Source organism: Anaerobacillus sp. QJM3NY_17 (genome assembly GCF_056173665.1).
The window spans coordinates 3565660-3681002 of record NZ_CM149685.1; the positions used below are offsets into that span (position 1 = coordinate 3565660).

A 115343-nucleotide genomic window follows, 5' to 3' on the forward strand; every position below is an offset into this window, starting at 1 on the left:
TTACCGCTCATGGTATGATATTAGAAACTAAGAAGATCGAGGTCAAAATGATGTGGCAGAACAAAAATGTCTGGATTTTATTAACCGGTGAATTTGTAGCTGGACTCGGCTTATGGCTCGGTATTATTGGTAACTTAGAATTTATGCAAGAGAAAGTGCCTTCTGATTTTATGAAAGCTGTCATACTTGCGATCGGACTTCTTGCTGGTGTAGCGATTGGCCCCTATGCAGGACGAGTGACCGATCAAGTGAAAAAGAAGACGGTGATGATCGTAGCTGGACTTGCACGAGCCATTAGCGTGATCTTTATGTTAGTGGCTCTTCAAACGGGGTCCGTTCTCTGGATGGTTGTTTTTCTCATTCTTATTCAGACCGCTGCGGCTTTTTACTTTCCTGCTCTCCAAGCCGCCATTCCACTTGTCGTGAAAGAAAAAGAGCTCCTGCAAATGAACGGGATTCATATGAATGTCGCTACACTTTCAAGAGTACTGGGTACAGCTATTGCCGGAATCTTTCTTGTGATCATGTCTTTATCGACTATGTATATTCTTTCTTTAGGAGCCTACCTTATACTTGTAATCTTTACGCTTTTTCTTGCGATCGATGAACCGACCGTCTCTGTTTCGCATCGTTCAAAAGCAGAAAGTGGCTTTAAGCATTTGTTCCCTATTATCAAACAGCTGCCCATTGTGACAATGACACTAATTATGACGATGGTTCCTCTTTTGTTTATTGGTGGTTTTAATTTGCTTGTTATTAGTATTAGTGAGCTTCAAGATAATCCTCTCATCAAAAGTTGGATTTACACCGCTGAAGGTCTTTCCTTCATGATCGGTGCTTTCGCAGTCAAAAGGCTTTCTAGGAAACAATCACCATACACAATTTTATTTCTTTTTTCATTTATTATTGGCCTCTCTCAACTGCTGCTCTTTTTCGCAAACAGCCCGATTCTTTCCGTTGTAGCATTTGCGGTATTCGGTTTCTCAGTCGGCTGCTTCTTTCCAACAGCTGCTACCATTTTCCAAACGAGGGTACCTAAAGAATATCACGGTCGTTTCTTCTCATTCCGCAACATGCTTGATCGCATTATTTTTCAAGTTGTGCTCTTATTAACGGGATTGATGCTTGATTTGATCGGACTTCAAATGATGTCTGTCATCTTTGGAATAATGTCGATGGCAATCACAGCTATTTTCTTCTTTAAATATCGCCAGAACGTCTATATTAAGCCTTTGAATGTTGATGTGAGTTAGTTTCCAATCAAATCCCCCCGTTTGATTAACCAATTTTCCTATTTTGTATAGAATACAATAGGGCGACTTTTGAAGAAGGCGATCACATCATGAACAATGAAATAAAAGGTGTATTTGGATCATGGGTACAGGCAATTGGAACGATCTTAGCCGCTATTGGAAGTACACCTATAAAAGAAATCCCCTCCTCAATACTTGATAGTTTAAATCTTATTGGAAATGTGATGCAGGGAACAGGAAACGCTCTAATCGCTGATACGATTACTCCCCCTTCATTAGACAAGATTGGCAATCAGCTTCAGGCAATTGGGAATTCGACGGTTGTGACAGGGATTCTGATTGATTTTGATGATCGAGTGAAGCAAATACTGAATATTGACGGAAACTGGCTTCAAGCTCTTGGTGGAGGGGTATCTCTTGCAGATGCATTAGACGGAGAAGTCTCTGCTTCAGCGTTGTATAGCATTTATGGAAACTTCCTTCAGGCGGTCGGTAATTCACTACAAGCAATTTCAGGAATTAAAGAACTCAATAATGAAGAAGCAACAAATATTAATGTCGTAGGAAGCTGGATTCAGGCGGTTGGCTCTGTCATTTCAGCTATTGGCCAAACGAAATATCCTTCCTCTTAAAGAACCCCCTGATCGATCAATCAGGGGGTTACGTGTATCATTATTTTAATAAACGGAGAAATTCTTTCATGAAGCCTGGTAAATCTGGCCATGCCTGCCCTGAGACGAGATTATCGCGCGTATGGACCTTTTCATCAATGTATGTAGCGCCACATGCGGTTACATCTGGTTTACAAGCTGGATACGCGGTATACTCGCGATCTTTCATAATATCAGGAACCACATTAAGAACCTGTGCCGCATGACAAATTGCACCTACTGGTTTATTTTCTTCAAAGAAATGTCTTACGATGCCAGGTACGCTCTCATCCATTCGAATGTATTCTGGTGCTCGTCCGCCTGGAATAATTAAACCATCGTACTCTGCCGGATTAATTTCTGCAAACGCTGCGTGTGATTCAATTCCATAGGCTTGCTTCTCAACAAACGTTTCCATTTCATCTGTAAAGTCGTGGCATACCGTTTGTAGTTTTTTAGCGGTAGGGGATGCAATCGTCACATCAAAACCTTCCTCTAGACAGCGATAGTAAGGGTAGAAAATCTCAAGTGCTTCAACAGCATCACCGGAAATGATTAATACTTTTTTACTCAAAACGAGCACCTCCATAAGATATTTGATTGCCTTCTTCATTACCCCTCTTTTTTACATATGTAACAGCTCTCGTATAAAATAGGTCTAGAATCCCCGTCTATGGTTGAATTCGCGTATGATTTGCTACTACAATAAACCATAATACATTTCTCATTCTGATGGGAATAGAGACAGGAGCTTTCATATGGACATTAAGCAGTTAGCCTATTTCGTTGAAGTTGCGAAGCAAAAAAGCTTTACGAAAGCCTCACACTCGCTCTACATCTCACAGCCAACTTTAAGTAAAATGGTGAAAAGTTTAGAAGCCGAGTTAGATGTTGAACTACTCGATCGCTCGGCACGATCGAGCGAACTAACCGATGCAGGAAAAATCGTGTATCTTCAAGGTGAAAAAATACTGAATTTGGTGGATGATCTTTCTTCTCACTTATATGACATGATGAATTTAAAGAAAGGGCACATTAAAGTTGGCCTCCCGCCACTCATCGGCGCCCTCTACTTCCCAGGTATTTTGAAAGGATTTCAAGAACTCTACCCCGACATTACGATTGAACTAATGGAGCACGGAGCTAACATTGCTCAACAAAAAATCCTTGATGGAGAACTAGATTTTGCAGTCGGCCTCTTACCTGTTAATGATACAAGATTTGAAACACTTCCGTTTACAAAGGAAGAATTAATGCTTTTTGTGCACAGTTCGCATCCAATCGCCGAAAAAAGTGAGGTCTCAATCAGTGATTTACGAAATGAGCAGATCATTCTATTTAGTGAAGACTTCATGCTCCATGATCAGATGATTGAACAGTGTCGCCAAGCAGGTTTTGAGCCTCAAATATCGTATGTTAGTTCTCAATGGGATTTCATAAGCGATATGGTTAGTCACAATTTAGGAATTACGTTCTTTCCTAAATCCATTCTCAGAAAAATCAATCAAGATAATGTGGTCTCTGTCCCGATTGTAAATCCTTCAATACCATGGGACCTCGGGATTATCCTCCGAAAAGAAAAATATATCTCTTACGCATCCCGTGCTTTTATAAACTACATTAAGCCTTCTATCTAGTTGTATATCTCATTCGAATAGACTCTAATCAAAAGAGGTATTTCACACAAAAGCTTCCGCGCGGTATAGTAGGACACCTGATCCTACTAAAGGATATATTATAGGATGCTTTTACAATGGAAAAAGATCTCCTGCAGCAAGTTCTAGATAAATTAATGGAATACACATTATCGTCAAATGACGACATATCAACTCATTTGAAAATCTCAGATGATCTGAAGGAAATTGCTCCTGATGTTGGTAAATATATTATCGAATTTGCTTACAGAGACATCTACTCTCGTGATGGGTTAACGAATCAGCAAAGAGCGCTCGTTACCCTTTCATCACTTGTGACTCAAGGAACAGAACCTCAGCTTGAACTTCACATCAATACCACACTCACCTCCGGGCTGATGGCATCAGAGGTTGTGGAAGCTATCATACAACTCATTCCCTATACAGGCTTTCCACGAGTTCTTAATGCGCTTACGCTTGTCAAAAAAGTGTTTACTCAACGCAACCTGGAAGTTTCAGTCCACGAAGAAACCAAAGTAGCATCTGAATAGAAAACCAAACTAGTCGTCCAAAAGGGCGGCTTGTTTTTTTAGATTGTATTTGAACAAGTTGATAAACATAATGCCAACTGTAAATAAAAGCCATTATTCAATTTCCATATTTTAAAAAAACGTGCTATTATATATCTAATTGATACATATCTTTTAGATATAGGGTGAGAAATATGGAAAAACAGTCAAATACGAAATTTGCTATTTTAGGCTTACTAACTACCGGTTGTCGCACTGGCTATTCAATGAAACAAATGATGGATGGTAGCTTGAATCATTTTTGGAAAATCAGCTACGGTCAAATTTATCCGACGCTGAAAAGTCTTTTGGATGAAGAACTTATTACGGTCCAAAAACAAAGCGAATCCGGTAATCCAGACAAAAAGGAATATGAATTAACACAACTGGGCTGGGATGCGCTCAAAAAGTGGATGGAAACGCCTGTTGAGGAAGTAGCTTTAGAGAAAAATGAGTTATTGCTTAAGCTATTTTTTAGTCAGCATCAAAGTGATGAAGCAGTTGAAAAGCAATTGGAAAGCTATCTCGCCAAACTAATCGATCGCTTCAAGACTTATGAAGCCATCGAGGAGATGATTGTACAAACGTATGGTGATCAAGGGGATGCAAAGTTCTGGCTTATGACTCTTGACTATGGGAAACGAACGACAAAAGCTGCTATTGAATGGGCAAAGGTTGCGAAAATAAAGCGCTAGAGGAGGAAATTCAGATGGCAAATCAAGTCTTTAGCGGGCGCTACACGGTGGATAAAGGACAGGACGTAGTAGTATTTCTCATTGGCATGCGAATCAATCAGTGGTGGGCTGTGCATAAATGGCTTCCAGTCTTTCTTGCGATGCCTGGCATGATTCGTGAGCTTAGCACCAATAAACAGTTAGGATGCCTTTCTATGGAAAACTTCTTTAGTTTCCGTACAACGCTACTTCTTCAATACTGGCGCTCATCTGATGACCTACGCCATTATGCGCATGGTCAAGCTCATTTAAAAGCATGGAAAAACTTCAATCAAAAGATCGGAAATAACCGTGCTGTCGGTATTTATCATGAAACATACGTCCTTCCGAGCTCTCACTATGAAACCCTTTATGGAAATATGCCTTCTTTTGGATTAGGAAAAGCACTCGGCCATGTTGCGGTCACCCATCAAGCTGATTCTTTTACTAAACGTCTCCAGGGGAAACAAATTAGTCACTAAAAAAAGCGGAGAACGTGAAAGTTCACATTCTCCGCTTTTTTAGTGAAGTGATTTTTTGCAAATAAAAAACCACCAAATATGTATTTGGTGGAGACGGTGGGAGTCGAACCCACGTCCAGAGATATCGGCACTTAAGCTTCTACGAGTGTAGTCGTTATATTAGTGTTTCACTACAATTCTGCCCAACGACAGGCGTCCTTGTAGCTAGTCTGGTTAATCTCTTCCAACTTTCCTCAGACGGTGGATTGTTGGCGTATCCCACTTAAGTTGAGTCCCTTACCCTACCACATGGGCGATGGAGGGAGGAACCGCAAAACAGCTTACGCTGCTAGTGCGAAGTTGTTGTTTTCTTTGCCAGTTATAGGCATGGCGTTTTTAACGTAGCTCGCCAACTCGACTCGCGACTTAAGCTCGACCTATCCCTGTCGAATCCGTAACGTCCCCATATAAGAAATGAGAACCGAAAACGGGAAAGCACTTAAGCTTCATATGTTGTTTCGGTAATAGTTAGTATAACACAGATCAGCTTCCAATCAAATGGAAACTATATCCGCTGACGCTCTTTCAACGCTTTATCCACTTCACGCTTCATCGTTTTATCTTTCAGATCTTGGCGCTTATCGTACTTTTTCTTACCTTTGGCAAGACCTAGAAGTACTTTCGCATAACCATTCTTAATATATACCTTAAGCGGAATAATTGTATAGCCCTGTTCTTTCGTTAAGCCAAGGAGCTTATCAATCTCTTTCCTCTTCATCAATAGCTTACGAGTACGGGTGGGATCGTGATTAAAACGATTTCCCTGCTCATATTCATTGACGTGCATATTGATAAGAAAAATTTCGCCTTTACGAATAATGGCGTGAGAGTCTTTCAGGTTTACGCGTCTTGCCCTGATGGATTTAATTTCAGTTCCCTGTAGAACTAGACCTGCTTCATATGTTTCAATAACAGAATAATCGTGTCTTGCTTTCTTATTTTGTGCAATGAGTCCACCATCACCTTTTGGCATGACCGTCCCCCCTCTCAAACGTCGAACTCCATTATATCAATTTGGTCAGAATAAGTCAAGATGACTTACTCCGACCGACATGATCGAAATATCGCTAGTTAGGCATTATTATTTCGACGTTTTTTCTTTTTGTTTTTTGCTTTCTTTTTCGTTCCCTGACCATCTTTAGGTGGAGAGAACTTTCTTTTTTTCTGTCCTGCATCAGTTGTTTTATTCGATGACTTCCCACGTTTTTTACGCTTTCCGCCTTCAATAACTTTAGGACTTTCTCTACGACGACGTTCTTTCGGTGGCTTCATGCCAACAATTTCGAAGTCGATCGCTCGTTCGTCAATGTTAACATTTAAGACGCGAATGGCGATTTCGTCACCGATGCGGTATACGTTACCGGTACGTTCGCCGATCATCGCATAAGCACCTTCGTCATAATGGTAATAGTCATCGGTTAAATAGCTAACGTGGACAAGCCCTTCGATCGTATTTGGCAATTCAACAAATAAGCCAAAGTTTGTTACGCCGCTAATCACGCCTTCGAACTCTTCCCCAATTTTATCTTTCATAAACTCAGCTTTTTTCAGATCATCGGTTTCACGTTCAGCGTCAACTGCACGTCGTTCCATCGCTGAAGCGTGCTGAGCGATTTCACCAAGCGCTTCGCCCCACTTAGAAGTTGTCTGATTGTCGACTTTTTTCTCAAACAGGTACGTACGAATTAAACGATGCACAATTAAGTCAGGATAACGACGAATTGGCGATGTGAAATGCGTATAGAAATCTGTCGATAAACCGAAGTGGCCGAGACTTTCAGGGAAGTATTTCGCCTGTTGCATAGAGCGAAGCATAACCTTACTGATGACCGCTTCTTCTGGCTCACCTTTCACTTCTTCTAAAAGCTTTTGAAGCGCACGCGGGTGCACCGTGTTAGCATTACCTCGTACGACATAACCGAAGTTTGTAATAAACTCAAAGAATGTATTGAGTTTGTCTGAATCCGGATCTTCGTGAATACGGTACATAAACGGAACTTCCATGAAGTGGAAATGTTGTGCAACTGTTTCGTTCGCTACAAGCATAAATTCTTCAATTAAGCGTTCAGCTACCGAGCGTTCTCGTTGAACAATCTCCTGTGGTGCCCCTTCTTCATCTACAAGAACTTTCGCTTCCGCAAAATCAAAATCAATAGCCCCTCGTTCAAAGCGACCTTTTCTTAAGATTTCAGCTAGTTCTCCCATGCCATCGAAGAATGGAACTAGAGATTTATAGCGCTCAAGTACTTCATCGTCTTCACGTTTAAGAATTTTACGTACATCCGTATATGTCATTCGCTCATTTGTACGAATAACGCTTGGGAAAATTTCATGATTCACAACTTCACCCTGCGTTGTAATTTCCATTTCACACGAAATCGTTAAACGATCCACTTGAGGATTTAAACTACAAATACCGTTTGATAATCGGTGGGGAATCATCGGGATTACACGATCGACAAGATAGACACTTGTACCACGATCAAGCGCTTCTTGATCGATTGGAGAGTTCTCAGTGACATAATACGTGACGTCTGCAATATGAACACCTAATTTATAGTTCCCGTTTGGAAGTTTAACAACGTTAACCGCATCATCAAGGTCTTTTGCATCAGCACCATCAATCGTGACAATCGTTTCTTCACGCAAATCACGTCTACCTTCAATTTCCTTCTCATCAATTTGATCAGGCGTGTCATTGGCCTGTTTCATCGTTGCATCCGGAAATTCACCTGGTAATTCATGTTTATAAATAATGGAAAGAATATCTACTCCAGGATCATTCTTGTGTCCTAGTATTTCTGTAATTCGTCCTTCAGCACTCATACGTCCTTCAGGATACTTCGTAATTTCAACAACGACTTTGTGGCCGTCAACCGCACCACCAGTAGACCCTTTTGGAATAAAAATGTCATGTGGGATTCGTTTATCATCCGCAATCACAAAACCAAAATGCTTGCTGTCAGAGTATGTACCAACTGTGCGCTTAACACCACGCTCAATGATACGAATAACGGTCCCCTCTGGACGTGTCCCTGATGATTTTTGATGTAGTCGTGCGATGACACGGTCTCCATTCATCGCTCCCTCAAGGTCACTCTGGTTAATATAAACATCCTTCTCGCCAGTGTCGCTATCTGAAATCAGGAATGCAAAGCCTTTTGCATGAACCTGTAGCTTTCCTCTTACAAGATTCATTTTCTCAGGAATGCCATAGCGGTTACTTCTTGTTCTTACAATTAAACCTTCTTCTTCCATCCCGTTTAGGGTTTTCACAAACTCCTTAAACTCACTGGAATCTTTCACTCCAAAAACTTCTTCAAGTTCTTGTACAGTTAGTGGTTTGTATGCTTCCTCTTTCATGAAGCTCAATATTCTCTGTTCATGTTCTTCTGCCATTGTCTTCCACCTTCTTTCTAGTAAAATATATCCGTAGATTATTTAGACCAATCAAGTCCATCAAGAAATGCGTGCACGTCCTTATGAAGTTCCTCTTTCTCTTTTCCAAGCGTAATAGCGTGTGTTGAATTCTCATACCATATCATGCTCTTCTCATCTGATTCTACATGATCATGAATTACATTCGCACTCTCCGTATTAATCATCTCATCGTGTCTTGCCTGAGCGACAAATGTCGGAGCATAAATCATATCAATGTTATCACGCACATCATAGATCAGGTCTCGAAGTTCTCCGAGCGTGTTCATTGGGGTTTCTTTGAACGCTTCCATTTCTTCTTCAATTTGTTCAGGAGACTTCCGTTCAAATTTCTTATATTCTCTTGCGTAAGAAAGAACACCCTGATACATCGTTTCTTCATCCTTCATATCCATTGGGGCGCACATGGGTACGATTCCCTTTACAGGAACAGTATAACCGAGCTTTAAAGAAAATACGCCTCCAAGCGATAATCCCACAACAGCTTTTTCCTCATGCCCCATGCTTTCAAGCAATTCATACCCCTCTTTGACGTTTTTCCACCAGTCTTGAGGACCTGTATGTACTAACTCTTCTGGGGGAACGCCATGTCCTTCATATTGTGGGGCATGACACGTATACCCCTGTTCCTGCAAATAACGTCCCATCATTCGGACATCTGCTGTATTACCAGTAAAGCCATGCAACATTAGTACCGCGCGATTACCTCCTTCAAATGTAAATGGCTTGGGTGCTACTACTTTCATGATGTGATCCTCCTCTAAATAATCCAGTCCTACTCATTAGTTTGACCTTCAAACAACGATTTATCCTGTCTATTGAAGTCCTTATATGCATTTTAACGGTTTCCGTCCTCAGTAAAAAGGAATGTGTTCTTCTAGCTTATTTCCCTGTTTCATTCGACAAAAAACTTGCTTTTCTTTCTTCTTTAAAAAAGCACAAGCGCCTATTTCACACGCGACATGCTTAATACGAGCCTCAATGTAGCGCTTTTTGCCACAATGGAGCTTGGCGGCGCCAGATTTCGACTTCACTGAATTTGATACTTTCATTTCCTCCAATGAAAAAAGCAGCAAGTGGTTCAACACCTGCTGCTTCCTTTATCACATTACACGAGATACGCAACGAGAATTGAAAGAACAAAGAACAATACGGCAAGTACTACCGTTACTTTATTTAAAACCGCTTCAAAGCCGCGGGCCTTTTGCTTTCCGAATAATTGCTCAGCTCCACCTGTAATGGCTCCTGATAACCCGGCGCTTTTACCAGACTGAAGCAATACGACAGTAATAAGTAAGATTGAAACGATAACTAATGCAATTGTAGCTGCAAGATGCATGATTCCACCTCCCGGACTATAGCCTTTCCAATACTATCAATTTACCATAAATTTTTCAGTAAAAGCAATCTATTTCGGTAATACAGGACATTCTCATACCTTCTTAACATTGTGTTAACACTTCTTGAACGGTAACGACTGTTTTTGTAGACGTTGTTCCGATAAGAGTGGTGGCTGATTTGCGTGAAATCTCAACTTCACGCAAATCAGCCAGAAACCGACACTGTTCATTAACATAGGTTAAAAAAGAAAAGAACCCATCAAAAACCCCCGCGTTTTCACGCGGGGGTTTGTTCAACTTACTTCTTATCTAAGTTGTAGAAGCTTTTACGGCCACCGTAGATTGCAAGGTGTTCAAGCTCATCTTCGATACGAAGAAGCTGGTTGTATTTAGCTACGCGGTCCGTACGAGACGGTGCGCCTGTCTTAATTTGTCCAGCGTTAGTCGCAACAGCGATGTCAGCGATTGTTGTATCTTCTGTTTCACCAGAACGGTGAGAAATAACAGCTGTGTATCCAGCGCGCTTCGCCATTTCAACAGCATCAAACGTTTCAGTTAGTGTACCAATTTGGTTCACTTTGATTAGGATAGAGTTACCTACACTGCGCTCGATTCCTTCAGAAAGTTTGTTTGTGTTTGTAACGAAAAGATCGTCACCAACAAGTTGAACTTTCTCACCAAGAGCTTGAGTAAGTTTCTCCCAGCCTTCCCAGTCGTTTTCGTCAAGACCATCTTCAATTGAGATGATTGGGTATTTTTCACATAGCTGGCTGTAGAATTCGATCATTTCTTCAGATGTCTTCACTACGCCTTCACCAGCAAGGTTGTATTTACCGTCGCTATAGATTTCAGAAGATGCTACGTCTAGAGCGAGCATTACTTCTTCACCAGGCTTGTAGCCCGCTTTTTCGATTGCTTCGATAATTGTTTGGATCGCTTCTTCGTTTGAACCAAGGTTAGGAGCGAATCCACCTTCGTCACCTACAGAAGTGTTAAGACCTTTTTCTTTCAAAACACCTTTAAGGCTGTGGAAAATTTCAGCGCCAGTGCGAAGTGCTTCTTTGAAAGAAGGTGCTCCAACAGGCATAACCATAAATTCTTGAATGTCTACGTTGTTATCAGCGTGCTCTCCACCATTAAGAATGTTCATCATTGGTGTTGGAAGAGTTTTGGCATTGAAACCACCAAGGTAAACGTAAAGTGGAAGTTCAAGCTCTTCAGCAGCTGCACGTGCAACAGCCATAGATACGCCAAGAATAGCGTTAGCACCTAGATTGCCTTTGTTATCAGTACCATCAAGGTCGATCATCATGTGGTCGATTCCAAGTTGGTCATAAACGCTCATTCCTACTAGCTCTGGAGCGATTGTTTCGTTAATGTTAGCTACTGCTTTTTCTACGCCTTTACCAAGGTAGCGATCTTTGTCACCGTCACGAAGTTCAACTGCTTCGTATTCACCAGTGGATGCGCCAGATGGTACCATTGCGCGTGCTTTAACGCCTGCGTCTGTAAATACTTCTACTTCAACTGTTGGATTGCCGCGGGAGTCAAGGACCTCGCGTGCATAAACGTCAGTAATGATTGGCATAACGTGTCATCTCCTTTAAATGTAAGTTATTTAATTAATGATTTCCCTGTCATTTCCTTCGGTTGCTTGCCGCCAAGCAAATCAAGAAGGGTTGGTGAAAGGTCCGCAAGAATTCCGTCTGTACGAAGCTCAGCACCGTCTTTAGTAACAATAACAGGTACAGGATTCGTTGTATGAGCAGTCATCGCATCGCCATCAAGCGTCGTGACTTCATCAGAGTTCCCGTGGTCAGCGGTAATAATCGCATTTCCGCCTTTTTCTAAAATTTTATCAACGATCTTACCAAGACATTCGTCAACAGCTTCAATCGCTTTGACTGTCGGTTCAAGCATTCCGGAATGCCCTACCATGTCAGGGTTAGCAAAGTTCAAGATAATCGCATCGTGCTTATCGGCATCGAGCTCTTTCAGTAACGCGTCCGTTACTTCGTAGGCACTCATCTCCGGCTTCAAGTCATAGGTTGCAACCTTCGGAGAGTCGATAAGAATGCGCTCTTCCCCAGGAAACTCTTCTTCGCGTCCACCGCTAAAGAAGAAAGTAACGTGTGGGTATTTCTCTGTCTCAGCAATACGCAGCTGCTTGTAGTCCTGCTGAGCTAGTACTTCACCAAGCGTGTTATCAAGGTTTGTTGGTTTGAAAGCAACGTCGCCTCCAACTGTTTCACTAAAACGAGTGAGTGAGACAAAGTGAAGATCTTTCGGACGTTCTTCCCCACGATCGAAACCGCGGAAATCATCATTCGTAAAGACTTGTGAAATCTGGATTGCTCGGTCAGGACGGAAGTTAAAGAAGATTACTGCATCCTCATCATCTACCGTCGCAATCGGTGAACCGTCTTCTTCTGTCATAACGGAAGGAAGAACGAATTCATCATAGATTTCATTCTTGTAATTATCATCAATTAACTCATTTGGATCTTTGTAAGAAGGGCCTTCACCGTATGCCAGGGCACGGTAAGACTTCTCTACGCGATCCCAACGCTTGTCGCGGTCCATGGAATAATAACGTCCTGAGAGAGTCGCAAGACGACCTACTCCGACTTCTTCCATTTTTTCCTCTAACTGCTGAATGTAGGTTTTCGCAGATTGTTGGCCAACATCACGACCATCAAGGAAACCGTGAACATAGACATCTTTTAAACCTTGCTTAGCAGCAAGTTCAAGAAGAGCGAAAAGATGTTTAATGTGACTATGAATACCACCGTCAGAAAGAAGTCCGAACAAGTGTAGGCTTGTCCCTTTTTTCTTTGCATGGTCAATAGCCTCTAGAAATGTTTCATTCTCGAAGAAGTCACCTTCTTCAATTGCAAGATTTACTCTAGTTAAGCTTTGATAAACAATGCGTCCTGCACCGATATTCAAGTGGCCAACTTCTGAGTTACCCATTTGTCCGTCTGGAAGACCAACTGCTTTACCACTCGCTTGTAGGGTAGCGTGTGGGTATTGGTTCCAGTAACGGTCAAAATTCGGTTTTTTCGCATGAGCTACGGCATTTCCTTTTTCTTCATCTCTAAGGCCGAAACCATCTAAGATGATTAAAGCTTCTGGCTTTTTAGGCATTCTGACCAGCCTCCAAAAGCTGAAGGAAAGATTTCGCATCAAGACTCGCGCCGCCGACTAAAGCTCCATCTATGTCGGATTTACCCATAAGCTCGTCAATGTTACCAGGTTTCACACTGCCGCCATATTGGATACGGACCGCATTAGCTGTTTCGTCAGACGTTTCGTCTTTAAGGACGCCGCGGATAAATGCACATACATCATTTGCTTGATCGCTTGTTGCTGTTTTGCCAGTTCCAATTGCCCAGATCGGCTCATATGCGATGACAGATTGAGCTACCTGTTCATTTGTAAGACCAGCGATTGCCTTTTGAACTTGTCCTTTAACGACATCTTCTGTTACGTTGCTTTCACGCTGTTCAAGCGTTTCACCAACACAGATGATCGGTGTTAGGTTATGTTTAAACGCTGAATGAGTTTTCTGGTTAACGATTTCGTCCGTTTCACCAAATAGCTCACGGCGTTCAGAGTGACCAAGAATCACATAGCCTACTCCAAGATCGTTAAGTGCGACAGGGCTGATTTCACCTGTAAACGCGCCATTTTCTTCAAAGTGCATGTTTTGAGCACCTACTTGAAGTGCTGTTCCTTCTAGCTCATCCGTTAAATAATCAAGGAAAAGAGCAGGAGCACAGACAACGGAATCTACGCGATCGCCATTAGGAATAAGTCCTTTCACTTCGTCAACAAAGCTTTTTGTTTCCGTAAGTGTTTTGTTCATCTTCCAGTTACCTGCGATGATTGGTTTGCGCATGTTCACTCACCATCCCTTTATAAATTTAAGTCATAAGTATTTTATTTGTCGTTAAGTGCGACAACGCCAGGAAGTTCTTTACCTTCCATAAACTCAAGTGAAGCACCGCCACCAGTAGAGATATGGCTCATTTGATCAGCATAGCCGAATTTCTCAACCGCTGCTGCAGAGTCACCGCCACCAATAACAGAATAGGTATCATTTGCATTAGCAAGTGCTTCTGCTACTGCTTTTGTTCCATTAGCGTAAACATCTAGTTCGAATACACCCATAGGGCCGTTCCAGATAACTAGCTTGGAATCAGCAACAACTTTGCTGTACGTTTCTCTTGTTTTTGGTCCAATATCAAGCGCTTCCCAGTCAGAAGGAATGTCTTCGATGCTTACAATTTTCGTGTTTGCATCATTTGAGAAATCGTCGCCAATAACAACGTCTTCTGGCATATAGAAATTAACGCCTTTTTCTTTCGCTTTATCCATGAATGTTTTCGCAAGCTCAATTTTGTCTTCTTCAAGAAGAGAAAGACCGATTTCATGGCCAAGCGCTTTTACGAATGTATAAGCAAGTCCACCACCGATGATCAAGTTGTCCACTTTATCTAGTAGATGATCAATCACACCGATTTTGTCTTTTACTTTCGCTCCACCGATAATTGCAGTAAATGGACGAGAAGGCTCAGTTAGCGCGCTTCCGAGAACTTCAAGTTCTTTTTCCATAAGAAAACCAGCTACAGCAGGAATATGATGAGCGATGCCTTCTGTTGAAGCGTGAGCACGGTGTGCAGCTCCAAAAGCATCATTTACGTAAAGATCTGCCATTGCAGCAAATTTCTTCGCAAGTTCTTCATCATTCTTCTCTTCTCCAGCTTCAAAACGAACATTCTCAATAAGAAGAAGGTCGCCATCTTCAAGACCTGCAATCGCACGGTCTACTTCTTCACCATAGACTGCATCAGTTTTTGTTACTGTTTTGCCAATGAGGTCGCTTAAACGGTCTGCAACCGGATCAAGACGTAACTCATCAACAGCTTCACCTTTAGGACGACCAAGATGGCTCGCAAGGATGACTTTTGCTCCTTGATCAGCCAAATGCTGAATCGTTGGAAGTGCTGCTTTAATGCGCGTTTCATCTGTTACCTTTCCATTATCCATAGGTACATTGAAATCAACGCGACAAAATACCTTTTTGCCTTTTAACTCGACATCACGAATTGACTTTTTGTTCATCACGCATGTCCTCCTCTGCATAAAGTTTTAAAAGGTCGTTTATACCACCTTTTAAATATAGCTATATCGTTAGTAATGACAATGGAAAAGGAGGAAGGCTCAAGACTTCCTCCTCCTCTATTAACAATTCTTATTATAGCCCTTTTGCAGCGATGTAGTCGACTAGATCTACTACACGGTTAGAATAGCCCCACTCGTTGTCGTACCAAGAGATAACTTTAACCATGTTTCCATCGATACCCATTGTAGAAAGACCATCTACGATTGAAGAGTTCGGGTTACCGTTGTAGTCTTTTGATACTAGTGGCTCGTCGCTATAACCAAGGTATCCTTTAAGGTCGCCTTCAGCAGCTTCTTTAAGAGCAGCGTTTACTTCGTCAACTGAAACGTCTTTATCAAGTTCAGCTACAAGGTCAACGATTGATACGTTAGGTGTAGGTACGCGCATAGCCATACCATTCAACTTACCATCAAGCTCTGGAAGTACAAGAGATACTGCTTTAGCAGCGCCTGTAGATGTTGGGATGATATTTTCAGCTGCCGCACGAGCACGACGGTAGTCTTTATGTGGAAGATCAAGAATTTGCTGATCGTTTGTATAAGAGTGAGTTGTAGTCATTAGACCACGCTTAATACCGAACTTGTCGTTCAATACTTTAGCAACTGGTGCAAGACAGTTTGTCGTACAAGATGCGTTTGAGATTACGTGGTGGCTAGCTGCATCGTACTTGTCTTCGTTAACACCTAGAACAACTGTAATATCTTCGTCTTTAGCTGGTGCGGAGATGACAACTTTCTTAGCTCCTGCTTCAAGGTGCTTCGCAGCATCGTCACGGTTTGTGAAACGTCCAGTGGATTCGATTACCACTTCAACACCAAGATCTCCCCATCCAAGTTGTGCTGGGTCGCGCTCAGAAAGAACAGTGATTTCAGTTCCGTTAACTACAAGGTTCTCGCCGTTAACTTCTACTTCAACATTAAGTTCTCCATGTACGGAATCGTATTTTAGAAGGTGTGCAAGCATGTTTGCATCTGTAAGATCGTTTACAGCTACAATATCAACACCAGGGTTGTTTAATGCTGCACGGAATACGTTACGTCCAATACGTCCAAAACCGTTAATACCTACTTTTGTTGCCATTGTGTAGTTCCTCCTTGAATTTCCTCGTTTCCCGAGGTGTGGTTTATTTAATAAAGGGAATCTCCCTCTAATAACGCTTTAGCGGCGCCTTCATCAGTCACAAGGATACTTTGAATCCCCGTCTTAAGATAGGCTTCGATGGCTTTTGCTTTCGAACGGCCGCCGGCTACCGCAATGACTAGTTCACTTCGCTCTAAATCTTCGAGCTGCAGTCCGATCGTTTTCACTTTATGAACGACTTCACCAGACTGATTGAAGTAATACCCGAACGCTTCAGCGACAGCATCCTCACGCTCAATCTTATTAATAACATCAAGCGTAGATTTACGCCTTTGCGCCATCGTTCTAGCTTCCCCAATCCCATGAACCACAATACCGGCAGACTTGATAATCTCAAGGATATCTTTCACGCCAGGCTCTTCAATAAGGGATTGGTATGCTTCTTCGCTCAATTGATCTGGAACATGAAGCAAACGGTAGTCAGTATGGGCTTTTCTTGCCATTTTCGCACAAATTGTGTTGGCCTGATTTTCAACCTGTTCTCCTAGGCCCCCTCGAGCCGGAACAAACAGCGTCCCTTCCATATCTGAGGAAGGAATCATCATATCAGCCACACCTGCGAGCGTGGTACCGCCTGTTACAGCAATCACTCTATCTTTTAGCTGAAACTTTTTCAAGCGTCCCACAGCGGCTCTGCCCATTTCTTTCTTTACCCAGGGGGTCACATCACTATCACCAGGGACAATAAATACTTCCGGAATGCCAAGTTTATCTTTCAAGCGTTTCTCGAGATTATCGAGCCCGGAAACTTCATCCATAACCGGTTCAAGCTCAAGAAGTAGCTGTTCGCCTTCCTCCGTCAGTTGCATACCTTGTACAGACATATGTAGGAGCCCCTGATCTTTAAAGAAAGTAACTTCGCTTCTGAGAACTCGTTCGGTTATACCCAGACTGTTCGCAAGACTTCTACGGCCAATTGGCTGCATTAGCCTCAACTGTCTTAATACCCGATAGCGCTTATTCATAACATCTAACATGTCCGGCAATAATTTTTGTTGAAGTGACAATAATGAGCGCATAATTCGTCTCCCCTGCTGTTCTTCTTTTCCTCGAGACGTATTATGTCCCGCTTAGACATTTTTAGTCCCACCTGGATCAAAAAGAACTTCTTACAATTTTCATTGTAGCAGTTGCCAAAAGTATGGGCAACTATGTTATACTGATATTTTTAAAGTAAGCGTTTTCTTATCGATTTTTTTGAAATTCGACCATAATCCACTACTTCCTCATCGATTTCAACGACGGGGATCATCAGCATAAACTTTTCTAACAGTGCCTCATCCTTATAAATATCAACTATCTGAAGAGAGAACATTTCCTCTTCCTGAAGCTCAAGAAGTAGTTCATATGCTTCATCACAAAGTGGGCATGTCTCTTTCGAATATAAAATAACCGATTTTTCCACACGTTAAACCTCCCTTCATTACTTTACTAGTTTACTCAGACAGCCTTTCGAACGCAAAAAAAAAGCGACTAGTGTAGCCGCTACGAAAATCGTTTTCGTTTCGATGAGCTTAAGATCTTTAACTCATCTCGATACTTTGCAATCGTACGCCTCGATACTTCAATCCCTTTCTGGATATGAAGAGCTTCTACAATCTTTTGATCTGATAATGGTTTCATCTTATTCTCATTCTCCACAAGTTCCTTAATGAATAGCTTTACACTAGAGGAAGAAGCAGCTTCTCCAGACTCACTAGACAGCTTGGAAGTAAATAAGTCCTTTAAGGCGAAAAGACCATGTGGCGTTTGAACGTATTTGCTTTTAATCGCTCGACTTACCGTGGACTCGTGGACATCTGCTTCCACCGCTACTTCCCTCAAGGTTATTGGAGAAAGCTCACTAATCCCATTTCTCAAAAAATTTTGTTGGTGAACAATAAAAACGCCCATTATTGCTCGAAGCGTTTGCTTTCTTTGCTCAATACTTTTTAATAACCAGCTGACTTGCTGATATTTATCCTTTAGATACTCTTCCGCTTCGTTATTTTTAAAAGAACGGTAGGCGTTGCTCACTTTCATTGCTGGTAAATCGTCATCAAGTAATGCAATAGAGAATCTACCATTTTTCTCTTCTATCATGACATCTGGAACAATGTAGGATGGTTTATCAATACCCCACTTTGATCCTGGACGAGGATCGAGATCAGCTACTATATCCGCAGCCCGCTGTATCTGCTCCACAGGAACATGAAATTCTCTCGAGAGTTCACGATATTTCTTTTCTGCTAGCGCTTTCAAATGATAGGAAACAAGATCTCGAGCAAGCTCGAAAATTTCTCCCGACTCATTTAACTGTAAAAAGAGACATTCGGAAAGAGAGCGCGCCCCTATACCTGGTGGGTCAAGTAATTGAATCTCTCTAATGGCTTCAGTGATCTCAAAGTGCTCGACATCAAAGTAATTCATTACCTCCGTCTCATTTATTCTTAAGTAACCACTTTCATCAATATTATCAATTAAATAATGCACAACGGCTTCCCTTTTACGTGGAAAGTGTAGACACCTCGCCTGATCGTGTAACTCATCATGCAAACTTTTTCTTGTTTCAGCGTATTCGAGTGGATCTTTTTTAAGCCCCGTATCATAAGAGCGTTTTGAAGAACGAACGCCACCATCCCATGAAGGGGAGTGTAATTCAATTAATGGATTTTCAAGAGCCTGTTCTTTCACGTACTCCAGTAATTCGACCGTAGAATATTGGAGTATAGAAATCGCTTGATGCAACTGGGTTGTCATGACTAATTTCGTTGTCTGCTTTTGTATCAATCCTAATTCCATCGCAATCCCTCCACCTTCATCATACTATATCGCTTCATTTTATGGTATGAAAAAAATGAAAATGACCAGAATTTTCTGTTTTTTAAAAGGGGATTTTGACACCATTTTTAAAGAAAATGATGAAATAGCCCGTCCCTTAGTCAAATTTCTACATAAACTGTCTTATAGAGAGAGAAAAAGGAGGCAAATGCCATGGATTTAGCTGTATATGGAATTGCTTTGCTTCCAGTCATCATTGGAGTTGTACACCTTTTTAAGGTGTTTGGTTTTCCGGTAAGGTTCTTACCGATTCTTTCCATTGGAATCGGAATTGTAATGAGCCACATTTATGTTGAACCGGAAGACTTCAAAAAAGCCTTCTTTATAGGATTATGGCTTGGACTATGCGCTACTGGAATGCACTCAGGCTTCAAACACACGATGAGTGGAGCAATCAGCAAAGGACATGACGATGACAAAGATAAGCCCTGTTAGAAGGTAAGACTGATCGCAAGAAGAGTGGACGAGTTCTACTCTTCTTTTTTTTCTGTTCAAAATGAAGGATACTATTCATTCCCTGGATCTAAGCGAACAAAGATGACATTTATCATAAAAAAATCCCCTTCACACTAGCGAAAGGGATTGGAATTATGTATTTGGTGCGCCCGGAGGGATTCGAACCCCCGACTGACGCGGTACCGGAAACCACCGCTCTATCCGACTGAGCTACGGGCGCGCTTCATTAGCGCAAGGATTATTATACGATATGCCCCCTTTTTTTGCAAGGTGAATTTCATAGCTTCCAAGTGACGATCAATGAGTAATCAATAGTGTATAAGAGCATTTTATCTATACCATGTTAATGAACGCTGTTGCTTTTTTGCTCTGGTGAACGGTGAGATATTAACAATATTGGCCAAAGCTATTATCCAAACATTTCATTCATATCATAGAAAAGGTATCGCTTCAGTTCTTGACGTCTCACCTGTCTCATAGTAAAGTTATACCAAACATATGTTCTGTTAGGTGGAGATGATCATGTTCCAATTAAGTAAAGAAGAAACGAAGGCATTAAGAAACTACCTCTTACTTCCTTACCTGAAAAGAGTGCTGGAAATTGACACGAAATGGGTGAACCATTCGAAAATGAAACTTCCGCGCCCTTATCTGGAACTAATTCATGCCGCTATAACGTTAGCCTCCTCTGACTTAAAATGGGCAAAAGCAATGCTTCATGATAGAGGAATCCGCGTCTATATAGAAGATACGAAAGAAGATGTTGTGATTTGCAAAGTATATTGTCGAGGTTACAATCAAACATACCGCTATTCTTCCATTCAAATACGTAATCAGGTAGAAAGACGAATTTTAGCCTACTTTTTAGCAGACGATCGATTAAAAAAAAGGAACATTCGCTCTGTTTAAAATAAAGGGATGCGGGGAAAATGGGTGTATGTGGTTAAAGAAAAATCAAACCCTTTTCATCGATTAAAAAATAGGACAGCACTTTATTTGACCTATACTGACCTTTTAGGTATGATGAACATACAGCAACTACATATTCCACAAATATAAGGGAGGAATTTAAAATGGTTTTAATTCCAACGGTAATTGAACAAACAAACCGCGGTGAGAGAGCGTACGACATTTATTCTCGTCTTCTTAAGGACCGTATTATTATGCTAGGAACAGCAATTGACGACAACGTATCAAACGCAGTCGTTGCACAACTTCTTTTCCTTGCTGCTGAAGACCCAGATAAAGACATCTCACTTTATATCAACAGCCCTGGTGGTTCAATCACTGCAGGTATGGCGATTTACGATACTATGCAATTCATTAAGCCAAAAGTATCAACAATCTGCATCGGTATGGCTGCTTCAATGGGTGCCTTCCTACTTGCTGCTGGTGAACCTGGTAAGCGCTATGCTCTACCAAACAGTGAAGTAATGATTCACCAACCGCTCGGTGGTACTCAAGGTCAGGCTTCTGACATTGAAATTCACGCAAAACGCATCATCCAAATGCGCGAGAAGCTAAACAAAATTCTTTCTGAGCGCACAGGTCAACCACTTGAAACAATCGATCGCGACACAGATCGTGACCGTTTCATGGAAGCGACTGAAGCGAAAGAATACGGCTTGATTGATGAAGTAATGGAAAAGAAAGCATAAGATAGACCCTAAAAAGCCTTTCCCAACAATGTAGGGAAAGGCTTTTTCTTTCTTAGAATAGGCGTTGTTTTTGAACCATCTGCTATTTGAGCAGCCAATGAACCACAATGGATGATCCCACTCTCTATAACTCTATTCTCTTAAGAATGTTTCGCAACGTTAACAATTTAATGCAAAACAAAAACCTGGCACACAGCCAGGTTTTGCTAATCTTTTTGAATAAAATCAATTAATGAAGACATCGCATCTTCTTCATCATTACCATCAACAGTTAAAATAACAGAAGAACCAGTACCAACAGCAAGGCTCATGATGCCCATGATGCTTTTGGCATTAACTTTTTTACCGTCCTTCTCAAGGAAGATATCCGAGTTAAATCGGTTTGCTTCCTGTACAAACAGAGCTGCTGGACGTGCCTGTAATCCTGTATCCAAAGTAACCACAACTTCTTTTTGAATCACTTGTTCATTCCTCCCCTTATTTAAAACAGTCGATCAGAACACCAGAAGCGCTATACCAGTTTCCCTTGCACTCGCCACTTTCAAACTAAAGCTATGATAGCTCGTTTTGTGGCCTCTCGATTTTAAATTTACTAAAGTGTTAAATTACCTAAAAAAGTAAGCGCTATCTCGAAAGGTGAAAAATTTAGAAAAACGCTATTTCCAATGCTTTCATTAAGAAAAATAGGGTTTTTCTTTGAAGATTCATGCTATCTATTGTACTGCTAGAAAACAACCTTCCACCATTATAGGTGGAAGCTTTTTTCTAACTTGTCCGAAAGGCTTAGGAGATCGGTTTACCATCACGAAGCTTATCAGCAATCTGGTCAATCTTTCGTAATCTATGATTGATTCCTGATTTACTAATAGCTCCTCCAGTAACCATCTCACCGAGTTCTTTCAGTGTAACATCTTGATGCTTCACGCGAAGTTCAGCGATCTCTCTTAACTTATCAGGAAGAATTTCTAAACCAACTTCCTTTTGGATGAAGCGAATATTCTCAACCTGTCGAAAAGCCGCGCCTACCGTTTTATTCAAATTAGCCGTTTCGCAATTCACGATTCGATTAACAGAATTCCGCATGTCTTTCATAATGCGTACATCCTCAAAATAGAGCAGCGCCTGATGGGCACCGACAACACTTAAGAACTCCGTAATCTTCTCGCCTTCTTTGATATAAACGATATACCCTTTCTTTCGCTCAAGCATTTTCGCATTTAATCCAAATTCATTCATTAAGTTACAAAGCGATTCCGTATGCTCTTCGTACATTGAGAAGATCTCAAGATGATAAGAGGTTTCAGGATGATTGATTGATCCCCCCGCAAGAAATGCTCCTCTTAGATAAGAACGTTTGCAACAAGACTTCTTGGTAAAATCCTTTGAGATTACTCTAGTGAACGTAAAGGCGTTATCCATTATACCGAGATCTTCAAGGAGATCTCTTGCTTTGGCTGAGACACGGACAATGTATACATTGTTTTTCTTCAGCCTCATTTTTTTACGGACAAGTAGTTCAACATCGAAGTTGTATATCCGCTTAATGAGCGTATAAATTCTTCTTGCAATGGCAGCATGTTCAGTCGGAATGTTTAGAATCAGCTGTCTGTTACCAAACGAGATCGATCCATTCATTCGAATAAGTGCTGCTAGTTCTGATCTTGCACAGCAAGGTTTACTTTCTAACTGCGTCAATTCTTTCTTTGTATCAGCAGCAAATGACATTGCCATCCCCCCTTTTTCATGCAGGGGCCCCACTGACCCATCATGATCTTTTATCGTCTAATAAGGATAAAAGAATCGATGATATTTCCTTCGCATCATGGCGTACATATTTCTCATCGTATTGAATAATTTTATCACTGATTACATGAAAACCAAAGCTCTTTAGACGATTTTCGTCATATTGCACAACCTCTGCTCGTTCTTGTGCATAACGTTTTGCATAGAAAGATGGAATCATTTCCTCATTTACAATAATCGTATCCATAAGTTTATAGCCGATGTGATCAATGAGTGCCTGCACGTGGTCACTCGCCGTATAGTTTTCCGTTTCACCTAGCTGAGTCATAACGTTACAAACATACACTTTCCTTGCCTTAGACTGCTGAATTTCCTCAGCAATGCCCGGAACAAGTAAATTCGGTAGAATACTTGTATATAGACTACCTGGCCCAAGAACAATCAAATCAGCTTCACGAATAGCTTGTAGAGATTCGGGGAGCGCTTTGATGCCTGGTGGTGAAAGAAATACCCTCTTAATTGCTTTATTTACCTTTGGAATTTGTGATTCACCTTGAACAAAAGTACCATCACGCATTTCAGCATGTAAAACAATACTTCGATTTGATGCAGGAAGAACTTCGCCACGTACGTTAAGAACGCGGCACATTTCTCTAACTCCTGTTACAAAATCACCAGTAATGTCCGTCATAGCAGCTAGCATTAGATTGCCAAGGGAATGACCTGATAGCCCATTCCCATTTTTAAACCGATGTTGCATAAGTCCTTCTAACAAAGGTTCAACCTCTGATAGCGCTGTAATAACATTTCGTACATCACCTGGAGGAGGTATATCAAACTCATCACGTAATCGACCTGAACTTCCTCCGTCGTCAGCTACAGTGACAATCGCAGTAATGTCGACAGGAAACTTTTTAAGTCCACGAAGAAGTACCGATAGGCCTGTTCCTCCACCAATGACGACAGCCTTTGGCAGATTAGTGTCATCCATATTATTTATGACCCTTCCCTTTTTCGATATCCCTGTGCGTAATATTCGTGCGATACTCTGTTTCGAAATGGTGACCAATGTGTTCTGCAAATGCAACAGATCGATGCTTTCCACCCGTACATCCAATCCCAATGACGAGCTGGCTCTTCCCTTCTCGTTTATATTGAGGAAGCATATACGCAAGCATATCAATTAATTTAGCTAGAAATGTTTGTGTTTCTTTCCACTTAAATACATAGTTCGCGACTTCTTCTTCCACACCTGTTTTTGGACGCAAATGCTCCACATAGTGTGGGTTTGGTAGAAAACGAATGTCAAAGACTAGATCAGCATCGATTGGAATACCGTATTTAAATCCAAATGACATCACATTGACACCAAAGTTCTCTTTCTCATTGTTCGAGAATCGGTCCATGATTTTTTCTCTTAGCTGAACTGGCTTAATGTCGCTCGTATCAATAATTTGCTGAGAGCGCCCTTTTAGCTCTTCAAGCATTTCTCTTTCTTTCCTAATGCCTTCAAGCGGCAAACCTTCTGGTGCAAGCGGATGAGAACGTCTTGTTTCTTTATAGCGTCTGACAAGTGTTGAGTCCTTTGAATCAAGGAAAAGAATCTCCGCATCAAGACGCTCATGTGAATCGAGGTGATCAACAGCTTCCACGAGATGGTCAAAGAAATCCCCACCACGCAAATCCATCACGAGTGCTACCTTATTTAATTTCCCTTCCGAACCGTCAACCATTTCAACGAACTTCGGTAAGAGCGCGGGTGGCAGATTATCAATACAGAAATAGCCGATATCTTCAAAGCACTGCATTGCCACTGTCTTACCAGCACCACTCATTCCTGTAATAATGACCATATGAATGCGTTTATCAAGCGAATCGGTCATTTTCCCCACTCCGTTTCTCAATTTCTCTTATTGTGACACTTCTATTTAAGACGGGTCTAATCGATATGAAAGAAGTTTAAAGTCAGGTGTATAAGTAAATGTACCGTAAATAATGCCGTGACCTTTCATCATATAATCAAGTATATGATAATCACCTGGAGCCATTGGAAGCTCACTAACATCATCTGTATTTACCCAGGAGACTTTTCCTTCATCTGATTTCTCAACTGGCTCGCCATCGTACTCCGTTGCAAGAAACGTAAACATCATCCATTCTGATTTTGTTACTTCATTTTCTTTAATAATGAATGTGAAAATGCCTTTTAGTTTTGGGTTCTTCAAATAGACACCAGTCTCTTCTCGAAACTCTCGGATCACTGAATCACGGATTGATTCTTCCGATTCCATTTTTCCACCTGGTGCAACCCACCATCCGCGTCTTGGCTTTTGTAGTAAAAGTACTCGATCATTTGCTTCGTCATTTAAAATACAGTTTGTTACACGTTGCACAATTGTCACCTCAATTCAATTATCCGATTTTTATATGAAAGCCTTATGTGCTCAGACTTCAAGATTTTCTATACATAGTATACTATGATTGCTTATCATGAACAATGAGATCGGTTTGGAGAAGCTGTTACGAACCGTCTCAACTCCACAAAAAAAGAGCACGGAGCATATGCCCGTGCCAATGAATGAATCTATTTAAAGGGGGGGTTAAATCTATTTATAGTATACCCCATTTGTATTTCACCGCTGTTACAGCAAAATTAAAAGCGAATGACGCGGTGACAGGCACCACCCGATGCCGCTCGAAAGCTGTCGAAATAAGGTTTATGGGGCAAACGTAAAGCCGGGAGTCATGAAATTCCCGGCTTCGTTTTTGTATTAGACTAACGCTTCTTTTCCTGCGTCTTCTAGTGATTCAATGTAGTGCTGAACAGATTGTGCCGCAATACTTCCATCACCAGTAGCAGTTACGATTTGACGAAGCATTTTGTCGCGAATGTCACCAGCTGCATAGATGCCAGGAACCTTCGTCGCCATGTTTTCATCTGTTACGATATAACCTTCTTCATTTGTAATCTCAAGTCCGCTAACGGCCTGATTTAATGGAAGCATACCGATGTAGATAAAGACGCCATCCGCACTGAATTCACGCTCTTCGCCCGTTACAGTGTTCACAAGAAGCGTTTTGCTCACTTTACCATTTTCACCTAGAATTTCTTTGATTGTATGATTCCAAATAAAGTCGATTTTTTCATTATCAAACGCACGTTGCTGAAGAATCTTCTGTGCTCTTAGCTGATCACGTCTGTGTACAATCGTTACTTTAGATGCAAATCGAGTAAGATACACACCTTCCTCAACAGCAGAGTCTCCTCCACCTACAACCACGAGTTCTTTGTTTTTAAAGAAAGCCCCGTCACAAACTGCGCAATAAGATACGCCACGGCCACTGTACTCAGCTTCACCAGGTACACCGATTTTCTTGTATTCAGCTCCGCTTGTTACAATAATAGCTTTCGCATGGAATTCTTGATTTCCGGAGACAACTGTTTTGTAATCACCGTTATCTCGTATTTCTTTTACATCACCATATTGATATTGAGCACCAAATTTCTTCGCGTGCTCAAACATTTTCGTAGATAGATCTGGACCAAGAATACTATCAAATCCTGGATAGTTTTCTACATCTTCTGTATTTGCCATTTGTCCGCCCGGAATCCCGCGTTCAATCATAAGAACATCGAGATTAGCACGAGAAGTGTATACAGCTGCAGTCATACCTGCAGGACCGGCACCGACAATAATGACATCATAAATTTTTTCACTCATCTGTTTCACTTCCTTCACGTTTCTATTAGTAATTTAATTATATTCATTATTAAAAAGTAATATTTCTTATTTAGAATCATATCCGATTAGTAGAAAAAAGTCTAATAGGATGCTCAACATACCCAGTTTTCTATAGTAATCGGGTTAACTTTTTACGATAGGCATACACCGTAGACCCAGATACACCGAACGCATTTGCTACGTCGATTTGAGTCACATCCGTTTGGTTAACTTTATGCCACATGTAGAGCATGGCTGCAGCAGTGGCTTTCTGATTCTGAAATGCTTTGCCACTTTCTGAAAGCTTAACATAACAAGGTAACCAGATCATCGCAATTAGCTCATGCAAATCAGAGTCACTGATGTCTGCCTGCTCGAGCTCAGCAATCACACGCATACCTGAAAGAACATGATCAGGGAAGTCTGTCTGTGTGTAAACCATATATTCATCTTTTTCATTTACAATTTGAACTGGTTCATCAGAAAGCGTAAGCGCAATATAAGCTGACAGTTCTTTTACAATAAGGGGCTCATCTTTACGTCTGCAATACGATTGCAGAATTGATGCGCCTTCAGGATCACGTCTTGTATAGAGCAACATAAGATGCGTCATTCTCGAATAATAATCGTGTTTCGCTTCATGCTCCTCTGCGACCGACATCTGGGATCGATAGCTTAGCCGATTTTTATCAAGCGTCTCTTGCTCTAGTTCAGCAAGATAGCGGCTCGCCATTTCATTAGATGATTCCACTTGCTGCATTTTTTTCCAATTACGTCTCGCAAGATCAGGACGATCGAGGTGAAAAGCAGAGACAGCCAGCCAATGATAGAATGGTGCATCCCATGTGTGTCGTGTTACTTCTGCTTTACGTAGCCAGTGATATGCTAGCTCATGTTGACCTAGGAATCCAAATGTACTCCCTAGCTTATATGAATGATCAGGATGAATCGGATAAACATTCTTCAACCGTTCAAGCATGACATCACGTTTGACATGTTGCCCAAGGAAATCATAGAAAAGCGTGAGATTACAAACCGCATTCAAGTTTCCTTCATTTTTCGTCAGAACATCATCTAGTACTTGAATAGCTTCCTCATATTGCTCGCTATAAAAATAAGCTAGCGCAAGATTGTTATAGGCAGGCCAGAATTCAGAGTAAACCTCCGTCATCCGCTCCAGTAAATCTATGGCATCAAGAAATTGGCCGGATTCAATGGCTTTACGTGCAGCTTCATGTTCTTGAATCAGCTGCTCTTCTTCACCAATCTCCTGAGGTAAATCTTCCGACTGCTCGAATAAAATAAGATCTACGAGCTCTTCTGCGTCTTCAATAAATTCTCCGTCAGGTTCGTGTTCAAGGTAAGTTCGCGCATTCTCTTCCGTTTGTTTAAACAGACCCATATGTGCGTAATTGTTCGCAAGAAAAAAGTAGCAATCATAGTATTCAGGATCAAGATCGTCAAGTACAAATTTGAGCCATTCATTTGATGCTTCATATTCGCCTAATTCCGACAGGACCGCTGCAAGTTGACATATATAATCGACTTCTTCGGGGACAAGTTTAACCGCACGTTCAAGATGCTGTTTTGCTTTATCCAAATTCCGTTGCTGATAGGCTCTCATAGCCTTTTTATAAAAATAATCTCCGTCCTGAACGAACGGAATCAGTCGGCCTTTCATTTCCGAAGAAGCATGAAGTTCTTTCCTCATGTTTCCCCCCAATAATTTCGCTTCGAATAATTCTATTACCAGTCATATCCGTTCAAAAGTATAACATACATCAGGGTGAAGTCATAAAAGAAAATAAGTAGTAAAACCTGGCTAGCGGCACACTCAAGCTAACTAAATTGTTTCTTTCTGTCCCAATTGCCCAAAATAAAAACGAGCTCCGCGGCTCGCTTTTATTTCCACATATCTTTTTTGCGCTTTGAAATTTCTTGCGCAATAAAACCAATTCCCATTCCAAGCAGTACACCAGGTCCTGGCTGTCCGAGAAAAAGCCCAATAGCAAGTCCCACAAACATAAACCCTACAAACATACGACCTCTCTCCATTTCTCGTAATTGAATTTACTCTTATTACGATCAAAAGAGAATAAAGTTTCATTACTTCGAAGCGTGTCGTTCCTCAAGTACTTGAAGGACGTCATCAAGCGAACATTCCTGCTCTCTTAACAGAACCATCCAGTGGAAAATGAGATCCGCTGATTCCCACGTAAGTTCTTCGTGGTCGCGGTTTTTCGCTGCAATAATAACTTCAGAAGCCTCTTCTCCTACCTTCTTCAGTATTTTATCGACACCTTCCTTAAAGAGATACGTAGTATACGCCCCTTCAGGACGCTCTGCTTCTCTTTTCGCAATCACTTCTTCAAGCGTATTGAGTATGGCGAAGCGATCAGCGTCCGGCTTTACTTCTTCTGAAAGTAAGGAATCATTGAAGCAAGAATAGGTTCCTTTATGACAGGCAGGTCCCGCAGGGTTCACAAGTACAAGGACGGCGTCTTGATCGCAGTCATAACGTAGATCCAATACCTGTTGCGTATTACCTGAAGTCTCTCCTTTATGCCAGAGTTCTTCACGAGAGCGACTGTAAAACCACGTTTCTTTTGTTTCAATCGTTTTCGTAAGGGACTCTTTGTTCATATAAGCAAGTGTGAGAACTTCTTTACTTGCTGCATCCTGTACAATCGCTGGCACTAGACCTTTTTCATCAAATTGGATCATTTCGGTATTCATCGAATCGCCACCCCGTTTTGTTTTAAGTAATCTTTCACATGTGATAGAGAGGTTTCTTTATAATGGAAGATGGACGCCGCAAGAGCAGCATCTGCTGAAGCATCATGGAAGACTTCAAGAAAATCTTCTGATGACCCTGCTCCTCCTGATGCAATCACTGGAATTGAGACGGCATCACCAACTGCTTTCGTTAAAGGAACATCAAAACCATCTTTACTGCCATCCGCATTCATACTAGTTAGTAATATTTCTCCTGCTCCCATTTCCTGTGCTTTGATTGCCCACTCAACTGCATCCCAATCCGTCGCAGTCCGACCACCGTGCGTATACACACGCCATGATTTCGTCTCATCTTCCCACTTCGCGTCAATCGCCACAACCATGCACTGCGTTCCAAAATAATCGGCGCCTTCACGGATCAATTCCGGACGAAGAACTGCTGCAGTATTCATGGATACTTTATCCGCTCCGGCACGAAGTACACGCTTCATATCCTCAAGCTTATTAATGCCTCCACCAACAGTGAAAGGAATGGCAAGCTCTGCTGCAACTTGTCTTACCACATCAACCATCGTTTCTCTTCCTTCATGAGAAGCTGATATATCTAGAAAAACGAGTTCATCAGCGCCTTCTTCATCATACACTCTTGCTAATTCAACTGGATCACCTGCGTCTCTCAGACCAACAAATTGGATACCTTTCACAACGCGGCCGTCTTTTACATCAAGACATGGAATAATGCGCTTTGTTAGCATGTCTAGACCTCCAACGCCTGTTTTAATGTAAATTGATTTGTATAAAGAGCTTTCCCGATGATCGCACCGCTAATCGAATCACTTCTTTGCTGAAGACTAATTACATCGTCAAGATTACTTATCCCACCTGAAGCGATCACTTCTTTCCCTGTAGCCTCACCAAGTTTAGCAATTGCCTCAACGTTTGGCCCAGACAGCGTGCCGTCCTTTGAAATATCAGTGAAAATGAAAACTTCCGCTCCGTGTTCAGCGAGTTCTTTGCCAAGATCCACCGCTTTGACTTCAGAGGTTTTCAACCATCCTTCGACAGCGACATACCCATCTCTTGCATCGATACCAATCGCGATTTTTTCTTTATAACGCTCAAGCATTCTTTTCACGAAGTCAGGATCTGAAATGGCGCTACTACCGAGAATAATACGATCAACACCGTTCTCAAGATAATAAGCGACATCTTCTTCAGTTCGAATCCCGCCGCCAACCTGGACTCGCGCCGATAACCCATTTGCGACTTCAAGAACGTGACGATCATTCACGCGCTTTCCTTCTCTCGCACCGTCAAGATCAACCATGTGAATCCACTCGGCCCCATCATCTGCAAATTGCTTTGCCATATCAAATGGTGAATCGCCGTAAACCGTTTCTTTGTTATAGTCACCTTGCAAAAGGCGTACACATTTGCCGCCTCTCATATCAATAGCAGGATAGATCGTAATTGGCATCTTATGCGTCATTCCCTTCTATGTATTGAGCATAATTCTTTAAGATCTCAAGGCCAGCATGGCTACTTTTCTCCGGGTGAAACTGGGTGCCAAACACCTTCCCCTTACCAACAACTGCTGGAACTTCCTCAGCGTAATCTGCCGTGGCAATAAGAACATCCCGATCGTTCGTATCAACATAATAGGAGTGAACAAAATACACGTGTTCCTCACCGACATCATTCATTAAAAACGATTCTGGCTGCTCGATCACTAGCTTGTTCCACCCCATATGTGGAACTTTATAAGCGTTACCTAAAGAATCTTGTCCGGGGAACTTCTTTACTTTTCCTGGCAAAAAAGAAAAGCCTTCCGCATACCCATTCTCATCGCTTTCTTCAAATAGAAGCTGCATGCCAAGACAAATCCCAAGAAGTGGCTTTCCTGCCTCCACTTCTTTTTCAATAAAAGCCTTTAATCCTGTTTCAGTCAAAATCGCCATTGCGTCTCGAAAGGAGCCGACTCCAGGAAGAAGGAGCCCCGTTGCTTTTGAAAGCTCCTGTTCATCTTCGGAAACGAAATAATCATAACCGAGACGTTCTAGTGCCTTACTAACGCTGTATAAATTCCCCATTCCATAATCAATAATTCCGATCATTTACAGCATTCCTTTCGTTGATGGCACGCCTTTTACACGAGGATCAATAAGTGTTGCTTCGTCTAACGCACGTCCTAGCGCTTTAAAAATGGCTTCAATGATGTGGTGCGTATTGTGGCCATAGTGAACAATTACGTGTAAGTTCATTCTTGCTTCAATAGCAAGCTTCCATAAAAACTCATGAACCAATTCGGTATCAAATGTCCCTACGCGATTCGATGGCAATTCAACACGGTATTCAAGATGAGGACGGTTGCTTAGATCAACTACTACCTGCGCAAGCGCGTCATCCATCGGCACAAACGCATTTCCATACCGCTTAATGCCTTCTTTCGTACCAAGTGCTTGTTTCAACGCTTCCCCTAGACAAATACCAATGTCTTCCGTTGTGTGGTGATCATCTACTTCGGTATCTCCGTTCGCAGCAATGGCTAAATCAAACTTTCCGTGCTTCGTGAACAGATCCAGCATATGAGTAAGAAAAGGAACGCCGGTTTGTAAATCTGTTTTCCCGCTTCCATCTACCCCAAACGAAAGGTTAATCGATGTTTCAGATGTTTCTCTTGAAATCGAACTTTTTCTCTCTTCACCCATTATAAATCCTCCAATCGAAGTTCAACGGCTCTTGCGTGTGCATCCAGACCTTCAAGCTTTGCGAGCGCTGCGATGCTGCTACCGTTTGTTCTCATTGCTTCTTTACTATAAGAAATAACGCTTGATTTTTTAATGAAATCGTCTACTGATAGCGGACTTGAAAAACGAGCTGTTCCGTTCGTAGGTAGTACGTGGTTCGGGCCGGCAAAATAATCACCAACAGGCTCTGAGCTATATGGACCAAGGAAAATAGCTCCTGCGTGACGAATTTTCCCAAGAAGCGTCATTGGTTCCTCTACCATAATTTCAAGGTGCTCAGGAGCGAGTTCATTGACGGCATCTACCGCTTCGGCAAGATGATTCACGACATAAATCATTCCGTAATCATCAATTGACTTAGATGCAATTTCAGCTCGTGGAAGCTCGACAAGCTGTTGCTTCACCTCTTCTTGAACACGTTCAGCTAGTGTCTCTGAAGTTGTCACTAGAACAGCGCTAGCTCGCTCATCGTGTTCGGCCTGCGATAATAAGTCTGCTGCCACATAAGCTGGATTAGCCTTTTCATCGGCTAGAACAACGATTTCACTTGGACCAGCGATCATATCAATATCAACAATCCCAAATACTTCTCGTTTCGCAAGGGCCACAAAAATATTTCCTGGACCGACGATTTTATCTACGGGTGCGATCGATTCCGTCCCGTAAGCAAGCGCGCCAACAGCCTGCGCTCCACCTACTTTAAAGATTTCCGATACACCCACTTCATTCGCTGCAACAAGTACACCTGAAGGAACATTTCCGTCTGAGTCAGGTGGCGTTACCATCGCAATTCGCTTCACACCTGCAGCGACAGCAGGAATAACATTCATTAATACGGAAGAAGGATATGCAGCTTTGCCACCCGGAACATAAACACCGACAGAATCAAGCGGTGTTACTTTTTGTCCAAGCATTGTACCGTCTTCAGAAGTTGTAAACCATGATTGACGACGCTGGCGTTCGTGAAATGATTGAATATTGCCAGCCGCCTTTCTAATCGTCGTAATGAGTTCATCAGATAAATCGAGATATGCCCGTTCGATTTCTTCATTTGACACGCGAAGTTCTTTCAAATCTGCTCCATCAAACTTCTTTGTATTTTCCTTAACGGCTTCATCGCCAGTTGCTTTAACTTGCGAAAGAATAGAAAGAACAGCCTGACGCTGCTCTTCTGTTCCCTGCTCAATCGATCGTTTGATAGATACCCCTTCGCTCCTATTAACGATTTTCATCTGCGCTCTCTCCTTCCACAACCGCTGAAAGACGCTCGACCATATCGTCAATGATTGCATCCTTCGTTCGATAGCTAACTGGATTCACAATAAAGCGAGATGTGATTGGCTCAATAAACGCCGTTTCCATTAAACCGTTTTCCGTTAACGTTCTTCCTGTTGAAACAATATCGACGATACGATCAGCAAGGCCGATTAGCGGAGCAAGCTCAATCGATCCGTTTAACTTAATAATCTCAACCTGTTCACCCTGCTGACGAAAATAGTTAGAAGCTACGTTCGGATACTTTGTAGCAATCTTTGGTGCAACGCCTTTAATTGGTCCATCCGAAAGACCTGCAACAGCTAAATAGCATCCACTAATTTTTAAATCTAGTACTTCGTATACATTGCGCTCTTCTTCTAGCATGACATCTTTCCCAGCAATTCCAACATCCGCTACACCGTGCTCCACGTATGTCGGAACATCCATTGGTTTTGCTAGAATGAAACGAAGATTTTCTTCTTCTATATCGAGAATTAATTTTCTTGAATCATCAAACTCAGGGGGAAGTTGATAACCCGCGTTTCGAAGCAATTCTACCGCCTCTTCAAAAATACGCCCTTTTGGCATTGCCATCGTCAGCATTACAACATCCCCTTTCCGTTCTTACCGATTAAATACGTGACGTCATCAAAACGTTCTGAGTAAGCATCAAGGTTTGTGACACCACTTAACTCCTGCACCACAACTTTTTCACCATTAGCCCTTCGTTCTGACGCCTGTTGAATCGCTTCTTCTCTTCGTTCAGGACTAAAGATAATCGCATATGGGAGCTTTTCCTCACTCGTTACACCAAGTGCTTCAGCAAGGTGATCCAAACGAATACCGAACCCTGTTGCCTGTGCCGGACGATCAAAACGCGACAGCAGTTCATCGTAGCGTCCGCCATTGCTTAACGGTACACCAAGGTTATTGGCATATCCCTCAAACACAACTCCCGTGTAATAACTCATGTGACTTACAAGAGTGAAATCAAATTTCACCTGGTTAGCTACCCCATATGCTTCAAGCGTATGTAGAAGTGTACGAAGCTCATCAAGAACTCTTTCACCAGCGTCAGTCGGCAGCAACTCAATGGCTTCTTCTAGTTTTGAACCATCACCTCTGAGCGTTAAGAGAGCCATAAGTCTTTTTTGATCAATTGTAGAGAGCGGCATTTCTCTTACATGCTGGCGATACCCTACATAGTTTTTTTCATATAAATAGCGGCGTAGAACGGCAGCTCTGTCTTCGTTACCAACGATCGAAAGAAACAGCTCCTGAATAAATCCAACATGGCCAATCGCGATTTGGAAATCTTCAAGACCGGCTTCTTTTAAAACGGCTGCCATTAATGCGATCACTTCTGCATCGGCGCTCGTCGTGCGATCACCGATTAACTCAACACCTATTTGTTCAAATTCTGCCGGTTTTCCACCTTCGTCTTCCTGCGCTCGAAACACATTAGAATCATAAGCAAGGCGCAGTGGAAAAGGCTCATTCTTTAGACTAGACGCAGCGACACGAGCAATTGGGGCGGTCATATCAGGTCTTAAGACAAGCGTATTGCCACGCTGGTCAAGTAGTTTGAAAAGCTGCTGATCAAGGATAGCAGAAGCTTCTCCGACCGTTTCATAGTACTCTAGCGTAGGGGTGTTCATAAAACGATAGCCCCATCCCTCTGTTACACGCTGAATTCTTTCACGAATACTTGTTTTCAAGTCATATAGTACCGGTAGCGTATCGCGCATACCGAGCGGCTTCTCAAATACGAATGGTCTTGTCATTTTGTGCACCTCACATTTCCTTTAGTTCGCTAACATACTAACAAGATGAAGTTATTTGTAGTTTACACGCCTTTATTTTTTTCGTCAACCGATAAGGGGCATTATTCCCTTTACTCCTTTTCTGTACTCCAATATGAATCCCCTTTATTTTTTAGGTAATCTTAAGGAATGATGTCGATTTATGACTCATCCCGTCTTCATCAGGATCACTTATTGATAAATTAGGGTAATAGCTTTGAAAGAAACTTTCTTTTCCAATTAAGGAAATCTATAATGAGGAAAAGAGTAGATGATGAAAAGAGAGGATGTGTCATGTGGTCAATAAAATCTTCTTCTTCCTAGTTATTATTGGAGTACCATTGTCCGTTGCCGGAAGTCTTCTTCACTGGTCGCAAACACTAATGTTTATTGTCTATTGCTTAACAATCATTTCTCTTGCTGCTTTTATGGGAAGAGCGACGGAAAGCCTTGCTGTTATCTCTGGCCCTAGAATTGGCGGATTGTTAAACGCCACATTTGGCAATGCTGTTGAACTGATCATTTCTATCTTTGCATTAAGAGAAGGTTTAATTGAAATTGTGCTCGCTTCGCTAACAGGATCAGTACTGGGGAATCTACTCCTTGTTGCTGGATTATCCTTTTTCGTTGGGGGCTTAAAATTCAAAAGGCAAAAATTCAATGTATATGATGCAAGGCACAACTCAGGATTACTTATGTTTGGTGTCATCGTAGCGTTTGTTATTCCTGAAGTTTTTTCAATGGGCATGAGTGACGCTGAAGCCATTTCATTGAGTACAGGCATTTCCATTATCCTCATCATTCTTTACCTTGCCGCTCTCTTCTTCAAGCTCGTCACTCACCGCGGCGTCTATCAGCACGTCTCAGACCAAGAAGGTGGTCATGCACATGAAGAGCCTGAATGGAGCAGAAAAAAAGCAATGCTCGTTCTAGCACTCTCCACAGCCGCCGTTGCTTACGTGTCAGAAAGCCTTGTTCATACGTTTGAAACAGTTGGAGAAACGTTTGGATGGAGCGAGTTATTCATCGGGGTGATTATTGTAGCGATTGTAGGAAATGCCGCTGAACATGCTTCAGCTATTATTATGGCCTACAAAAACAAAATGGATGTTGCTGTGGAAATTGCAGTAGGATCCACGCTTCAAGTTGCGATGTTTGTTGCACCGCTACTTGTCCTAATCTCTCTTTTCTTCCCAGTACAAATGCCACTCGTCTTTACATTACCAGAGCTTGTCACTATGGTAACAGCTGTCTTACTTATGATTGTGATTAGTAATGATGGAGAAACAAACTGGTTTGAAGGAGCAACATTACTTGCTGCTTACTTAATCATGGGGATAGGATTTTATTTACTTTAATCAATAGCTATGTTGGCTTATATTGTTGATATCTTTATTTTTGGTTCATTAATATAAGCTAAACAATAAACCTGCAATTTGCGGGTTTTTTTGTTACAGTAACTGAGGGAAGTTCTTCCGCATAACGTGTTAGAAAATAAACGATAATAGCCAATAGCAGGTGGAAGAAACACCTAATAGAACAAATGAATACGCAGAAAGTAGGCGAAAATATGATTCACCGTAAAACAAATCGAGAGATTCAATTAATGAAAGAAGCAGGCGAAGTACTTGCCGATTGTCACAAAGAATTACGAAGCATTATCAAGCCTGGTGTAACAACCAAACAAATCGATGACTTTGTTGAACTCTTTCTAGAAGAACGCGGCGCGACACCTGAGCAAAAGGGATACCAGGACTATCCTTACGCAACGTGTGCTTCAGTTAATGATGTCATTTGCCACGGATTCCCAGGTTCGAAAAAATTAAAAGAAGGCGACATCGTTACAATTGATATGGTTGTCAATTTGAATGGCGCACTCGCTGATTCTGCATGGACGTATGCAGTTGGAGAAATTTCAGAGGAAAAACAGCATTTGCTTGAAGCGACGAAAAAGTCCCTCTACCTTGGTATCGAGCAGGCAGTCATTGGCAATCGTATTGGCGATATTGGCCATGCGATTCAAAAATACGCTGAAGCAGAAGGCTTTGGCGTTGTCCGTGACTTCACAGGACACGGCATTGGACCTACCCTTCACGAAGAACCAATGATTCCACACTTTGGTCAACCTGGTACAGGAGCACGATTGAAAGAAGGTATGGTGATTACAATTGAACCGATGCTAAACATCGGTAAACCATATAGCACAATTGACGAAGACGGCTGGACAGCTCGCACAGTAGATGGTTCTACATCAGCTCAGTATGAGCATACGCTCGCAATTACAAAAGACGGCCCGGTAATTTTAACTGATCAAGGTGACGAATAACTAATAGAAATCCCGTAGCAATATGCTACGGGATTTCTATATATCATGCTTTGCTCGTTCTTCTTTCGTATAAATCACCTGCATCGGATTCCCACCAACAAAAGCCCCTGCTGGCACACTTTTATGAACAAGCGTTCCAGCTGAAACAATCGCTCCGTCACCAATCGTAATGCCAGGAAGCAAAGTACTATTTGCTCCGATCATTACGCGATCGCCAATCACAACATCTCCAAGTCGATACTCATCAATCAAATATTCATGAGCAAGAATGGTCGTATTGTAACCAACAATCGAATTCTTCCCGACTGAAATTTTCTCCGGAAACATAATGTCGAGCATCACCATTAGGGCAAATGCGGTTTGATCGCCGATTTTCACTCCAAGAAATGTCTTATATAACCAATTTTTCATCGGAATAAACGGGGTATACCGAGCAAGCTGAATAACAATAAAATTCTTAACTACCTTCCAAAAGGGGACTGTTTTATAAATTTGCCAGAGAGCGTTGCTACCAGTAACGGGGTACCGCTCCGTGTTTCTCACTTTTCGACTCCAGCAATCGCAAGAAGTTCTCCCATATGGTCAACAAGGTAATCTGGCTTAAACGACGCCAGGAAGTCGCTCCCTTTAATCGTCCACGAAACACCTACAGTCGTAACACCTGCGTTTTGTCCAGCAAGAATATCGTATTGGCTATCTCCAACCATAATCGTTTCTTCTCGAACTGAACGAAGCTCCTTCATTGCTGTTTCAAGCTGTTCTGGATGCGGTTTAGGGTTCTCAACTTCATCAACTGTGATGACAACTGGGAAGAACTGATCAAGCTCAGTTAGCTTTAACCCCATTTCAACTGTGTTTCTCATTTTCGACGTCACAATTGCAAGCTTATATCCGTTTTCAGATAGCGTCTTAATCGTTTCAAAAACGCCATCGAATTCCGTTACAAGATTATCGTGATTTGCGATATTATGTTCACGATAAAAAGCGACCATTTCTTCCGCTCGACTTTCATCATGCTTAGCAAATGTCAGATAAAGTGGCTCTCCAATAAACTGCTTCAACTCTTCATCCTCATAACGACCTGGATAAAAGTGTTCAAACGTATGCCTAAATGAAGCCATAATTAAATCATTCGTATTAATCAGTGTTCCGTCTAAATCAAATAAAATTGTGTTAATGCTCATACGATGGTTCCTTTCTTTCTGAAGCGTTCAATTCACGTCGCTTCCATATTACTGAGACGATAATCGTTAAAAGTATGGCTGTTACAAGTCTTACGAGAAGAAGCCAGATAACAGGAATTCCAAGAGGAATGAAAATAAGAGTATCCTCAATGACAGCATGACACGCCACAAGAAAAATAAACGCTAAGTAAAGGTCTTTCTTCTCAACGCCATCTTCTTTTACAGCTTGAATCATTACTCCTGCTCCATAAGCGAGCCCAAAAACAAGACCTGCAGCAAGCGTTGTAGATGTATTTTCTTTCATACCTAACCCCTTCGTCACTGGAGCCATCCAGCGAGAAAACGTCGAAAGCCAGGAAAAGTCTTTCATAACCTGTATGAAAATCATAAGTGGAATCACGATCAGAGCGAGCTGAAGAACACCTAACGATGCTTTTTCTAATCCTTGAAGAATAATAGAGCCCCAACCGGTAACCATTTCATTCGTTTGAGAAACAAAACCATACGCTGCCTGTTCGCTTCCACCCTGCCAGACAATGTTGATTATAAAAGCAGAGAGGACAGCAAGCCCCAGTCTAACGGCAAGAATAACCCATAACTTTACACCCACTCTTGCAGCTACGCCTGACTCAATAAGCAAATTGTGTGAGAAGGAAAGCATAACAGCCAAAATAAACACCTCTTTGACCGTTAAATCGAGTGTAAGAATGGCTCCGATCCCCGCATAAAGATTCAAGAAATTCCCTAGCACAAGAGGAATAGCTGCGTCTCCAGACAAGCCCATCCATTTCATGACAGGAGCGATTAACGTAACGATCCATTCGAGAACAGGTGTATAACGAAGGAGGGTCATTACTAAGGTGATTGGAAAAATAATTTTCCCAAGGTCCCACGTTGTTATGAGCCCTGCTTTTAAGCCCCGTCGCAAAATGCCCACAATGACACTCCTCCTATCCTTTTTCGTTATAAGGCTTTGCTTTCATTACTTTGCGTCGATAAATGATTAAAGCGATCGACACAATAATTAATACGACTGAAATCACCTGTGCTACCCTTAAAGATTCCGTTAACATTAGACTATCTGTACGTAGCCCTTCAATATAAAGCCGGCCAATAGAATACCATGTTACATAAGCAAGGAAAACTTCTCCTCGCTTAACGGCCGTTCTTTGAAGAATTACAAGCAGCACGACTCCAGCTATGTTCCAAAGAGATTCGTAAAGAAATGTCGGGTGATAATAAGTCCCGTCAATATACATTTGATTAATAATAAAATCCGGAAGCATCAGATTCTCGAGAAATGCTCTTGTGACAGGTCCCCCATGCGCTTCCTGGTTCATAAAGTTACCCCAACGTCCGATCGCTTGCCCTAGTATAATACTCGGAGCAGCGATGTCAGCAATTTTCCAGAAAGATAGTCCACGCTTTCTAGTGAAAATAATAGCTGTAATAACAGAACCAATTAATGCACCGTGAATGGCGATACCACCTTCCCAAATGGCAAAGATGTCACCAGGATTATCCTTGTAGTAGCTCCACTGGAAAATAACATAGTAAATACGCGCTGAAATAATGGCTATGGGGACAGCCCATAAAATTAGATCAACAAAGGTTTCTTTTGGCAGGCCCTGGCGCTTTGTTTCTCTCATAGCTAGAAGCAAGCCAAGGTAAGCTCCAAAAGCAATGATAATGCCGTACCAGTAAATCGAGATCGGTCCCAGCTCTAGCGCGACGCGATCAAGAGGCTGTATTGAGGCTAGCATGTCGTTGTCTCTCCTTTATCCATATCTTGATTAAGATTAGATGCTGTCGTGCTCGTCTCCATCTTCAATCTCTCTTGTCAGTCTTTCTGAAAATTGCTTTGCTGCATTCATCCCCATATTTTTCAGACGGAAATTCATCGCTGCTACTTCTATAATGATCGCAAGGTTTCGTCCTGGACGAACTGGCACAACAAGTCTTGGCACATTCGAATCAATGATTTTCATATACTCCTCTTCAAGACCAAGACGATCATAAACCTTTTTCGAATCCCAAAGTTCTAGATTCATCACTAGGGAGATCTTTTTGTAGTTTCGAATCGCACCTGCACCAAACAACGTCATGACGTTAATGATGCCGAGGCCTCTTATTTCAAGTAAATGTTGAATTAATTCAGGAGCGCTACCGACTAGCGTATTTTCCGCTTCCTGACGGATTTCCACGGAATCATCTGCTACAAGACGATGACCACGCTTTACAAGCTCAAGAGCTGTTTCACTTTTCCCTACGCCACTCGAGCCTGTAATGAGTACACCTACGCCATAAATATCCACAAGAACACCGTGAATCGCAGTGTTTGGCGCAAGCTGACTCTCAAGATAATTCGTTAAGCGGCTGCTTAAGCGAGTCGTTGTCATATTAGATCGTAAAATAGGAACATCTTTTTCTTTAGATGACGCGATCAATTCCTCAGGAACTTCCATATCTCTAGAAAGAACTATCCCAGGTGTTTCGTCTGTACAGAGCTTCTGCATCCGCTCTACTTTCTGCTCATCTGTTAAACCATGAAAGAAGGACATCTCTGTCTTTCCGAGTAGCTGCAAACGTTCTGCTGGATAATAAGTGAAAAAACCAGCCATTTCTAGTCCCGGTCGTGAAATATCACTCGTTGTGATCGGACGATGAATCCCTTCCTCCCCGCTCACAAGCTCAAGACTGAACTTCTCAATGACATCTTTCATACGAACTTTAACCATTCGTAAACCTCCTATGTAAGAACCAAAAAGACGGTTCCATTTCAACTTCCCCTATTGTACCATTTCCTATTTCAAAGCACATACAGAATTGGAGCCCTTTTTGAGAGTGGGGTCAGGTACGTACCTGACCCACTCTCACCCTTCAAAAGATTAACACTCCTTAAAATACAAAAAACCGAAGCGAATGCTTCGGTTTGAAAAGCTTATTTTACTTTTAATGGCACAACAGCATCATGCATTTGCTTATCTAGCTCTTGAATGTGTGCTTGTTTCATTTCATTTGACCAGTTAAGTCGCTTAGCCATATACTCGATAACTGGCTCTTTCCAGCGACGAACCCAATCAATGTCAAAGTAAAGGGCACTTGTTCTACGATTGAAGTAATCAAGTGGAGTTGCCACCATTTCTTCTTCAATACCATAGATAAGGGTAGCGAATACTTCAAGACTTAAGTTATGGAAATTCGCTTCCGTTCCGACCGTTTCAATGATTTGATAAATTCGTTCAATGTTAGAACCATATCGCTGCACGAGGGTTTCTGCTTCATTAACACTTAGACCAAGTGTTGTACCTCTACGAACTTGTTCTGTTGCATATTCCTTAAAGCCTTTGCTTCCTCCAACATAGCCACCAGAGAGAACCATATTCTTTGTAGTAGAAGCAGGGAATTTCTTATATTTTTCTTCTTTAAATTGATCCGCAATCAGACTAACGACTTTTTCAGCCATTTTGCGATAGCCCGTTAATTTACCACCAGCAATGGTAATCAAACCGGAATCTGATAGGAAGATCTCATCTTTACGAGAAATTTCAGATGGGTCTTTTCCTTCTTCGTGAATCAACGGACGTACACCTGACCAGCTTGATTCCACATCTTCTTTTGTTACATTAATGCTTGGGAACATATAGTTCGCTGCATCAACAATATAATCTCTGTCTTCTACTGTCATCTGCGGATGTACAGGATTTTTCGTATAATGCGTATCCGTTGTACCGATATACGTTTTGCCGGCGCGTGGGATTGCAAACATCATTCGCCCATCATTAAATGGCGTGTCGAAATAGACGGCTTGTTGAAGTGGGAATTTAGATTGATCAAATACTAGGTGAACCCCTTTAGTTAGGAACATGTGCTTACCTTTTTTCGATTGATCAAGACCACGAATTTCATCGACCCATGGGCCAGCTGCATTCACAACTTTTTTCGCTCTAATCTCACGTGTTTCACCTGTTACAACGTCTTTAGCTCGTACACCAACAATCTTACCATCTTCATATAAAAGCTGTTCTGCTTTCACATAGTTTACAGCTTTTCCACCGCGATGAACGGCTTCTTTCATAATTTCAAGCGTGAGACGGGCATCATCTGTGCGATATTCAACATAATATCCGCCGCCCTTTACATCACTTTTACGAAGAAGTGGCTCTTTGTCTAGCGCTTCCTTCTTAGAAAGCATGCTTCTTCTTTCTTTCCGTTTAACACCAGCCAGTCTGTCATAAAGTGCAAGACCAGCTCCAGTAGAAAATTTGCCGAATGTACCGCCTTTAATAATTGGTAGTAGCATCCATTCAGGTGTTGTAACGTGAGGAGCATTTTCATAAACGATCGCTCGCTCTTTCCCAACTTCAGCGACTAATCCAATTTCGAGATTTTTCAAATAACGCAATCCACCGTGAACAAGTTTCGTTGAACGACTTGACGTACCAGCAGCAAAATCCTGCATTTCGATAACAGCCGAGTTCATTCCACGAGATGCAGAATCAAGCAAGATACCTGCCCCTGTAATTCCGCCTCCAACAACGAGTACATCTAACTCCTCTGATACAATTTGATCAAGCACAACGCTTCTTTGTAATCCTGAAAATGGTTTAACCAAGATGAACACACTCCCTTTTGTTATATAAACACTTACATTTTTAAAATGATTAATTAATACCTCTTCAGTACTTTACCCCTAATGTAGGGCTTCTTAAGCATAAGATTGAACATTCCTACTAAGAAAACTGGTTTAAAGGACAAAAAAAGACCACAACACACCAGAGCATAACAAACTATGCTTGGGCGCTGTGGTCTTCTCCTATTCTCCGACCAGAACTATATTAACTTGTCTCCATTGTAGCACAGTTAGAAGACTGTGCCTACAAAAAAGGATTATTTAAAAGCCATTGTAGCATTTACAGCTTTCTTCCATCCTCCATAAAGCTCTTCTCTTTGATCTTCTTTCATTTCAGGATCAAATGTATGGTCAATCATCCACTGCTTTTTGATCTCTTCTTTATTCTTCCAATATCCTGTCGCAAGTCCTGCAAGATAAGCTGCACCAAGTGCAGTCGTCTCACTAACAGTCGGGCGCTCAACAGGTACACCAATGATATCGCTTTGGAATTGCATCAAGAAGCTATTGTTTACTACGCCTCCATCGACGCGAAGTGTTTTCAAGTCGATGCCAGAATCAGCTGTCATCGCATCAAGAACATCTCTTGTTTGATAAGCAAGTGATTCAAGAGTTGCACGAACAAAGTGCTCCTTACTCGTTCCTCTTGTTAATCCAAATACAGCACCTTTTACATCGCTATCCCAATAAGGTGTACCAAGACCAACGAAGGCAGGTACCATATACACACCGTCTGTCGACTCAACGCGTTCTGCATAACGCTCACTTTCTGGCGCTTCGTTAAACATGCGTAATCCGTCTCTTAACCATTGAATCGCTGATCCCGCGACGAAAATACTACCTTCAAGAGCATATTCCACTTTTCCATCAACGCCCCATGCGATTGTCGTGAGAAGTCCATTATCTGACTTAACCGCTTTTTCACCTGTATTCATAAGCATGAAACAACCTGTACCATATGTGTTCTTAGCCATTCCTTTTTCATAACATGCCTGGCCAAATAATGCTGCTTGCTGGTCTCCGGCCACCCCAGCAATTGGGACATTCTGACCGAAGAAGTGGTAATCAACTGTATTAGCATATACTTCAGAAGATGGGCGAACTTCAGGAAGCATTGACTTAGGAACATTCAGCATTTCAAGCAACTGATCGTCCCATTTCAAGTCATATATGTTATACATCATCGTACGAGAAGCATTTGTATAATCCGTCACGTGTGCTTTTCCGCCTGATAGTTTCCAGATCAACCAGGAATCGATTGTACCAAAGAGAAGATCCCCATTCTCAGCCTTCTCGCGTGCACCATCAACATTATCCAGAATCCATTTAACTTTCGTTCCAGAAAAGTAAGCATCGATTAGAAGACCAGTTTTATCTCGAACCATCTCTCCATAACCCTGTTCTTTTAATTCATTGACGATTCCGGCTGTTTGGCGAGACTGCCATACAACTGCATGATAAATTGGCTTACCAGTATTCTTATCCCAAACTACTGTTGTTTCACGTTGATTTGTAATCCCGATGGCTTCAATATCTTTCGCAGACAACTCAGAAGTGGACGAAAGTACTTGAGCCATTACCGAAAGAATTGAGCTCCAGATTTCTTGAGCATCGTGCTCAACCCAACCAGCCTTAGGAAAATACTGCTTAAATTCTTTTTGAGCAACGTTTACAATTTCACCTTTCTTATTAAACAAAATGGCACGTGAACTCGTAGTTCCTTGGTCTAATGATAGAATGAACTTCTCTGACATAATAATTCCTCCCTAAATATAGTTATGAAGATTAATTTTTAGCCTCTGAAGAAGAGTGAACAGAATCTTGAAGTTTATCACTAAGCTGATACAGCACAATAAATAAAATGGCTGTAATCACTGTAGCTATCCAGAAAATCATACCATAACTTGCTTCTGTTACCGCTTTAAAAAGAATGGCTCCATACATTCCCCCACACACTGGCCCTATAACTGGAATCCATGCATATTGCCAATTCGAATCACCTTTACCTGGAATAGGTAAGAAAAAGTGTGCGATTCTTGGACCAAGATCACGAGCAGGGTTAATGGCGTAACCAGTCGTACCGCCTAGTGATAGACCAATCGCTACAATGAGAAAACCAACGATGAATGGATTCAGTCCATCTGTAAATTCATTAGAACCAATCGCTAGTAACCCAATTAACAGCATAGCCGTCCCAATAAACTCACTTAAAAAGTTGCTGAACGTATGCGGTATAGCAGGGTCAGTAGAAAATACAGCTAATTTAAGCGCTTTATCATCTTCTCTACGAAAATGAGGTAGAAAATGAAAATACACAATACATCCACCGAGAAATGCACCAATCATTTGCGCCGCTATGTAGCTCGGTACATCGCTCCATGGAAAATCGCCAACGGAAGCTAGTCCTAATGTTACAGCTGGATTGAGGTGAGCCCCACTAACTTGTCCAACAGCATAAACACCCATCGCAACACCAAGTCCCCAACCGAGGGCTACAACGATCCATCCACCTCCCTGAGCTTTAGAATCTTTTAAGTTAACGTTTGCAACAACGCCACCACCAAAAATAATTAAAATCATAGTTCCTAATATTTCACCAATAAATGGGGTCAATTTAATCACCTTCCTTTGATTTTAGCTAAAACTCTTCTTTGAGTCTATTCCCTCTTTCTGTCGTTCTAAAAGGGAAATTAAAAAAAACCACAACAATCGATCTTATCAATTGATAAGATATGCGTGTGGTTCTCCTCATCTCAGGCACGAGCTATTAACTTATCTACTATTAAACCAAAACAATGTAAGCGATGTCAAGTTGTTTAATCAGGTTGAAAATGTTTCCATAAGTCTTTCTTCGAGGTCGTTACAGCAGCAGCACCACCACTTAACGCCGCTTCCACATCCTCTACTGAACGAATAAATCCTCCTGCGAAAATGGGTACTTTAATTTGTTCATGTAGCTCTTCAAAAACCTGTGGAATGATACCAGGCAATACCTCGACACAGTCTGGCTTCGTATTCCTAACCATACTGTAACTAGTATCAAGAGCCATTGAATCAAGCATAAATAAACGCTGTACAGAAAGAATACCTCTACGTTTAGCTACGGAAAGAACGCTCGATCTTGTAGAAATTAATCCAGCAGGCTTTACTTCCTGACAGAGAAATTCTGCACCGTGTTCATCATTCCTTAACCCTTGAACTAAATCAGCATGAAGAAGAATCTTTTTCCCTGCTCGATTCCCTTCCTTTATCACCGATTTCAACTGACCAATGTGCGTATCTAAAAGCACGATATATGTATACTTACTGTTCAATAATGTTTCAAAATCACGCATCTTCCTAACAGCAGGCAAAATGCTCTGGTTATGAAATGACATGCACACCCCTCCTTTTCTTATTATCTTACCAGAAAAAGCACTTCCGAATGCGACGAAAAACACGCCCTCACAAGAGGGCGTGCTTTTAGGCTTTATTACGAATAGGTTCGATAATCACTTTATCAATTAACAAGTTCAACAAACCTATAATAAGCGCAGCAAGAATGGCCATCATAAAACCATTAATTACGAAAGCTTCTCCCATTAAAAAGGCCGTTATCATAAGCGTAATAGCATTAATGACAATGAGAAACAGACCCAAAGTGACAATCGTAACGGGAAGCGTAAGTAAAATTAAAATCGGCTTCACAAAAACATTCACAATTGCAAGGAGCACGCTTGCCAGTATAGCCGACCCGATTCCTTGAAGGTAAAAACCTTCAAAATATCCTGCTACGACCATTAATACTATACTGTTGACGAGTAAGCTTACAATCCAGTGGCGCATCACGATTCCTCCTTACAATTGACCTTAATAGTATAAACTGTTAATTACACCTTATTCGAGCCATTAAAGATACGACACTGAAATCGAACCAGCAGTCGAATTGGCTTCAATTCGATAATTATGTTCTGATTCTTCTTCTGTTCTAAACTTCTTCAATCGGTGAGAAATTTCTTTCTTCTCGCGAATAATACTCATATGATCAAGGTCAGTCGTAATCGCTCCAATCGTCGATTTTAGATCACCTTTAATATTCATACCCTTCGGCACAACAATTTGAATCGTACCGTTTACTGTTTTAAGGTCTGCACTTCCGCTTACTGGATTGGTAAGAGTATGACGAATAGCTCCGTTCATTGATTGCGCATCCGCTTCAACAAATGTCCCATCAATTGTAATTGGGCCGTTTGCTGTCTCGAGCTCACAAACTTCTCCATTTGTATCTTCTACAGAAATTGCGCCGTTTCCGGTCTCAGCTTCAAGCACTTTCACCGTAGATTTTCGAATGCCAATTTTACCATTCCCTGTTTTTAACTTCGCTTTCGCAGAGTTCATTCCTTCACCGGTAACGTCACCATTGAAGGTCGTTATCCATACACCTTGATATTCTTTTGCAGGAACATAAATAACTAAATTCACTTTCACATCGGCACGTTCTGATTTAAAAGTTACTTTATCATTATCAACGGAAAAGTACGTTTCACGGAGAAGCTTATCCATGGCATCTTTCTGATTAGACACTCTGTAAACATTAGCGCGACAATCAATTTTTACTTCGTTGCGGTCCCAAGTCTGAAATGTAATTTCCCCATTTCGAACATGAACATCAAGTGTATCCGTCGAAACCTCTGATTGTTCAAAAACATGGGAAACCTCTTCAGAAGAACCAAAGTTGAAATCAAGATCCATATCCTTTACTTTTTGAATGAGCGACTCAACGAATTGACCTACTCTATATGCTGGAGCCGACCGATCTGCGTTAGAATCTGAAGACTTCTCTTGCTTCGTTTCTTCGGATTTTTCGTTTGTGCCAAGAGCTTTTAACAGTTTCGCACCCTCATCAGCTGATATTTTACCGTCTTCAATCATTTTCAAAATCATTCTACGTTCTTCATTCATTCAAAACATCTCCTTTTTTAAATTCGTGTGAACCCCCGTACGATTACCAGCGGAGAACCTGAATACCTTTGACAATGTTCCAAACAAACACAATGACATTTAGTAAACTAAACAATAGAAAACCTAAAATGATCACAACTCCTATATCCATCATAAAAACAGCCACTAACGCAAGAAGGATAGTGAGGAATGGAAGGAGATGAGAAACAATCGAGCGCTTCGCATGGTAAGAAACTTCTTCATCCTTCACCACAAAATAAACGATGATTGGGAAAAGAAACGGTGCGAAAAAAACGCTAAAATAACAAAGGGAGGACATCACTTTCTCAACAGACATAATTGCTTCCCCTTTCAATATTCTCTAACTATCTATACGATTCGTCAAAAAGAAAGTTTCAAAAATGAAAAAGAAAAACGAAAAGACAGCGATCGCTGTCTTTTCCAATTATACTGACTGTGTTTGTTCTAATCTTTTCTTCATCCGATTCTTATCACGCTCTAGAATTGGGGCAAGGTAACTTCCCGTATAGGAACGCTCTTCTTTTACAATTTTTTCCGGTGTGCCGGTTGCAATGATTTCACCACCACCGTCGCCACCTTCAGGTCCAAGATCAATGAGGTAATCAGCGGTTTTGATGACATCTAGATTATGCTCAATAATGAGGACAGAATCACCGTTTTCAACAAGTCTCTGTAAAACTTCCAGTAACCTTGAAATATCGTCTACATGTAATCCCGTAGTCGGTTCATCAAGAATATATAGGGTTTTACCCGTTGAACGTTTGTAAAGTTGTGAAGCTAGCTTCACACGCTGTGCTTCACCACCGGATACGGTTGTTGCAGGCTGACCTAATTTAATATAGCTTAACCCGACATCATAAAGCGTTTGTAGCTTACGATTAATCTTTGGAATGTTTTTAAAGAAATCTAGACCATCTTCTACCGTCATCTCAAGAATATCGGCAATATTCATACCCTTGTATTCAATTTCAAGCGTTTCACGATTATAGCGTTTGCCATGACATACTTCACACGGCACATAAACGTCTGGCAAGAAGTGCATTTCAATTTTAATAATCCCATCACCACGACAGGCTTCACAACGTCCACCTTTGACGTTAAAGCTGAATCGTCCCTTCTTATACCCGCGAACTTTCGCTTCATTTGTTTGTGCAAAAACATCACGAATGTCATCAAAAACTCCTGTATATGTTGCAGGATTTGAACGTGGCGTGCGGCCAATTGGAGACTGATCGATATCAATGACTTTATCCACATTCTCGAGTCCATTTATTTTCTTATGCTCACCTGGTTTATCCTTTGCTTTATGGAGTTTCTGAGCAAGTGCCTTATATAAAATTTCATTAATAAGTGTACTTTTACCAGAGCCAGATACACCCGTTACACAGGTGAATAATCCAATTGGAATCTTCGCCTTAGTGTTTTTTAGATTATTTTCTTTTGCCCCTACTATTTCAATATATCGACCGTCTGGTTTTCGACGCTCACTCGGAACAGGGATAAATTTCTTGCCTGATAAATATTCCCCTGTTAAAGAATCCTCGTCATCCATTATTTCAGCAGGCGAGCCTTCTGACGTAATGTATCCACCGTGGGCTCCTGCACCAGGTCCTATATCAATAATATGATCTGCCGCTAACATCGTATCTTCATCATGCTCCACAACGATAAGTGTATTTCCAAGATCCCGCATGTTCTGAAGGGTTGATATTAAACGATCGTTGTCACGCTGATGTAGTCCGATAGACGGTTCATCCAAAATATACAGTACACCCATTAATCTTGATCCTACCTGGGTTGCAAGTCTAATCCGCTGCGCTTCACCTCCGGATAATGTACCAGCTGATCGGTTAAGCGTTAAATAATCCAAACCAACATTGACAAGGAAGCCAAGTCGATCCTGGATTTCTCGTAAAATCATTTTTCCGATTGTAGCTTCTTTTGCAGTTAAATCCAACTGATCAAAAAAGCCAGCAGCATCTTTAATCGCATACTCCGTTGCTTCGCCAATATGTTTCCCATTAATTAAGACTGAGCGAGCTTCTTTCTTTAATCGATAACCTTTACAAGTTGGACAAGGTTTTTGTGCCATATAGGCTTCCATTTGCTCACGGATATAATCAGAACTAGTTTCACGATAGCGTCGTTCAACGTTTGGAATAACTCCTTCGAAAGGAACGTTATTTTCACGAACCTGCCCAAAATCATTTTCATAACGGAAGTAAACTTTTTCCCCATCGCTACCATAAAGCACTTTATCGAGCTGTGCTCTAGGAATTTTGTCTACTGGGGTATCCATATCAATTCCAAAATGATTACAAACACTTTGAAGTAGCTGCGGGTAGTAATTGGAACTTACCGGCTCCCAAGGTGCAATGGCATGTTCTCGAAGGGATTTGTCCCAATCCGGTATGACTAGGTCAAGATCCACTTCAAGTTTCAGTCCTAAGCCGTCACAAGAAGGGCAAGCACCAAATGGACTGTTAAAAGAAAATAATCTCGGCTCCAATTCCCCGATTGAAAAACCACAGTACGGACAGGAATGATGTTGATTGAAAAGAAGCTCTTCCTGCCCCATCACATCTACGATCACCTGGCCACCACCAAGATTAAGGGCGGTTTCAAGTGAATCTGCTAATCTTGATTGAACGCCTTCTTTCACTACAATACGATCAATCACAACTTCAATGGAATGTTTCTTGTTTTTTTCTAGCGAGATCTCATCCGCAACTTCCAACATCTCTCCATCTACTCGTACGCGAACATAGCCTTGCTTCTTAATATCTTCTAATACTTTCACATGCTCACCTTTACGACCTGAAACGACTGGGGATAGAATTTGGAGCTTAGTTCGCTCTTCATAAGTCAGTATCCGATCAACCATTTGCTCGATCGTCTGTGACGTAATTTCTACGCCATGACGTGGACAAACAGGACGTCCGATTCTTGCAAATAGAAGACGGAGGTAGTCATAAATCTCGGTTACCGTTCCAACCGTTGAACGAGGGTTACGACTTGTTGTCTTTTGATCAATGGAAATGGCGGGAGACAGACCTTCAATAGCATCTACATCCGGCTTATCCATCTGTCCAAGGAATTGTCTTGCATATGCTGATAACGATTCAACATACCGTCTCTGTCCTTCTGCATAAATCGTATCAAATGCTAGAGATGATTTCCCTGATCCTGACAAGCCTGTTACAACAACAAGCTTATCTCTTGGGATCGATACATCTATATTTTTTAAATTATGGGCTCTGGCCCCTTTGACGACGATCTCATCGTTTGCCATCTGTTCGTCATCCTTCCGCTTTAAGCTCTAATAGTAGGTCACGAAGTTCTGCAGCACGTTCGAAATTCAGTTCTCGTGCAGCTTCCTTCATTTCAGTTTCCACATTTTCAATCACTTTAGCACGCTCTTGCTTCGTCATCTTACCTTGCTTAGGAATCTTGTATTCTTCTCCATCTTCAGCTGCAACCGTTGCTCTTATACCTTCACGCACTTTCTTTTGAATTGTTGTAGGCGTAATGCCGTATTTTTCGTTGTATTCTTGTTGAATTTCTCTTCTACGACTCGTTTCATTCATTGCCACTTCCATTGAATTGGTGATTTTATCAGCATACAAGATAACATGACCACCTGAATTTCGAGCAGCACGTCCGATTGTTTGAATTAAAGAACGCTCAGATCGTAAGAACCCTTCCTTATCTGCATCTAAAATTGTAACAAGAGATACTTCTGGGATGTCGAGACCTTCCCTTAGAAGGTTAATACCAACAAGAACATCAAATACACCCAATCGGAGATCACGAATAATTTCAATTCTTTCGAGAGTCTTTATTTCAGAGTGAAGGTATCGTACCTTTACCCCCATTTCAAGCAAATAATCCGTTAAATCCTCTGACATCTTTTTCGTGAGCGTCGTCACAAGTACCCGTTCATTACGTGCAGACCGCTGATTGATTTCATCTAATAGGTCATCAATCTGACCTTCGATTGGACGAATTTCAATCGTCGGATCAAGAAGACCGGTTGGGCGAATAATTTGTTCGACGACTTTGGTTGAATGCTCTTCTTCATAGGTACCTGGCGTTGCAGATACATAAACAAATTGATGAGCCTTCTCTTCAAATTCTTCAAAGCGAAGAGGGCGATTGTCTTTTGCTGATGGTAAGCGGAAGCCATGATCCACTAGCACACCTTTTCTTGCCTGGTCTCCATTGTACATTCCTCTTACTTGGGGAAGCGTAACGTGAGATTCATCAACCATAATTAAGAAATCATCTGGAAAGTAGTCCATTAATGTATATGGCGTTGCTCCTGCTTCTCTTAGTGTCAAATGTCTAGAATAGTTTTCAATTCCTGAACAAAAGCCCATTTCAGCCATCATTTCAATATCGTATCTCGTTCGCTGTTCAAGACGCTGAGCTTCAAGAAGTTTGCCTTCTTCATTTAAAATCTTCAGTCTCTCTTCAAGCTCAGCTTCAATTCGCTGTATCGCGATTTTTAACTTTTCTTCACGGGTAACGAAGTGGGAAGCCGGGAATATAGCCACGTGCTCTCTTTCTCCAAGAATTTCACCTGTTAGGGAATTCACTTCAGTAATTCGATCAATTTCATCTCCAAAAAATTCGACGCGAATACAGTGTTCATCTCGTGAGACAGGGAAAATTTCCACAACGTCTCCTCTAACGCGGAACGTACCACGTGTGAAATTAATATCATTCCGGGAATATTGAATATCGACCATATCGCGCAACAGTTGATCACGATCTTTTTCCATTCCTTTTCGAATTGAAAGTACTAGACTTCTGTATTCCTCTGGATTACCAAGACCATAAATACAAGAAACACTTGCTACAATAATGACGTCATTACGCTCAAACAAACTTGATGTTGCAGAGTGTCGTAGTTTATCTATTTCGTCATTAATACTTGCATCTTTTTCGATGAATGTATCCGATTGAGGTATGTACGCTTCTGGTTGATAATAATCATAATAGCTTACAAAATATTCCACAGCGTTATGCGGAAAGTACTCCTTAAATTCACTATATAATTGACCAGCAAGCGTTTTATTGTGCGCAATAATGAGGGTCGGTTTATTCACCTCTTGTATCACGTTAGACATTGTGAACGTTTTACCAGTTCCTGTTGCGCCGAGCAACGTTTGATGGCGTTCATTATTATGAACACCTTGTACAAGTTTCTTAATGGCTTCAGGCTGGTCGCCTTGAGGCTCATAATCAGATACCAACTCGAACTTTTTTTCCACCATCTTCGCCTCCGTTCCTATCATCCATGTCACTTATTATATCACAGAATATGGTTTAAACTTCAATTAAAGCGAACTGATATTCGCATTTTATTTTCAAGGTTATCTTTCTCTTCATACAAAACTATTGTATGCTGTTAAAGGTTGATTCACAGTGTAGCGGAATTCACGCAGTACTAAGTTTTACTACAAAGGAGTTTTAACATTGCTGCTTTTATGGGCTTTACCACTTGGCCTCTCAATCGGTGCTGTCTCAGGATTTTTTGGCGTAGGCGGGGGATTTCTCCTCACACCTATTCTTTTGTTACTTGGTTATTCACCTGCAACAGCAATCACCATTAGCCTTCTTTATAGCATGAGCACTTCGATTTCTGGATCTTTGAAGTATATTCAAAGTAAAAGAATTCTATGGAAAGTGACTCTTTTTCTATCGATTAGTGGCATGATCGGAACACAGGTTGCTAAACCACTTGTCTTATATTTGGAAGAGAGCAAAATCGATGGTCCAGTTATCTCAATCTTATATATCGTTCTTCTCGCATACTTTTCCATATCCATGCTTTCCAAAGGACAAACTATAGATGAAGAAAATGTTTCTATTTCTGTTTCCCCTCTTCGAACAATTTTAATCGGCTTACTAGGCGGATTTATTTCTTCTACTCTTGGAGTGGGGGGCGGTTTTGTCATGGTACCACTATTAATTCATGTACTACGTCTTCCGCCACGACTTGCAGTGGGTACATCTTTAACTTCCATCTTCTTCATTGTATTGACCGGTTTCTTCTCATATATTCAAACGGTTACCATTCCGATCACCCTTGCCATTCTCTTAGTGATTGGAGCGATCATTGGAGCTAGAATCGGAGCAGAAATGACAGATTCTTTCACTGAAACCACATTAAAAAATCTTCTTGGCATTCTTTACTTTTTTACGTTAGTTAGTATTCTATTACAGCTATTCCATCAGTCGATTTCAGGCCTACTCATTCTATTTCTCTATATTATTTGCCTAATGTGTCTCTTCATTTACCAGTATTGGACGAAAAAGAAGCGCCTATTCTTTTTAAAATAGGCGCTACTTCATTTTTTTCTTATTTTGTTTTTGTGTTTTCATTGAAAAATAAAATCCAACAAGCGCTGACAAAATCGTTAAGACAATCAAATGTATCGGATGATCGATTCCACCAAACACAGCCCACATAAATAAAATCGTTAACCCGAAACTAACGTAAGTATTATATGTAACTCGCGTAAACACGACCATGATAATTGCCGGAACGAATAAAGCAATTAATATTCCTTGCATACTGGTAAGTTCCCCTCTCTAATCACAACTTCTCCCCCCATCTTACAACAAGTTAGGGAGAGAATGCTATGATCAGAAAAGAAAACTCATCATTGTAAAGTCGTTTCTTATCACATAGGATAAGAAACGACTTTACAATGTAGTAAACTGAGCTGCATCCCAGGGCTTTGGAGTTCCAAATTCACGAGCTAGCTTTCTACTTTCACCTTTGCGACCTTTACGAATCTCTTTTCGTTCAACAGCTGTTTCATTCAAGAATTTCTCCTCTTCTGTTTCAGGGTAAACACCTGGTACCTCAACTGGATTTCCTTCTTCATCAAGGGCTACAAATGTTAACAGCGCAGTCGCACATACGTGACGTTCACCAGTGAACATTTTCTCTGCAATTGCTTTAACAAAAACCTCCATTGATGTTTTGTGTGTCCACGTCACCATGGATTCAAGACAAACAATGTCTCCTTGATTAATCGGATGAAGAAAATCCACTGAATCAGTTGATGCTGTTACACAGGGTCTTCTTGAATGACGAGTTGCTGAAATAAGAGCAACGTCATCAATGAAGGCCATCAGTTGACCCCCAAATAATGTTCCATGAATATTTGTATGAGTCGGATTGACTACGGTTGCTTTAGCCGTTCTTGACTCATTGGTAGACTTCATATTTGTATCTTCGAATACATTGTCCATTCTAATCACCTTTTCTTTCTTAATGGCTCTGCTAATACACTACCCTAATCGAGTAAATCTGTGTTGTTAGTAACAAATGACAAAATTCAACCCTTTATAGCTTATTTACTATATTTAAATCCTTTTTCACTAATCCGAGTAATAGGATAATCTTTTGACTCTGCGAGCATTTCAAGGATATTAAAAAGGGATGACTTTGAAATAGTGATTCTATAATGCTTCTCTAGTAGATCTGTCAGGTAAAGCGGCCCCATCGCCACTTGAGAACGTTCAAGGGTTTCTACGATTTCGGAAATTGGAGCTCTTGTAACGACAGACGCGCTACCGTGCATTTGATTCATAATTGTCTCACGCTCTATTTCAAACTTTTGAAGCAACTTCATTTCTCTTTCATTAAGATCCATTAATTGTTGCTGCAACTGCTTTTCTCCAGTCATTGCGACATGCTCCTTTACGTTAAGAATGATCAAAGTGTAGCAAGCGTTTTGCTAACATACAAGACATAGAAAATCACTGTAAACGCAATCATCCAAGGGATGAAACGGTTTTCTAACTTCCATATATTTCTTGAATAGAACCTATAACTAAATGGCATAGAAACAAGTACAACTTTATTGTTGAAATAGGTTTAATTCTATAAGTGACAAAGAGAAACATAACTTTTGCTATTTAACGAAAAATAGCATAACAAAAAAGAAGAAAGCCTCAGCCTTCTTCTAACGATTCGTTTATTATTGTGCTTCCTCTTGCTCCTCAAAACGATTTTCTTTTACAAATAGCAAACCAAGCTCATGATGAGTATTATTATAAAGCGCTTTTTGCTCAAACCTAACTTCTCCATTAACATCAAGCACTTCCATTTTACAAAAAGCGGCATTACGTTGAAGAGCCGTATAAAAATCTACACCTTTTCCTAAAGGTAGCCCATTCACCTTAGAAATGACTTCGCCAACTTGTAAGTTCATTTGATCTGCAGGTGAGCCAGGGAGAATTCCGAGAATAACAAGTCCTTTATTTCGTTCATTGAAATAGGCAGGCTTATTTTTACCTCGATGAAGAAGTAAAATACCAGCTCGTCCAAGAATCACTAGAATGATTGCAACTAATGCAATCCATTTATTACTCAAAAAGTAACTCATTAGACCAATTAAGACCGTCGCTCCCCCGAGAAGAGCAACCTGCCTACCATTACTCTTCATCTCTGGAAGGGGTAATGCATGGTGTATAAGCTTTCGAAAGCCAATTGGAAATGGCAATAAGATAAAGGCATAGGTGCCAGCACCAAAATCAAGAAGAGGCCACCATGTAAATGATTCAACCTGACCGACTGGAAGGAAGAGGAATAGTGGTAAAAGCCATAGTCTTTGGACTTCATGGGCCCCCACTAACTTTCCACGTTTACTTTCTACGAGTCTTGGTGACGTCTGTTTCCCGGCATTCATCGTAATGAATAACCCTTCCATGAATACTAGAAAGCCAACTAAAATAGCGAGCGCAATCGGCGATGCATTCCCGACCCCCTCTTGCATCGTATTGAGAGTATCGTTACCGAGATCGATTGGAGTATAAAAAAACGTTGCTAGTGTAGGTAAGATGAACACAAAAGCAGGTGATAAAAAACGAATTTGTCCTGTTACTAAAAGCAGAAATGCTCCGAGACTCATTGCTACGGTGGTACTGAAAGGAATCGTTAAACCAAGCAAAAGATTAAGTATCAGAAAAGCGGCTCCAATCAATAATCCAGGTATGATAGCAAATGGAACATCGTCCAAAACATCATGTACTCTTGTGTGAAAATCTCTTCTATCACGTTTTACTCGTGAAAGGCCGAGCATAAATGCTCCAATAATCGTAATATACGTGAGGGGATGAAGGAAAAAACTAATAATTCCCTTAAGTATTGAAAGGCCAAAAGTGTCCATTTTATATTCCTCCATGCTTGTTAGCAGTTACTAAATGACTGGCTATGTTATATGAATGTTCCGCTCTGTCATGAGAGAATTATCGAAAATACCCTAACATTGCCAAATAATCATGAGACAACCAATCTAGTTTACATCATTTTAAAAATGTCTTCTACTTGTTCAACGTGCTTATCATGGTCGAAAAAAAATCCGCAGGAATTCCTGCGGAATAGCTTCGACATCAACAGTTCATTTCCTTCTTGAAATTATTTAGCAAGGAGCTCCACCGCTGTCTTAAGCTGCACATCGTTATCAGGATTGCGAATGGAATCAATAATTTTTTCCTGAAGTTTCTGCGCAGTTTTTTCATCTATTTTCCCAGTAATATTTATATCATTCGAACGTTGGAAAGCTTTTACTGCTGTAACTGTTTTATCACTAAAATAACCGTCTTTGCGTCCCGGTTCAAAACCAAGGCCTTTGAGCATGATTTGCGCAGACTCTACTTGCTCGCTGTTCTGATCAAATTCTAACGTCTTTTCAGTAGATAATGGATTTACATAGAAGTAATCAGGCTGCTTTGCTTCAACCGTTGGCTCAATTCCTTCTTTATGAATCCAGTTGCCATCTGGTGTTAACCATTTAAACATTGTCAGTTTAATATTACTGCCATCTCCAAGGTCTAGCGTTGATTGAACCGTTCCTTTACCAAATGACGTTTCACCGACCAAATCATAATCGCCTGCTTCTTTAAGCGCTCCGGCAAGAATTTCTGCAGCAGATGCACTCCCACGATCAATAAGTCCTACGACAGGATAATCTTTTTTCTCTTCAAGAGTAGAAACAGAACGCTGCTTCTCTCCTTCACGATCTTCAATTTGAACGTAAGGTTTGTCATTAGGAATCAGTTCTTCCGCCATATCCGAAACAACATTTAACAGGCCTCCTGGATTATTACGAACGTCAAGTACCAAACCATCAATGTCCTGTTTTTCTAATTTAGTCAACTCTTCTGAGAAGCTTTTAGCTGTATCCTCTGAGAATGAAGTGATTTGCAAGACACCGATTGTTTTTCCGTTTTCTTCTACCGTACTTGCACGGACCGTTTCGATAGGGATCTCATCACGAGTCACTTCTACCTTCATAGTCTCTGAAGCGCCTGGGCGTTGAACGCCGAGCGTGACAACCGTGCCTTTCTCCCCACGAATCTTTAATACGGCATCATACAAATCAAGTCCTTCTGTGCTTTCACCGTCGATCGTCATGATTTTATCATTCGGACGGAGGCCTGCTTTCTCAGCAGGTGAATCTTTATAAGGTGACACTATCGTTACTCTTCCCTCAGTCATATTCACTTCCGCCCCGATTCCCTCAAAGGAAGAACCAAGTGATTGGCTAAATTGCTCGGCTGTTTTAGGGTCCATATAGACTGAGTAGGGATCTTCAAGAGTATCTACCATTCCTTTAATAGCTCCATCTAACAACTCTTTTTGATCGACATCATTTACATAGCGATCCTGGATTAATTCATAAGCTTTGTTAATTTTCGTTAGCTCTTCTGTCTCTATTTCATTACCGGAACCAAGAGTTAAAGATTGAGTGCTCCCTTCAGGCTCGTCCTGTAATAAAGTGAAGGCCGCGTATGTACCACCTGAACCGATTACGAGGGCGATCACGACAAGTAAAGCGACAACTTTCCCCTGTATCTTCATTGTACTCACCTCTTCTAATTTGAAGGAAAAGGCACCCCATCATAACGATGCGATGCCTTTTCATCTTATTGTACTATATGATTCAGTTGTTTTCATTATGTTTCCATCTCAAATTGTGAGGGGGAAAGCCCATTGAAGCGAGGCTCATCTAATTATCGAATGTAATTCATTGGGTCAACAGCATTTGACTTACTAGAGTTCCATGAACCTTTGTGAATTTCAAAGTGTAAATGTTGTCCAGTTGAATGACCAGTATTCCCCATTGTACCAAGGTAAGTTCCCTGACTTACTGACTGACCTGTAGAAACTGCGCGATTTTGCAAATGAGCATACACTGTTGTGTACATTTGACCATTGATACTATGCGTCAAGAAAACTACATTACCATATGAATCTGAATGATAAGATCTTAATACTGTTCCATCTGCAGCAGCTGATACTGGGTTTTGACCACCTTGAGCAATATCAATTCCTGCGTGGAACGTTCCCCAGCGGCGGCCTAATCCAGATGTAATTGGACCAGCAGCAGGCTTAATGAATGTTGCGTTACTAGAAGGCGCTGGTGCTGGCTCAGGAGTTGGCGCCGGTGCTGAATTTGAACTGCTTGAACTATTTGAACTGCTAGACTTGCTTGAGCTTGCCGCTGCTTCCTTTTTCGCTTGTGCTTCAGCTTCAGCTTTTTCTTTTGCCGCTTTAGCTGCGGCTTTACGCTCTTCTTCAGCTTTACGAGCTGCTTCTTCAGCACGCTTAATCTCTTGCTTTACTGCTTTTTCTTGAGCTGCTAGAAGTTCAGCAGTTTCATTTAAGTCCATCATATGATTATGAAGATCGCCTTCTTCTTCTTCAAGGGACTTCATTAGCTTATCTTTTTGAGCTTTTTTAGAATCAAGCTCTTTTTTAAGATCTTCAAGCTCTGCTTTATTCTCTTCAAGAGAGGCAAGTTTCTCTTCTACTTGAGTTTTCTTTTCTTCTACTGCCTGCTTGTCCGCTTTATGCTCTTCAAGAATCTTTTTGTCTTGATCAGCGATTGTATTAAGAGCAAGAACGCGTTCTACTAGATCACCAAAATCAGTAGCACCAAGTAAAACTTCCATGTAATCAACTGTTCCGCCACCGTTTTGTTGCATAGAGCGAATGCGATCTTTCAATAACTTATCACGCTCAGCAATACGGTCTTCTAAAGCGCTAATTTCTTCTTTCAACTGATCAATTTCAGCATTTGTATCTTTAATTTCCTTCTCTTTCACTGAAATCTTCTCATCCGTTTCAGCTACTTCTTTGTTTAACTGTTCAATTTCTGCTCGAACATCTTCTTGCTCTGCTTTCACGTCCGCAAGTTCAGATTCCTTTTGCTCAAGCTCTTCCTGGTTTGAAGACTGCTTTTCTTTGACATTATTAAGTTGATCATCAAGATTTGCGGCTTCAGTCGTTTGTGGAAGTGCTGCAGTTGTTAGTCCGCTTAAACCTAGAGTCAATGTTAGAGCCGTTGCTAATATTTTACGCTTCAATCTTTGTTCCTCCCCCAAAATAGATGAATCTATTTATCTCTTAATTTTCATTTTAAACTTTTAAGAATTTACGCATTGATGTAAGACTTCCCCATACTCCGATAATCACACCGAGGATAATTAACAACCCTGATAGCTGGTAAACAAACGGTGTTACCGGTAGTAAATCGATGAATAAAGTTGGGAAACGATTTGCTATTAATTCAATTAAATAGTAATAGCCGTAGATTAGAATTCCAATTGGGATAATCGAGCCGAAAATTCCAATTAGGATACCCTCTACTAGGAATGGCCATCGAATGAACCAGTTCGTTGCTCCCACTAGCTTCATAATTTCAATTTCATGACTTCTGGCAACAATTGTTAGTTTAATAGTATTAGAAATGAGGAACATGGCTGTAAATAGTAATCCAACCACAAGGGCCAGTCCAACATTTCGTGCGATCTCAAGAACTTTAAAAAGTCTGTTCACCGTATCTTCTGCAAACTCAACATCTTGTACATTTTCTAGCTGCTTAATCTCTTCAGCCACTGCCGTTACATTCTTAGGATCTTTGGTTTTGACCAGGAATGCGTCACTTAAAGGATTTTCTTCTCTTAATGACTCGAACACTTCACCTTCATCCCCAAGGTTATCAATTAAATTATCCAATCCTTCTTCTTTAGATTGATAAGTAACAGATTCCACTTCAGAAATGTTCTCGATCCTAGACTTAAGTTCATCTTGCTGTTCTTGCTGAGCCGTTAAATCAATAAATGCGCTGATTTCAACATCACTTTCAAGCTGATCACCAAAAGCATTTAAATTAAGAAGCAATGCGAGACAAACGCCGACTAAAAGTAGTGTAACGGTAACCGCAGAAATCGAAGCGAAGGTCATCCAGCCATTTCGACCAAGATTTTTGAAACCTTCTTTTCCGTGGCGACCAAACGTTTTAATTTTCATACCCGTACTCACCTCTTGCTTCATCACGGGTAACTATACCGCCATCAATTGCAATAACACGTTTTCTGAATGTATTCACAATATCCTTATTATGGGTTGCCATAATAACAGTTGTACCGCGATTGTTGATTTGATCTAGTAAATCCATAATGCCCCATGCAGTTTCTGGATCCAGATTCCCGGTAGGCTCATCTGTTAGCAGAATGTGAGGGTTATTGACGATCGCTCTTGCTATTGAAACCCTCTGCTGTTCCCCACCTGAAAGTTCGTCTGGTAAGAACCTTGCTTTGTTTTTCAAATTAACGAGACTTAGCGTTTCCATGACTCGCTTGCGCGTATTTGCTTTACTTTCCTCGATGACTTCAAGAGCAAAAGCGACGTTCTCATAAACGGTTAATCTTGGCAAAAGTTTAAAGTCCTGAAAAACAACGCCGATTTCGCGACGTAGCTTAGGGATGTACTTACTCTTCAATTTGCCAACATCTTTTCCATTAATTACGATTTTTCCACTTGTAGGCTTTTCTTCCCGATACATCATTCTCATAAATGTTGACTTACCGGCGCCACTTGGTCCTACTATGTAGACAAATTCACCTTTATCAATTGTAATATCGATACCGTTTATGGCTTTGATTCCATTGTCGTATGTTTTCCAAACATCTTTCATTTCGATCAAACTGTACCACTTCCTACTTGCTTAAATTCTCGATGCAAATTCTTAGGAGTTAGTTTTATTATTGGTGTTTTTATTTTTGATTAGTTCCTTTACATCTGAAGATATTATAACAAACAAATTCGCTATTTTAAGACAAATTTTTATTACATTTTTATTTCAAGACTCTCTTGATCTGACATCTTCTGCAATAATACATTAATAACTAATAGATTATTACACAATTATCTATGCTTAACTTTGTCAAGAAGGGAAATACAAGAGATACCCTCTCTCCTTCGTAATATTACATCCTCCTTTTTCCAAGTTTATAATCAAAAATACGACAATAAAAAAAGCACTATTCAGTGCTTCTTCTCTACTTATTTCATATCCGCTAGCCAGCTTGCTACGTTTTCTTCCACTTCCGTATCTCCACGTAAAATATTCCCAGGCATTTGCCCTTTCCCGTTTTGAATGACAGAGAGAATCTCATCTTTCGATAACCGTGAGCCTACATTTGAAAGTTGTGGCCCTACTTTCCCCTCAAGGTTGTCTCCATGACAGCTTAAGCAATTCGTTTGATATGTAGCTTCTGCGGCATTAGCATCATATTCACCAGAAGGTTGGCCTGCATTCCCATTTTCTAAGTTACCTTCTTTTGAAGAGCCCTCATTCTTGCTATTTTCATTATTACTCGCACCACATGCAGCTAAACTAAAAATCAGAACAACTACAAACAGAAACCCCATCCACTTCTTCATTATCTTCACTCCTCATATATACTGCCACCCATTGGACAAAGTAAAAACCTCACCTCTAATGGAGCTCACTTTCATTTACAATAGCCGGCTTACTCTCTTTTAAAACCTTCTCCTAGCACTTCAGTGGCGTTGGATACAATCACAAATGCTGAAGGATCAACCCCCTTCACGAGCTCTTTTAGCTTTGTAACCTCATTTTGCGCAACAACAACCATTAAGATGGGACGCTTATCATTGGTGTATCCACCCTGACCTGAAATTCTTGTCACACCTCGATCTATTACAGTGATGATTCCTTCACGCAGTTCTTCTTCTTTATCTGAAATAATAAGAGCCATTTTCGAGTAGCCCAATCCTAGTTGAACAACATCAATTGTTTTACCTGTTAGATACATAGCAATAAGGGCATAAAGTGCTTCTTCTAGGCTGAACACAAACGCTGAAGCAACGACAATTAAGCCATCAATCATAAATACACACGTTCCGAGCGAAACTCCTGTATACTTGTTTACAATTTGTGCAGCAAGGTCCGTACCTCCAGTAGAGGCCTTTCCCCTGAATACAATTCCAAGGCCAATCCCAACTCCAAGACCACCGAAAAGGGCACCTAATAACGGATCTGTTGTCGCTGGTTCTACGTTCTCTGTCAATTTTACGACAAAAGGTAAGAAGAGAGTTCCGACCAAGGTTTTTGGACCATACTTTTTCCCCAGAAAGATTAAACCACTTATAAACAATGGAATATTAAAAGCCCACTGGACATATGCCGGTTTCCAATCAAAGACTCCTTTTGTAATGGTACTGATCCCGCTTACCCCACCAGAAGCTATGCTATTAGGGAGTAGGAAAAGGTTAAAGGCAATCGCCACAAGGGCGGATCCTACCATAACGCTTAAATATTCAAGTATCTTATGTGCTGGTGAAACCTTTCTTGCTGTAAATTTCGCTAACGTTGCTATCATAACTGCATTCACTCACTTACCTCTATGATTTAAGTCACTGCTCATTTCTAATCAAAAGCCTTCAGTAGTATATCATCGGGCATATGGGGTGTAAACCGCATTGTAGCAGCGCGTTATCAAGTTGAAGCACTTCTTTCTCCCTTTATACTTTGCCCCATTTATGACAGAAACATGAAGAAGCGATTGGTGATCACAAAGGGTAAACGACCGAAAAGTAAACAACGTACACTAACATAGCCTTTAAATAAAAAAAGCCGACCTGATTCTACAGGTAGGCTTGAAGTTAGTTTCAATCATTTAAACGAGAACGGAGAAAAGCATCAATAAATGGATCGAGATCGCCATCCATGACAGATTGAGTGTTCCCAACTTCCATATTTGTACGATGATCTTTTACCATACTATATGGATGGAAAACATAAGATCGAATTTGACTACCCCAGCCAATTTCTTTCTGCTCGCCTCGGATCTCATCGAGCTCTGCTTCTTGTTCTTCAATTTTCAATTGATATAGCTTTGCTTTCAACATTTTCATGGCCTGTTCTCGGTTTTTAATCTGAGAACGTTCTCCCTGACAACTAACAACTACTTTAGTAGGAAGGTGAGTGATTCGAACGGCAGAGTCAGTCGTATTAATGTGCTGACCACCAGCACCACTCGCACGATACGTATCGATCTTCAAATCTTCTGTGCGAATGTCAATCTCAATTTCATCATTAAATTCAGGCATTACTTCGCAAGAAACAAAAGAAGTATGACGTCTGCCGCTTGAGTCAAATGGTGAGATACGAACAAGGCGGTGGACGCCTTTTTCTGCTTTTAAATACCCATAAGCATTATGACCTTTAAAGTTTAACGTAACACTTTTCACACCAGCTTCATCACCAGGGAGGTAATCAAGCGTTTCAACTTTAAATCCTTTTTTCTCACCATAACGCGTATACATTCTAAGAAGCATCGATGCCCAGTCTTGTGATTCTGTACCACCAGCACCCGGGTGAAGTTCAAGAATCGCATTATTTTTATCATGCTCTTCGCTTAGAAGAAGCGTAAGTTCAAATTGATTGACTGCTTTTTTTAGATCTTTAATTTCTACTTCAAGATCTTCAAATAACTCCTGATCGTTTTCTTCTTTCACAAGTTCATAAGAAACTTCCAAGTTCTCATATTCTTCTTGAAGAGAATCGAACTCATTAACAGCTTCTTTTAGAGAATTTGATTCATTGATCACTTTTTGAGCGGCATTTTGATCATTCCAGAAATCTGGATCAGTCATTTGAATGTCTAATTCATCGATACGGGCTCTTTTATTTTCGAGGTCAAAGAGACCCCCTAAAGTCGTTTAATCGTGTTTCAATTGTGTTTAGTTCGCTTCTAATTTCATGCATTTCCATCGTCTGCACCTCAAGTTTTTCGTTATTTTACATAGAATAAGCAGGTGTTCAGCTTTGAACACCTGCCCGGCATTATTCTGCTTTGCCGTGACAATTCTTATATTTCTTGCCACTACCACAAGGACAAGGATCATTTCGTCCAATATCCTGCTTTTTCTTAACAGGTTTTGGCTTCGAGCTTCCTTCTTCTTTTGGATTAACGGCTTTGCCTTCTGCTACTTTTTCTCGCTTTAGATTACTTTCAATCTGAGCTCTCATAATATAGGTAGAGACTTCTTCTTCTATCTCTGTAACCATGTCCTCGAACATTTCAAATCCTTCAAATTGATACTCGCGTAAAGGATCATTTTGTCCGTAAGCGCGCAAGTGAATTCCCTGACGGAGCTGATCCATTGCATCAATGTGATCCATCCATTTACGATCAACACTGCGCAGAAGAATAACTTTTTCGAATTCACGCATGCGTTCCGGTTCGAATGCAGCTTCTTTTTCATCGTAATTTACTTTCATTTTCTCAACAAGAAGTTCTACGATTTCTTCCTTATCAAGGCCTTTGATATCTTTCACTGTTACCTGGCCTTCTTGAAGGAAGATACCTTTCGCGTGATCAATAATTGCTTGATGATCCCACTCTTCTTGAATATCCTCATCACCTGTATGAGCATCAACGATACGTGTAATAACAGAAGTCAGCATCGTTTCGACAATTTCACGTAAATTATCTGATTCAAGTACTTCTGCACGTTGAGCATAAATGATCTCGCGCTGTTGTCTCATCACATCATCATATTGAAGAAGCTGCTTACGAGCATCATAGTTATTACCTTCGACGCGTTTTTGTGCTGACTCCACTGCTCTTGATACAAGCTTGGATTCAATCGGCTGATCCTCTTCCATCCCGAGACGGTTCATCATGTTCATCATATTATCCGAGCCAAACCTTCTCATTAGCTCATCTTCCATAGAAATATAGAACCTTGATTCACCTGGGTCCCCTTGACGTCCTGAACGTCCGCGAAGCTGGTTATCTATTCTTCGGCTTTCATGACGTTCCGTACCTAAGATAAAGAGACCTCCAAGATCAAGTACACCTGTTCCTAATTTAATATCTGTACCACGTCCAGCCATGTTTGTCGCGATCGTTACCGCACCTTTTTGACCAGCAGATTCAATAATTTCCGCTTCACGAGCATGGTTTTTGGCGTTTAGTATATTGTGAGGAATTCCGCGTTTCTTTAGGAATTGCGAAATCAACTCAGATGTTTCTACCGCCACTGTACCAACAAGAATGGGTTGTCCATGCTTATGACGCTCTTCAATTTCTCTAGAGAGTGCCTGGAATTTACCGTTAGTGGATTTATAAACGAGATCAGGATAGTCCATACGAGCAATTGGCTTATTCGTAGGAATCGCAATAACGTTCATATTGTAGATATTCCGGAATTCTTCTTCCTCGGTTTTGGCTGTACCTGTCATACCAGAAAGCTTTTCATACATTCTAAAATAGTTTTGGAATGTAATCGTAGCTAGCGTCATACTTTCACGTTGGATTACAAGACCTTCCTTCGCTTCAATCGCTTGATGAAGTCCATCGCTATAGCGACGTCCCGCCATTAAACGTCCAGTAAATGAATCAACGATTACAACTTCCTCATCTTGAACAACATAGTCCATATCGAGTTGCATGATAAAATTAGCTTTCATCGCCTGATTAATATGGTGGTTTAGTTGTACATGTTTGTAATCATATAAATTCTCAATAGCGAAGAATTTTTCTGCTTTCGTAATCCCATCTTCCGTTAATTGAACGTTCTTTGTTTTGATATCAACATTATAGTCGTCTTCTTCTTTTAGTGTTCTAACAAATTGGTTCGCTTGAATGTATAAAGTGGTGGACTTCTCAGCACTCCCAGAAATAATAAGGGGTGTTCTTGCTTCATCAATTAACACGGAGTCAACTTCATCAATGATGGCATAATGAAGAGGGCGTTGAACCATTTCTTCTTTATATAAGACCATGTTGTCACGCAAATAATCGAAACCAAATTCATTGTTTGTTCCATACGTAATATCTGCAGCATAAGCTTCGGCTTTTTCTTCTTTTGACAGTCCGCTAATGTTTAGTCCAACTGTTAAACCAAGATAGTGGTAAAGTTCTCCCATTTCTTCAGCGTCACGCTTCGCAAGATATTCGTTGACCGTAATAACGTGTACACCTTTACCAGTTAAGGCATTAAGATAAACAGGCATTGTGGCACTAAGGGTTTTACCTTCACCTGTTTTCATTTCAGCAATATTTCCTTCATGAAGAGACGCCGCTCCCATAATTTGTACTGGAAATGGACGCATACCAAGAACACGTTCAGATGCTTCGCGAACGGTAGCGTACACTTCTGGTAACATTTTATCTAGATCTTCACCTTTTTGAATCCGTTCTTTGTATTCTTCCGTTTTGTTACGGAGCTGATCATCAGATAACTTCTTCATTTCATCTGAGAAAGTCTCTACTTGATCTGCAATCTTCTGTAAGCGACTAACCTGACGTTCATTGCCATTGGGTATGATTTTTCGTAATAAACCTTTCATCAAAACGCTCCTCTTTTGTTGTCAGTAGAGTGCTATCATATATCTAACTAAACTAAGAATTTTTTATACTATGTAGTTATTTTAACAATTAGTTGCTAGAGGCACAAGAAAGTAAAAAACCATGCCTTCTTACAACTATATTAATGTAGATAAAAAAACAAACTTCAGCACATATTTAAAGGGCAGGGGTGATCACCCCTGCCCTTGTTTATTTATTCGTTAATCTTGCTCAATCAATCCGTATTTACCATCTTTACGACGATAGACAACGCCTGTGCTTCCTGTAACAGCGTTTGAGAAAACGAAAAAGCTGTGTCCAAGCATGTCCATCTGAAGAATTGCTTCTTCAACGTCCATCGGCTTGAATGTAAAACGCTTTGTTTTCACTACTTGTAGATCGTCATCCTCATCCATATCAGCTTCAGCAACACTTGTTGTTGTAGGGTTTAATTCATCGCGGAACATATATTTAACGCTACCTTCCTGACGGAATTTGCGATTAACTTTTGTTTTATGCTTGCGAATTTGTCGTTCAAGCTTCTCAACAACTAAATCAATTGCTGCATACATATCCTGATGCTCTTCTTCTGCTCGAAGTAGAAGGTTTGGCATAGGGATGGTTACTTCAATCATTTGTTGATCGTTATAGACCTTCATGTTTACATGAACATCGGTATTAGGTGGAGTATCGAAATACCTTTCAAGTTTACTTACCTTCTTCTCAGTATATTCTCTCATTGCAGGTGTAACTTTAATGTTTTCACCACGGATGTTGAAATTCATCATGTGGCACTCCTCCTTCCATGCTATAACTATATTATTCGTTATACCCCCTCTATTACCCTCTATAAACTTTAAAAAATCACAAATATTTTTACGTTTTTTTCACAAAACACTCTAAATTCCGACATTTTTTAACAAATACATACATATAAGGGCTTATCCTCCTATTATATAACCCGATCGATAAGCTTAATCTAAAAAAACATCAGTATAAACTAAAATAGCTTTTAAAAATAAAAAGCCCCTATCAAATGATAGGAGCTTTAAGCGATTAATTTAATTTAAGATACTTTTTCTACGTTAGCAGCCTGTGGTCCACGAGCTCCATCAACAATCTCGAATTCAACTGTTTGGCCTTCTTCAAGGGATTTGAATCCTTCCCCACTGATTGCTGAAAAATGAACGAATACGTCGTCGCCATCTTCTCTTTCAATAAAGCCAAATCCTTTTTCATTGTTAAACCATTTTACTTTTCCCTGCATCTTGTTCAACATTCCCTTCAAAAATCTTCATGGCAGTGCCACATATTTATTATACGTTTATATTTACACACTGGCAAAGGGGTGTTTTTGTTGATATAACTCGAATGAAGGCGTTTTCTTGAATATTTTTCGACATTGCTTTATCCCCTGCTTAATGTAAGGGAATAAACTTCAGATGCACCTGCATTTCTTAGGGTGAGCGCTGCATAGTGAATGGTTGTTCCCGTTGTATAAAGATCGTCTAATAAAAGTATCTTTTTTCCATTTAGTGCAGATCCTTCTGTTACGCGAAACATGTCTTCTGTACGATTCATTCTTTTTTCTCGGGACAATTTACTTTGCTTTTCTTCGTTTTTGATTCGGATCAGTGGTGACTCTTGTTCAAATGATGTCCCTTCAATCCAAACCTCACATTGATTAAAACCTCTCTCATAGAGTCTTTCCTTACTAGTTGGCATTGGAATAACTTGATCGATAAAGGGATAAGATTTCTTTAACTCTTTTTGAATCAACTGTGAGAATACTCTTCCCACTTCAACATCCCCTCTAAATTTATAAAGAGCAAGCGTGTTTTTCAAAAAAGCATTGTATTCATAAAACGACTTATTATGGATAAGAACTTTTCCCCATCCTTTTTCCTCCCACTTTCTACAATCAGAACAGAACTGATTTTCTACAAATTTACTAGGAAGTTTATTTAGAGGCCGCCCACATTTCCGACATAAGTCTCCCTCAATTAGCACAAGTTGCTTACGGCACAGCTCACAACAATCCGGGTCACTTTTTATTCCGACCAACCAGCTCCAGGATACATTTCGACTTACATCTTCCCCGCACATAGTACAACGATTTAATTGAGCCAACCTTTCTCCCTCGCTTCAACATTCATTTTCTTAATTTGTTTTATAGCCTCTAACATGGCATTTGTTTTACCATAATGAAAAAAGCGAACATCTCCATCTGGGAATCTCTTACTTCTTCCAGCTCTTCCGGCAATTTGCACCAGGGCACTCTCTGTAAATACCTCATCCTCTGCTCCTAGCACGGCTACTGATATATTTTCAATCGTAATGCCTCTTTCGAGAATAGTCGATGAGAGGAGAATAGGGATTTCTTTTTTTCGAAAACGGAGAACTTTTTCGGCTCGATTTTCATCCTCAGAATGAACAGATTCACATCGGAAGTGATTTTTTTCAAATACAGCTTTTGTTTGATTAATGATTTTTATGGATGGAAGAAATAAGAGGACGGGCTTTCGCTCAGATACTTGTTTCTTTATCCATTCAATTAATATATGAGGAAGGTAACCTTTATTTATTTTCTTTCTCCAATTGCCACTCCAATGACAAGATGGAATAGGAAGTGGGAAACCATGGTACCTTGAGGGAATCCGTACGATTTGTAGATTTTCTTTTTTTAAAATCAACGGTGAAGGTGTTGCTGTTAAATAAATGAGGGAACCGCCTTGTTTTCTCGCTTTTTCAACATTGTATTGAAGAGAAGAATCCACACTATATGGAAACGCATCTACTTCGTCAATGATCATGACATCAAAGTAATTCTTAAAACGCATCAATTGATGCGTCGTAGAAACAACAAAATGAGAATGAGGATCGGAATGACCTGCATATAAGGGAGAAATCACAAGACTAGGGAAGACCTTTTGTAGGCGTGGAGCTAATTCTAATACAACATCTGTACGTGGCGTAGCAATACATACGGACTTTTGATTGGTGAGGGCATGAGCTAAACCATTAAATAACACTTCTGTTTTACCACTACCACAAACAGCCCATACAAGGAGAGTAAGATTATGTTGAATAGCCATGACAACAGCATTAGAAGCTTCTTTTTGACCATCCGACAATGTGCCAGACCACTCTAAAACAGCTTTATCTTCATTTTTTGTTATCCACTTGGATATGGAATATAGTGGAGAACAAAATGTTACCTTTCCCATTCTGATACACTTTCTACAATATTTACAGTTCTTACTATGGCAGCGCGAGCACGCGAAAAATGAAAATGAATCAGTACTTCCACACCTCATACAAGTTGCTTTTCCATCAATGCTTTGAATACCGGGTTCAAAATGAAGATAGCCATTTAAATAGTGTTCATGAAGTTCAAGAAATGAGTAAGGGATTTCATCGATTAATAAATGCCTTCCATATAAAAAATTCATAAGTTGAACATTCGGGTAAAAATCGGGATTTTGCGGTTGAGTGGGAATCGAGTTGAACATACCAATTGGAGCGAAATTGAGGGAGTAAGAAGGTTGATTAAGCAATTCAGGTATATATACTTGCTGGTTATTTAACACATAGGAAGCAAACCTCATGGGTTTGCTTCCTTTTCGATTTTAACGATCATACACGATACCAGCCGAGTCCAAGAGAACCTTCACCGAGGTGTGTAGCAATAACTGGTCCGAAATAACTTAAAATAATGCTTACGTTCGCGTATTTTTCTTCTAATTCAGCTTTCAAAAGCTCTGCTTCTTCTTTATTCGTTGCATAGATGACAGTTGCTTTAATGATACCTCCGCCTTTTGCAGCGTCATCAAATAGCGTCATCAGTTTATTTAATGCTTTTTTTCGAGTTCTAATTTTTTCATATGGAACAATTTTTTTATCTTCAAAAGTTAGTACGGGTTTTATTTGAAGAAGGTTTCCGACTACAAGCTGTGCAGCATTCAACCTGCCACCTCGATGTAAATGGCTAAGATCATCCACAAGGAAATAAGCATTCGTCCCTTGACTTTTTATCTTATGAAGACGATTTAATATTTCTTTACTTTTAAAGCCATCTTGCGCCATTTGTGCTGCTTCTAGAACATAAAAACCCTGCATCATGCAACTGATCTCTGAATCAAAAACATGAACGTCCGCGCCTTCAATCATTCCTCCAGCTGAATGAGCTGACTGATAAGTACCACTGATACCGCTGGAAAGAGTAATCGTAATAATTTCATCATGTGAACGAGCTAATGTTTCATATGCTTCGACAAAACTTCCTATAGAAGGCTGAGAAGTTTTAGGAAGCTCATCTTCTTTCTTTACTTTTTCAAAAAAATCCTCTGCCTGTATTTCTCTTTCTTCTAAATAGGATTCATTACCGAATATTACGCTAAGCGGAACCATCGTCACTTCGTATTCATTTAACATTGATTCAGGTATATAAGCCGTACTATCTGTTACAATAGCAACTGTCTTCATATTAACGCCTCTCTTCAATCTATTAAGTACTTCATACGATTTACGTTAAAAACCAGTCAAGTTAATGATAGAGCATTTTTGGCTTTGTGCCAACAAAAGCTTATAATATTTTTCACATAATTTGTCAACCATTACTCACCATATTTTTTAATGTAAATGTCGTAAAATGAAACTTTTAGTAAATTAGGCAGGTATTCTGTTACATAATTGTAATGTTATATTCATCCTCCTGTTATCTCAATCATGTAAACTAGCAATCGTGATAGAGAAAATAAAAGGTTTTAACTTATAAATCAGGGGGAATTATAATATGTTTAAGAAAGTCGTGATCACTACTACACTCGCAGGTACTCTTTTATTAGCACCAAACGTAAGTGAAGCAGCACTAGGCGACCGTACCCTATACAATGGCATGAGCAACTCTGACGTAACTCAACTACAAAATGAACTTGATAATAAAGGCTATTTTGATTACCATAAAGCAACTGGATATTTCGGAAATATTACTGAAGATGGCGTTCGCGACTTCCAACGTAGCGCAGGCATTAGCGTAGACGGTGTTGTAGGGCCACAAACAGTTAGCGCACTAAAAGGTTCAACTTCATCTAAATCAAGCAGCTCTTCTAATACATACAGCAGCACACTTCGTCACGGTGATCGTGGACAAAGTGTAACAAATCTACAAAGTCAGCTTAAATCAAAAGGCTACTACAACTATTCCGTTGACGGCATTTATGGATCCATTACACAACAAGCAGTACGTAACTTCCAAAGTGCAAATGGTCTTAGCGTCGATGGCATTGCAGGATCAAACACATTTGCAGCACTTAATGGTTCTTCTGTAAGCTCATCTTCTTCATCACAGGTAAAAAGTGCATCAACATCTAACTCTTCTGTCGTATCTATTGCTAAGCAATACATCGGTGTACCATATGTTTGGGCTGGAACTACACCATCTGGTTTTGACTGCAGCGGCTACCTACAATACGTATTCAACAAAGCTGGTAAATCCATCCCACGTACTGTAGCTAGCATCTGGAACGCAACAGACAAAGTTTCTTCACCTTCTGTTGGGGATCTTGTATTCTTTGAAACTTATAAATCCGGCCCGTCTCACGCTGGTATTTATATCGGTAACGGTCAGTTCATTCACTCTTCTTCTTCATACGGAGTAACAATCAGTGACATGGATAACTCTTACTGGTCTCCACGTTACCTCGGTGCAAAGCGCGCATAATGGTACAAAAAATAGCCTCCAAAATTGGAGGCTATTTTTTTGTCTTCATTTTGTTTTCTCTTTACCTTTACCTCTCATAACAAGTAGAATACCCCAAAGAAAAAAGGCACGCCTCAGCGCACCTTAACCCATCCTTTTTTAATTGCCTCTACTACCGCTTGAGTACGGTCGTTTACATTCATTTTTTGCAAAATATTGGAAACATGGTTTTTTACCGTTTTTTCACTAATATAAAGGTCTTCACCTATAGAGCGATTGCTTTTTCCGTCTGTTAGCAGTTGAAGAACTTCGCATTCTCGACGTGTTAAAATATGAAGTGGTTTACGATACTCAACTTCTTTGTAACCAATTTGAGTCGATGGTCTTTTACCTTCCGTAGCAAGACGACGATATTCATTCACAAGATTATGCGTTACTTTAGGATGAATATAAGCTCCACCAGATGCAACAACCTTAACAGCCTCAATAAGAGAGTTTGCATCCATTTCTTTCAATAGATACCCTGCTGCCCCTGTTTTCACTGCGTGCGTGACATATGTTTCATCATCATGAATTGATAAAATAATGACTTTTGTCTCCGGTACTTGTTCAATAAGCTGTCTTGTTGCTTCTACCCCATTCACATGCGGCATATTAATATCCATTAAGACCACGTCAGGTTTATTTTCTTCGACAAGACGAAGTGCTTCATCCCCATCATCACCTTCAGCGATCACTTCAAAATCATCTTCCATGTCTAAAATACGTTTAACTCCCTCGCGAAACAAGCGATGGTCATCTATTATTATAATTTTCGTTTTGGTTTTAGCTGCATACATCTCTTACACGCCCTCCTGTTCATGAATCGGGATTCTTATCAATATATATGTACCCTTGTTCGGCGTTGATTGAACCTGAATTGTCCCATTTAATAAACCGACACGCTCTTTCATTCCAATCAATCCAAAAGATTGATCTTTACGAACGTTCACATCAAAGCCAATTCCATTATCTTCAATGGTTACCACAATCTTATCACCATCAAGATTCAGGTCAACACTTATTTCAGTTGCATCAGCATGCTTCAGCGCATTTTGCACCGCTTCTTGTACAAGTCGAAAGATCGCTGCCTCAAGCCGAACGTGAAGTCGTTGGATCCCTTCAAAATAATCGAAATATATCGTTGCCTCTGAGCGATCATCCACTTTATTTAAATACTTTAATAACGTAGGCACTAGACCTAGGTCATCCAAAGCCATTGGACGAAGATCATAAATAAGTCGCCTAACTTCTTTTAAAGCATCCTCAATTAAGGATCTCATATCCTTTATTTCCTTGAACGCTTCATCTTTTCCCTTTTTCTCATAAATTCGTTCAATTAACTGTGACCTTAATAACACATTCGCAAGAACTTGGGCCGGGCCATCATGAATTTCTCTTGAGAGACGCTTTCTCTCTTCTTCCTGTGCTTCAATAATTTTAAGCCCATACTCTTGTTTTCTTCTAGCGTCTTCAATGACCTCACCATAGAGTCTTAGCTCTCCTCCAAGATAACTAAGAACTGTTGAGATTTGGCTCATAAAAGACTCGGCTTTTTCCGACGTATTTTGAAGTGAAGAAATCCGCTGTTCTAGATCTGCAATCTGGTCTTTAAGGCGCGATTCCTTCTCCATACTAACAGATAGCTTAATTTGGGCTTCTGAAGCCTTCTCATAAGCGTTTCTAATCTCCGGCTCTCCATAGTCTTGAAAGTTCTTACTAATCTTTACAAGCTCAGCTCGAGCGATTCTGTCCATATGAAGCCTTTCTTGCCTGAGACCCTGAACGGTCTCTAATTCTTCTTTTAATAATTGAAGTTGATTATTGATCTGCTGACATTCGTCATGAGACAGCTCTCCAATTTCGAACAATTTTGATTTACTTGTGTTAATACTCTCCATTGTCCTGTCAAGAATGACATCTAATGAATTTGGATCAAGCTTCTGAAAATCCAAGCTAACCCCTCCATTCCTTCAAGGGACGGACACTAAGAAAAGATAGTCCAAAAGTACTTCTTTTACAAAATTCGTATCTGACCGTCTTTTTATGACTTGAGGATATATATTTGATGGATTAATTTAAGAAACTTATAATAAGAAAGACACTAACCGAACTTATTACTTTCCCTCTTAAATCACAATCTTTAATTATGTACTATTCGATGGTAAGAAACAAATCCCTTTCATTCTAAAGAATGTTCAATGATTATCTTGGAGGTTAACCAAATGCTTACTTCATATTATACAGTCAAAGGTGATGGAAAAAACGAAATCACTATACAAAAATCACGATTTATTGCACATGTAAAAAGGACGCCAACCGAAGAGGAAGCGCAAGAATTCATCCAATCGATCAAAAAAGAGCATGCAAGTGCTACGCACAATTGCTCAGCTTATTTAATTGGAGAGCAAGACCTTATCCAGAAAGCTAACGACGATGGAGAACCATCGGGCACAGCAGGTGTACCAATGCTTGAAGTGTTAAAAAAACGAAACCTAAAAGATACTACGGTAGTCGTTACCCGCTACTTTGGTGGAATTAAACTAGGCGCAGGCGGTTTAATTCGCGCTTACGGTCAATCGGTTTCAGAAGGGCTGAATGCGACTGGAATCGTAGAGCGAAGACTAATGGAAAAAATGACAACAGAAATTGATTATTCTTTATTAGGGAAAGTCGAAAATGAAATTCGTTCATCGAATTACTTATTAGATCAGATTGATTATATGGAGAATGTACAAGTTCAAACTCTTATCCAAAGCGGATTAGAAGAGCAGTTTACTGAATGGATGACGAATATTACAAGTGGACAGGCGAAAATCCTTTCAAATGGACAACTCTATAAAGAATATGATGTCTAAAAAGATTACTTATTAATTCTAAAGGGTATTGGTAATTAAATGTACCTCTATCATTCAACATGAAAGTCCCTTATTCGGGAAAGATAGTAATGCCATGAGTGATTTTGAAAGAATGCACGCTAAGAAACCTCTTGCAATACACACTTATTTTGATATGATATGAAAGGAATGAATTACTATTCCTCAGTTAGAGGGGGATTTTATTGTATTCGTTAACAGAGTATATCATAGCGTTTATCATCTCTATAACCGTCGCTATCATTGCTACACCAATTGTTAAATATGTATCACTTAAATTTAAAATAGCCGATAAACCAAATCAACGGAAAGTTCATAAAGGGCTTATGCCTTCAGCTGGCGGACTTGCTATTTTTGCAGGTACTGTCGCAGGCTTTTTATATCTTAGTCCTTATTCACCGTATATGCCAGAAATTATTATCGCTGGAACACTCATTATTGTTTTAGGCGTTTTTGATGATAAACTGGCTGTTTCACCGAAAGTTAAACTTGTTGGTCAAATTATTGCCGCTATTATTGTTGCCTCATCGGGACTTCAGGTTGAATTCGTTTCACTTCCATTCGTAGGTAGAATTGAGTTCGGATTTATGAGCTTTTTTATTACAGTATTGTGGATTGTTGGGGTAACGAATTCCATTAATTTAATCGACGGTCTTGATGGATTAGCTGCAGGTGTATCCACTATCGCCTTAGGTTCTATTTTAACAATGGCCATTCTTGACCATCAACTTGTAGTCATTGCACTAGCCGTGATTTTAATAGGTAGTACTCTTGGCTTCCTGATCTTCAACTTTCACCCTGCAAGCATTTTCATGGGAGATACCGGAGCTCTTTTTCTTGGGTTTGCCATCTCAGTAATGTCTATGCTAGGATTATTCAAAAGTGTGACGGTGTTTAGTTTGATCATCCCTGTTATCATTCTTGCAGTCCCCATTTTTGACACATTCTTTGCTATCATTAGACGAATATTAAGAAAGCAAAAAATCTCAACGCCTGATAAATTTCACATCCATCATTGTTTACTAGCTATTGGATTTTCTCACCAATCTACCGTGATCATTATTTACCTTCTCAGCTTTTTCTTTGGTATTACTGCCATTCTATTCTCAGCGTCTACGCTGTGGGGATCACTTTTCTTGCTTATCTTATTGCTTGTTGTGATTCAGTTTACGGCAGAACTCATTGGTTTAATTGGGAATCAGCGGAAACCTTTAATCAATACATTAAAAAAACTACTTGTTTTTACAAGTACAATGAAACGTTAAAAAGCATCCATAAGCGGATGCTTTTTTTCATTTATTTAGTTGAATTTAAAGTAGCATTTAGTTGCTGACTAAGTGAAGCTACACTTTCTTCATCTGGTTTAAAATAATACACATTGTTAATCCTTTCATCCGAACCATCAATTGTAAGGCTTTCGATATCAGATGAGCTTACACCAGAATAAGCTTTTTGAAGAGCAAATAATTCAGTTGGCTTCAAGTTCGTTTCGATGTTATTTCCAATGTGCTGAGCAATGTCGTCCAACTTTAGTAAACCTGATGCTGTTGAAACTTCGTCCATCGCAGCTTTTATAACCTGCTTCTGTCGATCACTTCGACCGAAATCACCGCGAGGATCATCCTTACGCATTCGTGCATAAGCTAGTGCCTCTGTTCCATCGAGGTTCATTGGGCCTTCTGTGAACGTTGCTCTACCACCTGGTACATCGGTATGCGCAATGAAATCGAATGGGACTTCCACCGTTATACCGCCGATTTCATCGATCACATCTTTAAATCCTTCAAAGTTCACTTTCACATAATAATCAATTGGAATATTCAAGAAATTCTCTACAGTGTTAATCGTCATTTCTGTTCCACCATAAGCGTGAGCGTGAGTAATTTTATCCTCAATCCCTTTACCAACAATCTCTACTCTCGAATCTCTAGGGATACTTAGTAATTTGACTTTTTTTGAATCTGGATCAACAGTCGCTACCATTAGCGTATCGGTTCGACCATTTTCGCCGCCTGTAGAATAATCCTCTATTCCCATGATTAATATCGAAATTGGATCCTTCGTTACTGCAACCTCCGCATCACGAAGGGCTGATTTTTCTCCTCGAGATAATCCCTGATAGGAGCCAGATGCTGCATCATAGGCATTATAGGCAAGATAAGCACCATAACCAATAAGGACAAGAACGATCAACAGTACAAACGTTAACAGTCTGCGAAATAAGCTTTTCTTCCGCCTTCTTTTTATTCTTGATTGCTTTTTCATTAAAATTCCCCGCTTCTTTCAAGCTTCTCCAATTTCACCGCTACCTTGTTAATAAAGCATGGTAAAATTCAAGCAGTTTTTTTTCCTCGCAAGACCAATTGTACGTGTTTTCAAAGGCTCTTCTGGCATTTTCACCGAGCTCTTTTGTTTTACTCGGGGAACTAAGAAGTTGAGTTAGTTTCATGGCTATATCTTTAGGATCTTCGGGATTAATAACTAAGCCACCCTGACTATTCTCGATTACTTTCGCATAGTGCGAGAAATTTGATGCGATAATAGCATTACTAGCAGCCATATATTCAAATAACTTGTTAGGAAGGGCAACAAGATGGTTGGGGTAAGGTAGATACGGAAGAACCCCAATGGCAGAACGTTCGACATATGCCGATATCTGTTCGTATGGTACCCTGCTGATGAACGTTACATTCAGATCAATACCCAACTTGTTTATAAGTTGATCTACTTCCTCTTTAAATGCAGTCGATTCAAAACTACCAAGAAAGAGCAATTTCGCATAAGGAGCTTTTTTCACAACTTCTCCAAAACCTTCAAGCAGCTGCAATACCCCCCTAATTTTCGTAATTCCCCCCAAATAGATAATTTGGTTTTTATCTTTTTCTTTAGCTGCTTCTGGAAACATTTGTTTGAGAGGGTAATTTTCAATCTTACACCCATTATAGTGGCGATAACGACGACCAATTTCTTCTGTGGTATAAATCACACCGCTCATTTTCATTAACGCCAATTTTTCAATGCCAACATAGGCATATTTCATAGGGACTTTCACTAAAGAAGGAATATATTCCCTCCCCATGATTGTATTCGGGTAATGCTCATGCACATCATAAATAACTGGCTTTTTAAGAAACACCTCGATCATAACCCCTACAATCATAAGCTCAGGGTCGTGAAAATGATAAAGATCCGCCTTTGTTTTTTTCGCAAGTTTATACAAATGAAAAGTTGACTTAAGACGCTCCTTTACACCTGAAGGACGTTTAAAGGTAATGAGAGGAATTTCTTCAGATTCAGCCACCTCAGGCTCTGGAGCAATTAACACAACGTCATAGCCTGCTCTTTTTAAGCTTTTGCATTGCTTATGATAAATACGTCCATCATATGGAGAATGAATAGACGTGATGACACACACTTTTTTCATTGCGACCAACCTTTTACATTGTCCTGAGTAGATTCTAATAAGTGAGCCAGGTTCTTGGATAGCTCCTGACGATTATATTTTAACAACATTTTACTTCGTACATCTTTCTCTAATAACTCCATAATTTTAGGATTAGAAGTCGCTTCTAACACAACGTTCGCAAGCGACTCAGCATTTTCTGGTTCAAAAAATAGTCCAGCATTTAAACTTTTGACAATTTCTTTTGACTCTCCACCAATTCCTAATAGAATCGGTTTATTCATAGCCAAACAATCAAATAGTTTTGAAGGAATCGTAATTTCAAACAGAGGATGATTCTTTAAAATAACAAGACATAAATCAGCAGCCGCATAAAAGCCGTTCAATTCCTGTTTGGCACGGCTGTCGAGGATCAGAACATTCTGAAGAGCTTTATCCTTTTGATACTGTTGCAAACGTTCTTTCTCAGCCCCTTCACCAATAAGAACAAAGGTAATCGAAGAGACATCTTTCAGAAAATTTGCCGCTTCAAGTACAGTTTTCAAGCCTTGAGCAATTCCCATGTTACCCGCATATAAAATAATGAACTGATTCTCCAGACCGTGCTCAGCACGAATCCTCATTCCCTCTTCAGGTACTAGAACTCCTGTCTCAGTTGGATTAACACCGTTAGTAATCACATCGATTTTATTTTCAGGGATCCCCTTTTCAATAAGGTATTGTTTGTACCCATGCGTAACTACAACAATATGATCAGCTTGCTTAAAAAGAAACCATTCTAATTTCCGAGCCAGCGTTAATAATTTTTTATTATTAATTTGATTTAAAACTTCTGCAAAATCCACCCATAAATCTCGAACTTCAATCACGAATTTGGCACGTTTCAGTTTACTTAATACATAACCGGAAAGCCCAACAAAAAGTTGAGGGGTAGTAGCAAAGACGACGTCAGGTTTTTTAGCAAATAATCCGGCTATGATAGAGGTTGTCATAAATGAAAAGTAATTCAGCATTCTTCTGAGCTTGCTCTTTTTTGTATCTTGTACGACAAAAGTACGAATAACATTTAAACCAAGATGCTTGCTCGATTGAAATATTTTTTTGGAAGAAACATGATTAGGAAATGATGTAACTACTGTTACATCGCAGCCTTCTTCTACCAAGTTCATTGACATATCATAGGCGCGCGCCTGAGCTGCACCTATCTCGGGCGGGAAATGTTGAGATATATATAAAATCTTCATAATGAATCCTTTCCCTCTTAACCAGAATACGACATAAAAACACTTCTTTCATTATACTTCGTTATGATTCGAAAGAAAAGTTGATTGAGGAATGGATCAGAAGTGTAAACAAAAATTTACACTCAGTTCATAATTCCTATTGTTAAATTTGTTCCATCCACTATTGTCGCTAACAACAATAGCTATTTACGAGTAGAAGTGGACGACATACAAAAAGCCCGGTATTTTACCAGACTTTTTGAACAGTAGAAAATGTTTGAAGTAGCTCAAAGTATTGGGTGACGACTTGATTAATTGAATAGTGTTTTTGTACCTTTTGAATTCCCTTTTGAATTTGCTCATTTCGTTCCTTTTCATTATCAAGGAGACTATCCACAATAGACTCACACGCTACCAAATCGTGTAATTCATATGTTAGGCGCCCTAAATCCCCCAGATATATTTCAGGAATAGCTCCAACCCTCGGTGCTACTGCAGGGCATCCACAAGCCATCGCTTCAATCAAACTCATCCCAAACGATTCTCCTTTGGAAGTGCTCACTGTACAACCACCGCTTTTGGCCACCATTGCATACAGCTTTGGCATTTCACTATACTCCATCCGGTCTATCCAGTGAATACTGAGCTCTCGCTTGTTTGCTTCCTGAAAAAGGTGCTTAGTTGCTTTTGACGAAGCAGTCTCTCCACCGACAATCCAAAAAACGCAGTCATCTCTCTTCTGAGAAATTCGTGCTGCGAGGTCCAAAAAACCTTGCCAATTTTTATGATCATTGAGTTTTCCAACCCAACAAATGATCTTTTTATTTGTAATCGGTTCTACTTCTTTGGGGGAAAACAATGTCGTATCTAGACAGTTTGGAATGACATATGTTCGCTCTTCGGGTGCAGAATAATCTTCTATAATTCTGTTTTTACTATAATTCGAAGGCACAATATACCCCTGGAAATGGCGTTGATCCTCTTCTACTAAATAATTTAGCTTATAAGATATACCATGTACTTCTTGAATAATGGGGGTCTTGCAATGAACTTCTATTAAGTAGTCCGTTATTTCCTTCGTGTCAATTGCAATAATTAAATCGAAATCATGTTCTTTTATATACTGATAGATGGTCAATGGTTCTGTCATAACATGGATTTTCTCGTAATCTCCAAAGGCAGTCTGTCCCCCATGATCGGATAGAAAGATAAAGTGGGGATCACTAATCGATTTTAGAAACCCAAGTCTATTCGCAAGTTGTGTCGTCACTCCACCTAGTAATAAATAGCGATAAATATAGAGGATTTTCAACGAGCGTTCCTCCCCTCTAAGTGTAAGACAGCTTCCTCTAACAAGACACTGACTTTCTCTCCACTACCATAAGAAATAACTTCCTGATCTTCTAGTGGAGCACTCCATTCTTTAATATGAAATATAGGAATGCCTAAGCTTTCCATCTTTACAAGCGCGGAGGTTGACGCCGAATATCGAAATGGAAGGATGCCACCTGTCCATCTTCCGACTCTTTTCATTAAATCAACATCGTTTGCATACTCTCTGATCGTAAGTCTTTTCGAGTTGATAGGCTTTGAATCTGGTAGATTGTACCCTATTAACTCTATACCTAGACCTTTGTTTTCCACGAGCAAATCTTTGATTGCTTGATAATCAATGCAGTTTTTTCCAAGATCACCAACAAAACCGATTACAATACGAGAAGATTCATTAGTTAATGTGTTCACTACAGGATTTTCTTCCCTTAATTTAATGGGATGCATGCGTCCCATTGACACTAGAAAGTGACTTGGATCAAGACTATTCATCAGAAATAAGTGAGCATCACGATCTACTATCTTTTCTGGTAAATAGAAGATACTCCATTTCTTCCACTGCAATCGCCCCATTCTTTTGGCTATTTGGAGATCAGAATGAGTAATATACATTTCTGGCTCTTCAAATAAATGGAGGCTTCTCCAGAATTCAGAAGTTGAAATTTGTAAGAACCTCGATCCATCAAGGTGAATGGGATTTATCAATTCGTTTTCCTCTTCATAGACGTAAACGACATTTTTACCCCTATTCCTCAGTGTTTCCACTAACTGATGTGCAAGCTTAAGACTATTTTTTCTATATACTTCGGAATCCCAATAGACAATTGTCATTTTTCCTAACGTTGAAAAATGAGCTAATTGCTCTTCAGGTCTCATTTTGTTAAGTTTCACTATCGTTTCTTCCGGCTCTTGAAGAATGCGCTTTTTCTCATCACTCGTTAACTGGATTTGATCAATTCGCGCTTCGTGCTTTTTCTTGATAATAGGGAGCAGCATAAGAAGTTTATTCTTTTCTTCAAGCCTAACTACTTCCTCATTTCTTTTCGTTTCTAGCTCTTTTTGTAACAAGGCAGCACGCTTAGCTTTCTTTTTCACTATGACTTTTCTTATTTCTTCAAGAAAAGCTTTCCCTGCCTCCCCATAATCTGTAGGGGGATTTACAACATTTCGTCCAACCCAACTCACGTAGTGTTCATCAATGCGCATATCAATTTCTTCAAAGTTATGAAATAGTGTTTCCCACTCATCTCTTAATTCTCCTGCATGTTCTAATGCTTCAGTTACAATTATTTTCCCATTCGGTTTAAGTAATCTCTGGACTTCTTTATTCTGCGAAGACATAACTTCGATTAACGTGTCTTCCGTAATAATGGCATCGAAGTAATTCATAGGAAAAGGAATCTCGCTCTTCAAATCCCCCGACCAAAAGGTACTTACACAATCTTTACTTAGTGGATGAGTAAGAACTATCGAGTCTTCACTAGCGAAAATATTTACAACATCTAGCTGAGGATCTTGATTAATGATCGAGAGAATACCTGGTTTTTGACTAATGTGAAGTATATGTTGCCCTGAAGCTCTAGACCCACACCACCTTAGTCTGGAGCGTTGAGATTCAGGAATGGTAAATGACTCATTTTGTAAATGTGTTAATTGATTTTTCAACATACCATTCTCCTGATTCTACTGCCAAAGCAGCTGATTAATTGAATACCATTTATTTGAATTATATATGATTCCACATGATCAAAAAAGGATTAAATGGTAAATTTCGAATGTTTTACATCTTTCCTTTAAGCTACTGTTAAAAAATGAGGTGGCATTCTTTATTATGAAATCAATCGCATGAAGGGTTCTTGCTTCTATTTACAAATAAGCTTCCACTTATTTTATCGCTATTTTCTAAGTCGCTTTCATTTAGCGCATAAACACCAAGAACTATTAGTAAAAAAAGCCGTCGGCACAACCCGACAGCTTTTCATACAAACGTTTATCCCCAGAAATTACGGAGAATTTGATTTTTTTCATTCTCATCTTCAACTAATCCATCGATGTAGCGATTTTCAAATGATGTAGACATGTTATTCGAGTGAATAACTTGCACATAGTTTCTTGGCTCTAACAATTCATGTTTCAGGCTGTGCACCGATAAATGCCCTTTTACAGGGTGGCGCTTTCCTTCTAAATATTCAGCAACGTTATAAATAAGTGTATAAAAAGGTGGTGATTTGATTTTGGCAGTTGCTACTTTATCTGAATACTCGTCATAAAAATAGCCATACTGGTTGATAAGTGCCTCAGTACCTTCAACTGGCTGATGATCTTTTAGAAAATCAAAATAACCTTTGTGGTACATATCATCAGAATCAATGCGGGCGAAGTACACTTCATCATAGTCCTGAATTTCACGTTCTAATGTTTTGTTATAGGCATTCTTAGGCACGAATCTAATATTATCTGGAAGTGGATCGTGCTGTTTAAGAGCGTTCATCACATGCTCTTCTGAACGCTGATCATACTGAAGAATTGTAGTGAAATCCTGGTTCGTTTGGGCTTTAAGACTTTTGCATGTGTATTTCATGAAAATCTCCATACGATGGTCAATCCATTCTTTCGTTAAACGACTCTCATTCACATCTGTTAAAGCCCAGTTATTAAATGCGATTGGCACTAGAATTTTTCGTTTCATCATCTTCACTCTCCCAAATCCAATTCTATTTATTAGCTGCTACATTCTGAACAATCATTTCAGCCATTTGCTGTGCTCCATTCTCCTTCATAAGTGAAAGAGCACTTTTCCTCATATTTCGATTGTTCTCTTCATCAAGAGCTTCTTGAATCGCTTTTTCAAAATCAGTAGCGCCTGGATCTCTTAAGACGATTGCAGCCCCAGCGTCTCCAGCGATCATGGCTCTTGCCACCTGATCATCTGTTTTTGTATTCTCATTGGGAATTAAGATCGATGGCACTCCAAAATACATCACTTCGTGGAATGTATTATAGCCAGTAGCTGTAACGATGAGATCAAAAGCATTGAAGTAAATCGAATTCGGATAGTCTCTTAGTGTCAGAACACGATCCATTTTTAAATCCATTCGATTACCAATAATGGATTCCCCAATTACCACGAAAACATCATCTCTCTTTAGCAGTTCATTAAGAAGAATAGAAATCGTTGAATGAATGTCATTGATTTTACCTGCTCCAAGCTGAACATACACCATCTTCATACCTTCTGGGATATTCCATTGTCGACGAACACTCTCACGATCCTTTAGCTCTTCTCGATCAAGATATAACACTGGCTCACAGTACGTTTTCATTCCTTCTTTTCGCATACTGTTTTCCCCACCAGCTTCACCTGGAACATAAACCTCGTCGAATTCTGCTTCTTTCGATTCCACTAACTCTGCTTTACCTTCTTTATGCTGTCCTCGCTTCACCCAGATCTTTCTCAATCCGTCTTTTTTACGCATTGAGGCAACAAGACCCGCATAAGGAAACGCACCATCAAAAACAATCGTTTCTGGCTGGTGAATACTAATAACCGTTTCAAGATGATCACGTAGCATCGCATTCCACTGCTTTGCGCTCATTTCTTTAGGAAAGAGCATTTTGGAAGGTAAGTGGTAACCTAGAAACCCTTCTTGCAATATCAAGTGCATGGCTGAACTCGTCGTATGAAAAATAATTTTCTTAGATGGGTCAATACGCTTTACTCGTCTTGCAATAGCCAGTAATCTCGTGAGATGTCCAAGACCCGCCCCGTTAGTTGGTACAAAGAGAATGGCATTTCCATCATCGATCGGTTCAATCTCAAATGATCCAGAACCATTCTTAATTCGACCTAATTTACCATTTTTAGCGTCCCTGTAAATTTGAACAAGTCGCTTCGGAAGTCGAATGGCTCGACCGAATGACTTTGTTGATCCCATGACAGCATCACCAATTAAATATCTAGCCGACGCATTTGAATCCAAGTGGTTTACGATGTGCTGAGCACGGTTGTATTTCTTTGTGATCTGAGTAATCTGTTTTTCTTTCTTTTTTGAATCATTTTTAAGAACCTTAAGCTGTTCACTAAGCTTCTCGAATTTGAAACTGTTGCTGAATCATTTGATCAAGATTCTGATTTGCCACCGCTTTTGCAATCTCATCATTTTCTTGAATGTCACTCTTTTCTTGGACCACAGGATGACTTTGATTCAACTTTTGGAGTGCTTTCTCAAGTTTCAAAATCGCAGCTAGTAGGCCACTTGTAACCTCTTGCTTGATCCGTTCTTCAGGAAGTGCAGTCCGGGGTTCTCCCAGGAAAAAGAAATAACCATCTTCAAACCCCATAGAAGTTGCTATGAAAAATTGGTTTAAGCAAAGAACAACTTCTGAAATGTCCTCTGTAATTTCTTCATTCATTGGTAATTTGACTGCAATCGTACCATTGATGTCTTCGGAAACTAAACCATGTAACGTTCCAAGAAATGCTTCTTCAAAGAACCTTTTTGTAAAGCTTCCTTCTAAAAGCACCATGTCTGTTTGGTATGAGCTTAGCTCTTCTGAATGATAGAAATTCGCTTTTTGAATTATGATATTTTCCTGAAGCTCTCGTGGCAGTGATTGATATGACTCACTCTTTCGTTGCAGTTCCTCATCAAAACGAACAAGTTCCTTCACACGTTGATCAAGTCTCGCTAGTTCTAATGAAGCTTGTGTTTCCCCATTACCAGAAAGAATAAGAAGGGAATTTGCTTTTCTTCCGCTTGCGATCATTTTGTTGTTTAAGCAACCCTCATTAATAGAAACCTCGATATTTTCTGTATAAAATGGGCTAACATCAAATTTCATGTAGAATTCTCCTTTTACTTCAATTACTTAGGATTCACACTTGAGTTTTCTTCAACATTCGTCGGTAGATCAAAGTTCTGCTGTCCACCTAGTAGCGTCACTTTACCTTTCGAATCTTTGTAGTTCTTTGTTACATTCCGTGTGTCATAAATGAGCTTAGAACGATCAATGACATAATCATAATCTACTGTTGTGTGATCAGTCGCGATGACAACGAGATCAGCGTCATCAAGGTTCTGGTCGTTGAGCTCAACGGAATAAACAACTTCTTCTCCATTCTTAAAGCTTGAAACAAACGGATCATGATAATACACGTGTGCTCCCTTATCTTCAAGAAGGCGATAAATTTCAAGTGCTGGAGATTCACGTAGGTCATCGATGTTTTTCTTATATGCCATACCTAAAATAAAGATTTTAGATCCTTTAATGGACTTCTCATTATCATTTAAAATATCTGCAGCTTGATTAAGCGCATAGCGTGGCATGTTTCCATTCACATCACTTGCAAGTTCAATGAAACGGTTATAGAAATTAAACATCTTTGCTTTCCACGAAAGATAAGCTGGATCAAGCGGAATACAGTGTCCACCAATTCCTGGACCAGGATAGAAAGGCATATAGCCAAATGGCTTCGTAGCTGCTGCATCAATAACTTCCCAAGCATTGATTCCCATTCGATCACACATCATCGTTAGCTCGTTCACAAGACCGATATTAACGCTACGGAAAGTGTTTTCAAGAAGCTTAACCATTTCAGCAACGCTTGTTGAACTAACAGGAACGATGTTTTCAAGGAACGAGCTATAAAGAGAGACTCCGAGTTCAAGACATGGCTTTGTTGCACCACCGAGCACTTTAGGTGTGTTTTTTGTATTAAACTGCTGGTTACCTGGATCGACACGCTCAGGTGAGAAACAAAGGAAGAAATCTTCACCCGCACGGAAAGAAGTCTTTTCTTCAATGACAGCTTTAATCAATTCATCTGTTGTTCCTGGATAAGTTGTACTTTCAAGAACAACTAGCGTTCCTTCTGTCATAAACTCAACCAATTTTTCAACAACGGCATTGATGTAAGAAACGTCTGGCTCTTTTGTTTTAGCAAGAGGTGTTGGGACACAAATACTAACAGCATCCAATTTAGAGATAACTGAAAAATCATCTCCAGGGAAGAAGTTCTTACCAATAATGGCCTCTACTTGGTTATCAGAAATGTCCATTACATAACTCTTCCCGTTATTTAGAATGTCCATTTTTTCTTTAGATACATCGATTCCATATACTTCAAAACCCTTTTGTGCCATTTCAACCGCAAGGGGAAGTCCTACATAGCCAAGTCCAATAACTCCTACACGTGCATTACCTGTTTCAAACTTCGTTAACAATGCTTCCTTCATCTCATTCATCCTTTATAAATGTAATAAATTCGTGTTGATTTGGGATTCCCCTACTTTTTCATAACGGAAGCCAGCACTCTCTGCCTGCTCCTTATTTATTAAATTCTTCGTATCATAAAGCAACGTATGACGCATCAAAGGAGCTAGAGATTTAAGGTCTAACGCCTTATATTCATTATGATCTGTTAAAATAATGAGACAATCTGAATGGCGTACAGTTTCTTCTACTGTATCAAATTGGTTTTTAATCCGCTTATCGACTACGTATGGATCATGAACTGCACACTCAATTTCCATATCTTCGAGTTCCTGCAATATAGTCAGTGATGGACTTTCACGCGCATCACCAATATTTCCTTTATAAGCAAGTCCAAGTAAAGATACTTTTGGGTTTGCAACTCCTTCAGTTCGCTCCTTAATTTGGTTGGCGATCCTTTTCGGGACATCATCATTGATTGCTCGCGCTGTTTGAATCAACTTAGCATCTCCTGGGCTTGCTTCAACTAGAAACCAGGGGTCAACTGCGATGCAGTGCCCTCCAACACCTGGGCCAGGTGAGTGTACGTTAACCCTTGGATGGCAGTTAGCCAACTCGACAGCTTTCCAAATATCGCATCCCACCTGTTCTGCAATACGCGCCAATTCGTTAGCTAACGCAATATTCACATCCCGATACGTATTCTCCATTAATTTTACCATTTCTGCAGTAGTTGCATCAGTCTGGTGAATCATTCCTTTTACAAAGATTTTGTAAATTCTCTCTGTCATTATACTCGAGTCAGCATTCACGCCGCCTACTATTCGATTATTATGAACAAGTTCATCCAGTAATTTACCCGGCAATACCCGCTCTGGAGAATAAGCAACATACAAATCTTTTCCGACTTTTAAGCCCGATGACTCTAGAATAGGTGACAGCACCTTCAGCGTCGTGCCAGGAGGGCTTGTTGATTCAAGAATGACCAGGTTCCCTTCCTTTAGTAAAGGCTGAATCATTTTAGCCGCCGATCGCACATAATTTAAGTTCGCCGTTTTATCAGGATTAACTGGCGTTGGTACAGCAATAATAAAACCATCTGCTGACACCGGTTCTGTTCCAAAAGTTAAATGACCTGAATCAATTGCTTCAACCAGCATCTCACCTAGACCAGGCTCTTCAATGTGAAGCGTCTTATTTTTTAACGTTTCGATCACGTGCTCATTAATATCCACGCCATGCACTTGAACGCCGTGCCTTGCAAACATGACAGCAGTCGGTAACCCGATGTATCCAAGGCCCATTACGACAAGTTTCATAATTACAACTCCTCACTCACAGTAACTTCAGAAATTAAGATCTACGAATTCTCCTTACTTACTTGGAAAATAATTCACCATACATTTGAATTAACTTTCGGGATTCATTCGGCCAATTCAATACTTTACTCGCTTCATTACATTTTTGTACGTAATAATCGCTTCTTTGCTGAATAGCTTCAATACCTTTTACAATGGCTAGTTCATCTTCTGCAACAGGTAAACCAAAGTCATATTCTTCTAATAAATAGGCTTTCCCTGGATGGTTAGAAGATACTACTGGAAGCCCCATTAACATATATTCGAATATTTTATTCGGTGTAGAATAATAGTTATTTTCGCTTACATTTTCGTACATCACGAGTCCAATGTCTGCTTCCTTTGTTAGTGAAAGTATTTCTGAAGGCGGTACTTTAGGATGAAAATGCACTCTTGAGGTGAGCTTCTGTTCGTCCACTAAACGCTCAAGTGCTCCCTTTATATCGCCATCGCCAAGCAAAACAAGGTGATACGGATCAGGCAAATGATTCATGGCTCTGACACAAAGCTCAATTCCGCGATTTTTCGAGAACCCTCCTTGATATAGAAGAATGATCTTATCAGTAGGTATCCCAAAAAGATGATGAAAATAATGATCATTTTTACGCTCTTGTTCCAAACGAAGGAGCGGTATATTCTGCAAATAAATTGAGGGTGGTAGTTCGCCATAGCGTTTATTGAATTTATCGATCAAAAACGGATTTACGGTAATAAAACGATCAACATGTTTCATTAACTTGCCTTCCAAATAATAACCAAAACGTCGATCAAGCGGATTGCGACCGGTCATTTCATTAAAAAGTTCATGGGAGTCGTAAATCAACTTGCTATGAAAATGTTCTGCTAAACGCTTACCGGTATCGAGCGTATTTAAATCGTGACAGTGAATCGCATGAATGGTTTCAGAAGCCATCGTTCCCTTTACTTTTTTGTAAAACTCGTAGCTGGCATATTGATCCTTCGCCAGCTTCACGGCTGGATTTCTAACCATTTTCGCTACAACAGATGGTTTTCGCGACGGTCCAGTAGCCATTCCCTTCTTTGCCTGTTTTGTTGAAATGGCTAGCTTATTAATCTTGATCAATTCATGCAAAAAAGGCGGATCAGTATCAAATTCATTTAAACAGCAAATGGTTACCTGATAGCCACTTTCGGCAAGCGCAATGGCTTCACGTTGAACCCGTGCATCGTAATCAATGTCTTTAAAAAGAACCATTAAGATGTGCTTCATTTTTTCTTAGCCTTCATAAATTCATCATACTGCTCGACAATTTCTTTCGTATCTCCAACCGCTTTTTGCTCACCGCGGTGAATCCAGACAACCCGATCACAGATCTGCTTCACAAGACCTGATGAATGCGTAACGAGAATAACGGTCCGATCCTGTTGGATTTTCTCTAATATGGCATCTTTACATTTTTTCTGGAACGCAGAGTCCCCTACCCCGAGAACTTCATCAATCAATAGAATTTCTGGGTCAAGCATAATAGCAGTAGAGAACGCAAGTCTTGCTCTCATACCGGATGAATACGTTCTTACCGGTTTATAAATAAAGTCGTCTAGCTCGGAAAATTCAATAATCGCTTCAAGGTTATCATCGATTTTCTTTTTGCGATTTCCTAACAGAAGGGCATTTAGGTAAATATTCTCGATTCCGGATAACTCAGGTTGAAACCCTGCACCAAGAGAGAGTAGCATCGGCCGCTTCCCTTCAACATGATAAGCTCCCTGATCTGGTTCAATTAAGCCACTCATGAGCTTTAAAAGGGTACTCTTTCCTGAGCCATTTCGACCAATAATACCAAGAACTTCACCTTTCTTTACAGTGAAATCTAGACCCTTTAATGCCCAAAACTGCTTTTTTTCTTTGCTAAGCAATTGTTTCAATGGATTATCTGAATGCTCAGGATAAGAAACCCAAATATCTTTAAGTTCAATAATGTCCTTTTTCAATTAAATCACCTTGGCATATTGTTTGTCGTATTTGTTCAAAATGCGTAGTCCAATAAACAATAGGACTAGTGAAATCGCTAATATGATGAAGAGATTACCCCACAGTGGCTGGCCTTTATAAAGTAAGATACTTCTATAGGAAACTAGAAAATCTGTAAAAGGATTTAAGTAAAGAAGACCTCTTATATTTTCAGGCACCGATTCCATTCGAAAGAGTACTGGAGATAGATAAAGCAATGTGCGCGAAATGTATTGCATCATGTTCTTAATATCCTTTAAGTACACGCCAATATGAGCCATAATAATCATGATTGGTAGCAATAAAAGAAGGTTCAATACGATTAATATAAAGAAATTCAATGCGTTAACTGTCAACTCCACTCCACTAAAGTAGAGGAACAAAACCATAATGACAGAGCTCACAAGAAACTTAAATGTGTTAACACCAAGTCTCACTAGAATAAAGGTTAGCTTCGGCACATAGACCTGCTGCAAAATTCTCGCTTTTGAAGAAATCGCTGTAGTCGCATCTACCATACAAGCGGTTGCCCATTTAAGCGGGATTAAACCTGTAAAAAGATAAACAGCGTAATCGTCTCCACCTCGATCTAACACAATCCCTACGAGAAAATAATAAATCGCCATATACAGAATCGGATCGACAATCCACCATAATGTTCCAAGATATGTTCTAGCTGTATTCGATTTCAGCTCGGATACGGTTAGGTGATAAAGCAGATCTTTGTTGTTTCGCCAATCATTAAGTAATTTTTTAATCATTCGCTTGTTAACTCCTAATCTAACTGCATTTATATTTCCAAACGTCATATTATATTTTATATAATTCCGCTCCTGTCGTCTACCAATATCAGAAGCGTGGCATCCTAGGTAATAACCCTTGCTATATCGACTTTTCTCTACACTTTTTCGCTCATCTCCCCCTTTATTCAACCGTAATTTACAAAATCTTAACGTTTCTCAAAAAGTAGAAACGATTAACTTATTCTTTCATAATTCAACCTGAATTGCCATCTTTTGTCGAATAACTTTTGGAGTTCTCCCTCAATAAAAAAGCAGCCCAGTCGGCTGCTTTTTATTGTCTTATTCGATTTTGGTTAATTCCGCTATTTCTCTTTCAGCGTTTTCTTCTGTTGTTTCATATACTTGCTTAATCATTCCCACACTTTTTGCATAGAAAATCGTCATGATCATTTGATCTTGCCTTTTAGTAACTTGAATTACGTCATGAAAGCTGCCATAAGGAACTTCAACTTTATCCACCGTTGTTATTTCTATTCCATCTTGTTTTTCGGAACGATCGAACAGCGTCTCTACTTCTTCTAATGACTCGTATCCATTTAGTACACTTTCCTTACTACTTGATTGACTTTCTTCTACGATGGAAGCTCGATCTTTCGTCCATTGAACTACCTGAGTCGTTTCCATGTCACCAAGGGTAATAACTCTTTGAATATATTCTTCATTTTGATCAACAATGTATTCTGTAAAGAGCTGTTTCCCTTGTGACTTGAACGTTTTTGTTACACCTGTTTCAGGTCGATACATCATAAAATTCATTTCGCTACTTTCGCTCGTTTCTCCGCTGACCTTACTCGTTTCACTTGAGCCATTTTTCAATGACGCTGTCCCACACCCAGTCGTAAGAAGTATCATTAGAAGTAAACTTATTCCTATTTTTTTCATATCGGCCTCCATACTTAAAATAACTATAAAAGTCCTTAATTAGTACAATCGATTAGCCACCTGGTTTTTAGGCTTATCCTGAACTTTTCCACCTACAGTGAACAGTGATGTTACCCGATTCTTCATTCCAAATTCAAATAGAGCATCTTGAACAGATGAATTCAATTCATCGTGTACAAGTATTAGCGGCGAACCTTTTTGTGAAGCAATCGCGGAAGAAACCAGGGCATCCGGGAAGTCCTGACCTATTGAAAGGAGCACGGTGTCTGATGCCATTTCATCACTGAATTCATTTAAAATAGCAGAAAGCGTTTCATATCTTGTTTCGCCAGCCAAACGCTTCACAGTAGTGCCATTCAAGTTTCTCAACTGTTCTTCTAGATTTGAAGAAATTGCAGCTTCGCCACCAAGGATAGCTGTTCTCTTTCCTTTTACATACGAGAGAGCTTCCGCTGTTATTTTTTTCTTATCAGTTAGAATAATCGCCCAATCGGTTGATGAAGCGATTGGTGCGCTTGCCAGCGCATCTGCATAGCTCAAGCCATTCGCTACAAACACACCCTCAACATGATCAAGTTTCTCATTAATCATAGAGTTTGTTTCATACCGATCGATTCCACCAATTCGTTCTACTGATACCCCTAATTGTTTCACTTGCGTTTCAACCTTATCTGAAATCGCATTTTCTCCACCAACCAAAAGGGCTTTATTAGCATCCAATCGATTGATTTCTTTTTCGGAAAAGGGGTCAAGTGAAGAGCCTCTAGTTAACAGGATAGGCGCGTTTCCTAGTTGGGCAGCAAGAGGGCCAACAGAAAGGGCATCTGCATAACCTAATCCATTCGTAAGGACAACTGTCTTTTCTTCTTTACTACTTTTAAATCCATTAGGATAAATTTCTTTTGATATTTTTACAGCTGTTTCAAATCGGTCGCTTCCAAAGAGGGCTTTACTATTAAGAGTCTTTGTAACATTTTCTCCGGAAATGTTCGTCCAAAGAATATCAGAAGACGATCGATTGATCACTTTTACATTTTTCATTACTTTAGCCGCTGCAATGGCCTGACCCTTTTCATAATAATTACCGTGACTTGAGCCATCGTTGCTCTGGATTTGATAAGGGCGCGTTAAATAATTCGACCACTCGACCGTGCCTTGCTTCTTATCAATCACTTTCGTATTTTTTCGCTCTTTTGCATAAATAATGGCATCCGAAAGCTCAGTAAAAGACTCAGCTTCGGCTTTTCCTTTACTAAACACCTCATAGTTTACTTTAGTAGAATCATAGATCGTTTCCTGCTTATCTTTATCAAATACCGTGACATTCTTAAGCGTCTTAGCGAAGGTTATCGCATCATCTCGTGAAGTGAATTGCTTAATTTCATTTCCGCTACTGTCTTTCACTTCAAACACTTTAAAGAATTTAATTGCAGCCTGAGCAAGCGCATCAGCTGCATCATTTTGGAAACGGGTTGTTTTGATCAGATTTTCTTCTGAAGGATTCGACATATAGCCAAGTTCTACGAGCACAGACGGCATCTGTGCATTTCGAATAACAAAGAAAGCCTGATCATTTTGGATACCCTTATCGAGCAACCCGGTTTTACTCAGCACTTGCGGGTGAACGATACTCGCTAACCTGCGACTTTCGGATTCAAAGTTAACTTGAATGGGATCTGGTGGGTATTCCTCATCCCATGCTGCCGCTTTACTATAATAGTAGGTTTCATATCCTTTTACGAGCGTGCTAAAAGGGTAGGCATTGTGATGAATGGAGATAAAAAGTGAATTGTCATTATTCCCCTTTACGTAATTGTTTGCGATTTTCGTTCTTTCAATCAAATCTTCCTTTGAATCTTGCGCAAAATCTCGATCCGTTTGTCTTGTCATAAATACCTTGATATCGGTTCCTTGCAATTTTTCTTTTAGTTTTAAACCGATTTCAAGTGTCCCAACTTTTTCATAAAAGCCTGTTTGGTCCCCAGAATAACCAGACGTACCTGTAAAACGTCCCCCATGTCCAGGATCAATAACTATGTATTTTTCTGCTGCAGCAAATGACGGACTGAAAAAAAACACGATCAACAAAAGAAAAAAATGAACAATTAACCTTTTCTTCATATCCCACTCTCCTATCATGGTAATCTATTACATTTTATTATAGTATGACTGGAACTTCTATGCTCCTTGACAAATTATTCTAAAATGTGTGATTTGGACGATATAACATTAGCATCAAAAAAGCCTTTCTGCACTCTAAGCAGAAAGGCTTTTCATCATTTATTCAACAAATGGGGCGGGCTTCGTTTCAGATACTCCATAATAATATAAAATCGCTTCAACGATTCGCTTAGATGCTTCACCGTCTCCATAAGGATTAGATGCTTGAGACATTTTGTAATACTCTTCCTTACTTGTGAGAAGAGTTGATGCCGTGGAATAGATCGTCTCTTCATCCGTTCCAACAAGTTTTAGTGTACCCGCTGATACGCCTTCAGGTCTTTCCGTATTTTCTCTTAATACAAGAACAGGTGAACCAAGAGATGGAGCTTCTTCTTGCACACCACCCGAATCCGTTAAGATCAACGTAGCTCTTGATGCAAAATTATGAAAATCAATCACATCAAGAGGTTCAGTTAAATGAACACGTGACTGTCCACCTAGCACTTCATCCGCTAACTGTCTAATAGCTGGATTTAAATGAACAGGGAATACCACATGCACATCATCATATTCATTTATAATGCGGCGAACTGCTTGAAAAATATTCCTCATTGGTTCTCCATGATTTTCACGTCGGTGTGAAGTAAGCAGGATCATTCTCTTGCCATCAATTTGTTCTAAAAGTGGATGAGAATAATCCTCTTTCACAGTATGCTTCAAAGCGTCAATTGCTGTATTTCCAGTAATATAAATACGTTCTGTTACTTTTCCTTCATTATATAAATTATCAAATGCTCGCATCGTCGGTGCAAAATGCAAGTCAGCAAGTACACCGGTCATCATACGATTCATTTCTTCTGGATATGGCGACATCTTATTAAAAGACCTTAGACCAGCTTCCACGTGACCGACAGCTACTTGATTGTAAAAAGCAGCTAGGCTTGCAGCAAACGTCGTCGTGGTATCACCATGAACAAGTACGAGATCGGGCTTTTCTTCCTTCATGATTGAATCTAGACCATTTAAGGCTCTCGTTGTAATATCAGCAAGCGTCTGTTTGCTTTTCATGATATTGAGATCATAATCTGGCTCTATCTCAAAGATAGATAAAACTTGATCAAGCATTTCTCGATGTTGCGCTGTTACAGCAACAAGTGGCGTAATAAATTGTGGATGCTTTTTTAATTCGTTCACTAGCGGCGCCATTTTTATCGCTTCAGGTCTTGTCCCAAATACACTCATTACTTTAACAGGTGCCATGTTGACTCTCCTTTTGGTCGAATGATGGTGCATGTTCAGTACCATCTTATTAAAACACACATAAAAAAGCAAAAGCCTTCCTATTCATAAGGAAGGCTACCTATTTAGTGACCACTGAAATAATCCACGATAAATTCTCCCCAAACTTCAAAGCCTTTATCATTTGGCCTTGAGTCTACTAAATAGTCTTCTATTTCTGTACTATCAACAGCTGGCCAGACTGACCAGTGATCTAAATAAATGAGGTCATTCGCTTCAGCATAATTTCCTAACGCATTGATTTGAATATTATAATAGCCGGGGTCCGCAATTGGGTTAGAGGGCATTAGCATAATGCTCACACCAGGTAACGACTCGTTTAACTCTGACATAACAGTCGAAAGATTCTGGTGCCCTTCATCAATAATAACCTTCCCATTGTCATTTAACGTAAAGGCTTCTAATACAACAATATCTGGATTTTCGTCGATAACATCATCATATAACTCATCCTGAACAATCGTCTTTGTTGTGGCTTCTTCAAAGGTGAACGCCTTCACAGTAAAAGCCCCTTTCCAAAACGACTCTTCCAAACCTTTTTCAACGCTTTGCTTGAGTCCATTTTTCTTTATTCCAATCGATTCAGACCCAACAATAGCGACTGAAATCGGATCAATAGAAGACATCATTTTTTCCTGTACCTGCTCTGGAAAATTGGAAACAAGTTTTTCTAAATCCTTATCACTTACCGGCTTTTCATTAAGTTCACTATTTCGAGTATCTAAATTCGAGTTTGAATCGACTTCTGCACTAACACTCTCACCTGTTTGAGCAATCTTATCGTCCCAATGAAATTTTCCTGATATTACAAGTGCTAGACACCCAATAATCGCAATCAATAATACTACATTCTTCATACATTCCCCCCTGAAATCTGTCGAATAATGGTATCTATTAATATTATTGTAATAAAGGGAAAATGATTGCAAGTATAAATTAAAAAAGCCGCTCTTTTTTAGGAGAGCGGCTTTTTGGGATAATTACTTATTTAACCATTTGTTTAGTTGATTCTTCACATCTTTGTTCACGGCATTTTCTCCACCAAGAACTTTAGCTCCAGATACATCCGTTGTTGTAAAGTACTTAACAAGATAAGATTCAATCTCTTTCGGGATTTCATCACTCTTCACAAGGAACATACTACCTTGATCTTTCACAACAAGTGGTGCAGCTGCAAGTGCATCCGGGAAGTTCATTCCATTAGCAACAAACAGTTGATCTGTATTTGTACCTAGTTCTTTATGAATTTCAACAAGCGTACCAAAACGGTTTGCTCCGGCAAGGCGTTTTGTCGTAAGCGATAGTTCATCAGTCATATCAACTACCTCATCTGAGATTACCGCGTCTCCACCAAGAACATATACTTGCTTACCTTTCATTAGCTTTTTCGCATCTTCAGTAATCGTTTTTCCATCAGTCAGTACAATTGGCATATCGTTAGCACCAGCAATGGAAGCTGCACTTAGGGCGTCTGCGAAGTTTTTACCAGTAGCAAGGAAGACCGCTTTACTAGTTGAACCTTTTTCAGCAAGCTTATTAATAATTTGAACGTTCGTATCATAACGAGTGTCTCCGCTAAGGCGCTCGATATCAGCTGTACTTACGCCTATGTTTGCAAGCTGCGTGTTTACTTTCTTCGAGATTGCATTTTCGCCACCAAGAATCATCACATTTTTAGCTTTTAGGCGAGAAATTTCGTTTAGAACTTCATCTGAAAGCATACCATCTTTATTAGCAAGTAAAATTGGTGCATCGTAAGCACTTGCTAATGGTCCAGCAGATAGTGCATCCGGGAAATTAAATCCAGTTGCGATGAATACTGTATCAGCAGTAGTTCCTTCTGGGTACATTTGCTTTGATACTTCAATAGCCGTTTCAAAGCGATTGTCCCCTGCTACCACTTCTACCATATCGCCATCTGTTTCAACAGGCACGATTGAAAGAACTTCACCAGTCGCTTTATCTTTCAAGAATACTCCAGCTGTATATTTACCACTATTTTCTGGTGTCGTAATTTTCACATCCGTCGTTGCTTTCTTACCTACCCCTAAATCAAAGCTAGACTTACCAGTAACTTCAATCTTACCGGCACCTTTTTCACCAGCTTCAAGCACCTTCGCTTCTGTAACAGAGAGGTCGAAATCTGTAGTATCTCCAACCGTTGAATAACCTTCTACACGGATTGTATATTCACCATCTGGAAGATTTTTAACAGAGAACGATTCTTCAGAATCTCCGTCTGCATCAATTGCAATATAATCCCCAATCGTTTTACCATCTTTTGAACGATAAAGGTAAAGATCAAGATCATCGCCCGCATCACTCGTATTGCCGATTGCTACATCGAGAGAAATATTATTCTTCAAGGTCATTGTCTTATCATAGACGCCGCCCTCACCTTTGACTGTTTCACGGCTTTTCATTGTTTCAGGCTTACTAAATGCGCCGCCTACTACTTCTACTGAGCGTTTCGTAGATAAGTAGTTTTCAAATGTGACAGATTTAGATACTTCACTTCCCGGCATAGCGCTACCAAGCGCAATTCTTCCTGGGCTAGATACAATATCCTGAACGAATGCTTCTAGTTTAAATTTGTTCATATCAAGGTCGTCTTTTGGAGCTGCAGTACCATAGACCGCTACTTCCCAAACACCAGACTTAGGACTTTTCGCAACATAGTCTTCTACGCCAATACCATCATAACCAGCATACCCCTGGAATGCGTTAACCTGATCGCCATCAGGATTCATAACAAGCATGCGAACACGTCCCTGGAATTCATCGTTTTCTTTAAGAGCTTCCAAGGCAAATCGCACTTCTTGTGCGCCTTCTTCAACGTTAAAGAAATAACTCTTCGTCTTCGAAGACTGCACTTCATCTTCATGTGTTAAACGGAAACGATCTTCAGAAGTAAAGTCTTCTCCAAGTATGATGGTTTGGAAAGAACGTGCTTCTGCATAAGCGGTATCTGGATCATCGATCAAAAGTGTGCCTGCATTAACACCAATATTCATCTTGCTCTTATCATAATTCACAGTCATTTCCTTAAATTCACCTGGTGCAAGTTTGATGCTTTTCACAGAAGGAGTAAACCAATCAGAGTTTGATGAAATATTAAGGTTTTTCGTCTCATCTGTTGGGTTTTCTACCGTTACTTTAACTTCTTCAGGTACTTCTTTGTTTCGAACATAAAGTCCTGGTCCACCAGAAACTTTCTCACCGTGGTAAACCGTTACATTGACTTCTTTTACTTCATTAATAAAATGCTTGCGAATGTATTCATAGGCTGCGGGTACATCAATTAGACCAGCACCTTCTTGAACACGCGTGTAGCCGTCCACATGAACAGCTGTTTGAATAAGTGCTTCACGAGCAAGCTCGTAATCGAACGGAATGCGATCTTTAAGGGCAGCTTGCTTTAGTGTTGCTACCGCTCCAGCTACATATGGAGAAGACATACTTGTTCCTTGAAGAACTTCGTAATTACCTAAATGCTCTGGGAAAGAAGCATAAGCAGATCCTGGTGCTACGAAGTCTGGTTTTTGTTGACCGTCTTCAGTTGGACCGTTTGCTGAGAAGTACCATAGACCTTCACCTTGTACTGGAGATCCATCTGCATTTTTCCCATATGGGTAGTATCCATACTCAGTTGCCCACATCTTACTGTTAATGTATGCTCCAATCGAAAGAGCTTTCACTCCATCACCAGGAGCACCTACAGAATCCACGCCGGGTCCATCATTACCAGCAGAAGTGACATAAATCGTATCGAATAGCTCGCCCATATCTTCAATGATTTTCGCATAAGCACCGGATCCATCATTAAGGTCTGGTGAGGAGCCAAGACTCATGTTTACGACATCTGTACCAAATCCACCTAACTCTTCAGGTACAGCAGCAAGATACATTGCATTCGCAATACTCCAGCCGTAAGTTCTGCCGGCGGAGTCAAATACTTTTAGACCGTATAGATCTGCCCCAGGTGCTACACCTTCAGCTGCTACAGCGCCAGTTTCATTTTCTCGGTCTGGCCCATTTGCAGCCGTAATACCAGATACGTGTGTACCATGACCGTCACCATCAAAGAAAATTGTCGCAACTGGGAATGGATACAATGTTGAATCCGGGAATTGATGACCTTGATAAGTAGGACTAGGACTTGCAATTCTAAAGTTAGCACCAGCTACTTTGTCTTCGGGGTTAAGGTCCATGTTATCAACATCGCCCTCGCCATATGCTTTTTCGTCAGTGAAATCTTTGTCCTGATCGATATCGATATAGACTTTGTCATCTACGAGAAGAACATCGAAATTAGCATCTCCTGTTCCATCTCCATTTAAGTCTCTATACAACGGCTTGCCTTTTCCATCTACATCATAAGATGCTGGATTCAACGTACCGAAATAATATGTATCGTCTTCCGCATCAATACCTTCTGTTTTATATGTGTCTTCTTCTACAGTAATAGAGTCGCCTTCAGCTGCTTCCTGCTGAAACCACACGTCTCCTTCTCCTACTGTATCTACGACGCCTTTAATTTTAGAAGAAATAATTTCGCCTTTTTCATTATATTGAGTAAAGGCTTCGTGGCCTGGATCGACACCAGTGTCAATAATCCCTACTTTCACTCCTGATCCATCGTACTTGTCGTGGAATTCATCAACACCGGTTGCTGAGTGAGTTTCTTCGGTTGCAGGTTTAACAACATCTTCAGGGTTTTTCACTTTCGGTTTAAGATCAGTATCTTCTTTCGGACCTTCATCCAGCACGATTTCATTGTTCGCCCCGAGCATACCAACAGAGTCTAAACGATATACCTGTAGAACTTTATTTGTTGGAACTTCAGCAAGATACAAATAGTTGTTTGTATTCTTCTTTACTTTCACTCCAAGTTTTTCAAGCTCTTTTGTAAGATCAGCCCCACCGTGTTCGTTTGCAACAATAATTAATTCCTGTTTTGATTGTTCACTTGCAGCAAGTGAGGCAATCTCCTGTGTGACAGGAAGCTTAAATTTCTTCGTTTCTGTTAAAGCAGCCTCAGCTTTTTCTGGATTATACGTCATTCCCGCGAATGAAGAAGCAACAAGAGAAGCGCCCGCAACAATAGTCAGGACTTTTTTCTTAAACGTCATTTAATTAAATCCCCCTTAGTAATTTGTGAAGTTCCTGCAATCGATCCTCCTTATGAGTGGAATTATTATAATAATTCACTATTTTCAGTTTAATTATAAAGAGATTAAGAGTCAATCTTTAACTGTTAAAATTGTGAAATTTTTTGATAATTTGTAGATATTTTAGGACTTTTGTCCATAAAAGCTTAATAATGACGTAGTGAATAAATCCTCTCAAACGCTCAGTTAACTAGATAACAATCGAGTAGGAGGGGGTGACTAACCCCCGACCTCTCACACCACCGTACGTACGGGTCCGTATACGGCGGTTTCATGAAAATCTAACGTTCTTCTAACGACTTCAATCCTAACTTGCGCCAATAGTCGTCATTTAGGGGTCGATGGAGGATTGGGCTACTGGCAACTCGCCAGTAGCCTTTTCTTGTGTTTGCCCATTCAAAAGCTTTCGCTTTTCTTACACCTAAAGAAAGAAGATGTTTTCTCCTTGTCTTTGGGGTTTTCCATTCTTTCCATCGAATCATCCGTAATCTTCTTCTCAACCATGCCATTAATTCTCTGAAGATTGAAGGTGTCTCAGCGAGCTGAAAATAGTTACGCCACCCCACGATGAATCGGTTGAGCTTCCTGATTCGTTCTTCTATTGCTATACTCCACTTTCGTGACGTTAGGCGTCGGAATTCCTGTTTCGCACGGTGAATCGCCTGCTTTGCGACCCTGATCTTCGCTCTTCGGTGTGGGGTGAAACTAAAACCTAGAAACGTTCGTTTCCACGGTCGGTCAATCGCACTCTTTTCTTTATTAACCTTCAGTTTTAATGTCTTCTCGATGAACTGGCTGATATTTCTAAGAGTGCGCTCGGCTGCCCTTTTTGAGCCTACGTAAATCTGACAATCGTCAGCGTATCGGACGAACCGAATGCCTCTCGACTCTAGCTCTTTATCCAATTCATCTAACACGATATTTGAGAGAAGGGGACTTAAAGGACTACCTTGTGGTGTTCCTGTTTGGTTCGTCTGTGTTAAGCCGTTCTCCATAACTCCAGCTTGTAGGTATCTCCGAATGATTCGAAGGACACGACTGTCCTTGACACGATAACTTAATGTACGCATGAGTCGGTCGTGGTGAACGCGATCAAAGAATTTCTCCAAATCGATATCCACCACCCACCGAAATCCGTCATTGATATATTCTTGCGCTTTTCGAACCGCGTCGTGCGCTCGTTTTCCTGGTCGGAATCCAAAGCTTGAGTTGGAAAACGACGGATCGTAGATCCGTTGAAGATAAAGGTTGATAGCTTGTTGGATCAAGCGATCCATGGCGGTTGGAATTCCTAGCTTCCGTTTGCCTCCGTTTGGTTTCGGGATTTCGACACGACGGACGGGTGACGGTTGATAGGTTCCATCCAGGAGTTGGGGTTCGATGTCGTTCCAGGACTCCGAGATCTGGGATTTCAGTTCGGACGTGGGAATGTGATCGACCCCGTGACTTCCTTTGTTTCGCACCACTCGTCGATAGGCTCCATTTAAATTGTTTCGATGAAGTATCTTTTCCAACATGCTTTCTTCCTCCACGTGACAGGTTTCGTTCCTTGTGTGACATCGATTCTCCACGCTCCGTATGCCCTCCGAGACTTCACTCTTCCCTCATAAGTTGAGCTGATATGTTCTGTGTCATCGAATGATGCGTACATCGGAGAAACCTGTTCTCTTTTCATGATTCGGTCCTTCCCGTCCCAACTCGAGTTTGGGGTGGTACTACGACCTCGGCTGACTTCTGATGACTCAGTGGCTTCTTGAAAGTCAGTTACCGCAAGTGTGCGGCTCGTCATCAGATCTCCCCGGGTAAGTGCACAAACTTCCTCTCCATATACCCGCCTTATTTACTACCATTCCCTTTGGTTGTATGGATTTTAATGTGTTTAGCCATTTCGTCCAAGAATGATAGCCTTCTATAAGGTTCGTGTTCCTCAGGTCGGAGATTTGCCTCCAGCTTCCTTCAGATTCCAAGTCGCCCTGGACACCCTTGCCTTTGGCTAACGGTTACTACAACCTTCACCGTTCGGGACTTGAACCCTAAAGCGTGTGCACATGCCGGGCACACTAAAAAGAAGCGTCAGTATTTTCACTGACGCTTCTTTTTTATTGAACAAGCATTTGATCAATATCCCAAGCTTTTGTTTGATTTATGGCTGCTGGACCACCTAGAATCCGATATTGATTTATTCCTTGATTATTCAAATAGAGAATGGACTTCTCTAAAGCATTATTCTCTCTAGTAGGGTGAACCAAAATAATAGAATGACCTGATAACGATGCAGCCGCCCCACCAGTTAAAGCATCTGGAAACTTAAGACCAGTAGCAAAGTAGACTCCCTCACTATTTTCTGCTACTCCAAACCTTAGCAATACTTTGAAGTTTGTATCAAAGCGGTCTTCTCCCCCAATTCTCTCCGTATTGGAAGATGGGATTTGAGAGTAGACTCTCTTACCGATGATCGATTCTCCACCAATAACATAAGCTTTGTCTGGATCAAAATCGTTCAAAAAACCCTTCGTTTCAGCTGGTAAAAAATCACTTTTCGTAAAAAGAACAGGGGCTCCGAACCTTGATGCAAAAGATGAAATAGACAAAGCATCTGGGAACTTTTCACCAGAAACGATGAATGCTTCTTTTGTCTTTTCACTACCGACGATATTCGCAATTTTAGTCGCTGTTTCATAGCGGTTATCTCCTGCAATGCGTGTACTCGATATCCCTTCCGCTTTAAGCTGTTCTGTAATTGCTTCAGGAATTGCATTATTCCCACCTATAACTAAAACATGATTAGCAGATAACCTACTAAGTTCCCTCATTACATTGATAGATAGACTATTTTTTTTCGTGAGTAGAATCGGACTACCAAGCATAGAAGCAAGCGGAGAAGCGGCTAAGCTATCAGGAAATTCATCTGAGCGAGCAAGTACTACGAAGCGACCTTTCTTGTTATCGCCTCCAATGGATAGCGTTTGTTCCTCCAACGTAGTCCAATTGTTTTTGGAAATTTCGATTGCTGTATCAATTGCAGTGTCACCATAGATACGGTTAAACTCTGTTACTCCGTTAATAGCTCCTTCCATATTTAACACGCCACTTCCAAGGTCGTATGAACTAGTCAGAGCACTAGCCGTTTGCTTTAATAATTTAAACGTTTGCTTATTCGTTAAATATGGAGCATATTCCTTTAGTAAAATACCTGATGAAGCGACAATTGGCGCAGACATACTTGTACCTTTGTCAAAAGCATATTCTCCATTCAATGAAGTACTATAAATGTCCGTGCCAGGAGCAGCAATATCAACTAATGATCCATAATTTGAAAAGGAAGCTTTTTCTTCAGTTCCTGTTTTAACAGAGGCTACGGCTAAAACGTCAGGATAAGCCGCTGGAAAAACCACACCTGAATCGTTATCATTACCGGCTGCACCTACGATAAGAATATTTTTTGAAATCGCTTCTTCAATTACAGTTCTTAGAGCAAACGAGTTATTATAGTTTCCTAAACTTAAATTAATTACATCTGCATCGTGATCAATTGCATAACGAATACCTTGAACAACGGTTGATAAATTACCAGTACCATTTTCTGTCACTTTAATTGGCATAATTGAAGTTCCACGCGAAGGAGAAACTACCCCTAGTTGATTGTTCGTTAGAGCTCCAATAAGTCCAGAAACTTTTGTACCATGACCATCAATATCCTGAACCGATTTAGACGGTTCCACTAGGTTAATCCCATCTACAAGATTTGGTTTTAAATCTGGATGAGTCAGATCAACTCCTGAATCAATTACCGCAACCTTTAATGAACTTGATTCAACATTAGCAAGCTCCCACCCTTTTATGAGATGAATCTGGTCGATCCATGGCTTTTGATATGATAAAAAAGTGTCATTGGGTTGTACTGAATCCATTAAATAAACTGGTTGGTCCATTTCGACATGCTGAACATCTTTATTTGCTTCAAACTGTTCAATCCTTTTATCTACTTCATTGACAGGTACATTAATCACTTCTACTTTGGTAGAAAGTTTCGAATCTCTTGATGGACTTTTAGTCTGTTCATATGTAACAAGAATACGCTCTGTCTCATTATCAGATTCCGCTTCTGATAATTCAGGATTTACTGAAAAGAAGAAACTGCATAATAACAAAAGAAAAATAGTTTTTGACTTCAGTTGTGACACCTCTCCCATGATTGAATAACTTCATTTCTGCTATCTCTAGTCTATAACGAATTTTTCGACAAATCACTAGAATAGTATCACAATAAGAGTTAGAAAAAAATGGTTTAGGGGGAGTAAAGTCGCATTTATTTGGGAGTTTTATCGCTGAAAAAGGGGTTAAACACGTTCGTGTAGAAGGTTTTGGTGTTGTTGCTGGATTGCCTGGAGTTTTTCTTCGAGGTTATGTTGTTCTTTCCGCATACTTCCAATAATTTGAATCAAACTCGTGATCATTGTTTCTACGCGTTCTAACCGATCTTCTTGCATTTTCGACACCTCCTTTTCATTTTCATCATTTTACCATATAATGGTCAGTATCGTTCGAAAATTCTTTCGACAAACTCATGTTGGGAAAACTACGTCGAAAATAGGCATTTAAACCCTATAAATTCGTTTATATTTCCCAACCTCAAAACTATTCTCTTTTCTGAGAATTTTTAGTAAACTGTAATCAAATAGTTCTAGGAGAAAGGGAGCAAAGAATGATTGGAGCAAAAATCCGATACTTCAGACAAATGAAAGGCATCACTCAAGAACAACTTGCTTCCGGTATCTGTTCTATTCCTTATCTAAGTAAAATTGAACACGGACTTGCCCAGCCAAGTGAAGAACTTGTCGAACATCTATGTAATGAGCTAGGTGTCTCTTTAGAACAGGTTGATGATGAAGATAAAATGAAAAAACTTCATCTTGATCTTGATGCCTGGTACAAAGAAATGCGTCTTCGTAATTTTGAAGAAGTGATAAATTTTAAAAACCGTATTGATGAAGAGATTGATGGTGTAGAAGATCCAGATACTTTAACTAAATATCTCCTTCTATCATTTAGATACCATATATTGTTAAGAGAATCTGATAAAGCTAATGATATTTTAGAAAGACTATATCATGTACAAGAAAGATTATCTGAACAACTAGAATTTTATTACTTTTACTTTTTAGGATTATACTATTACCAGAATAGTAAGTTTAAAGAAGCAGGTGAGCAATACAAAAAGGCGCATTTTCTTCTCACTTCTATGAAATCGAATTCGGCAGAGTGGGCGGAGTTTTATTATCAGCAGGCACTTGTTCATAATCGCCTTAGTCAAATCACATTATCCAACAATCTAGCAATCAAGTGCTTGGAGATGTTTAACAAAGAGTATAACTTTAAAAGAGCGTCTGATACTGAAATATTGTTAGGCGTTAATAATAGAGTCATTTTAAACTACGGAGAAGCAGAGCATCACTTTCAAAATGCTCAAAAATATGCAGAGTCTTTCAATGATAAAAGATTAAAAAGTATTATTTATCACGACCTTGGATATGTGTATTCTTGCCAAAATGAATCTGCTTTGGCTTTAAAATATTATCAACTAGCATTACAAAACAGTGAAGTCCATGAGATTGAAGATCGAGCTAAAACAATTTATTTAATTGCTTCTGAGTATACAAAAAGCGGTGACTATGAACTAGCTCGTAATTCAATCGATGAAGGAATGGAACTAGTCACTAAAACAGAGTACTTAGAATATATTCATCATTTTAAAGTCTTGATTTTAAAACTTAATACGAAACAAAGTGAAAATCAAGAAATGCTCCTGAAAGAAGCAGTGGAGTATTTTGAAGAAAAAAATCATTGGTACTATGTTTCAGAGTACGGTGAAATGCTGGCAGACCATTATTTTAATAATGGCCAATATAAAAATTCAAGTTTTTATTTTAGGTTAGCGAACGATGCCAGGAAAAAAATCATGAATTAGAAAGGGAGAAATAAAATGAAAAAACTAATGGTAAATGCACTACTTATTACTAGTTTGGTAGGAATAGTTACACTTGGAAATCACGATAGAGTACCTGATTCCCATGATAGAGTACCTGACTCAAGCCCAGCAAAAGCTGAAGTACACATCTAATAACCAAAACCCGGCTCAGTTTGAGTCGGGTTTTTTATTTGCCCTTCCATCCTCCCCAACGCTATACTAGTCATAATTTAATTCGAATAGGAGAGTGCTAATATGGCTTTTTATATGTTTGATGTTGATGGCGTTCTAACAGATGAGAATGCTAGACCAGATAAAGAAGTTGTTAAGATGATTGAAAAGCTAGCAACAGAGGGACATATTCTTTCTTTCGTCACAGGGCGTTCTAGAGGCTGGCTTTCCGATCACCTCTTCCCTCTATTTGATGATGAAATTGATTGGTCTTCCCTATATTGTGTTTCTGAGCACGGGGCGATAAAAGGGCGCGGAACCGATATTTCTTCCTGGGAGCTAGATGAGGAATATGTGATTGAAGATGAGGTAAAAGATAAATTATATAAAGTTAGTCAAAAAGAACAATATGATGGTCTTATTCAATGGGATCAGACGAAAGAATCGATGGGTACGGTTGAAGCCGTACATGGGGACCCTGGTAATAAAGAGCACTTAAAGAAAACACGAGAAGCTCTACAGGAATACGCAGATGATGTAGATTCGATTTCTTCTAAATCTGGTAATAAAACAGTCGTTTCCACTTATGGGGTCGATGTGATTCATCCAGATTTGTCTAAAAAAATTGGAGCGACGTGGATTATTGATGAAATCCAATCTGCCGATAAAGTGTTTGTTTTTGGAGATAGCGGCGGCGATATGGTTATGGCTGTAACTGCTAGAGAGCATGAATTAGATAACATTACGTTTCATTGGGTTGGAGAAGGTGAAACACCAGAAGAAAAGAATATCACTTCTATTTCAAGCAAGAAGTCCTATTCAGAAGGAACGAAGGAACTTCTAGAAAAGCACATTGGCTAATCCAATGTGCTTTTTTTATTATACTAGCTCAACTGGTTGATTTTTATCAATAGATTCATAGCAAGCTTCTATCGTTTTCAAATTATTTACTGTCGCTTCGCCGGAATATGATGGTGTATGCTGGTTTTCAACACAACGCGTGAAATGTTCAACCATAAGTGTATACTGCTCACCTTCAGCCATTTCTTCTCTCACGTTGCCTTCGCTATTTTTAATTCGAATTAAACCACCAGCTCCAGGCGCGTCTGGACGGTATGCAAATGGAACATGAATACTTCCTTTTGTACCAAGAATTTCATAGGAATTGCTCATTTGTCGTTCAAAGCTACAATCAAATGAAGCTGTTACTCCATTTGCAAACGTAAAGATTCCTGCAGCCGAAAGATCTACGCCAACTTCCTTAGGAATGGAAGCCTGAGCGTAAACTTTTAATGGTTCGCTTCCAATAATGAACCTAGAGGAGTGAATACAGTAACATCCCACATCCCAGATGCTGCCACCACCTAGTTCACTGTTGAGACGGATGTTATTTGGTTTGTCACCGATATAAAATGAAAAATTAGTACGCATATGCTTGACGTCACCAATTTCACCTGAAGCAATCACTTCTCTTACAATTTCATGTTGGGGATGGAATTGATACATAAATGCTTCCATAAAAATAACACCGTTGTCTTCACAGGCTTGCACCATTTGCATGGCATCACGGGCTGTAATGGCAGCAGGCTTTTCGCATAGTACGTGCTTTCCTTTTTGAGCCGCTGCAATTGTCCATTTTTTGTGTAATGTATTGGGAAGTGGAATGTAAACCGCATCGATTGATTGATCATCTAGCATCGCTTCATAACTGTCATGATAATGCTCAATACCCATTTCTGCTGCAAATTCTCTTGCTCGACCACTACCGCTAGCAACACTTACCACTTCAGCACCTTGAGCATTTTGAATAGCTGGAATAACAGCTTTTCTAGCAATATTGGCTGTTCCCATAATACCAAATCTAATTCCCATATTTAGCACTCCCTTTCTAAGTATACTCGTATAATTTTACCATATTATCCCACGAAGAGAACTGTATCAAATTCTTTCATTCTTCCTACCATTCTACCCCCAGCGTAATAGCGTATAAACCGAAACATTAAGTAATCCCTTTAATCCCCCCTTTTGATTATAAGGAAAACAAGAGCCGTACTCGTTATGACGAGTACGGCTCTTTTAATTAGTGATTCTTACATAGTAAGTTTTCATTTATATTAGCAACTAATCTACGAGCTTCTCTAGCAGTAACAAAGCAATTGACTCAATCTACAAATCGCTTGATCACTTCCATAAGCTCAGGACGAATATGATGCTCTAAATCTTTAATTTGAGATTGGTTACGGTATTTTTTTTCAATAAGATCTCGCTGCTTACTATTTTCTAGCAACCAGTGCAACCAGTGCTTATCATCCGTTTCCGTAAACGCTTCTGTTTTTTCGTACTTGTTATGTAGATCTTTCAACAAATGACCGAGACTTTTCTCTGGATGTTCATTCCAATATGTTCGTAAAGCATCGCACAGTATTTCAATTTCTTTTTCCTGGTGCAAGACATCACATCCTTATCTGAGTTTATTTTGCTATATGTCTCTCGTTATGTCCACGTTCTTATAAAAATGAAATTACCCATTTTAATTATAATAACATAAAACACCTCTCTATTTTTAAGAGAGGTGTCCATTGCTAATTTGATAGTTTATCAACTGTTTCTTCAACAGGTTTACTAATAGCAGCTTCCCCGCCCAAGAAGTAGTATTCTCTACTCATTGATTTCTTAACATACTGTTCAGCTTCATTCGATAGTTTATTTTGCTTCGTTAAAATGACTGGTGCGCTCATGGCAGCAGCAAAGGGCGATCCAGGAAGTGCATCAATAAATACATCTCCATTTGCAAAGAAAACACTCTTATTTTCAAAATCAAATGTTTCTGCAATCTTCACGCTTGTTTCGTAACGATTATCGCCAGCAACTCGTTTGACCGTTGAAGTTGTAGCAAGTTTGTCCTCAACAACACTTGAAACCGCATTTTGCCCACCGATAATCGTAGCCGCAACAGGTTTCGTTGTATTCATATACGAACCAGTAGCTTCACTTAACTTTTCACTATTAGTCAATAAGATTGGAATTTGCTTTGAAGCTGCATAAGGAGCGATTGATAGAGCATCAGGGGAAGTGTCATCTCCTGTTGTCACGATCACTTGATTACTATTCCCTACTTCATTAGCAACTGCGATTGACGTTTCATATCGATTTTGACCGCTTATTCTTTCTACATCAGAAATATATCCTTTAGTAGAAAGTTGATCAATTACCTTCTCTGAAATGGCTGCTGGTCCACCTAGAATATAAATCTTTTCAGGTTGTAAACGATCTAATTCTTCCTCAACGACAGAAGGCAGTCCCTCACTTTTTGTTAAAAGTAATGGAGCATTGTACTTCTTAGCAAGAACGCTTCCCGTAAGAGCATCTACTGAAAGATCTCCTCTTCCAAGTACAACAACATCTGAGGAATGCTTCCACCCATCTTTTGATATAGCTACGCTAGTTTCATATCTATTATTTCCTGCAAGTCGTGTAATCAAGTTTGTTTCAAATGATTCTTTGACTAATTCTGTCCCAGGATAATAGAATGATAGAATTTGTTCGTAATTACGTCCATCTTTGGACTGTTGATAAGCTCCGTATTGGCTCATTCCAATACCATGCCCAAACCCACTACCTGAGACGACAAATGAATTACTCGTTTGTTTAATTTCTTTCACATAAGGACTTTTCATAATCGTTGTACCAATCATAAATCGGATATTATAAGAAGTATCCTCGATTTTCATCGTATGCTTTTTCAATTCCCCATTTGTATCCATAACAAATCCATCTTTGCTTTTTAAAAAATACTGAATCTCGACACTACCTCTTAATACTTCATCAGATTTAAATGGTGGAACTGTGAAATTAATATTCGAAATATCGGTGATTTTTATTTCATCTGCAGATTTGATTTTCCCTTTAGATAATAGCCATGACTTCATATTCTTTATTTCTGTTACGTTTGAACTTAGCTCAGTCACGTTAGACCACCAGGACTCAGGCTTTTTCAAATCTAGTTTTTTAGTGTCAATTTGTTGCTTTCCTAATGTATAGTCCCAATAATCAAAGCTTGTTATCATCTTCTCATCATATGGATCTACTTTCGTCTGCAAATATGGAATCCAACTACTTCCCCACGAGTTCGTATTGGACATAACCATTCCACCATTTGTGGAAGAATAAAAGGCACCTATGTACTTCCCGTTATACTTTAGTGCTTTTCCAGCAGTTGCATCTACCGCTTCGTTTGTCGTTTGATACCAGTCATAACCTTTATAAACTTGACTGGATTGACTATCCATTAGAGAATCTTTCTGTGGTAAAGCGAAAGTCCTAGCAGCGATTGCCTGGGCTTTTAATGCTTCCATTCCACCATTATTTCCCCAGTAGGCCGGCATTTCGCTTGGCACTACCCCTTTTAAATATTCCTCAATAGAGAGCGTATTTATCGGACGGATGTACTTTCCATCAATTGCAAATTTCATTTCTCCGAGATATTTTTTGTCACCTATTCCCACATAGCTGTCCATCGCTTTGGATATTGTTGGAACAATCGTCATAGAGTCCCCGAAATCTTCAAGCTGGGTATTGCCTCGATAAAGGACCACTTTACCCGCTTCAGCTTTTACACTGTATTCATCAGCCTGGGAGCTGTCTATTTTAATGCTACTACTTTCAATCTGATAACTGCCTGTCACATTAAATTTGATTACGGTCGTATCCTTAATATAGTTTACTAGTTTAACCGTAACTGACTCTCCTGCAGCCTGAACACCATTCATGGATAAAGAAAATGCTAAAATGCCAATCAAAAGTGACGTAAAAAGTTTCAAATCTTTTCCCCCTAAGATTTTTTAAGAAAATATTAGTTCTATTCTCCCTTTTTAACACTTTAGCATAAATTTTACATTAAAATATCATCCAAATGACGAATATTACAAAAATAACATAGAATACCCAGGTACATTGTCGAAACTATAGGTTATTTTTACTATAAAAATAATAGTAGTGATTTTTGAAAGGGTATATGTTAATGAGAAATGTTGCATTTTGCTTCTACGCTCTGTTCCAAAACTCAACAGTATAAGCTGAGCTTTCACATTAATAAAGCTCCCGCTATGCGAGAGCTTTTAAGATGGAGTAATGCCATATTTTATAAAGGATAACGCTATGTAGGCATCCTGCAAGATCCACAATCACATCAGTGATTAACGCTGTCCTTTCTGGTAAAAAGGCTTGAATAAATTCATCCGTTACAGCAAAAATAGCTACAATTATTATGACAATTAATGTACGAAAAACTGATGGGTCTCCTTTAAATAGCTGTAGTAATACTAATGCTATGAAACTGTAAACAAAGAAGTGACCTAGCTTACGAACGACAAAATGTGCCAATCCTAGTTCTCCGTTTTTTTCTAAACTTAACGTCAAAGGTCCGTATTGGAACTCTCTTGACTGGATGATGGAGGATACACCATCCACAATGAAAGGAGCTGGTTCATGCCCTATTAGTGTAAGTACTGCCATACATGAAATCAAAAAACCGATTCCTAACCAGCACTGGATACAAACCGAAACGATAGTCCAGGACACCGACATGATTGTCTCCTCCCTACATAAGCTCTCTTAAGTATCGCCTAATCGGGAAAAGACTATTCCGTTCGTTCAGCCATTTTCTTTAATTTAATGGCTCTTTTTTCTAACAGATTTTTCATATACTTTTTAAAAAACAAAAGGTTTGCGATGCCACCAATTAAACCGAATGGAGCTTCATAACTAAATACATCGATCATTAACGTTACATCATCGATTTCCTCAAAACGATGAGTATGAACAAACGATTTAAATGCTCCTTTTGTCATTTCATCAATAAACCAATCTGGTTCCTGCATCCCAGTGATTTTGGCGGTTAATCTTTGCTTAATGCCAAAGTGAGTCGCTTCCCATGTAACGACATCACCATTGCCTAGCAATCCTTTCGTAACCCCGCTTACCGCTTTCTCATTTGTTTGCTCTGTGCTTCTCATATGTGCTTCAACACTTCTTGCGTAATTGAAGCAGATTTCAATAGGAGCTTCAATCAATGTTTCCAGGTAAATAACAGGCATGTATCAACACCTCCATAATTCTTTAGACCTTATTCTCTACCATTATTTTGAATAAAAACAGGCCATAAAGATTATTTCATAAAATTCGACATTTAAGGCTAAATTATTTAAACAAATGAACCGATAATAAAAATAAAAGACACATCACTTTCACGCGCATTATACATGAAAGTGACGTTACTGGGCGGATTCATATGAGACGAAACTGGAAAACTCCTGAAGAAATTCAATTTCAAAAAAAACGCAAGGAAAAGATCCTTTTCCTTGCCATTCCTATCCTATCCATTCTGTTAGGAGTTGTTATTGCGATAGCCGCTAATAGTGGATTTTAAGTGTTTTTTTACTGTTTTCTTTTTTCTGCTTCGTTTTCTGTTTTTAAAGGGTGGAAGGCTCTCTATAGGAGTTCGATTATTTGTTATTTTAGCGTTTGCTTTACGCTTTCTCAATAAAACCGGGCTTTACGAAATCTTCGAAAGAAAGCATTCAC

The 115343-nt window shown here is 40.0% G+C and carries 107 protein-coding genes, 1 tRNA gene and 1 other RNA gene; 18 read left to right on the plus strand and 91 right to left on the minus strand.

The window, feature by feature from the left end; translation table 11 throughout:
- Positions 1 to 50 precede the first annotated feature (50 nt).
- Both AC0VYV_RS18515 and AC0VYV_RS18520 read left to right on the plus strand, forming a co-directional pair.
- Complete coding sequence (locus tag AC0VYV_RS18515) at positions 51 to 1253, plus strand: MFS transporter (protein WP_475374089.1); 1203 nt, start codon at positions 51 to 53, stop codon at positions 1251 to 1253.
- A gap of 89 nt (positions 1254 to 1342) precedes the next feature.
- Positions 1343 to 1885: a DUF6944 family repetitive protein gene (locus tag AC0VYV_RS18520; RefSeq protein ID WP_194218806.1), complete on the plus strand. Its 543-nt coding sequence runs from the start codon at positions 1343 to 1345 to the stop codon at positions 1883 to 1885.
- Positions 1886 to 1925: 40 nt separating this feature from the next.
- Here the strand turns inward: AC0VYV_RS18520 and AC0VYV_RS18525 are convergent, their stop codons facing one another.
- Positions 1926 to 2477, minus strand: a complete 552-nt coding sequence (locus AC0VYV_RS18525; protein WP_430244874.1) for a DJ-1/PfpI family protein — start codon at positions 2475 to 2477, stop codon at positions 1926 to 1928.
- 184 nt (positions 2478 to 2661) lie between these two features.
- Here AC0VYV_RS18525 and AC0VYV_RS18530 point away from each other — a divergent pair, with 184 nt between their 5' ends.
- From AC0VYV_RS18530 to AC0VYV_RS18545, 4 genes are all read left to right on the plus strand, one after another.
- On the plus strand, positions 2662 to 3540 hold the full coding sequence (locus AC0VYV_RS18530) for a LysR family transcriptional regulator (RefSeq protein ID WP_475374090.1): 879 nt from the start codon (positions 2662 to 2664) through the stop codon (positions 3538 to 3540).
- A gap of 116 nt (positions 3541 to 3656) precedes the next feature.
- The gene (locus tag AC0VYV_RS18535; protein WP_475374091.1) at positions 3657 to 4088 is read left to right on the plus strand and encodes a carboxymuconolactone decarboxylase family protein; all 432 of its coding nucleotides are present in this window, start codon (positions 3657 to 3659) and stop codon (positions 4086 to 4088) included.
- A 173-nt stretch (positions 4089 to 4261) separates the two neighbouring features.
- Positions 4262 to 4801 carry a PadR family transcriptional regulator gene (locus AC0VYV_RS18540; RefSeq protein WP_475374092.1) on the plus strand — a complete coding sequence of 180 codons (540 nt, stop codon included), beginning with the start codon at positions 4262 to 4264 and terminating at the stop codon, positions 4799 to 4801.
- Positions 4802 to 4815: 14 nt separating this feature from the next.
- Positions 4816 to 5301: a DUF4188 domain-containing protein gene (locus AC0VYV_RS18545; protein ID WP_475374093.1), complete on the plus strand. Its 486-nt coding sequence runs from the start codon at positions 4816 to 4818 to the stop codon at positions 5299 to 5301.
- A gap of 85 nt (positions 5302 to 5386) precedes the next feature.
- On the opposite strand, the gene ssrA is transcribed toward AC0VYV_RS18545, so the two are convergent.
- The 13 genes from ssrA to rpoN form a co-directional block, all read right to left on the minus strand.
- Positions 5387 to 5745: a transfer-messenger RNA gene (ssrA, locus tag AC0VYV_RS18550) on the minus strand.
- 100 nt (positions 5746 to 5845) lie between these two features.
- The gene (smpB, locus tag AC0VYV_RS18555) at positions 5846 to 6313 is read right to left on the minus strand and encodes an SsrA-binding protein SmpB (protein ID WP_194218797.1); all 468 of its coding nucleotides are present in this window, start codon (positions 6311 to 6313) and stop codon (positions 5846 to 5848) included.
- Between the two features lie 98 nt (positions 6314 to 6411).
- Positions 6412 to 8739, minus strand: a complete 2328-nt coding sequence (gene rnr, locus AC0VYV_RS18560; protein ID WP_430244884.1) for a ribonuclease R — start codon at positions 8737 to 8739, stop codon at positions 6412 to 6414.
- 38 nt (positions 8740 to 8777) lie between these two features.
- A complete protein-coding gene (locus AC0VYV_RS18565; RefSeq protein ID WP_475374094.1) occupies positions 8778 to 9524 on the minus strand; it encodes an alpha/beta hydrolase in 747 nt (248 codons plus the stop codon).
- A gap of 362 nt (positions 9525 to 9886) precedes the next feature.
- Positions 9887 to 10117 (minus strand): preprotein translocase subunit SecG, encoded by a 231-nt coding sequence (gene secG / locus AC0VYV_RS18570; protein WP_098445013.1) that lies wholly within the window; start codon positions 10115 to 10117, stop codon positions 9887 to 9889.
- 299 nt (positions 10118 to 10416) lie between these two features.
- Complete coding sequence (eno, locus tag AC0VYV_RS18575; protein ID WP_194218794.1) at positions 10417 to 11706, minus strand: phosphopyruvate hydratase; 1290 nt, start codon at positions 11704 to 11706, stop codon at positions 10417 to 10419.
- 26 nt (positions 11707 to 11732) lie between these two features.
- Positions 11733 to 13265 (minus strand): 2,3-bisphosphoglycerate-independent phosphoglycerate mutase, encoded by a 1533-nt coding sequence (gene gpmI, locus AC0VYV_RS18580; RefSeq protein WP_475367963.1) that lies wholly within the window; start codon positions 13263 to 13265, stop codon positions 11733 to 11735.
- Positions 13258 to 14019 (minus strand): triose-phosphate isomerase, encoded by a 762-nt coding sequence (gene tpiA / locus AC0VYV_RS18585; RefSeq protein ID WP_194218792.1) that lies wholly within the window; start codon positions 14017 to 14019, stop codon positions 13258 to 13260. The genes gpmI and tpiA overlap by 8 nt, the downstream gene beginning before the upstream one ends.
- A gap of 41 nt (positions 14020 to 14060) precedes the next feature.
- The gene (locus tag AC0VYV_RS18590) at positions 14061 to 15245 is read right to left on the minus strand and encodes a phosphoglycerate kinase (protein ID WP_475367965.1); all 1185 of its coding nucleotides are present in this window, start codon (positions 15243 to 15245) and stop codon (positions 14061 to 14063) included.
- A 133-nt stretch (positions 15246 to 15378) separates the two neighbouring features.
- On the minus strand, positions 15379 to 16386 hold the full coding sequence (gene gap / locus AC0VYV_RS18595) for a type I glyceraldehyde-3-phosphate dehydrogenase (protein WP_194218790.1): 1008 nt from the start codon (positions 16384 to 16386) through the stop codon (positions 15379 to 15381).
- A 47-nt stretch (positions 16387 to 16433) separates the two neighbouring features.
- Positions 16434 to 17465, minus strand: a complete 1032-nt coding sequence (locus AC0VYV_RS18600; RefSeq protein WP_430244892.1) for a sugar-binding transcriptional regulator — start codon at positions 17463 to 17465, stop codon at positions 16434 to 16436.
- A gap of 149 nt (positions 17466 to 17614) precedes the next feature.
- Positions 17615 to 17851 carry a glutaredoxin family protein gene (locus AC0VYV_RS18605; protein WP_430244894.1) on the minus strand — a complete coding sequence of 79 codons (237 nt, stop codon included), beginning with the start codon at positions 17849 to 17851 and terminating at the stop codon, positions 17615 to 17617.
- Between the two features lie 80 nt (positions 17852 to 17931).
- The gene (rpoN, locus tag AC0VYV_RS18610; protein ID WP_475374095.1) at positions 17932 to 19227 is read right to left on the minus strand and encodes an RNA polymerase factor sigma-54; all 1296 of its coding nucleotides are present in this window, start codon (positions 19225 to 19227) and stop codon (positions 17932 to 17934) included.
- Between the two features lie 192 nt (positions 19228 to 19419).
- Between rpoN and AC0VYV_RS18615 the strand changes: the two genes are divergently transcribed.
- Positions 19420 to 19701 carry a hypothetical protein gene (locus AC0VYV_RS18615; protein ID WP_283153603.1) on the plus strand — a complete coding sequence of 94 codons (282 nt, stop codon included), beginning with the start codon at positions 19420 to 19422 and terminating at the stop codon, positions 19699 to 19701.
- A 162-nt stretch (positions 19702 to 19863) separates the two neighbouring features.
- Here the strand turns inward: AC0VYV_RS18615 and AC0VYV_RS18620 are convergent.
- A tRNA-Arg gene (locus tag AC0VYV_RS18620) sits at positions 19864 to 19942 on the minus strand.
- A 302-nt stretch (positions 19943 to 20244) separates the two neighbouring features.
- Between AC0VYV_RS18620 and AC0VYV_RS18625 the strand changes: the two genes are divergently transcribed.
- Positions 20245 to 20631, plus strand: coding sequence for a YhjD family protein (locus AC0VYV_RS18625; RefSeq protein WP_475365843.1), 387 nt, complete (start codon positions 20245 to 20247; stop codon positions 20629 to 20631).
- A 164-nt stretch (positions 20632 to 20795) separates the two neighbouring features.
- On the plus strand, positions 20796 to 21380 hold the full coding sequence (clpP, locus tag AC0VYV_RS18630) for an ATP-dependent Clp endopeptidase proteolytic subunit ClpP (protein ID WP_098445023.1): 585 nt from the start codon (positions 20796 to 20798) through the stop codon (positions 21378 to 21380).
- A gap of 206 nt (positions 21381 to 21586) precedes the next feature.
- Here clpP and AC0VYV_RS18635 read toward each other — a convergent pair whose 3' ends face one another.
- From AC0VYV_RS18635 to AC0VYV_RS18710, 16 genes are all read right to left on the minus strand, one after another.
- Positions 21587 to 21841 (minus strand): HPr family phosphocarrier protein, encoded by a 255-nt coding sequence (locus tag AC0VYV_RS18635; RefSeq protein ID WP_430244900.1) that lies wholly within the window; start codon positions 21839 to 21841, stop codon positions 21587 to 21589.
- A gap of 322 nt (positions 21842 to 22163) precedes the next feature.
- Complete coding sequence (gene whiA, locus AC0VYV_RS18640; RefSeq protein ID WP_194218784.1) at positions 22164 to 23105, minus strand: DNA-binding protein WhiA; 942 nt, start codon at positions 23103 to 23105, stop codon at positions 22164 to 22166.
- Between the two features lie 40 nt (positions 23106 to 23145).
- On the minus strand, positions 23146 to 24114 hold the full coding sequence (locus AC0VYV_RS18645) for a gluconeogenesis factor YvcK family protein (RefSeq protein WP_226615241.1): 969 nt from the start codon (positions 24112 to 24114) through the stop codon (positions 23146 to 23148).
- A 1-nt stretch (position 24115) separates the two neighbouring features.
- Positions 24116 to 25006 carry an RNase adapter RapZ gene (gene rapZ / locus AC0VYV_RS18650; protein WP_475374096.1) on the minus strand — a complete coding sequence of 297 codons (891 nt, stop codon included), beginning with the start codon at positions 25004 to 25006 and terminating at the stop codon, positions 24116 to 24118.
- A gap of 45 nt (positions 25007 to 25051) precedes the next feature.
- Positions 25052 to 25525 (minus strand): 8-oxo-dGTP diphosphatase, encoded by a 474-nt coding sequence (locus AC0VYV_RS18655; RefSeq protein WP_303535196.1) that lies wholly within the window; start codon positions 25523 to 25525, stop codon positions 25052 to 25054.
- A 369-nt stretch (positions 25526 to 25894) separates the two neighbouring features.
- Positions 25895 to 26863 (minus strand): thioredoxin-disulfide reductase, encoded by a 969-nt coding sequence (trxB, locus tag AC0VYV_RS18660; protein ID WP_303535194.1) that lies wholly within the window; start codon positions 26861 to 26863, stop codon positions 25895 to 25897.
- A gap of 112 nt (positions 26864 to 26975) precedes the next feature.
- Positions 26976 to 28556: a tetratricopeptide repeat protein gene (locus AC0VYV_RS18665; RefSeq protein WP_430244906.1), complete on the minus strand. Its 1581-nt coding sequence runs from the start codon at positions 28554 to 28556 to the stop codon at positions 26976 to 26978.
- A 191-nt stretch (positions 28557 to 28747) separates the two neighbouring features.
- Positions 28748 to 28885: a hypothetical protein gene (locus AC0VYV_RS18670; protein ID WP_165994973.1), complete on the minus strand. Its 138-nt coding sequence runs from the start codon at positions 28883 to 28885 to the stop codon at positions 28748 to 28750.
- A gap of 66 nt (positions 28886 to 28951) precedes the next feature.
- On the minus strand, positions 28952 to 29581 hold the full coding sequence (gene hisIE, locus AC0VYV_RS18675) for a bifunctional phosphoribosyl-AMP cyclohydrolase/phosphoribosyl-ATP diphosphatase HisIE (RefSeq protein WP_194218778.1): 630 nt from the start codon (positions 29579 to 29581) through the stop codon (positions 28952 to 28954).
- Positions 29578 to 30336 carry an imidazole glycerol phosphate synthase subunit HisF gene (gene hisF, locus AC0VYV_RS18680; RefSeq protein WP_475365845.1) on the minus strand — a complete coding sequence of 253 codons (759 nt, stop codon included), beginning with the start codon at positions 30334 to 30336 and terminating at the stop codon, positions 29578 to 29580. The genes hisIE and hisF overlap by 4 nt, the downstream gene beginning before the upstream one ends.
- A gap of 2 nt (positions 30337 to 30338) precedes the next feature.
- Positions 30339 to 31058 (minus strand): 1-(5-phosphoribosyl)-5-[(5-phosphoribosylamino)methylideneamino]imidazole-4-carboxamide isomerase, encoded by a 720-nt coding sequence (gene hisA, locus AC0VYV_RS18685; protein WP_475365846.1) that lies wholly within the window; start codon positions 31056 to 31058, stop codon positions 30339 to 30341.
- Position 31059: 1 nt separating this feature from the next.
- Positions 31060 to 31695 (minus strand): imidazole glycerol phosphate synthase subunit HisH, encoded by a 636-nt coding sequence (gene hisH / locus AC0VYV_RS18690; RefSeq protein WP_404683306.1) that lies wholly within the window; start codon positions 31693 to 31695, stop codon positions 31060 to 31062.
- On the minus strand, positions 31696 to 32289 hold the full coding sequence (gene hisB / locus AC0VYV_RS18695) for an imidazoleglycerol-phosphate dehydratase HisB (protein ID WP_408962561.1): 594 nt from the start codon (positions 32287 to 32289) through the stop codon (positions 31696 to 31698). It lies immediately after the preceding gene.
- Positions 32289 to 33560, minus strand: coding sequence for a histidinol dehydrogenase (hisD, locus tag AC0VYV_RS18700; RefSeq protein WP_475374097.1), 1272 nt, complete (start codon positions 33558 to 33560; stop codon positions 32289 to 32291). Before hisD ends, hisB begins: the two co-directional genes overlap by 1 nt.
- On the minus strand, positions 33547 to 34188 hold the full coding sequence (gene hisG / locus AC0VYV_RS18705; RefSeq protein WP_427391271.1) for an ATP phosphoribosyltransferase: 642 nt from the start codon (positions 34186 to 34188) through the stop codon (positions 33547 to 33549). The genes hisD and hisG overlap by 14 nt, the downstream gene beginning before the upstream one ends.
- On the minus strand, positions 34188 to 35369 hold the full coding sequence (locus AC0VYV_RS18710) for an ATP phosphoribosyltransferase regulatory subunit (protein WP_475374098.1): 1182 nt from the start codon (positions 35367 to 35369) through the stop codon (positions 34188 to 34190). Before AC0VYV_RS18710 ends, hisG begins: the two co-directional genes overlap by 1 nt.
- A 305-nt stretch (positions 35370 to 35674) precedes the next feature.
- Between AC0VYV_RS18710 and cax the strand changes: the two genes are divergently transcribed.
- Together cax and map are read left to right on the plus strand one after the other, a co-directional pair.
- Complete coding sequence (gene cax / locus AC0VYV_RS18715) at positions 35675 to 36745, plus strand: calcium/proton exchanger (RefSeq protein ID WP_475372916.1); 1071 nt, start codon at positions 35675 to 35677, stop codon at positions 36743 to 36745.
- Positions 36746 to 36957: 212 nt separating this feature from the next.
- On the plus strand, positions 36958 to 37713 hold the full coding sequence (gene map, locus AC0VYV_RS18720; RefSeq protein ID WP_194219587.1) for a type I methionyl aminopeptidase: 756 nt from the start codon (positions 36958 to 36960) through the stop codon (positions 37711 to 37713).
- 36 nt (positions 37714 to 37749) lie between these two features.
- Here the strand turns inward: map and AC0VYV_RS18725 are convergent, their stop codons facing one another.
- From AC0VYV_RS18725 to uvrB, 14 genes are all read right to left on the minus strand, one after another.
- Positions 37750 to 38256 (minus strand): acyltransferase, encoded by a 507-nt coding sequence (locus AC0VYV_RS18725; protein WP_475374099.1) that lies wholly within the window; start codon positions 38254 to 38256, stop codon positions 37750 to 37752.
- Positions 38253 to 38897: a pyrophosphatase PpaX gene (gene ppaX, locus AC0VYV_RS18730; RefSeq protein WP_194218768.1), complete on the minus strand. Its 645-nt coding sequence runs from the start codon at positions 38895 to 38897 to the stop codon at positions 38253 to 38255. Before ppaX ends, AC0VYV_RS18725 begins: the two co-directional genes overlap by 4 nt.
- Positions 38887 to 39837 carry a nucleoside recognition domain-containing protein gene (locus AC0VYV_RS18735; RefSeq protein ID WP_475374903.1) on the minus strand — a complete coding sequence of 317 codons (951 nt, stop codon included), beginning with the start codon at positions 39835 to 39837 and terminating at the stop codon, positions 38887 to 38889. The genes ppaX and AC0VYV_RS18735 overlap by 11 nt, the downstream gene beginning before the upstream one ends.
- Positions 39838 to 39847: 10 nt before the next feature.
- Complete coding sequence (gene lgt / locus AC0VYV_RS18740) at positions 39848 to 40660, minus strand: prolipoprotein diacylglyceryl transferase (protein ID WP_194218767.1); 813 nt, start codon at positions 40658 to 40660, stop codon at positions 39848 to 39850.
- Between the two features lie 36 nt (positions 40661 to 40696).
- Positions 40697 to 41635: an HPr(Ser) kinase/phosphatase gene (hprK, locus tag AC0VYV_RS18745; protein ID WP_194218766.1), complete on the minus strand. Its 939-nt coding sequence runs from the start codon at positions 41633 to 41635 to the stop codon at positions 40697 to 40699.
- A gap of 203 nt (positions 41636 to 41838) precedes the next feature.
- Complete coding sequence (locus AC0VYV_RS18750; RefSeq protein ID WP_206759438.1) at positions 41839 to 43515, minus strand: glycerol-3-phosphate dehydrogenase/oxidase; 1677 nt, start codon at positions 43513 to 43515, stop codon at positions 41839 to 41841.
- 272 nt (positions 43516 to 43787) lie between these two features.
- The gene (gene glpK / locus AC0VYV_RS18755; RefSeq protein WP_475374100.1) at positions 43788 to 45284 is read right to left on the minus strand and encodes a glycerol kinase GlpK; all 1497 of its coding nucleotides are present in this window, start codon (positions 45282 to 45284) and stop codon (positions 43788 to 43790) included.
- Between the two features lie 31 nt (positions 45285 to 45315).
- Positions 45316 to 46143 carry an MIP/aquaporin family protein gene (locus tag AC0VYV_RS18760; protein ID WP_475367520.1) on the minus strand — a complete coding sequence of 276 codons (828 nt, stop codon included), beginning with the start codon at positions 46141 to 46143 and terminating at the stop codon, positions 45316 to 45318.
- Between the two features lie 203 nt (positions 46144 to 46346).
- Positions 46347 to 46907, minus strand: a complete 561-nt coding sequence (locus tag AC0VYV_RS18765; RefSeq protein ID WP_430244934.1) for a glycerol-3-phosphate responsive antiterminator — start codon at positions 46905 to 46907, stop codon at positions 46347 to 46349.
- 85 nt (positions 46908 to 46992) lie between these two features.
- A complete protein-coding gene (locus AC0VYV_RS18770; RefSeq protein WP_430244936.1) occupies positions 46993 to 47355 on the minus strand; it encodes a phage holin family protein in 363 nt (120 codons plus the stop codon).
- A gap of 63 nt (positions 47356 to 47418) precedes the next feature.
- Entirely contained in the window at positions 47419 to 48471 is a 1053-nt protein-coding gene (locus AC0VYV_RS18775) for a DUF4097 family beta strand repeat-containing protein (protein WP_475372919.1), read from the minus strand.
- Positions 48472 to 48514: 43 nt separating this feature from the next.
- Positions 48515 to 48808, minus strand: coding sequence for a magnetosome magnetite crystal formation protein family (locus tag AC0VYV_RS18780; protein ID WP_194218760.1), 294 nt, complete (start codon positions 48806 to 48808; stop codon positions 48515 to 48517).
- Between the two features lie 108 nt (positions 48809 to 48916).
- On the minus strand, positions 48917 to 51784 hold the full coding sequence (gene uvrA, locus AC0VYV_RS18785; protein WP_475367969.1) for an excinuclease ABC subunit UvrA: 2868 nt from the start codon (positions 51782 to 51784) through the stop codon (positions 48917 to 48919).
- A 7-nt stretch (positions 51785 to 51791) separates the two neighbouring features.
- Positions 51792 to 53768: an excinuclease ABC subunit UvrB gene (gene uvrB, locus AC0VYV_RS18790; protein ID WP_430244942.1), complete on the minus strand. Its 1977-nt coding sequence runs from the start codon at positions 53766 to 53768 to the stop codon at positions 51792 to 51794.
- A gap of 205 nt (positions 53769 to 53973) precedes the next feature.
- Between uvrB and AC0VYV_RS18795 the strand changes: the two genes are divergently transcribed.
- Positions 53974 to 54840, plus strand: coding sequence for a sulfite exporter TauE/SafE family protein (locus AC0VYV_RS18795; RefSeq protein WP_475374101.1), 867 nt, complete (start codon positions 53974 to 53976; stop codon positions 54838 to 54840).
- Positions 54841 to 54843: 3 nt separating this feature from the next.
- Here the strand turns inward: AC0VYV_RS18795 and AC0VYV_RS18800 are convergent, their stop codons facing one another.
- The 17 genes from AC0VYV_RS18800 to AC0VYV_RS18880 form a co-directional block, all read right to left on the minus strand.
- On the minus strand, positions 54844 to 55074 hold the full coding sequence (locus AC0VYV_RS18800; RefSeq protein WP_430244947.1) for a DUF2198 family protein: 231 nt from the start codon (positions 55072 to 55074) through the stop codon (positions 54844 to 54846).
- Positions 55075 to 55206: 132 nt separating this feature from the next.
- Positions 55207 to 55734 (minus strand): acyl-CoA thioesterase, encoded by a 528-nt coding sequence (locus tag AC0VYV_RS18805; protein WP_194219583.1) that lies wholly within the window; start codon positions 55732 to 55734, stop codon positions 55207 to 55209.
- A gap of 128 nt (positions 55735 to 55862) precedes the next feature.
- Positions 55863 to 56198, minus strand: coding sequence for a hypothetical protein (locus AC0VYV_RS18810; protein WP_226615289.1), 336 nt, complete (start codon positions 56196 to 56198; stop codon positions 55863 to 55865).
- Positions 56199 to 56492: 294 nt separating this feature from the next.
- The gene (locus AC0VYV_RS18815) at positions 56493 to 57683 is read right to left on the minus strand and encodes a PDZ domain-containing protein (protein ID WP_430245877.1); all 1191 of its coding nucleotides are present in this window, start codon (positions 57681 to 57683) and stop codon (positions 56493 to 56495) included.
- Positions 57684 to 57931: 248 nt separating this feature from the next.
- Complete coding sequence (locus AC0VYV_RS18820; RefSeq protein ID WP_430245880.1) at positions 57932 to 59371, minus strand: S41 family peptidase; 1440 nt, start codon at positions 59369 to 59371, stop codon at positions 57932 to 57934.
- 158 nt (positions 59372 to 59529) lie between these two features.
- A complete protein-coding gene (locus AC0VYV_RS18825) occupies positions 59530 to 60885 on the minus strand; it encodes a murein hydrolase activator EnvC family protein (RefSeq protein ID WP_475367970.1) in 1356 nt (451 codons plus the stop codon).
- Between the two features lie 52 nt (positions 60886 to 60937).
- Positions 60938 to 61831, minus strand: a complete 894-nt coding sequence (gene ftsX, locus AC0VYV_RS18830; RefSeq protein ID WP_430245873.1) for a permease-like cell division protein FtsX — start codon at positions 61829 to 61831, stop codon at positions 60938 to 60940.
- Positions 61821 to 62507: a cell division ATP-binding protein FtsE gene (gene ftsE, locus AC0VYV_RS18835; protein WP_430245871.1), complete on the minus strand. Its 687-nt coding sequence runs from the start codon at positions 62505 to 62507 to the stop codon at positions 61821 to 61823. The genes ftsX and ftsE overlap by 11 nt, the downstream gene beginning before the upstream one ends.
- A 359-nt stretch (positions 62508 to 62866) precedes the next feature.
- Positions 62867 to 63247, minus strand: coding sequence for a c-type cytochrome (locus AC0VYV_RS18840; protein ID WP_475374102.1), 381 nt, complete (start codon positions 63245 to 63247; stop codon positions 62867 to 62869).
- An 89-nt stretch (positions 63248 to 63336) separates the two neighbouring features.
- On the minus strand, positions 63337 to 64209 hold the full coding sequence (locus tag AC0VYV_RS18845) for a YitT family protein (protein WP_303534350.1): 873 nt from the start codon (positions 64207 to 64209) through the stop codon (positions 63337 to 63339).
- Positions 64210 to 64498: 289 nt separating this feature from the next.
- A protein-coding gene (prfB, locus tag AC0VYV_RS18850; protein ID WP_430245867.1) for a peptide chain release factor 2 occupies positions 64499 to 65603 on the minus strand; the annotation gives its coding sequence in 2 pieces (ribosomal slippage) (positions 64499 to 65530 and positions 65532 to 65603; 1104 coding nt in all).
- Positions 65604 to 65675: 72 nt separating this feature from the next.
- Positions 65676 to 68189, minus strand: a complete 2514-nt coding sequence (gene secA / locus AC0VYV_RS18855; RefSeq protein ID WP_430245865.1) for a preprotein translocase subunit SecA — start codon at positions 68187 to 68189, stop codon at positions 65676 to 65678.
- 219 nt (positions 68190 to 68408) lie between these two features.
- A complete protein-coding gene (gene hpf, locus AC0VYV_RS18860) occupies positions 68409 to 68972 on the minus strand; it encodes a ribosome hibernation-promoting factor, HPF/YfiA family (RefSeq protein WP_194218748.1) in 564 nt (187 codons plus the stop codon).
- Positions 68973 to 69253: 281 nt separating this feature from the next.
- Positions 69254 to 69454: a cold shock domain-containing protein gene (locus AC0VYV_RS18865; protein ID WP_194218747.1), complete on the minus strand. Its 201-nt coding sequence runs from the start codon at positions 69452 to 69454 to the stop codon at positions 69254 to 69256.
- A 140-nt stretch (positions 69455 to 69594) separates the two neighbouring features.
- Positions 69595 to 69987, minus strand: coding sequence for a ComF family protein (locus tag AC0VYV_RS18870; RefSeq protein ID WP_475365857.1), 393 nt, complete (start codon positions 69985 to 69987; stop codon positions 69595 to 69597).
- Positions 69988 to 70304: 317 nt separating this feature from the next.
- A complete protein-coding gene (locus AC0VYV_RS18875) occupies positions 70305 to 71414 on the minus strand; it encodes an ATP-dependent helicase ComFA (protein ID WP_475374103.1) in 1110 nt (369 codons plus the stop codon).
- 409 nt (positions 71415 to 71823) lie between these two features.
- Entirely contained in the window at positions 71824 to 72672 is an 849-nt protein-coding gene (locus tag AC0VYV_RS18880) for a DegV family protein (RefSeq protein WP_430245857.1), read from the minus strand.
- 310 nt (positions 72673 to 72982) lie between these two features.
- Here AC0VYV_RS18880 and AC0VYV_RS18885 point away from each other — a divergent pair, with 310 nt between their 5' ends.
- Positions 72983 to 73909: a C40 family peptidase gene (locus tag AC0VYV_RS18885; RefSeq protein WP_404683329.1), complete on the plus strand. Its 927-nt coding sequence runs from the start codon at positions 72983 to 72985 to the stop codon at positions 73907 to 73909.
- A 113-nt stretch (positions 73910 to 74022) separates the two neighbouring features.
- On the opposite strand, the gene AC0VYV_RS18890 is transcribed toward AC0VYV_RS18885, so the two are convergent.
- Together AC0VYV_RS18890 and AC0VYV_RS18895 are read right to left on the minus strand one after the other, a co-directional pair.
- The gene (locus tag AC0VYV_RS18890) at positions 74023 to 74727 is read right to left on the minus strand and encodes a response regulator (RefSeq protein ID WP_475374104.1); all 705 of its coding nucleotides are present in this window, start codon (positions 74725 to 74727) and stop codon (positions 74023 to 74025) included.
- Positions 74728 to 74730: 3 nt separating this feature from the next.
- The gene (locus AC0VYV_RS18895; RefSeq protein ID WP_430245854.1) at positions 74731 to 75882 is read right to left on the minus strand and encodes a sensor histidine kinase; all 1152 of its coding nucleotides are present in this window, start codon (positions 75880 to 75882) and stop codon (positions 74731 to 74733) included.
- A gap of 270 nt (positions 75883 to 76152) precedes the next feature.
- Between AC0VYV_RS18895 and AC0VYV_RS18900 the strand changes: the two genes are divergently transcribed.
- Positions 76153 to 76785 (plus strand): YigZ family protein, encoded by a 633-nt coding sequence (locus AC0VYV_RS18900; protein ID WP_430245852.1) that lies wholly within the window; start codon positions 76153 to 76155, stop codon positions 76783 to 76785.
- 203 nt (positions 76786 to 76988) lie between these two features.
- Positions 76989 to 78068 carry a glycosyltransferase family 4 protein gene (locus tag AC0VYV_RS18905; protein ID WP_226615308.1) on the plus strand — a complete coding sequence of 360 codons (1080 nt, stop codon included), beginning with the start codon at positions 76989 to 76991 and terminating at the stop codon, positions 78066 to 78068.
- A gap of 31 nt (positions 78069 to 78099) precedes the next feature.
- On the opposite strand, the gene AC0VYV_RS18910 is transcribed toward AC0VYV_RS18905, so the two are convergent.
- The 22 genes from AC0VYV_RS18910 to AC0VYV_RS19015 form a co-directional block, all read right to left on the minus strand.
- Positions 78100 to 79068: an LCP family protein gene (locus AC0VYV_RS18910; RefSeq protein WP_475374105.1), complete on the minus strand. Its 969-nt coding sequence runs from the start codon at positions 79066 to 79068 to the stop codon at positions 78100 to 78102.
- A gap of 40 nt (positions 79069 to 79108) precedes the next feature.
- Complete coding sequence (locus AC0VYV_RS18915) at positions 79109 to 80227, minus strand: glycosyltransferase family 4 protein (RefSeq protein WP_430245848.1); 1119 nt, start codon at positions 80225 to 80227, stop codon at positions 79109 to 79111.
- The gene (locus AC0VYV_RS18920) at positions 80224 to 81450 is read right to left on the minus strand and encodes a glycosyltransferase family 4 protein (RefSeq protein ID WP_475365860.1); all 1227 of its coding nucleotides are present in this window, start codon (positions 81448 to 81450) and stop codon (positions 80224 to 80226) included. Before AC0VYV_RS18920 ends, AC0VYV_RS18915 begins: the two co-directional genes overlap by 4 nt.
- Positions 81451 to 81676: 226 nt before the next feature.
- Positions 81677 to 82741, minus strand: coding sequence for a glycosyltransferase family 4 protein (locus AC0VYV_RS18925; protein WP_475374106.1), 1065 nt, complete (start codon positions 82739 to 82741; stop codon positions 81677 to 81679).
- Entirely contained in the window at positions 82738 to 84426 is a 1689-nt protein-coding gene (locus tag AC0VYV_RS18930; RefSeq protein WP_475374107.1) for a class I SAM-dependent methyltransferase, read from the minus strand. The genes AC0VYV_RS18925 and AC0VYV_RS18930 overlap by 4 nt, the downstream gene beginning before the upstream one ends.
- 325 nt (positions 84427 to 84751) lie before the next feature.
- A complete protein-coding gene (locus AC0VYV_RS18935) occupies positions 84752 to 85453 on the minus strand; it encodes a glycosyltransferase (RefSeq protein WP_206759423.1) in 702 nt (233 codons plus the stop codon).
- Between the two features lie 22 nt (positions 85454 to 85475).
- Positions 85476 to 86696, minus strand: coding sequence for a glycosyltransferase (locus AC0VYV_RS18940; protein ID WP_475374108.1), 1221 nt, complete (start codon positions 86694 to 86696; stop codon positions 85476 to 85478).
- A 145-nt stretch (positions 86697 to 86841) separates the two neighbouring features.
- The gene (locus tag AC0VYV_RS18945; RefSeq protein WP_475374109.1) at positions 86842 to 87603 is read right to left on the minus strand and encodes a hypothetical protein; all 762 of its coding nucleotides are present in this window, start codon (positions 87601 to 87603) and stop codon (positions 86842 to 86844) included.
- Between the two features lie 23 nt (positions 87604 to 87626).
- Positions 87627 to 88997 (minus strand): nucleotide sugar dehydrogenase, encoded by a 1371-nt coding sequence (locus AC0VYV_RS18950; RefSeq protein WP_194218733.1) that lies wholly within the window; start codon positions 88995 to 88997, stop codon positions 87627 to 87629.
- A gap of 12 nt (positions 88998 to 89009) precedes the next feature.
- On the minus strand, positions 89010 to 90293 hold the full coding sequence (locus AC0VYV_RS18955; protein ID WP_430245836.1) for a nucleotide sugar dehydrogenase: 1284 nt from the start codon (positions 90291 to 90293) through the stop codon (positions 89010 to 89012).
- A 58-nt stretch (positions 90294 to 90351) separates the two neighbouring features.
- Positions 90352 to 91563, minus strand: a complete 1212-nt coding sequence (locus AC0VYV_RS18960) for a glycosyltransferase (protein ID WP_475365865.1) — start codon at positions 91561 to 91563, stop codon at positions 90352 to 90354.
- The gene (locus AC0VYV_RS18965; RefSeq protein WP_194218730.1) at positions 91560 to 92285 is read right to left on the minus strand and encodes an ABC transporter ATP-binding protein; all 726 of its coding nucleotides are present in this window, start codon (positions 92283 to 92285) and stop codon (positions 91560 to 91562) included. Before AC0VYV_RS18965 ends, AC0VYV_RS18960 begins: the two co-directional genes overlap by 4 nt.
- Positions 92286 to 93065 (minus strand): ABC transporter permease, encoded by a 780-nt coding sequence (locus AC0VYV_RS18970; protein ID WP_430245830.1) that lies wholly within the window; start codon positions 93063 to 93065, stop codon positions 92286 to 92288.
- A gap of 321 nt (positions 93066 to 93386) precedes the next feature.
- Positions 93387 to 93989 carry a hypothetical protein gene (locus AC0VYV_RS18975; RefSeq protein WP_475374110.1) on the minus strand — a complete coding sequence of 201 codons (603 nt, stop codon included), beginning with the start codon at positions 93987 to 93989 and terminating at the stop codon, positions 93387 to 93389.
- Positions 93990 to 94028: 39 nt separating this feature from the next.
- On the minus strand, positions 94029 to 96110 hold the full coding sequence (locus AC0VYV_RS18980) for a cell wall-binding repeat-containing protein (protein ID WP_475374111.1): 2082 nt from the start codon (positions 96108 to 96110) through the stop codon (positions 94029 to 94031).
- A gap of 159 nt (positions 96111 to 96269) precedes the next feature.
- On the minus strand, positions 96270 to 97412 hold the full coding sequence (gene wecB, locus AC0VYV_RS18985) for a non-hydrolyzing UDP-N-acetylglucosamine 2-epimerase (protein WP_475365868.1): 1143 nt from the start codon (positions 97410 to 97412) through the stop codon (positions 96270 to 96272).
- Between the two features lie 104 nt (positions 97413 to 97516).
- Positions 97517 to 98308 carry an SGNH/GDSL hydrolase family protein gene (locus AC0VYV_RS18990; RefSeq protein WP_475374112.1) on the minus strand — a complete coding sequence of 264 codons (792 nt, stop codon included), beginning with the start codon at positions 98306 to 98308 and terminating at the stop codon, positions 97517 to 97519.
- Between the two features lie 123 nt (positions 98309 to 98431).
- Positions 98432 to 102583, minus strand: coding sequence for a cell wall-binding repeat-containing protein (locus tag AC0VYV_RS18995; protein WP_475374113.1), 4152 nt, complete (start codon positions 102581 to 102583; stop codon positions 98432 to 98434).
- A gap of 320 nt (positions 102584 to 102903) precedes the next feature.
- A complete protein-coding gene (gene ltrA, locus AC0VYV_RS19000) occupies positions 102904 to 104139 on the minus strand; it encodes a group II intron reverse transcriptase/maturase (protein ID WP_475367901.1) in 1236 nt (411 codons plus the stop codon).
- Positions 104106 to 104297 (minus strand): hypothetical protein, encoded by a 192-nt coding sequence (locus AC0VYV_RS19005; RefSeq protein WP_475374114.1) that lies wholly within the window; start codon positions 104295 to 104297, stop codon positions 104106 to 104108. The genes ltrA and AC0VYV_RS19005 overlap by 34 nt, the downstream gene beginning before the upstream one ends.
- Before the next feature lie 424 nt (positions 104298 to 104721).
- The gene (locus AC0VYV_RS19010) at positions 104722 to 106806 is read right to left on the minus strand and encodes a cell wall-binding repeat-containing protein (RefSeq protein ID WP_475374115.1); all 2085 of its coding nucleotides are present in this window, start codon (positions 106804 to 106806) and stop codon (positions 104722 to 104724) included.
- Positions 106807 to 106962: 156 nt separating this feature from the next.
- Positions 106963 to 107112 carry a hypothetical protein gene (locus AC0VYV_RS19015; RefSeq protein WP_226615326.1) on the minus strand — a complete coding sequence of 50 codons (150 nt, stop codon included), beginning with the start codon at positions 107110 to 107112 and terminating at the stop codon, positions 106963 to 106965.
- 215 nt (positions 107113 to 107327) lie between these two features.
- Here AC0VYV_RS19015 and AC0VYV_RS19020 point away from each other — a divergent pair, with 215 nt between their 5' ends.
- Together AC0VYV_RS19020 and AC0VYV_RS19025 are read left to right on the plus strand one after the other, a co-directional pair.
- On the plus strand, positions 107328 to 108590 hold the full coding sequence (locus AC0VYV_RS19020; protein WP_475372930.1) for a helix-turn-helix domain-containing protein: 1263 nt from the start codon (positions 107328 to 107330) through the stop codon (positions 108588 to 108590).
- A 255-nt stretch (positions 108591 to 108845) separates the two neighbouring features.
- Positions 108846 to 109622 carry an HAD-IIB family hydrolase gene (locus AC0VYV_RS19025; RefSeq protein ID WP_475374116.1) on the plus strand — a complete coding sequence of 259 codons (777 nt, stop codon included), beginning with the start codon at positions 108846 to 108848 and terminating at the stop codon, positions 109620 to 109622.
- An 18-nt stretch (positions 109623 to 109640) separates the two neighbouring features.
- Here the strand turns inward: AC0VYV_RS19025 and AC0VYV_RS19030 are convergent, their stop codons facing one another.
- The 5 genes from AC0VYV_RS19030 to AC0VYV_RS19050 form a co-directional block, all read right to left on the minus strand.
- The gene (locus AC0VYV_RS19030; RefSeq protein WP_430245811.1) at positions 109641 to 110633 is read right to left on the minus strand and encodes a Gfo/Idh/MocA family protein; all 993 of its coding nucleotides are present in this window, start codon (positions 110631 to 110633) and stop codon (positions 109641 to 109643) included.
- Between the two features lie 289 nt (positions 110634 to 110922).
- Positions 110923 to 111210, minus strand: a complete 288-nt coding sequence (locus AC0VYV_RS19035) for a hypothetical protein (protein WP_226615331.1) — start codon at positions 111208 to 111210, stop codon at positions 110923 to 110925.
- 133 nt (positions 111211 to 111343) lie between these two features.
- Positions 111344 to 113581, minus strand: a complete 2238-nt coding sequence (locus AC0VYV_RS19040) for a SpoIID/LytB domain-containing protein (RefSeq protein WP_475374117.1) — start codon at positions 113579 to 113581, stop codon at positions 111344 to 111346.
- Between the two features lie 283 nt (positions 113582 to 113864).
- Positions 113865 to 114347: a VanZ family protein gene (locus AC0VYV_RS19045; RefSeq protein WP_475374118.1), complete on the minus strand. Its 483-nt coding sequence runs from the start codon at positions 114345 to 114347 to the stop codon at positions 113865 to 113867.
- Between the two features lie 53 nt (positions 114348 to 114400).
- Positions 114401 to 114856: an SRPBCC family protein gene (locus AC0VYV_RS19050; RefSeq protein ID WP_475374119.1), complete on the minus strand. Its 456-nt coding sequence runs from the start codon at positions 114854 to 114856 to the stop codon at positions 114401 to 114403.
- Between the two features lie 194 nt (positions 114857 to 115050).
- On the opposite strand from AC0VYV_RS19050, the gene AC0VYV_RS19055 reads away from it, so the two are divergent.
- On the plus strand, positions 115051 to 115188 hold the full coding sequence (locus AC0VYV_RS19055; RefSeq protein ID WP_475372933.1) for a hypothetical protein: 138 nt from the start codon (positions 115051 to 115053) through the stop codon (positions 115186 to 115188).
- The last annotated feature ends 155 nt before the right edge of the window (positions 115189 to 115343 follow it).

Coding starts and splice junctions, on each gene's coding strand:
- AC0VYV_RS18515 (WP_475374089.1), top strand. CDS start 51: ATGTGGCAGAACAAAAATGTCTGGATTTTATTAACCGGTGAATTTGTA.
- AC0VYV_RS18520 (WP_194218806.1), top strand. CDS start 1,343: ATGAACAATGAAATAAAAGGTGTATTTGGATCATGGGTACAGGCAATT.
- AC0VYV_RS18530 (WP_475374090.1), top strand. CDS start 2,662: ATGGACATTAAGCAGTTAGCCTATTTCGTTGAAGTTGCGAAGCAAAAA.
- AC0VYV_RS18535 (WP_475374091.1), top strand. CDS start 3,657: ATGGAAAAAGATCTCCTGCAGCAAGTTCTAGATAAATTAATGGAATAC.
- AC0VYV_RS18540 (WP_475374092.1), top strand. CDS start 4,262: ATGGAAAAACAGTCAAATACGAAATTTGCTATTTTAGGCTTACTAACT.
- AC0VYV_RS18545 (WP_475374093.1), top strand. CDS start 4,816: ATGGCAAATCAAGTCTTTAGCGGGCGCTACACGGTGGATAAAGGACAG.
- smpB (WP_194218797.1), bottom strand. CDS start 6,313: ATGCCAAAAGGTGATGGTGGACTCATTGCACAAAATAAGAAAGCAAGA.
- rnr (WP_430244884.1), bottom strand. CDS start 8,739: ATGGCAGAAGAACATGAACAGAGAATATTGAGCTTCATGAAAGAGGAA.
- AC0VYV_RS18565 (WP_475374094.1), bottom strand. CDS start 9,524: ATGAAAGTAGTAGCACCCAAGCCATTTACATTTGAAGGAGGTAATCGC.
- secG (WP_098445013.1), bottom strand. CDS start 10,117: ATGCATCTTGCAGCTACAATTGCATTAGTTATCGTTTCAATCTTACTT.
- eno (WP_194218794.1), bottom strand. CDS start 11,706: ATGCCAATCATTACTGACGTTTATGCACGCGAGGTCCTTGACTCCCGC.
- gpmI (WP_475367963.1), bottom strand. CDS start 13,265: ATGCCTAAAAAGCCAGAAGCTTTAATCATCTTAGATGGTTTCGGCCTT.
- tpiA (WP_194218792.1), bottom strand. CDS start 14,019: ATGCGCAAACCAATCATCGCAGGTAACTGGAAGATGAACAAAACACTT.
- AC0VYV_RS18590 (WP_475367965.1), bottom strand. CDS start 15,245: ATGAACAAAAAGTCAATTCGTGATGTCGAGTTAAAAGGCAAAAAGGTA.
- gap (WP_194218790.1), bottom strand. CDS start 16,386: ATGGCAACAAAAGTAGGTATTAACGGTTTTGGACGTATTGGACGTAAC.
- AC0VYV_RS18600 (WP_430244892.1), bottom strand. CDS start 17,465: ATGCGCTCATTATTGTCACTTCAACAAAAATTATTGCCGGACATGTTA.
- rpoN (WP_475374095.1), bottom strand. CDS start 19,227: ATGGAATTAGGATTGATACAAAAGCAGACAACGAAATTAGTCATGACA.
- AC0VYV_RS18615 (WP_283153603.1), top strand. CDS start 19,420: ATGGATTTAGCTGTATATGGAATTGCTTTGCTTCCAGTCATCATTGGA.
- AC0VYV_RS18625 (WP_475365843.1), top strand. CDS start 20,245: ATGTTCCAATTAAGTAAAGAAGAAACGAAGGCATTAAGAAACTACCTC.
- clpP (WP_098445023.1), top strand. CDS start 20,796: ATGGTTTTAATTCCAACGGTAATTGAACAAACAAACCGCGGTGAGAGA.
- whiA (WP_194218784.1), bottom strand. CDS start 23,105: ATGTCATTTGCTGCTGATACAAAGAAAGAATTGACGCAGTTAGAAAGT.
- AC0VYV_RS18645 (WP_226615241.1), bottom strand. CDS start 24,114: ATGGATGACACTAATCTGCCAAAGGCTGTCGTCATTGGTGGAGGAACA.
- rapZ (WP_475374096.1), bottom strand. CDS start 25,006: ATGACCGATTCGCTTGATAAACGCATTCATATGGTCATTATTACAGGA.
- AC0VYV_RS18665 (WP_430244906.1), bottom strand. CDS start 28,556: ATGAGGAAAGAACTTCATGCTTCTTCGGAAATGAAAGGCCGACTGATT.
- AC0VYV_RS18670 (WP_165994973.1), bottom strand. CDS start 28,885: ATGTTTGTAGGGTTTATGTTTGTGGGACTTGCTATTGGGCTTTTTCTC.
- hisIE (WP_194218778.1), bottom strand. CDS start 29,581: ATGAATACCGAAATGATCCAATTTGATGAAAAAGGTCTAGTGCCAGCG.
- hisF (WP_475365845.1), bottom strand. CDS start 30,336: ATGCTAACAAAGCGCATTATTCCATGTCTTGATGTAAAAGACGGCCGC.
- hisA (WP_475365846.1), bottom strand. CDS start 31,058: ATGCCAATTACGATCTATCCTGCTATTGATATGAGAGGCGGCAAATGT.
- hisH (WP_404683306.1), bottom strand. CDS start 31,695: ATGATCGGAATTATTGATTATGGAATGGGGAATTTATACAGCGTTAGT.
- hisB (WP_408962561.1), bottom strand. CDS start 32,289: ATGGGTGAAGAGAGAAAAAGTTCGATTTCAAGAGAAACATCTGAAACA.
- hisD (WP_475374097.1), bottom strand. CDS start 33,560: ATGAAAATCGTTAATAGGAGCGAAGGGGTATCTATCAAACGATCGATT.
- hisG (WP_427391271.1), bottom strand. CDS start 34,188: ATGCTGACGATGGCAATGCCAAAAGGGCGTATTTTTGAAGAGGCGGTA.
- AC0VYV_RS18710 (WP_475374098.1), bottom strand. CDS start 35,369: ATGACAAGACCATTCGTATTTGAGAAGCCGCTCGGTATGCGCGATACG.
- cax (WP_475372916.1), top strand. CDS start 35,675: ATGTGTCATGTGGTCAATAAAATCTTCTTCTTCCTAGTTATTATTGGA.
- map (WP_194219587.1), top strand. CDS start 36,958: ATGATTCACCGTAAAACAAATCGAGAGATTCAATTAATGAAAGAAGCA.
- ppaX (WP_194218768.1), bottom strand. CDS start 38,897: ATGAGCATTAACACAATTTTATTTGATTTAGACGGAACACTGATTAAT.
- lgt (WP_194218767.1), bottom strand. CDS start 40,660: ATGCTAGCCTCAATACAGCCTCTTGATCGCGTCGCGCTAGAGCTGGGA.
- hprK (WP_194218766.1), bottom strand. CDS start 41,635: ATGGTTAAAGTTCGTATGAAAGATGTCATTGAGAAGTTCAGTCTTGAG.
- glpK (WP_475374100.1), bottom strand. CDS start 45,284: ATGTCAGAGAAGTTCATTCTATCATTAGACCAAGGAACTACGAGTTCA.
- AC0VYV_RS18765 (WP_430244934.1), bottom strand. CDS start 46,907: ATGTCATTTCATAACCAGAGCATTTTGCCTGCTGTTAGGAAGATGCGT.
- AC0VYV_RS18770 (WP_430244936.1), bottom strand. CDS start 47,355: ATGCGCCACTGGATTGTAAGCTTACTCGTCAACAGTATAGTATTAATG.
- AC0VYV_RS18775 (WP_475372919.1), bottom strand. CDS start 48,471: ATGAATGAAGAACGTAGAATGATTTTGAAAATGATTGAAGACGGTAAA.
- AC0VYV_RS18780 (WP_194218760.1), bottom strand. CDS start 48,808: ATGTCTGTTGAGAAAGTGATGTCCTCCCTTTGTTATTTTAGCGTTTTT.
- uvrA (WP_475367969.1), bottom strand. CDS start 51,784: ATGGCAAACGATGAGATCGTCGTCAAAGGGGCCAGAGCCCATAATTTA.
- AC0VYV_RS18800 (WP_430244947.1), bottom strand. CDS start 55,074: ATGCAAGGAATATTAATTGCTTTATTCGTTCCGGCAATTATCATGGTC.
- AC0VYV_RS18805 (WP_194219583.1), bottom strand. CDS start 55,734: ATGAAGTCTACCAATGAGTCAAGAACGGCTAAAGCAACCGTAGTCAAT.
- AC0VYV_RS18810 (WP_226615289.1), bottom strand. CDS start 56,198: ATGACTGGAGAAAAGCAGTTGCAGCAACAATTAATGGATCTTAATGAA.
- AC0VYV_RS18815 (WP_430245877.1), bottom strand. CDS start 57,683: ATGGACACTTTTGGCCTTTCAATACTTAAGGGAATTATTAGTTTTTTC.
- ftsX (WP_430245873.1), bottom strand. CDS start 61,831: ATGAAAATTAAAACGTTTGGTCGCCACGGAAAAGAAGGTTTCAAAAAT.
- AC0VYV_RS18840 (WP_475374102.1), bottom strand. CDS start 63,247: ATGAAGAAGTGGATGGGGTTTCTGTTTGTAGTTGTTCTGATTTTTAGT.
- AC0VYV_RS18845 (WP_303534350.1), bottom strand. CDS start 64,209: ATGATAGCAACGTTAGCGAAATTTACAGCAAGAAAGGTTTCACCAGCA.
- secA (WP_430245865.1), bottom strand. CDS start 68,189: ATGAAAGGTTTATTACGAAAAATCATACCCAATGGCAATGAACGTCAG.
- hpf (WP_194218748.1), bottom strand. CDS start 68,972: ATGAATTTCAACATCCGTGGTGAAAACATTAAAGTTACACCTGCAATG.
- AC0VYV_RS18865 (WP_194218747.1), bottom strand. CDS start 69,454: ATGCAGGGAAAAGTAAAATGGTTTAACAATGAAAAAGGATTTGGCTTT.
- AC0VYV_RS18875 (WP_475374103.1), bottom strand. CDS start 71,414: ATGGGAAAGGTAACATTTTGTTCTCCACTATATTCCATATCCAAGTGG.
- AC0VYV_RS18880 (WP_430245857.1), bottom strand. CDS start 72,672: ATGAAGACAGTTGCTATTGTAACAGATAGTACGGCTTATATACCTGAA.
- AC0VYV_RS18885 (WP_404683329.1), top strand. CDS start 72,983: ATGTTTAAGAAAGTCGTGATCACTACTACACTCGCAGGTACTCTTTTA.
- AC0VYV_RS18890 (WP_475374104.1), bottom strand. CDS start 74,727: ATGTATGCAGCTAAAACCAAAACGAAAATTATAATAATAGATGACCAT.
- AC0VYV_RS18900 (WP_430245852.1), top strand. CDS start 76,153: ATGCTTACTTCATATTATACAGTCAAAGGTGATGGAAAAAACGAAATC.
- AC0VYV_RS18910 (WP_475374105.1), bottom strand. CDS start 79,068: ATGAAAAAGCAATCAAGAATAAAAAGAAGGCGGAAGAAAAGCTTATTT.
- AC0VYV_RS18915 (WP_430245848.1), bottom strand. CDS start 80,227: ATGAAAAAAGTGTGTGTCATCACGTCTATTCATTCTCCATATGATGGA.
- AC0VYV_RS18920 (WP_475365860.1), bottom strand. CDS start 81,450: ATGAAGATTTTATATATATCTCAACATTTCCCGCCCGAGATAGGTGCA.
- AC0VYV_RS18935 (WP_206759423.1), bottom strand. CDS start 85,453: ATGATGAAACGAAAAATTCTAGTGCCAATCGCATTTAATAACTGGGCT.
- AC0VYV_RS18940 (WP_475374108.1), bottom strand. CDS start 86,696: ATGGGATCAACAAAGTCATTCGGTCGAGCCATTCGACTTCCGAAGCGA.
- AC0VYV_RS18945 (WP_475374109.1), bottom strand. CDS start 87,603: ATGAAATTTGATGTTAGCCCATTTTATACAGAAAATATCGAGGTTTCT.
- AC0VYV_RS18950 (WP_194218733.1), bottom strand. CDS start 88,997: ATGAAGGAAGCATTGTTAACGAAGTTTGAAACAGGTAATGCACGTGTA.
- AC0VYV_RS18955 (WP_430245836.1), bottom strand. CDS start 90,293: ATGAAACTTGTCGTAATGGGCCTTGGATACATCGGGTTACCGACTGCT.
- AC0VYV_RS18960 (WP_475365865.1), bottom strand. CDS start 91,563: ATGAAGCACATCTTAATGGTTCTTTTTAAAGACATTGATTACGATGCA.
- AC0VYV_RS18970 (WP_430245830.1), bottom strand. CDS start 93,065: ATGATTAAAAAATTACTTAATGATTGGCGAAACAACAAAGATCTGCTT.
- AC0VYV_RS18975 (WP_475374110.1), bottom strand. CDS start 93,989: ATGAAAAAAATAGGAATAAGTTTACTTCTAATGATACTTCTTACGACT.
- AC0VYV_RS18980 (WP_475374111.1), bottom strand. CDS start 96,110: ATGAAGAAAAGGTTAATTGTTCATTTTTTTCTTTTGTTGATCGTGTTT.
- wecB (WP_475365868.1), bottom strand. CDS start 97,412: ATGGCACCTGTTAAAGTAATGAGTGTATTTGGGACAAGACCTGAAGCG.
- AC0VYV_RS18990 (WP_475374112.1), bottom strand. CDS start 98,308: ATGAAGAATGTAGTATTATTGATTGCGATTATTGGGTGTCTAGCACTT.
- AC0VYV_RS18995 (WP_475374113.1), bottom strand. CDS start 102,583: ATGACGTTTAAGAAAAAAGTCCTGACTATTGTTGCGGGCGCTTCTCTT.
- ltrA (WP_475367901.1), bottom strand. CDS start 104,139: ATGTTGGAAAAGATACTTCATCGAAACAATTTAAATGGAGCCTATCGA.
- AC0VYV_RS19005 (WP_475374114.1), bottom strand. CDS start 104,297: ATGAAAAGAGAACAGGTTTCTCCGATGTACGCATCATTCGATGACACA.
- AC0VYV_RS19015 (WP_226615326.1), bottom strand. CDS start 107,112: ATGCAAGAAGATCGGTTAGAACGCGTAGAAACAATGATCACGAGTTTG.
- AC0VYV_RS19020 (WP_475372930.1), top strand. CDS start 107,328: ATGATTGGAGCAAAAATCCGATACTTCAGACAAATGAAAGGCATCACT.
- AC0VYV_RS19025 (WP_475374116.1), top strand. CDS start 108,846: ATGGCTTTTTATATGTTTGATGTTGATGGCGTTCTAACAGATGAGAAT.
- AC0VYV_RS19030 (WP_430245811.1), bottom strand. CDS start 110,633: ATGGGAATTAGATTTGGTATTATGGGAACAGCCAATATTGCTAGAAAA.
- AC0VYV_RS19045 (WP_475374118.1), bottom strand. CDS start 114,347: ATGTCGGTGTCCTGGACTATCGTTTCGGTTTGTATCCAGTGCTGGTTA.
- AC0VYV_RS19050 (WP_475374119.1), bottom strand. CDS start 114,856: ATGCCTGTTATTTACCTGGAAACATTGATTGAAGCTCCTATTGAAATC.
- AC0VYV_RS19055 (WP_475372933.1), top strand. CDS start 115,051: ATGAGACGAAACTGGAAAACTCCTGAAGAAATTCAATTTCAAAAAAAA.